Origin of the sequence: Xanthomarina spongicola, assembly GCF_003148645.1 — a bacterium.
Taxonomy (GTDB): domain Bacteria; phylum Bacteroidota; class Bacteroidia; order Flavobacteriales; family Flavobacteriaceae; genus Xanthomarina; species Xanthomarina spongicola.
Genome location: NZ_QGGP01000006.1, coordinates 115,344 through 199,770 on the forward strand (window position 1 = coordinate 115,344; position 84,427 = coordinate 199,770).

General features: G+C 30.8%; 70 protein-coding genes and 2 tRNA genes (1 of these 72 running past the window's edge). 49 read left to right on the forward strand and 23 right to left on the reverse strand.

Annotated features, from left to right (window positions below):
- The 4 genes from LX78_RS11730 to hpf form a co-directional block, all read left to right on the forward strand.
- Nucleotides 1-926 carry the 3' portion of an AMP-binding protein gene (locus tag LX78_RS11730; protein ID WP_109682854.1) on the forward strand. 718 nt of this gene lie to the left of the window's left edge, so only the last 926 of its 1,644 coding nucleotides appear in the window; the start codon falls outside the window, past its left edge; its stop codon occupies nucleotides 924-926.
- Between the two features lie 48 nt (nucleotides 927-974).
- Nucleotides 975-2,522 (forward strand): tetratricopeptide repeat protein, encoded by a 1,548-nt coding sequence (locus LX78_RS11735; RefSeq protein ID WP_109682855.1) that lies wholly within the window; start codon nucleotides 975-977, stop codon nucleotides 2,520-2,522.
- A gap of 127 nt (nucleotides 2,523-2,649) precedes the next feature.
- Nucleotides 2,650-2,811 (forward strand): hypothetical protein, encoded by a 162-nt coding sequence (locus LX78_RS14840; RefSeq protein ID WP_170109845.1) that lies wholly within the window; start codon nucleotides 2,650-2,652, stop codon nucleotides 2,809-2,811.
- A 159-nt stretch (nucleotides 2,812-2,970) separates the two neighbouring features.
- Nucleotides 2,971-3,270 carry a ribosome hibernation-promoting factor, HPF/YfiA family gene (hpf, locus tag LX78_RS11740; RefSeq protein WP_109682856.1) on the forward strand — a complete coding sequence of 100 codons (300 nt, stop codon included), beginning with the start codon at nucleotides 2,971-2,973 and terminating at the stop codon, nucleotides 3,268-3,270.
- A gap of 68 nt (nucleotides 3,271-3,338) precedes the next feature.
- Here the strand turns inward: hpf and rlmH are convergent, their stop codons facing one another.
- Nucleotides 3,339-3,812: a 23S rRNA (pseudouridine(1915)-N(3))-methyltransferase RlmH gene (gene rlmH / locus LX78_RS11745; protein WP_109682857.1), complete on the reverse strand. Its 474-nt coding sequence runs from the start codon at nucleotides 3,810-3,812 to the stop codon at nucleotides 3,339-3,341.
- Between the two features lie 91 nt (nucleotides 3,813-3,903).
- Between rlmH and nadC the strand changes: the two genes are divergently transcribed.
- From nadC to priA, 4 genes are read left to right on the forward strand one after another with little or no spacing between them, the layout of a single operon-like run.
- Entirely contained in the window at nucleotides 3,904-4,761 is an 858-nt protein-coding gene (gene nadC, locus LX78_RS11750; protein WP_109682858.1) for a carboxylating nicotinate-nucleotide diphosphorylase, read from the forward strand.
- A gap of 1 nt (nucleotide 4,762) precedes the next feature.
- Nucleotides 4,763-5,704, forward strand: a complete 942-nt coding sequence (locus LX78_RS11755; protein ID WP_109682859.1) for a YihY/virulence factor BrkB family protein — start codon at nucleotides 4,763-4,765, stop codon at nucleotides 5,702-5,704.
- Nucleotides 5,697-6,119, forward strand: coding sequence for a DUF2147 domain-containing protein (locus LX78_RS11760; protein WP_109682860.1), 423 nt, complete (start codon nucleotides 5,697-5,699; stop codon nucleotides 6,117-6,119). Before LX78_RS11755 ends, LX78_RS11760 begins: the two co-directional genes overlap by 8 nt.
- 37 nt (nucleotides 6,120-6,156) lie before the next feature.
- The gene (gene priA / locus LX78_RS11765; RefSeq protein WP_109682861.1) at nucleotides 6,157-8,607 is read left to right on the forward strand and encodes a replication restart helicase PriA; all 2,451 of its coding nucleotides are present in this window, start codon (nucleotides 6,157-6,159) and stop codon (nucleotides 8,605-8,607) included.
- A 2-nt stretch (nucleotides 8,608-8,609) separates the two neighbouring features.
- Here the strand turns inward: priA and LX78_RS11770 are convergent, their stop codons facing one another.
- Nucleotides 8,610-9,311: a LytR/AlgR family response regulator transcription factor gene (locus tag LX78_RS11770; protein ID WP_109308778.1), complete on the reverse strand. Its 702-nt coding sequence runs from the start codon at nucleotides 9,309-9,311 to the stop codon at nucleotides 8,610-8,612.
- 197 nt (nucleotides 9,312-9,508) lie between these two features.
- Between LX78_RS11770 and rpsF the strand changes: the two genes are divergently transcribed.
- The 5 genes from rpsF (at nucleotide 9,509) to hisS (ending at nucleotide 12,702) form a co-directional block, all read left to right on the forward strand.
- On the forward strand, nucleotides 9,509-9,847 hold the full coding sequence (gene rpsF, locus LX78_RS11775) for a 30S ribosomal protein S6 (RefSeq protein ID WP_109682862.1): 339 nt from the start codon (nucleotides 9,509-9,511) through the stop codon (nucleotides 9,845-9,847).
- Nucleotides 9,848-9,849: 2 nt separating this feature from the next.
- Complete coding sequence (rpsR, locus tag LX78_RS11780) at nucleotides 9,850-10,146, forward strand: 30S ribosomal protein S18 (RefSeq protein ID WP_007650017.1); 297 nt, start codon at nucleotides 9,850-9,852, stop codon at nucleotides 10,144-10,146.
- Between the two features lie 13 nt (nucleotides 10,147-10,159).
- Entirely contained in the window at nucleotides 10,160-10,621 is a 462-nt protein-coding gene (gene rplI / locus LX78_RS11785) for a 50S ribosomal protein L9 (RefSeq protein WP_109682863.1), read from the forward strand.
- Nucleotides 10,622-10,684: 63 nt separating this feature from the next.
- Nucleotides 10,685-11,152, forward strand: a complete 468-nt coding sequence (locus tag LX78_RS11790) for a DUF6495 family protein (RefSeq protein WP_109682864.1) — start codon at nucleotides 10,685-10,687, stop codon at nucleotides 11,150-11,152.
- Between the two features lie 179 nt (nucleotides 11,153-11,331).
- Nucleotides 11,332-12,702, forward strand: a complete 1,371-nt coding sequence (hisS, locus tag LX78_RS11795) for a histidine--tRNA ligase (protein WP_109682865.1) — start codon at nucleotides 11,332-11,334, stop codon at nucleotides 12,700-12,702.
- Nucleotides 12,703-12,778: 76 nt separating this feature from the next.
- Here the strand turns inward: hisS and LX78_RS11800 are convergent, their stop codons facing one another.
- The 3 genes from LX78_RS11800 to LX78_RS11810 all read right to left on the reverse strand — a co-directional run bounded on the left by LX78_RS11800 (nucleotide 12,779) and on the right by LX78_RS11810 (nucleotide 22,777).
- Nucleotides 12,779-18,796: a choice-of-anchor D domain-containing protein gene (locus tag LX78_RS11800; RefSeq protein WP_109682866.1), complete on the reverse strand. Its 6,018-nt coding sequence runs from the start codon at nucleotides 18,794-18,796 to the stop codon at nucleotides 12,779-12,781.
- A gap of 266 nt (nucleotides 18,797-19,062) precedes the next feature.
- The gene (locus LX78_RS11805; RefSeq protein ID WP_109682867.1) at nucleotides 19,063-21,915 is read right to left on the reverse strand and encodes a choice-of-anchor D domain-containing protein; all 2,853 of its coding nucleotides are present in this window, start codon (nucleotides 21,913-21,915) and stop codon (nucleotides 19,063-19,065) included.
- Nucleotides 21,905-22,777, reverse strand: a complete 873-nt coding sequence (locus LX78_RS11810) for a tetratricopeptide repeat protein (RefSeq protein WP_109682868.1) — start codon at nucleotides 22,775-22,777, stop codon at nucleotides 21,905-21,907. Before LX78_RS11810 ends, LX78_RS11805 begins: the two co-directional genes overlap by 11 nt.
- A 221-nt stretch (nucleotides 22,778-22,998) precedes the next feature.
- On the opposite strand from LX78_RS11810, the gene LX78_RS11815 reads away from it, so the two are divergent.
- From LX78_RS11815 to LX78_RS11825, 3 genes are all read left to right on the forward strand, one after another.
- A complete protein-coding gene (locus tag LX78_RS11815) occupies nucleotides 22,999-24,573 on the forward strand; it encodes a serine hydrolase (RefSeq protein WP_109682869.1) in 1,575 nt (524 codons plus the stop codon).
- 25 nt (nucleotides 24,574-24,598) lie between these two features.
- Nucleotides 24,599-26,056 (forward strand): cardiolipin synthase, encoded by a 1,458-nt coding sequence (cls, locus tag LX78_RS11820; protein WP_109682870.1) that lies wholly within the window; start codon nucleotides 24,599-24,601, stop codon nucleotides 26,054-26,056.
- Between the two features lie 70 nt (nucleotides 26,057-26,126).
- Nucleotides 26,127-27,764, forward strand: coding sequence for an ABC-F family ATP-binding cassette domain-containing protein (locus tag LX78_RS11825; protein WP_109682871.1), 1,638 nt, complete (start codon nucleotides 26,127-26,129; stop codon nucleotides 27,762-27,764).
- Between the two features lie 2 nt (nucleotides 27,765-27,766).
- Here the strand turns inward: LX78_RS11825 and LX78_RS11830 are convergent, their stop codons facing one another.
- Together LX78_RS11830 and LX78_RS11835 are read right to left on the reverse strand one after the other, a co-directional pair.
- Nucleotides 27,767-28,003: a hypothetical protein gene (locus LX78_RS11830; RefSeq protein WP_109682872.1), complete on the reverse strand. Its 237-nt coding sequence runs from the start codon at nucleotides 28,001-28,003 to the stop codon at nucleotides 27,767-27,769.
- A complete protein-coding gene (locus LX78_RS11835; RefSeq protein WP_109682873.1) occupies nucleotides 27,996-28,451 on the reverse strand; it encodes an SRPBCC family protein in 456 nt (151 codons plus the stop codon). Before LX78_RS11835 ends, LX78_RS11830 begins: the two co-directional genes overlap by 8 nt.
- Nucleotides 28,452-28,612: 161 nt before the next feature.
- Between LX78_RS11835 and LX78_RS11840 the strand changes: the two genes are divergently transcribed.
- The 5 genes from LX78_RS11840 (at nucleotide 28,613) to LX78_RS11860 (ending at nucleotide 36,320) form a co-directional block, all read left to right on the forward strand.
- Complete coding sequence (locus tag LX78_RS11840; RefSeq protein ID WP_109682874.1) at nucleotides 28,613-30,562, forward strand: peptidylprolyl isomerase; 1,950 nt, start codon at nucleotides 28,613-28,615, stop codon at nucleotides 30,560-30,562.
- Nucleotide 30,563: 1 nt separating this feature from the next.
- Nucleotides 30,564-31,424: a peptidylprolyl isomerase gene (locus LX78_RS11845; protein ID WP_109682875.1), complete on the forward strand. Its 861-nt coding sequence runs from the start codon at nucleotides 30,564-30,566 to the stop codon at nucleotides 31,422-31,424.
- A complete protein-coding gene (locus LX78_RS11850; protein ID WP_109682876.1) occupies nucleotides 31,387-32,835 on the forward strand; it encodes a peptidylprolyl isomerase in 1,449 nt (482 codons plus the stop codon). The genes LX78_RS11845 and LX78_RS11850 overlap by 38 nt, the downstream gene beginning before the upstream one ends.
- Before the next feature lie 2 nt (nucleotides 32,836-32,837).
- Nucleotides 32,838-33,791, forward strand: a complete 954-nt coding sequence (locus tag LX78_RS11855) for an AAA family ATPase (protein ID WP_109682877.1) — start codon at nucleotides 32,838-32,840, stop codon at nucleotides 33,789-33,791.
- 264 nt (nucleotides 33,792-34,055) lie between these two features.
- Nucleotides 34,056-36,320 carry an aconitate hydratase gene (locus LX78_RS11860; RefSeq protein ID WP_109682878.1) on the forward strand — a complete coding sequence of 755 codons (2,265 nt, stop codon included), beginning with the start codon at nucleotides 34,056-34,058 and terminating at the stop codon, nucleotides 36,318-36,320.
- An 83-nt stretch (nucleotides 36,321-36,403) separates the two neighbouring features.
- Here LX78_RS11860 and LX78_RS11865 read toward each other — a convergent pair whose 3' ends face one another.
- The 5 genes from LX78_RS11865 to LX78_RS11885 all read right to left on the reverse strand — a co-directional run bounded on the left by LX78_RS11865 (nucleotide 36,404) and on the right by LX78_RS11885 (nucleotide 43,120).
- Nucleotides 36,404-36,976: a porin family protein gene (locus tag LX78_RS11865; RefSeq protein ID WP_146192578.1), complete on the reverse strand. Its 573-nt coding sequence runs from the start codon at nucleotides 36,974-36,976 to the stop codon at nucleotides 36,404-36,406.
- A gap of 82 nt (nucleotides 36,977-37,058) precedes the next feature.
- Entirely contained in the window at nucleotides 37,059-38,123 is a 1,065-nt protein-coding gene (locus LX78_RS11870) for a nucleotidyltransferase family protein (RefSeq protein WP_109682880.1), read from the reverse strand.
- A gap of 15 nt (nucleotides 38,124-38,138) precedes the next feature.
- Nucleotides 38,139-39,269, reverse strand: a complete 1,131-nt coding sequence (locus LX78_RS11875) for a phosphoenolpyruvate carboxykinase (ATP) (protein WP_109682881.1) — start codon at nucleotides 39,267-39,269, stop codon at nucleotides 38,139-38,141.
- Nucleotides 39,270-39,271: 2 nt separating this feature from the next.
- A complete protein-coding gene (locus LX78_RS11880) occupies nucleotides 39,272-39,472 on the reverse strand; it encodes a hypothetical protein (RefSeq protein ID WP_109682882.1) in 201 nt (66 codons plus the stop codon).
- Between the two features lie 102 nt (nucleotides 39,473-39,574).
- Nucleotides 39,575-43,120, reverse strand: coding sequence for a T9SS type A sorting domain-containing protein (locus LX78_RS11885; protein WP_109682883.1), 3,546 nt, complete (start codon nucleotides 43,118-43,120; stop codon nucleotides 39,575-39,577).
- 319 nt (nucleotides 43,121-43,439) lie between these two features.
- Between LX78_RS11885 and LX78_RS11890 the strand changes: the two genes are divergently transcribed.
- The 19 genes from LX78_RS11890 to LX78_RS11980 all read left to right on the forward strand — a co-directional run bounded on the left by LX78_RS11890 (nucleotide 43,440) and on the right by LX78_RS11980 (nucleotide 66,568).
- Nucleotides 43,440-44,867, forward strand: a complete 1,428-nt coding sequence (locus LX78_RS11890) for a lipopolysaccharide biosynthesis protein (protein ID WP_170109846.1) — start codon at nucleotides 43,440-43,442, stop codon at nucleotides 44,865-44,867.
- Between the two features lie 19 nt (nucleotides 44,868-44,886).
- On the forward strand, nucleotides 44,887-45,828 hold the full coding sequence (locus LX78_RS11895) for a sulfotransferase family protein (protein ID WP_109682885.1): 942 nt from the start codon (nucleotides 44,887-44,889) through the stop codon (nucleotides 45,826-45,828).
- A 121-nt stretch (nucleotides 45,829-45,949) separates the two neighbouring features.
- The gene (locus tag LX78_RS11900; protein ID WP_109682886.1) at nucleotides 45,950-47,101 is read left to right on the forward strand and encodes a glycosyltransferase family 4 protein; all 1,152 of its coding nucleotides are present in this window, start codon (nucleotides 45,950-45,952) and stop codon (nucleotides 47,099-47,101) included.
- Nucleotides 47,085-48,245, forward strand: coding sequence for a glycosyltransferase family 4 protein (locus tag LX78_RS11905; protein WP_109682887.1), 1,161 nt, complete (start codon nucleotides 47,085-47,087; stop codon nucleotides 48,243-48,245). The genes LX78_RS11900 and LX78_RS11905 overlap by 17 nt, the downstream gene beginning before the upstream one ends.
- Nucleotides 48,235-49,299 (forward strand): glycosyltransferase family 4 protein, encoded by a 1,065-nt coding sequence (locus tag LX78_RS11910; RefSeq protein ID WP_109682888.1) that lies wholly within the window; start codon nucleotides 48,235-48,237, stop codon nucleotides 49,297-49,299. Before LX78_RS11905 ends, LX78_RS11910 begins: the two co-directional genes overlap by 11 nt.
- Before the next feature lie 59 nt (nucleotides 49,300-49,358).
- Entirely contained in the window at nucleotides 49,359-51,047 is a 1,689-nt protein-coding gene (locus tag LX78_RS11915) for an asparagine synthase-related protein (RefSeq protein ID WP_109682889.1), read from the forward strand.
- Nucleotides 51,044-52,147 carry a glycosyltransferase family 4 protein gene (locus tag LX78_RS11920; protein ID WP_109682890.1) on the forward strand — a complete coding sequence of 368 codons (1,104 nt, stop codon included), beginning with the start codon at nucleotides 51,044-51,046 and terminating at the stop codon, nucleotides 52,145-52,147. Before LX78_RS11915 ends, LX78_RS11920 begins: the two co-directional genes overlap by 4 nt.
- A complete protein-coding gene (locus LX78_RS11925; RefSeq protein ID WP_109682891.1) occupies nucleotides 52,148-53,308 on the forward strand; it encodes a glycosyltransferase family 4 protein in 1,161 nt (386 codons plus the stop codon). It abuts the gene before it with no gap.
- Entirely contained in the window at nucleotides 53,305-53,721 is a 417-nt protein-coding gene (locus LX78_RS11930) for an acyltransferase (protein ID WP_109682892.1), read from the forward strand. The genes LX78_RS11925 and LX78_RS11930 overlap by 4 nt, the downstream gene beginning before the upstream one ends.
- A 17-nt stretch (nucleotides 53,722-53,738) precedes the next feature.
- A complete protein-coding gene (locus LX78_RS11935) occupies nucleotides 53,739-55,127 on the forward strand; it encodes a phenylacetate--CoA ligase family protein (RefSeq protein WP_109682893.1) in 1,389 nt (462 codons plus the stop codon).
- Complete coding sequence (locus LX78_RS11940) at nucleotides 55,124-56,350, forward strand: O-antigen ligase family protein (RefSeq protein ID WP_109682894.1); 1,227 nt, start codon at nucleotides 55,124-55,126, stop codon at nucleotides 56,348-56,350. The genes LX78_RS11935 and LX78_RS11940 overlap by 4 nt, the downstream gene beginning before the upstream one ends.
- Complete coding sequence (locus LX78_RS11945) at nucleotides 56,351-58,489, forward strand: bi-domain-containing oxidoreductase (protein WP_109682895.1); 2,139 nt, start codon at nucleotides 56,351-56,353, stop codon at nucleotides 58,487-58,489.
- A 22-nt stretch (nucleotides 58,490-58,511) separates the two neighbouring features.
- Nucleotides 58,512-59,678: a delta-aminolevulinic acid dehydratase gene (locus LX78_RS11950; protein WP_245881523.1), complete on the forward strand. Its 1,167-nt coding sequence runs from the start codon at nucleotides 58,512-58,514 to the stop codon at nucleotides 59,676-59,678.
- A complete protein-coding gene (locus tag LX78_RS11955) occupies nucleotides 59,675-60,373 on the forward strand; it encodes a WecB/TagA/CpsF family glycosyltransferase (protein WP_109682897.1) in 699 nt (232 codons plus the stop codon). The genes LX78_RS11950 and LX78_RS11955 overlap by 4 nt, the downstream gene beginning before the upstream one ends.
- A 20-nt stretch (nucleotides 60,374-60,393) precedes the next feature.
- Entirely contained in the window at nucleotides 60,394-61,485 is a 1,092-nt protein-coding gene (gene wecB / locus LX78_RS11960) for a non-hydrolyzing UDP-N-acetylglucosamine 2-epimerase (protein WP_109682898.1), read from the forward strand.
- Between the two features lie 106 nt (nucleotides 61,486-61,591).
- Nucleotides 61,592-62,707 carry an MraY family glycosyltransferase gene (locus tag LX78_RS11965; RefSeq protein ID WP_109682899.1) on the forward strand — a complete coding sequence of 372 codons (1,116 nt, stop codon included), beginning with the start codon at nucleotides 61,592-61,594 and terminating at the stop codon, nucleotides 62,705-62,707.
- Nucleotides 62,708-62,808: 101 nt separating this feature from the next.
- Entirely contained in the window at nucleotides 62,809-63,570 is a 762-nt protein-coding gene (locus LX78_RS11970; protein WP_109682900.1) for a polysaccharide biosynthesis/export family protein, read from the forward strand.
- Between the two features lie 3 nt (nucleotides 63,571-63,573).
- Nucleotides 63,574-65,913, forward strand: coding sequence for a GumC family protein (locus LX78_RS11975; protein ID WP_109682901.1), 2,340 nt, complete (start codon nucleotides 63,574-63,576; stop codon nucleotides 65,911-65,913).
- A 91-nt stretch (nucleotides 65,914-66,004) separates the two neighbouring features.
- Nucleotides 66,005-66,568, forward strand: a complete 564-nt coding sequence (locus tag LX78_RS11980) for a TlpA family protein disulfide reductase (RefSeq protein ID WP_109682902.1) — start codon at nucleotides 66,005-66,007, stop codon at nucleotides 66,566-66,568.
- Nucleotides 66,569-66,572: 4 nt separating this feature from the next.
- On the opposite strand, the gene LX78_RS11985 is transcribed toward LX78_RS11980, so the two are convergent.
- Nucleotides 66,573-66,657: transfer RNA gene (locus LX78_RS11985), tRNA-Leu, on the reverse strand.
- Between the two features lie 56 nt (nucleotides 66,658-66,713).
- A tRNA-Lys gene (locus LX78_RS11990) sits at nucleotides 66,714-66,786 on the reverse strand.
- Between the two features lie 131 nt (nucleotides 66,787-66,917).
- Between LX78_RS11990 and LX78_RS11995 the strand changes: the two genes are divergently transcribed.
- Nucleotides 66,918-67,436, forward strand: a complete 519-nt coding sequence (locus LX78_RS11995; RefSeq protein WP_109682903.1) for a shikimate kinase — start codon at nucleotides 66,918-66,920, stop codon at nucleotides 67,434-67,436.
- On the opposite strand, the gene LX78_RS12000 is transcribed toward LX78_RS11995, so the two are convergent.
- Together LX78_RS12000 and LX78_RS12005 are read right to left on the reverse strand one after the other, a co-directional pair.
- On the reverse strand, nucleotides 67,428-67,931 hold the full coding sequence (locus tag LX78_RS12000) for a phosphoribosyltransferase family protein (protein WP_109682904.1): 504 nt from the start codon (nucleotides 67,929-67,931) through the stop codon (nucleotides 67,428-67,430). The two genes, LX78_RS11995 and LX78_RS12000, sit on opposite strands and share 9 nt — an antisense overlap.
- 54 nt (nucleotides 67,932-67,985) lie before the next feature.
- Nucleotides 67,986-68,357 carry an RNA-binding S4 domain-containing protein gene (locus LX78_RS12005; protein WP_109682905.1) on the reverse strand — a complete coding sequence of 124 codons (372 nt, stop codon included), beginning with the start codon at nucleotides 68,355-68,357 and terminating at the stop codon, nucleotides 67,986-67,988.
- Nucleotides 68,358-68,439: 82 nt separating this feature from the next.
- Between LX78_RS12005 and LX78_RS12010 the strand changes: the two genes are divergently transcribed.
- Nucleotides 68,440-69,522: an FKBP-type peptidyl-prolyl cis-trans isomerase gene (locus LX78_RS12010; RefSeq protein ID WP_109682906.1), complete on the forward strand. Its 1,083-nt coding sequence runs from the start codon at nucleotides 68,440-68,442 to the stop codon at nucleotides 69,520-69,522.
- A 54-nt stretch (nucleotides 69,523-69,576) separates the two neighbouring features.
- Here LX78_RS12010 and LX78_RS12015 read toward each other — a convergent pair whose 3' ends face one another.
- Genes LX78_RS12015 through LX78_RS12025 form a run of 3 tightly spaced genes read right to left on the reverse strand, consistent with a single transcriptional unit; the run spans nucleotide 69,577 to nucleotide 72,066 of the window.
- The gene (locus LX78_RS12015) at nucleotides 69,577-70,167 is read right to left on the reverse strand and encodes an outer membrane beta-barrel protein (protein WP_109682907.1); all 591 of its coding nucleotides are present in this window, start codon (nucleotides 70,165-70,167) and stop codon (nucleotides 69,577-69,579) included.
- Between the two features lie 47 nt (nucleotides 70,168-70,214).
- Entirely contained in the window at nucleotides 70,215-71,168 is a 954-nt protein-coding gene (locus LX78_RS12020) for a transketolase family protein (protein WP_109682908.1), read from the reverse strand.
- A gap of 19 nt (nucleotides 71,169-71,187) precedes the next feature.
- Nucleotides 71,188-72,066, reverse strand: a complete 879-nt coding sequence (locus LX78_RS12025; RefSeq protein ID WP_281267913.1) for a transketolase — start codon at nucleotides 72,064-72,066, stop codon at nucleotides 71,188-71,190.
- 138 nt (nucleotides 72,067-72,204) lie between these two features.
- Between LX78_RS12025 and tgt the strand changes: the two genes are divergently transcribed.
- The 7 genes from tgt (at nucleotide 72,205) to LX78_RS12060 (ending at nucleotide 80,475) form a co-directional block, all read left to right on the forward strand.
- Nucleotides 72,205-73,335 (forward strand): tRNA guanosine(34) transglycosylase Tgt, encoded by a 1,131-nt coding sequence (gene tgt / locus LX78_RS12030; protein ID WP_109682910.1) that lies wholly within the window; start codon nucleotides 72,205-72,207, stop codon nucleotides 73,333-73,335.
- Nucleotides 73,336-73,337: 2 nt separating this feature from the next.
- Complete coding sequence (locus LX78_RS12035; protein WP_109682911.1) at nucleotides 73,338-74,414, forward strand: LptF/LptG family permease; 1,077 nt, start codon at nucleotides 73,338-73,340, stop codon at nucleotides 74,412-74,414.
- Entirely contained in the window at nucleotides 74,401-75,303 is a 903-nt protein-coding gene (locus tag LX78_RS12040) for a DMT family transporter (RefSeq protein WP_109682912.1), read from the forward strand. Before LX78_RS12035 ends, LX78_RS12040 begins: the two co-directional genes overlap by 14 nt.
- 134 nt (nucleotides 75,304-75,437) lie before the next feature.
- Complete coding sequence (locus LX78_RS12045; RefSeq protein WP_109682913.1) at nucleotides 75,438-76,391, forward strand: acetyl-CoA carboxylase carboxyltransferase subunit alpha; 954 nt, start codon at nucleotides 75,438-75,440, stop codon at nucleotides 76,389-76,391.
- Nucleotides 76,392-76,560: 169 nt separating this feature from the next.
- Entirely contained in the window at nucleotides 76,561-78,096 is a 1,536-nt protein-coding gene (gene dnaB / locus LX78_RS12050) for a replicative DNA helicase (RefSeq protein WP_109682914.1), read from the forward strand.
- A gap of 36 nt (nucleotides 78,097-78,132) precedes the next feature.
- Nucleotides 78,133-79,149 carry an AI-2E family transporter gene (locus tag LX78_RS12055; protein ID WP_109682915.1) on the forward strand — a complete coding sequence of 339 codons (1,017 nt, stop codon included), beginning with the start codon at nucleotides 78,133-78,135 and terminating at the stop codon, nucleotides 79,147-79,149.
- Nucleotides 79,150-79,290: 141 nt separating this feature from the next.
- Nucleotides 79,291-80,475, forward strand: a complete 1,185-nt coding sequence (locus tag LX78_RS12060; protein WP_109682916.1) for an asparagine synthetase B — start codon at nucleotides 79,291-79,293, stop codon at nucleotides 80,473-80,475.
- A 200-nt stretch (nucleotides 80,476-80,675) separates the two neighbouring features.
- On the opposite strand, the gene rplT is transcribed toward LX78_RS12060, so the two are convergent.
- The 4 genes from rplT to thrS form a co-directional block, all read right to left on the reverse strand.
- Nucleotides 80,676-81,020: a 50S ribosomal protein L20 gene (gene rplT, locus LX78_RS12065; RefSeq protein WP_109682917.1), complete on the reverse strand. Its 345-nt coding sequence runs from the start codon at nucleotides 81,018-81,020 to the stop codon at nucleotides 80,676-80,678.
- Between the two features lie 89 nt (nucleotides 81,021-81,109).
- Nucleotides 81,110-81,307: a 50S ribosomal protein L35 gene (gene rpmI, locus LX78_RS12070; RefSeq protein ID WP_109308746.1), complete on the reverse strand. Its 198-nt coding sequence runs from the start codon at nucleotides 81,305-81,307 to the stop codon at nucleotides 81,110-81,112.
- Between the two features lie 55 nt (nucleotides 81,308-81,362).
- The gene (infC, locus tag LX78_RS12075; protein WP_170109849.1) at nucleotides 81,363-81,917 is read right to left on the reverse strand and encodes a translation initiation factor IF-3; all 555 of its coding nucleotides are present in this window, start codon (nucleotides 81,915-81,917) and stop codon (nucleotides 81,363-81,365) included.
- 28 nt (nucleotides 81,918-81,945) lie between these two features.
- Nucleotides 81,946-83,883 (reverse strand): threonine--tRNA ligase, encoded by a 1,938-nt coding sequence (gene thrS, locus LX78_RS12080; protein ID WP_109682919.1) that lies wholly within the window; start codon nucleotides 83,881-83,883, stop codon nucleotides 81,946-81,948.
- Nucleotides 83,884-84,427: the final 544 nt, after the last annotated feature.

Consider the following 84,427-nt stretch of genomic DNA (forward strand, 5'->3'; position numbering starts at 1 on the left):
ATTCATTTGCATCAGATTTAGAAAATTGCCAACCACATATCTTTTTTGCAGTTCCTAGAATCTGGACAAAATTTCAAGAGAAGATTCTTGAGAAAATGCCTAAAAAAAAGTTGAGTTTTTTATTAACTGTTCCAGTTTTAAATATTCTTATTAAGAAAAAATTAAAACAAAAGTTAGGTTTAAAAGAAGCTAAGTTTATAGTTTCTGGAGCAGCACCTTTATCAATAAATTTAATTTATTGGTATAAAAAAATCGGTATTGAAATTTTACAAGGCTATGGCATGACAGAAGATTGTATTATTTCGCATTTTAATTTACCTAATGATAATAAAATTGGAACTGTAGGTAAAAAGCTATCTACTGTAGAAACTAAGTTATCGGCTGATGGCGAAATATTAATAAAGAATAACTGTTTAATGACAGGCTATTATAAATCACCAGAAATTACAGCTAGTGTTTTTACAGAAGCTGGCTATTTAAAAACAGGAGATATTGGTGAGTACGATCATGATGGGTATTTAACTATAACTGGTCGTGTTAAAGACCAGTTTAAAACCGATAAAGGAAAATATATTTCTCCTTCTCCAATAGAGTTAAACCTTTCAAAAAATAATAATATAGAGCAAATTTGCATTGTAGGAACAGGAATTCCACAACCCATAGCATTAATTACTTTGTCTGAATTAGGTAAAGCAAAAGCTAAAGATCTCTTAATACAAAGTTTATCTGCTTCGGTAAAAGAAGTTAATTCTCAATTACAAAAACATGAGAAAATTGAAAAAGTTATTATAATGAAAGAAGAATGGAATGTAGATAATGGCTTGACAACACCTACACTTAAAGTAAAACGAAATAGCATTGAGAAAATCCATCAACCACTTTACAAAAGCTGGTTCAAGATGGAGGATAAAGTTATTTTTGAATGATGTAATTTTTATGTAACTTTAAATCAGTAGTTTAACAAATATTTTAAAATGAAAAACTTTATTTTTATTTCGTTTTTAGTTTTAATAGTTTCATGTAAGAAGGAGGTTAAAAATCTCGATACATTAGGAATTGTAGAATTTCAAGTTACAGGAAATAAAGAAGCGCAAGACCATTTTGAGAAAGGGCTTTTATTGCTTCATAGTTTTGAATATAAAGATGCAAGAGAAGCTTTTTTACATGCTCAAAATGCAGATCCAACTATGGCTATGGCATATTGGGGTGAAGCTATGACTTATAATCATGCTCTTTGGCGAGAGCAGGATTACGATGCTGGTTTTTCTACTATCGAAAAAATAGAAAATCTTCAAGAATTAGAAAAATATTCTGAAGTTGAGCAAGGATTTTTAGAGGCTATTAAAATACTTTATACACCAAAAACCGCAAAAATTGAAAGAGATAAAGCGTATAGAGATTATATGAAATCTCTTTATGATGCAAATCCTAATAATCAAGAAGTAGCAGCGTTTTATGCTATTTCTCTTTTAGGCTCTGTACCAGAAGGTCGAGACGATTCTATTTATGGTCAAGGAGCAGAAATTGCTAAAAAGGTTATTAGCAAAAACCCAAAACATCCTGGAGCGCTTCATTATTTAATTCACTCTTACGACGACCCTTATCATGCTGAATTAGCTATAGATGCCGCAAATAGTTATTCTAAAGTAGCACCAGACGCTAGTCATGCTCTACATATGCCATCTCATATTTATGTGGCTTTGGGAATGTGGGACGAGGTAATCAATTCTAATATAGATTCTTATCAAGCTAGTTTAAATAGAATGAAACGTAAGGAATTAGGAAATGATGCTCGTGGATATCATGCGTATCATTGGCTAGAATATGGTTATTTGCAAAAGGGAGATTTCGATAAAGCCAAACAAATGGTTTTAGATATGGAAACCTATACAATAGAAACACCTACAGAGAGGTCTAAAATTCATTTGGTATTTTTAAAAGGCACTTATTTGGTAGAAACTAATCAATGGGATTCTACTATTGCCGATATTGAAATTGATGTTTCTAATTTACATCTCACTGGACAAGCTCAATATTATTTTATTGAAGGATATAAAGCTTTTGCTGAAAAAAATTCTGAAAAATTAAATGAAGTAATTGATATTCTTTATAAAAAAGTAGACAAAGAATCTTTACTTGTTGATAATATAAGCGATGGTTTTACAGTCTGTTCTTCGCTAAGCAGAAGTGCACCAACAAAAACTAATATTGATCAGGCAACTATTATGTTAAAACAATTAGAGGCATTAAGTTCTTGGTTGTTAAACGATGTTGCTAATACAGAAAATTTATTAAAGGAAACAGTATCTCTAGAACAAAAGTTGAGCTATAGTTATGGGCCTCCAGTTATTCAAAAACCAACAACTGAGTTATATGCAGATTGGTTAATGAGTGAGCAGAGATATACTGAAGCAATTGAACAATATAAATTAACATTAGAAAGAGCTACAAAAAGAAGATTAGCAGTTGAAGGTATTGAGAAAGCAACAGAGCTCTCTGCTTCAAATAATTTAGAGGTTTAGATAAATGAATTGAAATAAATACAAGTGTTAAGCATTTGTTAAATATATTTTGTATATTGCTAATCATCAATCATATAAATATCATTTTTTTACTAGTTAATAGCCTAACTAATTAATAATATTTATTATGAAAACCAAAACGTTGTTTAGTGCAGAAAGTAACGCAGAGAATGTTCTAGTTGTAATCTTTTTTGGACTAGCTATTTATTTAAAAATTCAAATTATACTTTTTGTTGTGGATTTCTTTCATAACACAGATATGCAAACAGCTATTGCTAGTTTAGTATAGAATAGTAGCACAAATCACTTCTTTAATTTAACTAAATTCTTCAATTTCTATAAAATCTCATATTTACTTTTTTTAATGTGTTTTATGACATATATCATTTTGATTTGTCTGTATTTATTATAATATTGTTGTATATTAAATTCTTTAAATAAATAGACTATGAACATTATTATTCAATACGTAAATATGGATTCTAGCGAATCTTTATCAAAATATACTACAGAAAAATTAGAAAAACTTGCAAAAAGATATGATTGGGTAATTAGTTGCGATGTGTTTTTTAAACAAGATAACAATCATAAAGAACAAGGTAAAATATGTAATATGGAGTTGAGTTTACCAGGACCAAGAATATTTGCAACTTCTACAGAAAAGAATTTTGAATCTGCAGTTAAAGAAACTATCAACGATTTAGATATACAGTTAAAAAAGAGAAAGAAAACGTTTTCTACGCATTAGAATTAACGTTTCTTGAAAATAGAAAAGCCACAAAATCAATAAAATAATTGAGTTTGTGGCTTTTTTATTTAATGATGATGATAGGGTTCGTTCTTTAATATTGTAAAACCTCTATAAAGTTGTTCAATAATAAATAGTCTAATCATTTGATGCGAGAATGTCATTTTAGACAAGGAGAGCTTTCCTTGTGCTTTGTTATAAACATCTTTAGAAAAGCCATAAGGACCTCCAATAACAAAGACCAATTGCTTGATACCAGAATTCATGTGTTTTTGTAAATATTCCGAAAAACCAACAGAACTTAGTTGTTTCCCATTTTCATCTAATAATATTAAAACATCCTGAGTTTGAAGTTTGCTTAAAATTAAATCTCCTTCTTTTTGTTTTTGTTGCTCTTCGCTTAAATTTTTAGCCTTTTTTAAATCTGGAATAATTTCAAATTCAAATTTTATATAAAAGCCAAGACGTTTTTGGTAATCATCAATTAAAGATTGCAGTTGTTTGTTGTCTGTTTTGCCAATGGCAAGGAGTTTTATTTGCATAAAGCAAATTTATCATTTTTTATTATTTGGAATTCCATTTATTAAAATTATTCATAATCAATGCTTATTTTTACGGTAAATATTTTGATGTATGATAAGTAAAGAGCAATTCAACACAGAAATAGAATTAATAGTAGCCAATGCTATTAGGGAAGATGTTGGAGATGGAGACCATAGCTCATTAGCTTGTATTCCTGCTTCAGCAAAAGGAAAAGCAAAATTATTGGTTAAAGACAATGGCATTATTGCAGGAGTTGAATTTGCGAAAAAAGTATTTCAATATGTGGATAAAGATTTAAAAATTGAAACACTAATTAACGATGGATCTCAGGTAAAATATGGCGATATCGTTTTTTATGTAGAAGGATCTTCGCAATCTATTTTAAAATCTGAAAGATTAGTTTTAAATGCCATGCAGCGAATGAGTGCTATTGCAACTAAAACAAGAAAATTTGTTGATTTATTAGAAGGTACTGGAACAAAAATTCTGGATACTAGAAAAACAACTCCTGGAATTAGAGCCTTAGAAAAATGGGCTGTAAAAATTGGAGGAGGAGAAAACCATAGATTTGCTTTATATGATATGATTATGCTTAAAGACAATCATATCGATTTTGCAGGAGGAATCACAAATGCTATTAATAAAACATTAGCTTATTTAAAGGAAACAAACAGAGATTTAAAAATTATTGTTGAAGCCAGAAATCTAGAAGAAATTAAAGAAATACTGCAAGTAGGTGGAGTTTACAGAATACTTATTGATAATTTTAATTTTGAAGATACCAGAAAAGCAGTCGCATTAATTGGAGATACCTGTTTAACAGAATCTTCTGGAGGTATTAACGAAAAAACCATTAGAAACTATGCCGAATGTGGTGTAGATTATATTTCTTCTGGAGCTTTAACTCACTCAATTTATAATATGGATTTAAGCTTAAAAGCAGTTTAGAATGACTAAACCCATTGAAGATAAATTAAATAAAATCCCTGTTTTAAATTGGGTAGTTAAATTTTTTAAACAGATTAAACTTCCTGGTTTAGAAGGGCTTTCTTTTTACGATTTAATTGAATTATACATTACTGGCATTGTAAAAGGTGCTTTAACAACAAGAGCAAGTGCTATTGCATTTAGCTTTTTTATGGCCTTATTTCCTTTTTTATTATTTATATTAATAGTTATTCCAATAATCCCAATTGACGATTTTAAAATTGAATTTCTAAATTTTCTTAATTCTTTTTTACCACCAAATACTTCAGATTTTTTCTTTAAGAATATTTTCGAAAACATTGAAGAATCTCAACGTGGAGGACTCCTTTCTACTGTGTTTTTAGCTTCTATATTTTTAATGGCAAATGGTATTAGTGCTGTGTTTTCTGGGTTTGAAAACTCTTATCACGAACAACTTACACGTAATGTCATAAGGCAATATTTATATGCTCTTGGAGTCGCATTAATTTTAGCTTTTTTATCTATCCTTACAGTTGTTATTCTTGGATATTTTCAAATATATATTATTGGAAATCTTGAGAATTATGGTGTTTTAGAAAAGGAAAATCAACAATTATGGTTTATTATAGCTAAATACTTCTTTTTTGTAATAATGGTTTATTTAGCAACTGCTATTCTGTATTATTTTGGAACAACTGAAGGTAAAGCATCAAAATTTTTCTCTATTGGCGCATTATTTACAACCATACTAATTATTTTAAGTTCCTATTTGTTTGGTATCTATATCGAAAATTTCTCTCAATATAATGAGTTATATGGTTCAATTGGAGCCTTATTAATCTTAATGTTTTATCTATGGTTAAACTCTAATATTTTACTCCTAGGATACGAACTTAATGCGTCTTTAAATAGATTAAGAAAAATAAATAAAGATTATGTATAAAGTATTGCTTTTAGTATTGTTAATGCCATTAACAATTAATTCTCAAAACATCTTTGGTAAGTGGAAAACCATTGATGATGAAACAGGAGAAGCAAAATCTACAGTCGAAATTTATAAAAAAGACGGTAAAGTTTTTGGTAAGATTATTGAAATTTATAATAGTAAAGATCGTGATGCTCTTTGTGCTAATTGCGAAGGAACCGAATATAATAAACCTGTCTTAGGCTTAACCATTATTAAGAACTTAACCCAAGATGGAATCTATTTTAAAAACGGAACTATTTTCGATCCAGAAGATGGAAAAACATATAAATGTAGATTGTCTCTAGATGAAGATAATCCAGATATATTATTAGTTAGAGGTTATATTTCATTTCTATATGCTACTCAATATTGGGAACGTATAGAAAGCTAAAGAGTAATTTACCAAATACCAAAAAAAACAAAGCACCTTGCATTATATAGATGTTATACTTCCAATTCCGTTACCTAAACTATTTACATATAGCGTAACAGAAGCTGAGGCTAATTTTTTAAAGTCTGGAATACGTGTGTCTGTTCCTTTTGGGAAATCTAAAATATATACAGCATTAGTTTTTAGTATTCATACAAACAAACCTATGGTTTATGAAGCAAAAGACATTCATCAAATTTTAGACGATGAACCTGTTGTTACACAAATGCAAATAAAGCATTGGCAGTGGATTTCGGAATATTACATGTGTACTTTAGGAGATGTTATGCGTGCAGCATTACCTAATGCTTTTATTTTGGAAAGTGAAACTGTAATTAGTAGAAATACATCTAATATAATTAATGATGAAGATTTAAAAGACAACGAGTTTTTAATTTATGAAGCTCTAAATCATCAATCTTCACTTAAGATTCAGGACATTATTAGCATTTTAGATAAAAAAAATGTACTTCCAGTAATTAAAAGATTATTAGAAAAAGATATTGTTATAGTTGAAGAAGAGATTTACGAAAAATACAAACCAAAATTGGTTAGATATGTCAAGTTAAGTACAAACTATTCAACTGAAACTAAACTGCAAGAGTTATTAGATGATTTAAGTCGTGCGCCAAAACAAAGACAGGTTGTAATGACACTATTTTCAATTTCAGCACAATCTAAAAAACCTATAAAAGTTTCAGAATTAACTGAGAAAAGTAACACTTCAGCAGCTATAATTAAATCTTTAATAGATAAAGATGTTTTAGAAGAATATTATATACAAACAGATAGAATTCAGTATTCAGGAGAAGATAATAATCCTGTTAAGACTTTAAATAAACCTCAATTAAAAGCATATCAAGAAATACAAGAATCGTTTGAAAGACATCAAATTACTTTGTTACATGGTGTAACGTCTTCAGGGAAAACAGAAATCTATGTCAAACTCATTGAAGAGGCTTTGGCAGAAGGGAAACAAGTCTTGTATTTAGTGCCTGAGATTGCTTTAACAACACAATTGGTTAGTAGATTGCAAGAATATTTTGGAGAAAAAGTAGCTGTTTTTCATTCAAAATATTCCTCTCAAGAACGCGTTGAAGTTTGGAAGCATGTTCTGGATAATTCATCTAAAGCGAGAATTGTTTTAGGTGCACGATCATCAGTTCTATTACCATTTCATAATTTAGGATTAGTAATTGTTGATGAAGAGCATGAATCTTCTTATAAGCAATTCGATCCAGCTCCACGCTATCACGCCAGAGATGCTGCAATAGTTTTAGCACACTTATTTCAATGCAAAACACTTTTAGGTTCTGCAACTCCAAGTTTAGAGAGTTATTATAATACCAAACAAAATAAATATGGTTTGGTGGAATTAACTACTAGATTTAACGAAGTCTTAATGCCAGACATCGAGCTTGTAGATATAAAAGACAAGCAGAAACGTAAACGTATGACTGGACATTTTAGCGATAGGCTTATTGAAGAAATGACAGAAACGCTTAAAGATGGTCATCAAATTATATTATTTCAAAATAGACGAGGATTTTCGCCTATAGTAGAATGTCTTACTTGTGGTCATGCACCTCAATGTCCAAACTGCGATGTTAGTTTAACATATCATCAATACAAAGACCAACTGCGTTGTCATTATTGTGGCTATTATTCTGCAATGATAAAAGCTTGCGAGGCTTGTGGAAGCTTAGATTTGGATAATAAAGGTTTTGGAACAGAGCAGGTCGAAGAAGAAGTAAAAGAACTGTTTCCTGATGCTAAAGTGGCTAGAATGGATTTAGATACCACAAGAGGGAAATATGGTTACGAAAAAATAATTACTGCTTTAGAACAGCAAGAAGTAGATGTTTTAGTAGGAACCCAAATGCTAACAAAAGGATTAGATTTTAGACATGTAAAACTTGTTGGAATCATGAATGCTGATAATATGCTGAATTTTCCAGATTTTAGAGCGCATGAAAGAAGTTTTCAGCTTATGTTACAGGTGTCAGGAAGAGCAGGAAGAACAGAAGAGCGTGGAAAGGTGTTAATTCAAACGTACAATCCATATCATAATATTTTACAGCAAGTGTCTACAAATGCATATCAAGATATGTATGTAGAACAAATGGAAGAGCGCTTTAACTTTAAATATCCTCCAGTATATAGATTAATAAAAATTACTTTAAAGCATAGAGATTATAATAAAGTTAATCAAGGAGCAGATTGGTATGCTAAATCTTTAAGATTAGTATTTGGAACAGATGTTTTAGGACCAGAATTCCCACCTGTTTCAAGAATTAGAAATCAATATATTAAACACATTTTGGTTAAAATTCCACCAAAACAGTCAGTTTCTAAAACAAAAGAAGCTATTATTAGAATAAATAATAGCTTCTTCAATATAAAAGATTTTAGGGCTTTAAGAGTAATTTTAAATGTTGATAATTATTAACTTTAAGTTGTAATATTATTTAAAGCATCAACTAATTGGGTCTTTTTGTTTCTACTTAAAGGAATCTCATAAGCACCAACTTCAACATTCTTACTATTAAATCTGTCAATTTTATCTAAATTAACAATATACGATTTATGGATTCTTAAGAATTTACCTTCTGGTAATTCTGCCTCAAAAGCTTTCATGGTAGAAAGTACTACTAAACTAGTTTCTTCAGTCACTAATTTCACGTAATCTCCAAGGGCTTCAATCCACTTAATATCTTTAATATAGACTTTACGTTTTTTAAGGTTACTTTTTACAAAAATATGTTCGCCTTCAGTTTCGTTAAAGTCTAATTTTAATTTGTGTTGCTCAACAGCTTTATCAACAGCTGTGTTAAAGCGTTCTCTAGTTATAGGTTTGTGCAAATAATCGGTTGCATCATAATTAAATGCTTTAAAAGCATATTCTGTTTTTCCTGTAACAAAGATAATTTGGGGTTTGTTGTTTAGTACATCTAGGAGCTCAAATCCATTTAATACAGGCATTTCGATATCTAAAAATATCAAATCTACCTTATGCGTATTAAGTCCATTTTTAGTCTCTAAAGCACTGTTGTATTCAGCGATTAAGTTAAGAGAAGGATGATTTTCAATTAACTTAACTATTGAGAGACGCTGAATTGCTGAGTCGTCTACTACTACACAGTTTAAAGTCATAACATTTAATTTATTTCGGTTAAGATATCGACAATAGTACAAAAAATTCGGTTAAAAACCAAAAAACATCGGTAAAAGGTTTATTTTAACATAATTTAACATTTAAAAATAACACAAATATTGTTTTAGTTTTATGTTGTAATATATAAATAATATTCATATTTTTGCACCCATTTTAACAATAAAATACATTTAATATGAATCATTACGAAACTGTTTTCATCTTGAATCCCGTTTTATCTGAAACACAGATAAAGGAAACAGTACAGAAATACGAAGATTTTCTTGTTTCTAGAGGAGCTAAGATGGTATCAAAAGAAGATTGGGGACTAAAAAAATTAGCTTACCCAATTCAAAACAAAAAAAGTGGTTTTTACCACTTATTCGAGTATCAAGTAGATGGAGAAGTTATCAATCCATTAGAAGTAGAGTTTAGACGTGACGAGCGTTTTATGCGTTACTTAACGGTTACTTTAGATAAACATGCTATATCTTGGGCAGAGAGAAGAAGAGAAAAACTTAAACAAAAAGCGTAATTATGTCATCTATAGAACAACAAGCAAAAGGAAAAAAAGACGGAGAAATTAGATATTTAACGCCTTTAAATATTGAAACTAACAAGAATAAGAAGTATTGTCGTTTCAAAAAATCTGGAATTAAGTATGTAGATTATAAAGATGCAGATTGGTTATTAGGTTTTGTAAACGAACAAGGTAAAATTTTACCAAGACGTTTAACAGGAACATCTTTAAAATATCAAAGAAAAGTGTCAGTTGCTGTAAAAAGAGCTCGTCATTTAGCATTAATGCCATATGTGGCCGATTTATTAAAATAAAACACTCATAACAATGGAACTTATATTAAAACAAGACGTTGAAAATTTAGGATTTAAAGACGATGTTGTAACGGTTAAGAACGGTTATGGTAGAAATTTTTTAATTCCACAAAAGCAAGCTGTTTTAGCTACAGCTTCTGCAAAGAAAGTTTTAGCTGAAAATTTAAAGCAACGTGCTTATAAAGACAAGAAAATAATTGAAGATGCTACTAAAATGGCTGAAGCTATAAAAGCATTAGAAATTAAAATACCAGCAAAAGCTACCGAAGGTGCTTCTGCAGGAGATAAATTATTTGGTTCTATAACCAAAGCAGATTTAGTAGATGCTTTTGAAAAAGCTGGTCATACAATTGACAAAAAATTCATCAGCATTACAGGTGGAAACATCAAACGTTTAGGACAGTATAATGCTGTAATACGTTTACATAGAGAAGTTACTTTCGAATTACCTTTTGAAGTAATTGCTCAAGCCTAACAAGGTTGAATAACATATTTAAAGCCTCAACGTTGTTGGGGCTTTTTTTTTAATTTTTTTAGTATGAAATACGCTAGATTAACAAAAGAACAATTCGAAGAATTACATAAAGAGTTTATAAACTTTCTTGCAACTCAGTCTATAACTGGAGACGAATGGGAAGAAATTAAAACAAATAAACCAGAAGTTGCAGAACAAGAATTAGATGTATTTAGCGACTTGGTTTGGGAAGGTGTTTTATCTAAAGTTGAATATGTTGAACATATTTCGCCACAGCAAATGCATTTATTCCATTTTAATAAAAAGTACATGCATGTTATAGCTGTAAAGCTTAAAAATGATATAGATATAACTACAAATGAAGGTTTTGATTGGCTTAGAGGAAATTTAATGGATGATAATGTTGAATTTTTACAAGCTAAAAAAGACTATTCTGAAGATAAAAATGCTGATAAGTTTAAATTAATTCATCAAGGTGGAGCAATTACTAAAGGGGAATTATATAACTATTTGAATAAGTTGATTAATTAACGTCATTGCGAGAAGTGACGATAGGAGCGACGTGGCAATCTGTTTAAAGTTTTTTATCAAGACATTTAAAAGATTACCACGTTTTTTCTATTAAAAAAGCTCGTAATGACATGTATAATTCTTTATTTTTGTTTTTCAATTACTAATTAATAGAGATACCAGCTTTCGCAGGAAATATTATGGCACAAAAACCAGGAATTCCAAAAGGGACAAGAGATTTTAATCCAGAGCAAGTAGCAAAACGCAACTATATATTTAATACCATTCAACATCAATTTGAACTGTATGGTTTTCAATCTATAGAAACGCCAAGTTTTGAAAATTCGGAGACCTTAATGGGAAAATATGGCGATGAAGGAGACAGGCTTATTTTTAAAATTTTGAATTCTGGTGATTATTTAAGTAAAGTTGATAATAATCTTTACAGTAAAAAAGATTCTAATGCTATAACATCTAAAATCTCTGAAAAAGCTCTTCGCTACGATTTAACAGTGCCTTTTGCTCGTTATGTAGTACAACACCAAAACGAGATTGAGTTTCCTTTTAAACGTTACCAAATGCAACCTGTTTGGAGAGCAGACAGACCTCAAAAAGGACGTTTTAGAGAGTTTTACCAATGTGATGCTGATGTGGTTGGTTCTACCTCCTTATGGCAAGAAGTTGAGTTTGTGCAACTTTACGATGCTGTTTTTACAGCTTTAAAGCTGGAAGGTGTTACTATAAAAATTAATAATCGTAAAATTCTATCTGGAATTGCTGAAGTTATTGGCGCAAGCGATAAGCTAATAGATTTTACAGTTGCTTTAGATAAGCTTGATAAAATAGGCGAGGAGAAAGTAAAAGAAGAAATGCTTGAAAAAGGAATTTCTAAAGAAGGCATTGAAAAACTTCAACCGTTATTTACACTTTCAGGTTCTTTTAATTCACAAATTGAACAACTAAAAGCTATTTTAAGTACTTCGGAAGAAGGCAACAAAGGCATTGAAGAATTAGAGTTTATAGATAAAGCCATTACAGAACTTGGTTTACAAACTGCCACATTACAGTTAGATGTTACGCTTGCACGTGGCTTAAACTATTATACAGGAGCTATTTTTGAAGTATCTGCACCAGAAACTGTAAAAATGGGTTCTATTGGTGGTGGAGGAAGATACGATGATCTTACTGGTATATTCGGTTTAAAAGATGTTAGTGGTGTTGGAATTAGTTTTGGATTAGATAGAATCTACTTGGTTTTGGAAGAACTGAATTTATTTCCTGAAACAGTTTCTAAAAACATCGACTTACTATTTATTAATTTTGGAGAAACCGAAGCCTTATTTTGTTTAAAAGCTATTAAACAATTACGATTAAATAGTATTAATGCCGAATTGTATCCAGATGCTGCTAAAATGAAAAAGCAAATGAATCACGCTAATAAACGAAACATTCCTTTTGTTGTTTTAGTAGGTGATGAGGAATTGGAATCTGAAAGTTATACTTTAAAAAATATGACAACAGGTGAACAATTCAAGCTTTCATTAAAAGAGTTAATATTAAAATTTCAATAAAAAAGAAGCCCTGAAAAATTTCAGGACTCCTCCTCAAAAGCATAGTTGAATTTATGATAGATTTGGGGCAATCAATTTAATTAACTAACACTTTTTTATTTATAACGCCTATTTCAGTTTGAAGCTTAATAATATAAGTTCCAACACTTAATTTATTTGTTTTAATTTCTGTAATTAATTCTGTTTTTATATCATCAAATTGATATATAGATTGTCCAATAGTATTTAATAACTCAGCTGACTTAATATTAATCATCTTAGGATTCTGAATCATGATACTTTCACTACTGTTAATATAAGCAGCTTGAAGTTCGTTTAATAATTCATTTCCTTCAACACTTAATGATTGATTAGAGAATGTTAATTCAAAGCGATCAAGATATTCGCCAGCTTCTAGATATATTTCATATTTATTATTTCTTAGATTATGATAAATATCTAAAGCTTTATCATGTAAATAGATTTGTAAATCGTTTGGAATATTCTCTAAAATGTCTATAATTATGTTGTTTAAACCAGCATCTATGGTATGTACACCAATTGGAATAATTGTACTTTCAGAGAAAGAGTCTATACCTTGAATGGTATATTTTTCATCCTCAAGTAACCAATACATGTCATCCATTTGATTTTGATATTGTAAACCATCAAATCCCCAATCTATACCTAGTGTAGCTCTAGAGTCTTCAGTTAATAATAATTGTCTGTGAATGGTATTTACAGAATTAAAACCTAAGCGAATTTTCATTCTAGAATCCGTATTGTTTTCAGTTGTGGCTTGTCTGATATAAACTGATGAGCTACTACCTTCTTTTTGGAATACACGTTGATTATTATTAAATTTAATTGTTCCGGTACTTTCTCCAGTAACAAAGAACCCTTGTCCTACAGCTATATATCTTCCTGGCACTTTAGTTCCAGTTCCTGTCTGTGCAACATCTGGGTCAGGAGTTCCCCAAGCAGCTGCTGGTGTTCCACCAGATAAATTATAAGTTCCATAGCCTCCTTGATATTCTGCAAGTACGTGAGAGCCACCTCCCCAATGTTCCCAGAAGTATAGCGTACCACTGATTAAAGGGTCTGTTTCTGGTAATCCTCCTGGATCTGTATAATCTATAACTGGACCATTATCTAATATAAATTGGTCTGCATCTATTGCTGATGCATATGGGTTTCCAACTAAATAATCGTTATTAATAGATAAATCTAAAGAGATATCTCCATTGTTTGGTTTTCCTTGATACACATAATTTTGTTCAAGAGCTAAATTTCCAGCTGTGTTAGCTATCCCTTTCATAGTGAATCCTTCACCAGCTTTTATGGTTCCAGTATTTCTAACATGTTGCCATGCAGAGTAAGTATCACTTGGTAAATTTCCATATTTCCAAATCCAATAATTAGCAATGCTAATAGGTGGACCTACACTTCCATCGTAACCTCCTACAAAACTAATATTAGCAGGTGTAGCTGAATTTGTACCATCTCTAAATATATTATTATTTAAAGTGTAGCTATAGTTATTTGGGTTAAGTGGATGTAAAGGATTTATAGTTGAAGTAAATCCAACAGGTGAACTCCAATAGTTATAAGTAAATAAGTCCTTAGTACCTTGTTGATCTCTTTCTAAGACTCCAGAAACACCAACAGATAAATCACTATTTTTAGATTGAATAAGTTGGGATTCTCCTTCAAGATCGATTTTCCCATTCAATTCTAAATACCAGCTAACATTTAGCCCATTTCCTTTATATGTGGAAGTTGCTTTATTTGTTGTTCCATTAACAGTTAGTGTGTTGGCGTTTACAATAAGACCTAAAACGTGTCTTTCTCGCCCTAAACTTCCATAAGTATCTATTTCAACATTATGGTCTGTTTGAACAATATTCCAATTTACTTCAGTAGACCCATCTACACTAATACTATTTGGTAAATTCCATACAGAGTTACCATAAGTCCAAGGTGTTGATGCAGTGCTATTTTTCCATTCTCCATTCCTAATAGTTGTATAAGGTAGTGGAGCTGTTTGTAGTTCGGTTGTTGTTATGTTTTTTGGATTTCCATGAAAAATATTATTTGACCTATCCTCAGATGTGTCTGATGTCATTGGGTAATATCCCTTCAAATTAGCCCATAGTAAACCACCAGAAATATCTTTAGGGATAACTTTTCCTCTAACTGCAGTAGAATTTTGTTCAATTTCTTGATTCATCATTTCTCTTAACTGTTGAGTAGAAAGTGCTACAGTCCATAATCTTACTTCATCAATATATCCATTAAAATGATTTTTTGGCGTATTTGGTGTATCGCTATCATACATAGCTCCGATTAAAAATTTAGCTGATGTATTTGCTGGTCCTGAATCAGGTGTGTCTCTATTCACTTCAACTCCATCTATATAAATGATTGCAGTTGTGCCATCGAAAGTAGCTGCCACATGATACCATTTATTGTTTGTTATGTCATGAGGAGAAGTAATGTTGATTTTTTCTGCACCAGCATTATCATACCATGTCAAGTTTAAATAATTACTATTCATAGATAAATGATATCCTCTTTTATTTCCTGCTCCGGATTTAGTGTCTCTTTTAGAAAGAATTGTACCAGAAGTAGTCGTAGCTTGTTGTAAGATCCATGCTTCAATTGAAAAATCAGTAGGCATATCATGGTTGTCACCTATATCGATATAATCATTTATTCCATCAAAATCTATTGAAGAGGTTGTTGCTCTCCAGTCTCTATCATAACCACCATCTGCAAAAGCGTGAGAGTTTGGTTGTAACGTGTTATTTGTAGCCTCAGGACTAGAATCATCATTATCAAATCCATCGTCTAAACCATCTCTATCAGAATCTGTTCCAGTAAATAAACCAGTATCAGCATTTGGAGAATCACTTCCATTTACAACACCATCTCCATTTGTATCATGACCTTCAATAATATCGTTTTCTTCATGATCATCAGAATCTGTATCTAAATAATCTGGTATTCCATCATAGTCTGTATCAACTGGAAGTAATCCGTTTCCACCAAAACTACTAGAATTATCAAAAATATTTAAAATACCATCTGTATCTGTATCTGTGTATGTATAAGCAATGTAAAGAGTTGTTGATTGAGCTTCAGTATTGTCTGTAATACCATCATCATCTGAATCAATGTCCATAAAATTAGGATATCCTGTTCCATCTAAATTGGCATTTGGATATGTGTCAGGAAATCCATCTAATCCTGTATCTGCTCCAGTAATTAATCTACTTGAAGCGCCATCATAACTATCATGATATCCATCTAAATTTGCATCTGTAAACCCATCAATTTGACCATCTCCATTTACATCTGGCTCACCAATTTCAATAATATCTGTAATACCATCATTATCACTATCTAAATCTCTACTATTTATAATTCCATCTTTGTCAAAATCAATATACGTTTCTAGTTTTGTTCTTTCATAGGTGTTATAATTAGCTGAATCAACATCTAAAATATCTGCAATTCCATCTTCGTCTGTATCAGTCAAGTCATCAACAATTCCATTTCCATCTATATCTGTTCCTCCAGATTCAACTAAATCTGGAATTCCATCATTGTCACTATCTGAATCATGATAATCTTCAACGGTATCACCATCAGTATCTAAATTACAGTATTCAATACCTGCAATACGTATAGAAGAGCCTATAGGCTGGTCTACTATAAAATCTATTTTACTTACACGAATATTTGGAAAATAAAAATAGGCTGTGCCATATTGGTCACTACCAATAGCTTCTCCATCATTATTAGTTGAAGTACCATTTGTTACATCTGTAACCGTATTTCCTGATTGAGAAATATATGATCCTAAATAGTATATATTGACATTCGTTATTAAATCAATTAAATTATTTGAATCATCGTAAGCATTTACAGTATAAGTTTCATCTTCGTCAAAATCGACTAATCTAAAAGTTAGATTGTCAACAGGTGTTCCAAAATCTAAAGTTAAAGTTCCTGAAGTACTTGGTCCTTTTGTTCTTATTGACCATCCATGATCTCCAGCGTCATAACTTGTTATAGCTGTAAATGTTCCTGTATAACTATAATCAATAGTATTTCCATCGTCTAATGTTTGAGAGAATGGAAAATCACTTAATAATGATTCTTCATTTCCTGCACCATAAGGGTCGGAATTTAAGTCTTCTAGTTGTCCTGAATGGCAACCTTCTAATTGATCTGTTAAACCATCGTTATCATCATCCGAATCTTTATAATCTGCAATACCATCTAAATCATTATCTGGTTTAGTTGGAGGAATAAAAATATAGTCATTACTTGTATACATAAAGAAATCAAAACTAATATCTGAACTAGAATCACTCTCTTGGTGTACTTCTACTGCTATTTCATTACTTCCCAAAGTTACAATGTTTGCTACATTTAAAGATACCCAGCCATTTTCGTTAGCTGTTACACTAGATGCCCATGTATTGTACAATATTGTTCCAACAGGCATATTATCACGCCATACTTCGGTTCCATTTATATAAACAACCATACCATCATCTCGTACAGCATTTATATTAAGTGTTGTGTTTGAAACATCTGTAGCTGAAGCTGTAAAAGAGCGTCTAAAATATGTAGTTGCATTTTTTTGTGTACCTGATGTGCCAGCATCTGTATCTATAAAACCGACAACTGTTACTTCATCTCCATCTCCATAACCTAATTGTGCATTTCCGGTTGCCCAGTTTGCTCCTGTTGGCGATACATCGGCTGTTTGCCAAACAGTACCTTGGTCTGAACCATCGTCTAAATAACTCCATAAACCTCCTTGTTCAATTAAGTAGCTTGTACCACTTACATCAAACGTGTATGGGCTTTCTGAAGCATCTGGATCATCATTAGGTATATTTACTGTATCTGTAAAAACACCAGATGAGCTAGGTGCATATCTTACAATAAATGTTGAAGAAGCTCCTGGTGCTATAGGAGTTGTTGGTTGTGTTAATATTACGAAATCTGAACCCGTAAGTGTACTAACTGGACTTGTAATATTTAAAGCAAAGGATCCTGTATTTTGAATCGTATATGTTCTATCGAAAAAACTACCAGAATTAACATTTCCAAAATCGGTATGATCTGTGATTGAGGTTATGGTTTGACCTGAAACTATGTTTGTTGAGTTACCTTGCACATTAATGTCTGGTAATGGTGGTGTACCAACACCCTGAACAGTAAACGTATAATTGGGCTCATCAGCATCATTATTGGTTATTGTAACCGTAGATGATTTAGTACCTATGGTTATTGGATTAAATGTAATAGTAAATGAAGTAGATGCACCAGGTCCAATCGAATTCGCTGTTCCAGTTGTATTTAAAGTAAAATCTATATTATTACTTAAAGCTACAAGTGGTAAAGGCGAAAGTATTAAATTACAAGTACCATTGTTTTGTACTATAAAAGTTGTAGCAGTAGAGCTCCCTCCAACTCCAATATTCCCAAAGTCTGTACTGTTAGTAACAGATGGACTATCTGTACTAAAGTCGCTAATAGGAGCTAAGCTAATATCAACAATATCTGCTTCTGGATTAACAGTAGCAGATAGTCTAAAAATCCATACGCCATCTGCGTCATTTGTTGCATCACTTGCTATTCTAACATCTGTTTGATAGGTCGTACCACAGGTAAAACTATTTAAAGTAATAGTAAATGGTGCAGGAGCGTCTTGACCTCTAATACTTACATTCGTTAATGGCGAACTAATTGTGAAATCTGTTGTATTAGTTAACGTAAGACTAGATATATCTAACCTACCATTAGAAGTATTATCTACATAAAATGTTCTTGAAGAAGTATTGCCAAAATCTGTAAAATCTGCAGTGGCAGGAGTAAAGTCATTATCTCCAATAGCAACACCATTTCCTAGAACTTGAATTACAGGAGTTGGAGCTGCATTTCTTGATGCAACACTTTTAGTTGACATCGTTTTTTTATGATTTCCATTTTTGGGGTCATTATTGTCAAGGTTATTATGACTTGTAATTGCAAATCCATTTAAAAATATAAATAGAAAAGCATAAGTAAACTTTCTAAGAGTAATATGTCTCATAAGTAGTTAATTTAGTTTGGGACTAATTGTTTAATTGTTAATAGCTTGGGTCAAATGTAAATTTTTAATCCATGAAATGCAAATTTATTCGATGAAATGCATTTGTAAAACATAACCATGTCAAAATCAATATATTATAAAACGTAAATTTATCTCATTTTAGAGCTTGTTTTATTTTTTTTAATTTGTAATCTGCTATTTGTCAAAAATATAGGGAATCTTAAAAATCTAAAATTCCCTATATAGGTGTAATATCTGTACTACAGTTAATTGATTATAATATTTTTAAAATACTCTCTTTTATCTGTTGTGATTTGTAAAATATACATGCCAGATTTTAAGGCGCTCACATTAATTTTATTTGTATTCGTTTCTTTTGTTAATTGTCCAACAGCATTATAGATTTTGATGTTCTTCAAATTTTCTGTTGAAGATATATCAATATTTAAAACACTATTTGCAGGTACTGGGAATACTTTTACAGAATCATCATTTGAGTTATTGTTTTCAGCTGTTAGTGTAAAACCAGTTTTATTTATAGTAAAATAATCTGTAATACTTCCACTATCTGTAACAAACTTAACGGTTAAATTTTGTCCTGTTCCTCCATCACTATCTATTTCTAGCACACATGAGCCTAGTTGGTTTAAAGAAGCATACATTGCATTGTGGTCTAAGGAACCACCTGAGATTTTACCAGCCGATCCTGTAGTAATATAGACTGCACCTTCATTGTCTAAATGGTCTTTGCTATATGCGCCATCTCCAGTATCTGCTTTTCCAGAAAGGTTTCCGTTAGCTCCAACAGTATTATTATTAAGGTCAAAAGAATTTGATAAGCCATAATGTCCATTAATAAAATAAGATCTTTCATAAGAGTGAGAATGACCAGATAAAACTAAGTCAACACCATTATTTTCTAATAAAGGTAAAAAGTTATTTCTCATTAAACCCATAAAAGCTTCATCTCCACTTGTACTGTCAGAATTATGAGACCCTTTTGTATAAGGAGGATGATGAAATAAAACCACAATCCAATCTTGGTTTGTATTTTGAATATCATTTAATGCCCAATTATACATGCTTCCACCAACTGAACGGTCTGTATCATAAGAATCTAGTACAATAAAATGAATATTAGCATAATCAAAAGAGTAGTATGCTTCAGTACCAGAAGCTATTCCTCCAGCTTCAGCAGCAGTTGGAAATGTGAAAATATCGTAATATGGACCAGATTGAGCTGATGAGTTTGCTGAATATCCATCATGGTTTCCTAAAGTTGACCACGCCACAGATTTTTTTAGCATATCTCCATAGACATCAAAAAGCGCTACTTGATATTGTGTGTCAGTTCCACTTTGATAAGCATTGTCTCCTAAAAATAACATCATATCTGTTTGATTAGGATTTGTACTAGCATTTGCTACATAATTATAATATTGGTCTCTAACATTTCTTTGGTTTTGAGTTCCAGTTCCAGCATCACCTAAAATCCATGCTCTAACAAATTGTACAGTACCTGTTGAAGGAGCTGTAACAAAATACATGTTTGCATCTTCACTTAAATAGACACCTTCAGAATCTTCAATGTTATAATAGTATTTAGTATTTGGTTGTAAACCAGTTATTTCTAATTCATGATCTATGTTGCCTAATAAGTTTGTTTCCGATAAATTAAGATTTCCTAAGGATGTTCCATAATTTACAATAGATTCGGTAGTAGTATTCGTTCTCCATTTAACAGTAATGCTATTTGGTGTTTCTTTTTGTAAATAAGGTCCTCTAATAACATTAGCAGGAATAGCTTCATAACCATTCATTTTAAAATTAAAACTAATATCTGAACTACCAGCGTTCTCTTGATGTATCTCAACAGCAATCACATTATTTCCATCTACTAAATAATTATTTGCAATGGTTTTAGAAATCCATGTAGTTTCACCTGAGCCACTAACTACTGTATTTGCAAAAGTGTTGTAATTTACAACGCCTGGATCCATATTGTCTCTCCAGACTTCATTTCCATTAATATAGACAATCATACCATCATCTCTAATGGCTTCCATTACTATATCGTTATAAAACGAGGCGTCTATAATGTTAATAGTTTTTCTAAAGTAAGCAGTTTCAGTAGCATTATTAATAACTGTAGTTTCGCCTCCATCTCCATAACCTAATTCGGCATTTCCAGTAGCCCAACTTCCATCATTAAAGTCTAATTCATTCCAAACATCACCTTCACCATCATTTGATGGTTGGTTAGCAGCATCATAATATTTCCAGTTTCCATCTTCATTGATTAAAGCTGGTTCTGCACCTTCACCTGAAATAGCAAACGTGTATGGGCTTTCATCAACATCATCACTAGTTAATGTAACTGTGTCGGAATAATTTCCTGTTGAAACAGGTGAAAAAGTAATTTCAAATGTTGTTGAATTACCAGCTGATAAAGTTGAAACAGAAGGTTGACTTGTTACTTGAAATTCAGCATCATTGGTTAATGATACTGAAGATATATTTGTTAAATCTGATCCACCAGTATTCTCTATTGTAAATATTCTTGATAAAGCTGAACCATTATTTACAATTGAATAATCTGTATGGTTAGTAGTAGATGTGCCAGTGGCACCATCAACTATATTGTTGCCATTTCCAGTGATATTAATATCTGCTGGAGAAACTATTCCATTACCTTCAACATTAAAAGTATAAGGTGAATTTGTGCCATTGGTAAATGTGATAGTTATTGTTGCTGTCTTACTTCCTAAAGTAGAAGGCGTGAATGTAACATCTAGATCTAAAGGAGTATCATTTCCTTTTAAGTTGCCTAAATTGGTAGCACTTAAAGAAAAATCACTTGACCCTGAAATGCCAACGGTAATTCCGTTTAATCGATTTCCTGGACTTCCACCACTTGCTGTGTTATCTAAAACAAATGTGTTTATTGAAGAAGAGCTTACTCCTACATCTCCATAATTTGTCCCATCGGTTATAGATGGTGTGGTGTCTGTATTGGATATAACATTTCCATTTCCAGTTACTTCCAGTGTTCCTTGACTATATATAAGTGTACTAGAAAGTAAGCTTATAAAGACGATTAATGTAGTTTTAATATTCATGGCTTATAATTTTATCTAATTGGGTAATTTGGGTTGTAAGGTCTTTTATTGATACTGTGTTTTTAAATTTTGGCTGCAACATTTGTATTGCTACTCTTGATTGTTGTAAAGCTATTTTAGCTTGTTCAATTTGGTTGTTCTCTAATAAGTAAGTAGCCTTTTTAAAATACCAGAATTCTTTTCTATTATTATTTAGTATAAAATAATTGTATTGATTAATTGCTAGACTTGTTTGATTAGAGTTTTCTAAATATTCAAGCTTTTTTAATTGTAGTGAAAATGTATTTTCACCTATAATATTTAGTCCTAAGTTTATAACTTCTAATGCTTTAGTATAATCATCAGGAGTTTCAGCTAAAATAATTTTGGAGTATTCAACAACATCTTCAGGTCTAATATCTATAGCCTTGGTTATAAAATAGTTATATGAGTTTATAGCATCTTTGTATTCAAGTAGATTGAATAATATTTGTGCTCTTAACTTATAGATTCTAACATCTAAAGAATCTAATGCTAAATAGGAATCGGCATAAGATAAAGCTTCTTCAAAATGATATGCTTCATAGTTAGCCTCTGCCAATTTAAATGTTGCTTCTTTATCTGAATAACCAAGTTTAATTGATTTTAAATAATCTGTTATGGCATTTTCAAACTCTAAATGCTCTTGGTATAGAAAGCCACGTTCATAATATAATTTGGCATTATTTGGAGATTTTGCAATTTCATTTGTTTTCTCTTTAATCTGAATTGAGAGATTTCCATGTGCAAAAGCAGACAGTCCACAGATGCATAAAACTACTATAAATAGTCGTTTACTTTTATGTAGTAGGATTTTAGTATTAAGTTTTGATTTAAAAAACATAAAATCAATTTGGGTTTAATTATGGGACAAATATATAAATATATCTATGAAATGCAAAAAAATCCGATGAAATGATATTTTGTAAGAAAAAAGTACAAAGAATTATTTTCTAATAATTAAATAAAAAACTTTTATAAATGTTGATTAACTCTCAATGTGTATAGGATTTTAGTCATGAAACATTTATCTTTAAAAATTAAGTAAAAAATAAAAAACCAACCATGAAATTATTTAAAAAAAAATATGTCCTGCTGACAATAACTTTCTTTGTTATTGCTCATATTACGGTATTTGCACAACTTACCTCAACTGAAGTAGACGAATTAGTAAATACTGCTATTGAAAAATTTAATGTAGCTGGTACAGCTGTCGCTATTGTTAAAGATGGCAAAATTATCCATGAAAAAGGATATGGTGTTATTTCAAAGAAAACCAATGTAAAAGTAAATGAGCATACCAATTTTGCTATTGCATCTAATAGTAAAGCATTTACCACTACAGCTTTAGCTCTATTAGTAGAAGATGGAAAAATTAAATGGACAGACAAAGTTGTAGACCATATTCCAGAATTTAAAATGTATAATGCTTATGTAACCGAAAATTTTAATATTCAAGACTTACTTACTCATAGAAGTGGTTTAGGCCTTGGGGTTGGAGATTTAATGTTTTTTCCTGATGGATCAGATTTCAATATAGACGATTTACTTTCAGCTTTTCAATATTTTAAACCTGTTTCAGCTTTTAGAACACAATTTGATTACGACAACCTATTATATATAGTTGCTGGAGAATTGATAGCTAGAGTAAGTGGTATAACATGGGAAGAATTTATAACGACTAGAATTTTCGAACCTTTAAATATGGATAATTCTTATGCTGGTTTAGGTTTAATAAAAGACACAGGAAACTTAGCTTTACCTCACTCAACAACAAGTGGAGATTTTGTAGTGTTACCAAATTTTAAAGAAATGATTAATGGCTCAGCTGGGGGCATTTATGCTAATGTGAACGATATCTCTCAATGGATGCTTATGCACCTAAACCAAGGTAAGTATGGAGATAGTTTAAAAAACCAATTATTTTCAGTTGAAAGTCAGTATGAAATGTGGAAAATTCATACAACAACAGATGTAAGTAGAAATCCACGTTATAATTCTCATTTTTCTGGTTACGGTTTAGGTTGGGATTTAGAAGATAAAAAAGGGAACATGATTGTATCTCATACAGGAGGTCTTCCAGGTATGTTAAGCAGAACTGTATTAATTCCAGATTTAAATGTAGGTATTGTGGTGCTAACAAATACGGAGCCTGGTGGAGCTGGTGTTTTTATGGCTGTTTCTAGAACAATAGTAGATAGTTATTTAGGTTTAGACGATTTTCAATGGACAGACAAGTTTTACAATTATTTAACTGCTAGAGAAGCAAGTGGAGATGAAGTTACTAAACAAGTTTGGGAAACAGTTGAAGCAAATAAAAATGTAAAAATTAATGAAGCAGATTACATTGGTGTCTATAAAGATAATTGGTTTGGTAACATGGAGGTTTTTAAGAAAGGAAATCAGCTATGGATTAAATCTTATAGATCTCCTAAGTTAAATGGACCTTTACAGTTCTATAAAGCTAATACGTTTACCATTAAATGGGAATATCAAGATATGAATGCAGATGCTTTTGCAATGTTTTCTTTAGATGAAAATGGCAAAGCTCAAAGTATTAAAATGAAAGGTATATCACCAAACATCGATTTTAGTTTCGATTTTCACGATTTAGATTTACAAAGAGTAAAAGAAGAATAATTCTTTATTAAATTACTTTTTTTCAATGAGTTTACTGCTAGTTTCAGAAATTGTTTACATTATCATTTTACTGTTAGTGTGTTTTCGTGTTATTTTCGATACTCAGAACACAACTAAAACATTAGCATATTTGTTATTAGTAATTTTTGTGCCAATAGCTGGTATAATATTTTACTTTTCTTTTGGTGTAAATTATCGAATAAGAAAAATATACGATAAGAAATTGCTCACAAACACACAACTCCAAAATAATCTTGAAACAGAGCTTATAAAATATTCAAAAGGAGTTTTAAAAGAAGGAGATGAAACGATCCAAGAAAGCACAAAATTAGTCAACCTTATTTTAAAAGAGAATTTTAGTCCTTTAACTAATAATAACGATGTTAAACTACTTATTAATGGAGAATCCAAATTCCCAGTAGTAATTGAATGTCTTAAAAATGCTAATAAGCATATCCATATTGAATATTATATTTTTGAGGATGACAATATTGGAAATCAAATTATTGAGATATTAATAGATAAAGCAAAAGCTGGCTTAAAAGTGCGTTTTATTTACGATGATTTTGGAAGTCGTTCTATTAGAAATAAACAAGTAAAAAGATTAAAAGAAGCTGGTGTAGAAATATTTCCTTTTTATAAAATAAAGCTCATTGCTTTCGCTAATAGAATAAATTATCGTAATCACAGGAAAATTATTGTTATAGATGGTCATACGTCATTTGTTGGTGGTATTAATGTTAGTGATAAATATATAAATTCAGAGTCAAATAAGAATGAATTATATTGGAGAGATACACACTTAAAAATATATGGTCCAGCAACTTGGTATTTGCAATATCTTTTTTTATGTGATTGGAATTTCTGTGCAAAAGATAATGTGGAATTAAATAATCAATTATTTCCTCAAGTCAAGACCTTTCAGTCAAATCAAGATAAGCATGTTCAAATTACTGCAAGTGGACCAGATTCCGATGTGCCAACTATACTCTTTGCATTATTGCAAGCTATAAATTTAGCTGAAAAAGAGGTGTTAATTACTACACCATACTTTATACCTAGTAATAGTATTAAGGATGCCATACTTATTTCTGCGAAAAGTGGTGTAAAAGTTAAGCTTATTATTCCAGGTGTTTCAGATTCTAAATTGGTTAATGCAGCAGCAAGCTCTTATTACTCACCTTTGTTAGAGTCTGGTGTAGAGATATATAGATATAATAAAGGGTTTGTTCACGCTAAAACAATGGTAATTGATAATGAAATAGCTATTGTAGGAACAGCAAATATGGATGTTAGAAGTTTTGATCTTAATTTTGAAGTTAATGCTGTAGTTTATGATGAAGATACAGCTAACCAATTAAGAGCAGCTTTTTATAACGATATACTTGACTCAACTAAAATTGATTTAAAAGTATGGAATAGCAGATCTTTGTTTCAAAAATTTCTAGAAAAATTAGCTCGTTTGTTTTCTCCAATGCTATAACTTTATTCTGTCTTCAATTGTTAATAATCAAGATTCTTTTCCATAATTTTGCCTACTTAAAAAATATACAATGATTTCAATAGATGCATTAGCAGTTGAGTTTAGTGGTCAAACCTTGTTTAAAGACGTTTCTTTTGTTATAAATGAAAACGATAAGATTGCTCTTATGGGTAAAAATGGTGCTGGAAAATCAACTATGATGAAAATTATTGCTGGAAAACAAAAAGCATCTCGTGGACATGTTAGATGTCCAAAAGAAGCCGTTATTGCTTATCTGCCACAACATTTATTAACAGAAGATAATTGTACAGTTTTTGAAGAAGCCTCTAAAGCATTCGAACATGTTTTTATAATGCAAAATGAAATGGAAAGCCTTAATAAGGCTTTAGAAACCAGAACAGATTACGAGTCTGATGAGTATATGTCTATTATCGAAAAAGTATCAGATCTAGGAGAAAAATTTTATGCACTAGAAGATGTAAATTACGATGCTGAAGTAGAGAAAGCTCTAGGAGGTCTTGGTTTTAAACGTGAAGATTTTAATAGATTAACAAGTGAGTTTAGTGGAGGTTGGCGAATGCGAATCGAATTAGCTAAAATTCTACTTCAAAAGCCAGATTTAATCCTTCTAGATGAACCTACAAATCATATCGATATAGAATCTGTTATTTGGCTTGAAGATTTTTTAGTTAATAAAGCCAAAGCTGTTATGGTTATTTCTCATGATAAAGCATTTATAGATAATATAACAAATAGAACTATAGAAGTTACAATGGGTCGTATTTACGATTATAAAGCTAATTATTCTCATTACTTGCAGTTAAGAGAAGAAAGACGTGCTAGCCAAGTAAAAGCCTATCAAGAGCAACAAAAATTTATTGCAGACAATATGGCCTTTATTGAACGTTTTAAAGGCACCTATTCTAAAACAAATCAAGTAAGCTCTAGAGAGAGAATGCTTGAAAAATTAGAAGTTATTGAAATAGACGAAATAGATAATTCATCTTTAAAATTACGTTTTCCTCCAGCACAACGTTCAGGAGATTATCCAGTAACTGTTCAAGATTTAACAAAGACTTATGGAGATCACGTGGTGTTTAAAAACGCAAACATGTCTATCTCAAGAGGAGAAAAAGTGTCTTTTGTAGGAAGAAATGGAGAAGGGAAATCGACAATGATTAAAGCCATTATGGGAGAGATTGATTTTCAAGGAAAATGTAGTTTAGGTCATAATGTTAAAGTGGGATATTTTGCACAGAATCAAGCTTCCTTATTAGATGAAGGTTTAACGGTTTTCCAAACAGTAGACGAGGTTGCAGAAGGAGATGTGAGAACTCAAATTAAAAACATATTAGGACGCTTTATGTTTAGTGGAGACGATATAGATAAAAAAGTAAGTGTGCTTTCTGGTGGTGAAAAAACCAGATTAGCAATGGTTAAATTACTTCTTGAGCCAGTAAACTTGCTTATACTAGATGAACCCACGAATCATTTAGATTTAAAATCCAAAGATGTTTTAAAAGAAGCTTTAATGGCTTTCGATGGTACTTTAATTTTAGTGTCTCACGATAGAGATTTTTTACAAGGACTATCGGAAAAAGTATTCGAATTTAAAGACCAAAGAGTTATTGAACATTTCGAGACTATTGATGCTTTTTTAATTAGAAACAGAATTGAAAATCTAAAAGAAATCGATTTAAAGAAATAATACTATTCTTCATATACTTGTCCTCGATGAGGTTTCAATGCATCACGAACAGGTTTCATGTCTGCTTCTTTTACAACCATATAAGCAATAGTGTGCATGTTGTTTATTAACTCAAAACCTGTAATGTTAGTATCTAGGTTTTTGATGGTTATGTATTCCTTTAAGTGTATTTCGTGATGTTCTGCTGTTTTAGCAGAATTAGGGCCTCTAAAATCCCAGATTAATTTTAATTTACGCATTAGCTACAGAAGTTCCTTTTTCAGCAAAATTTTTAAAATCTTGCATGTATGTTTTAGATTGTTTTTTAAAAGCGCTAGGCATTATCAAGGTCATCATTCTAAGCATAAAACCAGTTGGAATGAATTCGCTTTTAGAAATCCATTTTGTTTGCCCATCCATTGTTTCTTCAAAATAGTTTTCTTGAATATTATGCATCCCTTTCGTATCATAGTTAACATGAAATTCATGAGGCATTTTTTTATGTGTTATAGTCTCAATTAATTCCATATCTCGTTTACCCATTTTATAGAGTAATTTCATTTTGGCTCCAATATCTCCAGGAGTTCCTGAAATATAATCATAACCAACTAAACCTCTTTGCCAGTGTTTCATGTTTTCAGGATTATCTAACTTTTTAATAAATGCTTCCAAAGGAATATTAACTATTATTTCTGTGGTGTATTTCATAATTATTTCAGTTTCAATAACTACAAGATACAATAAATAAAAGGCTATTAAAAGCCAAGCATAAACAGATACTAAAAAACTTTCTAAACCGTTTGTTAATGCAGCTTGTATTAATGGTTAATATTACTACTTTTGCAACAGTGTAAAATAAATTAAATAACATGCAAAAATATTTTTTAGTAGTCGTTTTTTCTTTGTGTTTTTTCTTAAATAATGCACAGAACTCAAAAGATGAAATTTTGTTTACTGTAGATAATGATCCGGTTTATGTTTCAGAATTTACAAGAGTTTTCAATAAAAATATTGATTTAGTTAAAGATGAATCGCAAAAAGATGTCGATGAGTATTTAAAACTTTTTGTTAATTATAAACTAAAATTAAAAGAAGCTCATGCCTTGGGTTTAGATGAAAAACCTTCGTACAAAAACGAATTGGCAAATTATAAATCACAATTAGCTAAAAACTATTTAACAGATTCTAAAGTAACAGATGAGCTAGTTGAAGAGGCTTATTACAGAACGGTTAATGAAGTAAAGGCAAGTCATATTTTAATTAGATTATCCGACAATCCAACTCCTGAAGATACTTTAACTGCTTATAACGATTTAATCAAGCTGAGAGAAAGAGTAATTAGTGAGGGATTTGAGCAAGTAAAAAGTCAAGTACATAATGGTAAAACCATTTACGCTGAAGATTTAGGATATTTTACTGGATTTAAAATGGTTTACGATTTTGAAACTGCAGCATACAATACAAATGTTGGTGAAGTGTCAATGCCTTTTAAAACTAGATTTGGTTACCATATAGTAATTGTACAAGATAAGCGAGCTTCTAGAGGAGAAAGAACGGTTGCTCATATTATGATAAATGAATCTAGAAAAGATTCATTACAAGAAAGTGCAAAACAAAGAATTAACGATATTTATTTAAAACTTCAGCAAGGTGAAGATTTTGAGTCTTTAGCAAAACAATTTTCCGAAGACCAAAGTTCTGCAAGTAAAGGTGGTATGTTATCACCATTTAGTGGTGGGCAATTAACTTCTATTGAGTTTGAAAACCAAGCTTTTAGTCTTGAGAAAGTTGGAGATATTTCTAAACCTTTTAAAACAGAATTCGGTTGGCATATAATAAAGTTATATAATAAAAAGTCCGTTGAAAGTTATGAGAGTATGAAAGGAGAATTAGAAGAAAAAGTAAAAAAAGATTCTCGTTCTCAGCTTATAAATTCAGCTTTAACAAATAAGCTTAAAAAGCAATATTTAGAAACCGATAAACAACCAGATTTAAGTTATTTTGTTTCTATTTTAAATGATGGTTATTTTTCTGGAAAATGGGCTTTACCACAAGATTTTAAAGCAAATAGTCCACTTATTAAAATAGGAACTAAGCAAATTACAAATGAAGCGTTTGGTGCATATTTAGAAAAAAATCAAAGGCGTAATATGCCAAAGGTTGATTTCAATAAACTAGTGTCTGATAGTTATGAGCAATTTTTAGAAAAACAATTGCTTCAGTATAAGGAAGAACAGTTAGCTTTTGAAAATCCAGATTTTGCATACATAGTTGAAGAGTATAGAGATGGTCTTTTGTTATTCGATTTAATGGAAACAGAAATCTGGAATGCAGCTAAGAAAGATTCAGTAGGATTAAATAATTTCTATAACGATAATAAAGAAAGTTACTTCTGGAATAAAAGAGTAGATGCAGTTGTTGCATCTTCTGCTAAAAAAGCAACTATTAAAAAAGTTGAAAAATTATTACGTGAAAACAAATCACCAGAACAAATTAAATTAGAATTGAACTCAGAGAATTCAATCGATGTTATTTTTTCTTCGGGTATAATGGATGCACAACACCAATCTTTACCTTCAGACTTTAAATTTAATACAGGTATTTCAGAAATATATAAATTTAACGATGCCTATATAGTTGCAGATGTTAAGGAAGTATTGCCAAAAGAATTAAAAACTTTCGATGAAGCCAGAGGAATGGTTATAAGCGATTTTCAAAATTATAAAGAAGCCAACTGGATTTTAGATTTAGAGAAAAAATACACAGTAACTATCAATCAAGATGTTCTTGCTAAAGTTAAGGCGCAATTAAATAATTAATTTGAAGTTAAAAACTAAAATATTATATCTATTACCAGTTTTATATCTGTTGGTTTCTTGCGATTTTTTTAAAGAAACAGACGATAGGATTCCTATTGCCAGAGTTCATGAAACGTATCTTTACGAAGAAGATGTTAAAGACTTATTAAAAGACGGTATGTCTGTCCAAGATAGTACAATGGTTGTCTCTAGTTATATAAATGACTGGGCAAAAGAGCAATTACTGGTTAGAGGAGCTAAACGAAATTTAACCGAAGCCAAACAAGAAGTTTTTAATAAATTAGCCTTAGAATACAAAAACGAACTTTATACAAAAGCCTATTTAGAAGCCTTAGTAGCAAAAAACCTAGATACTGTAATAACTTTAGAAGAAGCTGAAGCTTATTATAACAAGAATAAACAAGTATTTAGATTAAACGAAGATTTAATAAAGCTTAGGTACATTAATTTAGAAGAAAATAGATTAGACTTAAAAGAATTAGAACAAAAATTTAAGAGGTTTAATAATGAGGATAAAAAGGAGTTAGATTCTATCTCTATACAGTTTAAATCTTATTCATTAAAAGATTCTGTTTGGGTAAAAGTAGATCAAGTTGTAGATAAAATTCCAGCAATTACAACCGAAAATAAAAGTGAACTGTTAAAAATATCTAATTTTATACAACTCAAAGATTCATTAGGATTATATTTGGTGCATATTAACGATGTTTTGTTTAGAAACAATACAGCTCCATTAGAATATGTAAAGCCAACTATAGACAAAATCGTTATAAATAAAAGAAAATTAGAGCTCATAAGAGAGTTAGAAAAAGACATTACAAAAGATGCTATTAAAAATAAAAAATTTGAAATCTATAATTAAATTTAACCAGTACTTACTAATATGTTTAACATGCTTAGTAACTCAAGTAGTTTCCTCTCAAATAATTATTGAAGAAGATGAAGTAGTAGAAGTAGAAACAGACACTATTGACAGATCTCAATCTAGAAAAATAGATGGAGTAGCAGCAGTTGTAGGTGAATATATTATTCTTGATTCGGATATTGATAATACTATTTTACAATTAAAAGCTCAAGGTGCATCTATGGAAGGTGTAACACGTTGTCAGCTTTTCGGAAAACTATTAGAAGATAAACTATACGCACATCAAGCAGTACAAGATAGTGTTGTAGTTTCTGATGCAGAAATTCGTTCTGCTGTAGATTATCAATTGCAACAATTTCTGGATCAGTCAGGTAAAACCATGGAAGAGCTTATTGCTTTTTATAATAAAGCAGATGAAAAAAGTTTTAGAGACGAAATGTTCGAGATTAACAAGAGCAATAAGTTGGCAAGCGAAATGCAAAGAAAAATTATTGAAGAAGTTGAGGTAACTCCAGAGGAAGTTAGACAATTCTACAGTAAAATTCCTGTAGAAGAAAGACCAACTTTCGGTACAGAATTAAAAGTTTCTCAAATAGTAATTGAACCAGAGGTTTCTGAAGAAAACAAACAAAAAGCCATTGATCAATTAAAACAGTTTAAAGCAGATATTATAGAAAATGGAGCTAGTTTTCGTCAAAAAGTAGTCTTATATACAGACGATACAGAGTCCATTAAAACAGGTGGTCTTTATACATTATACAGAAAAAAACCTAGAATGGTAAAAGAGTTTAGAGATGTTGCTTTCTCATTACAGGAAGGTGAAATTTCAGAACCTTTCGAAACTGAGTTTGGTTACCATATTATTTATTTAGAAAAAATTAGAGGTCAGGAATTCGATGTACGTCATATTTTAATAATGCCTGAAGTATCTCAAGATGCTGTTCTGGCTGCAAAGTCAGAAATTGAAACTATTAGACAACGTATTGTTGATGGAGATATTTCTTTTGCAGAAGCTGCTTTAGAATTTAGTGATGAAAAAGAAACAAAAAGTGAAGGAGGTCTATTAATTAATCCTGCAACTCAAGATTATAATTTCGAGCTTACTAGAATGGATCCAGAATTATATGGTCAAATTCAAGATTTAAAAGATAACGAGGTTAGTTTAATAATTACAGATAGAGGTAGAACTGGAAATGTAAAATTTAAAATAATGATGGTAAGCGATAGAATAGACGAGCACGTAGCAGACTTTTCTAGAGATTATTTGAAAATTAAAGAATTGGCTCTAAACGAAAAACGTTTTAAGGTTATTGAAGAATGGCAAGAAGAAAAAATTATGGAAACCTATATTAAAATTAATGGAGAGTATAGAGACTGTGAATTTTCTAGTAACTGGTTAAAAAAATAAATATGTCAGACGTTGCGAAAATAGAAGAATTAGTAAAAAAGTATCAAGCATTAAAAACTGAAATTGCCAAAATAATTGTTGGTCAAGATCAGGTTGTAAGTCAAATTCTAATTTCTATTTTCTCAGGTGGTCATGCATTATTAATCGGTGTTCCTGGTTTAGCAAAAACATTAATGGTTAATACCATTGCCCAAACTTTAGGTTTAGATTTTAAACGCATTCAATTTACACCAGATTTAATGCCTAGCGATATTCTAGGAAGCGAGATTCTGGATGAAAACAGACATTTTAAATTTATTAAAGGCCCTATTTTTGCTAATATTATTTTAGCAGACGAGATTAATAGAACACCACCTAAAACTCAAGCAGCTTTACTTGAAGCCATGCAAGAACGTTCTGTTACAGTTGCTGGACATAATTACAACTTAAGCTTACCTTATTTTGTATTGGCAACACAAAACCCAATAGAGCAAGAAGGAACTTATCCATTACCTGAAGCACAATTAGATAGGTTCATGTTTGCTGTTAATTTAGATTATCCTTCTTTTGAAGAAGAAGTACAAGTTGTTAAAACAACTACAACAGATGTACAAGCTACAGTCAATTCGTTATTTTCTGCTCAGGAAATTATAGATATTCAACATTTAATCCGAAGAATTCCCGTTGCAGATAATGTTATCGAGTATGCTGTTAGAATGGTTGGAAAAACAAGACCAAATAGCAAAGAGGCAACAGATTTAGTAAAAAACTACATTGATTGGGGAGCTGGACCAAGAGCATCACAAAATTTAATTTTAGCAGCAAAAACTCATGCAGCTATTAATGGGAAATTTTCACCTGATATAGAAAATGTTCAAGCAGTTGCTGGAAGTATTCTAAGACACAGAATTATTAAAAATTATAAAGCAGAAGCCGAAGGTATTTCAGAAGAGCAGATTATTAAAAGTTTGTTCTAAATATTACCTTAATAAATTACTCTTTTTTTAATTTCTAATCAGTTTTTCTTCATTTAGAATCATTAATCATAATTTTACAATTATTAATTTATTATTTTATAGCATAATAAATTACGAAATCATTAATATAATACCTAATTATTCATATTTTATTGAATTATATTCAATGATTAATCGATTTTGTTACATATTTTTAAATCTCCTATAAAATTTGTAATTTTGCAAGACCTTAATTAATTATTAATAATCTTATAAATAAAACATATGGCATTCGATATTGAAATGATAAAGAAAGTTTATTCTACAATGGCAGAACGTGTAGACAAAGCAAGAGAAATTGTAGGAAAACCATTAACACTTTCTGAAAAGATTTTATATTCTCACTTATGGGATGGAACTCCTACCAAAGCATTTCAAAGAGGTAAAGATTATGTAGATTTTGCACCAGATCGTATTGCATTGCAAGATGCTACAGCGCAAATGGCATTATTGCAGTTTATGCAAGCAGGAAAAGCTAAAGTTGCAGTTCCTACTACAACGCATTGCGATCACTTAATCCAAGCGAAACAAGGTGCTGTACCAGATTTAAAACGTGCTAATGAAACCAGTAATGAGGTTTTCGACTTTTTAGCATCCGTTTCTAATAAATATGGTCTTGGTTTCTGGAAACCAGGAGCTGGAATTATTCATCAAGTAGTTTTAGAAAATTATGCATTTCCTGGTGGAATGATGATTGGTACAGATTCTCATACTGTTAACGCAGGAGGTTTAGGAATGGTAGCAATTGGTGTAGGTGGAGCAGATGCTGTAGATGTTATGGCAGGAATGGCTTGGGAATTAAAATTCCCGAAACTAATAGGTGTTAAATTAACAGGTAGCTTAAATGGTTGGACATCTGCAAAAGATGTAATCCTTAAAGTTGCTGGCATTCTTACTGTAAAAGGTGGAACAGGTGCCATTGTTGAATATTTTGGCCCTGGTGCTAAAAATTTATCTTGTACAGGAAAAGGAACTATTTGTAATATGGGAGCAGAAATAGGAGCTACTACTTCAACTTTTGGTTACGACGATTCTATGGAACGTTATTTACGTGCTACAGATAGAAATGATATTGCTGATGAAGCAAATAAAATCCGTGAATATTTAACAGGAGATGATGAAGTATACGCGTCTCCAGAACAATATTTTGATCAAGTTATCGAAATCGATTTAGATACCTTACGCCCACATTTAAATGGACCTTTTACCCCAGATTTAGCAACAGAAGTTGGTGATCTTGGTGAAAAAGCAAGAAAAAACGATTGGCCTTTAAAAGTTGATTGGGGACTTATAGGTTCTTGTACTAATAGTTCTTATGAAGATTTAACTCGCGCAGCTTCAATTGCTAAACAAGCAGTTGATAAAAATATTAAAGCCAAATCCGATTTTGGAATTAATCCAGGTTCTGAGCAAATTCGTTTTACAGCAGAACGAGATGGCGTTTTAAAAATATTTGAAGATTTAAATGCCACTATCTTTACAAATGCTTGTGGACCTTGTATTGGACAATGGGATAGAAGCGATAGGAAGGGAGATGAAAAAAATACCATTGTACACTCTTTTAACAGAAACTTCTCAAAGCGTGCCGATGGTAACCCTAACACACATGCTTTTGTAGGATCTCCAGAAATGGTTGCGGCAATCGCCATTTCAGGAAGATTGGATTTTGATCCAATGAATGATACGTTAATTAATGAAGATGGTCAAGAAATTAAATTAGATGAACCAAAAGGACTTGAATTACCACCATTAGGGTTTGATGTTAAAGAATCTGGTTATGTAGAGCCTGTTAAAGATGGAAGTAAAGTAGATGTATCTGTTAATCCAAATTCAGAGCGCTTACAATTATTAGAGCCTTTTACACCTATTGGAAATAAAATTACAGGTGCTAAATTATTAATTAAAGCTTTCGGGAAATGTACAACCGACCATATCTCTATGGCTGGACCTTGGTTACGTTTTAGAGGACATTTAGATAATATTTCTAATAACATGTTAATTGGGGCTGTTAATGCATTTGGTAAGAAAACCAATTTTGTAAAAAACCAATTAACTGGTGAATTTGGTGGTGTTCCAGATGTAGCAAGAGATTATAAAGCAAAAGGAATATATTCAATAGTAGTTGGAGACCATAACTACGGTGAAGGTTCTTCTCGTGAACATGCTGCTATGGAACCAAGACATTTAGGTGTTGCAGCAGTTTTAGTAAAATCGTTTGCTCGTATTCATGAAACAAACCTTAAAAAACAAGGGATGTTAGGTTTAACCTTTGCTAATGAATCTGATTACGATTTAATTCAGGAAGACGATACAATTAATTTCCTAGATTTAAACGAATTTGCTCCTGGTAAACCTTTAAAATTAGAGTTTGTTCATGCAGATGGAAGTAAAAATGTAATTGTTGCTAACCATACTTACAATCAATCTCAAATAGATTGGTATAATGAAGGTTCTGCTTTAAATTTAATTAAGAAAGAAAATGCTTCATAAGGTTTTAAGAAGTTGAAATTTATAAAAAAAACTCCTGAAGCAATTCAGGAGTTTTTTGTATTATATATAAATGAAAAGAATATTTAGAATCTATAAATAACTTCTGCACTATGTTGAATATAGTTTTTTAAATAAGCCCATTCTGAGAATCCCCATTTCCCCATTGTTTGAAGTCTTAAACCAATGTTGTTTTCGAGCCAAAATTGAAATCCAAGTCCAAGATTAAATGTAGCAGTATTATAACTTCCTACATTAGTAAAACCAACGCCTGTAATTGCATAACCTTGAAACCAATTCAATTGGTATGTAGGCATAAACAATTGATCATAATAAAATTTTGCAGCTCCATCAATTGCAAATAATGTTTTATTTTCTAATAAATAGCCATTGTTTTGTAAATTAGAGTTTTCTAATGTGTTTAAAGATAAAGAGAAATTTGCAGCCCAAAAATTAGTGAAACGTCTTTCAGCTCCAACTATAAGAGGATTTTTAAAATTCCAATTTTTCGTATCAAAAGGCTCACTAAATCTGAAACCATCATTGTCTACAATATTTATACCTAAACTAATTGTCCAAGGGTAATCAGTAACTGGTTCTGATTGGCTGAACCCATACGTGCTAATTAAAAGGCAAATTGATAAGAATAATTTGTTCATAATGTATTTTAAAGTAAAAATAAGATTATTTGTGTCATCATCAAAAATAATAATCAAATATATAACAAAAAGTCATAATCGATTAAATTCTTGGTTTTTTTAATAATTTAAAAATACGCTTTTGGTCAGAAATAACGTCTTTCCTATAATTCTTATTCATAATAAATTGATAAAAACGGTTTAATAGGATGTTTAAAAAGAGTAATTTGTTTAATATCCTATCCATAAAAGTGGAAAGGATTTGATTTTTAAGCCTATATTTTAAAAATTTTAATTTAAGACCTCTTGTCTTAATACTGTCTAACTCAATATCTTCAAAAAAGATGGATAGGATTAAATAATAGCTTCTAATATATGAATTTTTCAATTCGTCCTTAATTGAAAGTTTTTGATGTGTGTTTAAAATAATTAAACTATCATAAGCACTTCTAAATCCAATTCTTGAATAATAATAACCCTTATCATTAATTTGCCAATTTAGAATGTTATGCTGTAATAGATCTTTGTTAGAAGGAATATAAACACCATTTGTTAGTTGTTTATTCAATAAGAGGTCTTCTGGGAGCAGATGATTTGTTTTTCTACTATTAAATAATCTTCTATGTATTTCCACAGCTGCTAAACCTTCTTTTGGGATTAATCGAGGTAAATGTTTATGTTCTATGTATTTATGTAAAGGCGATTCATCGGCTGAATCAAATTCGTTATTAAGCAGTAATTGATAAGCTTTATCAATATCTTTAGTATCAACCAGTATATCAATATCTGCTATCATTCTTTCACCAGCGTCTTTAAAATAGTTAGCTGATAATAAAGCCATTCCTTTTAAAAAGATATGATTTATTTTATGGGTTTGAAATAGCCTGCTTATTTCATTGGCATCATTAAGAAGCGATAAATTTCTATTCCTATTAATATTTGTTAGTTCTTCTAGATATTCTTTAAGCTCGAATGGCAATACATCTAAAAGAGACTTTTGTTTTAAACGAATATAAAGTGTTGGTAAAATAAGATGTCTGCTACCAAGCTCTACAAGGGTATCCCAATCAAATGAGGGTTCAGACAAGGTTTTTTTTAACAAAACTAAATCACTCTTATAACTCAAGATAGAAGCAATGACTTTATGAGCATTATAGGGAGTAATCATTTTTATTAAAGTGTTTTATTTTTTTAATATATTCTTAAATTCTAGTACTACTTCCTCAGAATCATGATAAGTTAATTTATAGAAATTACAAGTTTCTAACCAATTAAGAAAATATTCTGCATTTTCAGGTACAGGAGATATCCAAGAATCTGGTATTAAGATATTTAATATTTTTTCAGCACTAATCTCTTTTAATGATGATTTAGCATGAGGATTATATTCAACTAAAATAATTTTTTTGCAAGTAATGGGTTTTTCAACATTATTAATTGGAACAACATATTTTAGGTTTCCTTTTTTTATATTAGATGAAGTACTATAACTAAAAGTAATTTTATCTAAAAGGGTGTCTAACACATGAAACGAACCAGTTTTCATTGAAATTGCTGATGGATAGTGATGAATTTTTTGTGTTTTCGCCATTATTGGTGTAAAATCATCAGCAATTAAATTGTAACCATTAGCCATTAAAATTGTAGCCAAAGTGCTTTTGCCTTTTCCAGATTCACCAACTAACATGACTGCTTCCTTATTATTCGATATAGTTGAAGCATGAAAAGTACCTAACCAATCTGTTTCTTCACTACCTGTTAATGCACAAAGTAACTCCATGGCAAATCTACCTTGAAGTAGATGATATTCACTATGCTTGTAAGTGCCTTTATGTGTATTGTTTTTAAAGAAGTGAAACTCCTTTTCACTGCTATTAATGGAAAAAGTACAATCAACTTTTAGGTTAGGACTAGTATCTTCTAGATATGAAAATTGAGGGTGAATAATGCTTTTCTCGAATAGAGATTGGTAACTAACTTTTATAATCAAATTATTAAAATTATAAAAAACAGTTATAAAATAGGAGTCTGAATTATCTTTTAAATCAGAAGAAGTTGAGAGAGATGGTGTAGAATGAAGAGAAATTAATAATTGTTCAAATTCAGAATATAACTTTTTAGAGATTTCATTTGAAAACGTATCTAATAAGTTTATAGATGTATAAAATTCGCTATAATCTTTGCTTGTAATAAAACTAGACAATAGCGAATTATTCAAATCATTTAAGAGAATGTACTCGTTAGAATTTTTAAACCATAAAATATTAACTCCATGGATTTTACGACTTAAATAAGGAGATAATGAAAGCTTCAAAACTAATTAGTTCCAAAAACATCTTCTGGATCTTCTTCTTCCATTCTAAAGCCTCCTCCACCTGGATCTGGTGGTGATGAGGCATGAGCTTTTTTGGGGCTTAAAATAAGGAAAGTTCCAATTGCAGTTAAAGCTGCATATTTCCCCATTCTTTTTAGCGCTTCGTTACGCGTTATTTGATTTTTTGATAAGTCTTTATTCATGATGCAAATATAAAAATCATTTTATATAATTACTTTTAAAATACTAATAGATTGTAATTAAAACAATAATAAGTAATTTACTAGATAATTGTATTATTTATTTTATTTAATAATTACTTTTTGAGTTTTTGTTAAAGATTTATTAGACACAGAAACAGCATAAATACCAGTTGCTAATGTTGATACATCAATTTGGTTACGTGTGCTACCAGATTCTAAAGTAGAAGTTAATACCAATCTACCTTGCATATCGAATACCTTAACTAAGGTTGTGTCTGTCAAATTTCCTTTAATAAAAATGGCTTTTGGCGTTACAGTTGCAAAAACATGTAAACTATTAAAAGCTAATTCTTCAGTTGATAATGAAGATTCAGAGAATCTTAAAAAGAAACGACCAATACCATTCAAATTAGTTGAAGTAGTAAAAGTATATTCACTTTCATTTAATAGAGTTACTGTATTAGCTACGGAATCTTCTAGATAAACATTAGTTGATTCAGGTAAACTAGTATCAAAAATACTAATAGTTAATTCTTCACCTTGTGTAGCATTAATACCTAAAGGAATAGTAACATCTGCAAAGTCTGTATACCCTAATGACTGAACAGCAATATCATGTCCATTATTTTCTTCGACTAAATGAGAGTATATAGAAAAAGAAGGAGCAGATTCACCTAAAATTCTTGAGTCATAACCTGGATCAAGCCCTAAAGTGGCATTATCAGTAAAATAAAAATCTGTTTTATATACTTGGTCAGAACTACTTAATTCTAGTTGTAAATGTTCTATACTAGATATTCTTCCAGGAATAAAGTCGTCTGTAGTACCTATTGTTCTCATAACAGTAGTGAAAGATACAGTTGCTCCACCACTTGCTGATGCAATTAAAAATCCTTGACCAGGAGTTATTGCTGCATTAGGATGCATATCAGAATATGCCTGATTCCAAATGTTATAACCATCTGAAGCATCACCATCATAACCATATATTCCAGAACTTGCTGGATCGAAAACAGTACTATTTGTAGCTAAAAATGTAGATAGTTTTAAATATGAAGGATATGGATTTCCAATTAGATTCCATTCTGGGTTAGTTGGACCAGAATCAACAATATTTATATCTACATTTTGAGTGTTTACAATACCAACAAAGTTAAACGTGTCTCCATCTGTCGATGCTGCACGATAACCAACTGCAGGTTCTAAAACAACACTCGCTTCTGCAGGAATTGCAGTGTCATAAGTTATATAAGTATCAGTAGTTTTGTCAAACGGACCAAAAAGTTTATCAGTTGTATTAGATGGGTTTGAGTATATGTTTGGATTATTTGATGCAAAATCCCCAAAAGTTTGTCCAGTTACTGGAGCACTAATTAAATCATTTCCACCAACAGCAGCATTTGTGTTTACATGTCTGTTATAAGTCACATTACCAGTAGACTTTCCTTCAATAATTAAACTAGAATAACTAGTTGATACTGAATTTAATTCTAAATCTCCACCATTAATTAAGTCGCTATTTACAGTCATTGACTGACCAGAAGCAACAGAAACAGTGGCACCATTTTCAACAAATAAATTATTTATTTCAACATTAGAGCCTACTATATAATTGCCATCTTTTACAAAAGCATTTTCAAGTCCGGTAGAACCAGAAGGAGGATAAGGAGACCAGGCATTATTAGTATAAACTAATCCGTCAAAAACACTAACTACTTTAAAATTATCAAAAGCAGAGTAACCATTATTACCATTACTTCTAATACGTATCTCTAAAGCTACTTCGTCTACTGAGTCTGGAATTGAAAGTACCATAGATCCTTCATCATCTTGTATTGGGTTTGCATTATCACCATCAAATAAGAAAACACGCCCTTGGCCAACACCATCATAAAAAAGTTGATATTGAGCATTATCATTGTTATTTGCATAACCTATAACTTGCCAATCGAAACGAACTTGAACATTGGTAAAACTACTAATATCAACGTCATCAAACAAAATTGTAGCCCAACCAGTTGTTCCGTTATCACCTTCATCATTTAAATCATTTTCTCCTAAAACGTTATTTGAAAAATATGTGTAATCTATAGGTGAAGCAGCAAGAATATCTATAACACCATAATAACCATCAGTTCCCCAACCATTATCAAAGAATGGGATATCATTTGTATAATTCCATTCAGGTGAAGGACTATCGAAATCTTGTATAGCAATTTGAACTAAAGGTCCTAGTATATCAAAAGTCGTACTTACAGCAGCAGTTAATGGTGATGAAATCGCGAATAATGCAACATTTGTTCCTTCTTGCAAAAACATTATAGTATCTAATGTGGCTACACCATTGGTGATATTATAAAGTATGGATGGTGGATTCATAAATCCAGAAGAAATAACGTTTACTACTCCAGTATAATCCAAATCTAAATTAGTATTATTATCTACAGCATTTACAGTAGGATAGGGCGTCATTACTTCTAGTTGATTAACATCTGTTGGTTGTTGATCAAAAACGAGTTGTGTTGCTGTAACCTCAATTCTATTATCATCACCAACTACTAATGTAGCAGCTCCTCCAGCATCAGATGCTGCAAAAGTAGATCCATTAACACCATCAGGTATCGCAGAACTTATGGTAAGTTGTATTTGCTCATTATCTGTTACTGTAGAACTGAAAGTTGCATAAACATCAAAAGTTTTAATTCCATTGTCTGGAGCTATTAACCCAGTACCTCCATTGATTCCAGAAAACAGAGTTGTTTCTCCAACAGATGCTACTTCAGCAACATTAGTAACTCCATCAAATAATGCTAGTGCAGCAAAATTTGCTTCACCAACAACATCAAATTCTAAATCTGTTAAAATAGTACTCAAAGCATCAGCATCAGTTAAATCATTGCCACCATCTTGAATTGTAAATTCACCAATTTTTAATGAATTAGCAGTTGTAAGCCCAGAAGCAGCAGAATATAATTGATAATCAATATTGTCTGAAGGATCAAAAGCAACAGATGAAATAATATTTGACTCATCGTCATTTGATGAAGTGGCAGTAATATTTCCGGTAAGTCTTATTCCTGGAAGTGCTATTCCAAAACCAGACCAAGAGGCAAGCCTTCTAACACGAAGCCAACCACCATTTGTAGTGGCATTCCATGCATATAATCTAAAAGTAATAGTACCTGAAGCACCAGAATTAATACTTAAGGAATTATAATTATATACAACGTTTGTATCTGCTGCTAAAGTTTCAACACTATTAACAGCAATTCCAGCTGTTGCAAAGTTGTCTGTACTATAAAACAATTGCCAGTTAGCAGGTCCATTTGGATTTCTTCGTAATCGAATATCTATTTCTGTAACTTCTGCATTAAAGTTTGTGTTTCCAGTAACAGACCATTCCATATAGTCATTATTTGTAACTGCAGTAGCTTGAGTGGTAGCATTCCAATCTCTAGAACTAAAGTCAGTGCCAGCTCTTTCATTTACACCAATACCTCTGGTTAGACCAATTGAGGAAATTGATACAGCATTACCAGTAGCAGTTGGTCCAGGACCATTTGCTCTGTCTATAGTAACTATTGGACTTTGACTAAAACTTATAAAAGATAAGCTTATTGCGAACAATAATAAGTAGATTTTTTTCATAATAATAGATTCATTTTATCTGATAATTAAAGCTTTAAATTAAAATTTAATCAAATAATAGGTGAATCAAAGGTAATAAAAAGAACTTTAGTAAAAAAAAAACTGTAGTGTTTAAGTTGAAGATTCTTGTTATAGAGCTTAAAACTCCTTTAAGATGTAAATGACTCAATAATTGAAAGACTTCTTTATATTTTTAGAATTTATTAAATAGGTAATGTAAAAAAAATATTAGCTATCATTTGTTAATAGCTTTAATTTTAAGATATCTTTGTTTGCTGTTAATCATCATTTTTTTAGAGCTAAAACTAGCCCATATATTTTGCAAAAGACATTAAAAAAACAAGTTATTGGAGGTGTTGCTTGGCGTGGGAGTGCTGATATCATTCAGCAAGTCTTACAAATTGTTTTTACCATAGTTTTAGCACGTCTTTTAACCAAAGCTGATTTTGGGTTATTGGCAACTGCAATGGTTATTAATCGATTTTTTGTTGCTTTGATAAGTGTTGGTTTTGGTGGCGCAATTATTAGAAGTACAGATGTCACTAAGGAACAGATCTCAGCAATATTTTATATCCAATTAATCTTAAATTTTACGCTAAGCGTAGTTGTATATTTTCTAGCTCAGCCTATAGCAGGTTTTTTTGAAGAGATTGAACTGGTTAGATTAGTTGAAATTACAGCTTGGATTATCCTTTTACAAACGTTTCAATTTCCTACAATACTTCTGAGGAAAAACATGCAGTTTAAGAGTTTTTCATTAATTGAAATTAGCTCTATGTTAATTGCAAATACTGCTGCAATAATAATGGCTTTTGATGGCTTTGGTATCTGGTCTTTAGTGGCTAGATTATTTATTCAGAAACTTTGTTTTATTATCGGAACATGGTTTGCTGCTAAATGGAAACCTACAAAGCCCGATTTTAATGGCTTAAAGCCTATTATGAATTTTGGCTTTAATATGTTAGGATCGAACTTGTTATCATATTTTTCTGAAAACCTTATTGCGATAATTATTAGTAAGTTTTTAGGTAAGGAAATTATGGGACTTTTTAATATAGCTTACAATTTGGCAATTGTACCAGCTTCAAAAATTAAATCAGTTTTGTTATCCGTTTTAACTCCAGGTTTTGCTAAGATTCAATTAGATATTGTCTCCTTTACTAAAAATAATCGTAAGGTGTTACTATATTTGTCACTAACATTTATTCCTTTTATGTTTCTGATGAGTGGTATGAGTGAGAACATTGTGTTATTTATGTATGGTGATAAATGGATAGATGCAAGTCCAATGTTATTGATCTTAGCTATAGTTGGTATGATGAAAGGAGTAGTTCATTTATTAAGAAGTTCAATCCTAGTAAAAGGTGAAGCACGAGTTATATTATATGCCACAATAATAGAGTTAGTGTCATCTCTACCACTAATGTATTTTTACGTTTCAATTTACGGAGTTAATGGTTTATTAATAGGGTATTCAGTTGGAACATTAACTTCTTTTTTCTACATAGTTTATAAATATGACAAACTTTTTGAAGAAAAGATTTTCTACAAAACGGTATTATTGCCATTTATTTTTGGGGTGTCTCTATTTACTTTAGTATTTTTTATTGGACAATTTTCAATAAATTTATATATAGAGTTAATACTACAACTTTTTATGGCTTTAATTTTGTTTGGTATTTTGATGAGGTTATTTTATTGGAAAATTATGAAAATGGCTTTGCAGAGATTTAGATTATTAAAATGAGAGCTTAAATTATTAGTTTATGGCAACACCTATTTTTGTAGTAGGAACAAATAGATCGGGAACAACTTGGTTGGCAAATATAATTGCATCACACCCTGATGTTGCGGCAATTCAAAGTGCTGAACATCATCAGTTTTATAGAGGAGTTATTGAAAGTTTTTATTTCTCACATGTATTTGGACGCTATGGAGACTTATCAATACGACAAAATTATATAGAATTTGTTGAGGCCATAGGCTTAAGCGATTATTTTAAATTAGCAGGTGTAGATAAACAATTTTTATATGATTTATACCCTACAAATTATGAGTGTGTTTTTAAATCTGTAATGGAATATTATACAGAAAGTGAGAAAGCAACATTTTGGTTGGAAAAATCGCCACCACATGCTAAATTGCTAAATTTGATAGCCTCCCTTTATTCAGATGTTAAATTTATTTCTATACAAAGAAACGTTTATGACGTTGTGGCTTCAAGTTTAGGATTGAGAATACGATATGACGAGAATAGAATAAATGATTCTAAGTTAAGAAGACAAACCATAAAATCAGCAGTAAAGAACTATTATCAAGTAAATGGTACCATAAAAAGATTTGCAAAAAAAAATAAATCTAAGATTATCTCAATAAACTATGAAGATCTAATAAAAAATTATGACTCTAATTTAAAATCGATAAGTCAATTTTTAGGGCTTGAAATAAATGAAGAATTATCGTCTAAGTATTCTAAAAACACAAGTTTCACAAAAAATAATAATAAAGAAGATATTTTCACACGTAAGGAGAAAAAGTTATTTAAGTTGACGAATTTATACTATTCTACTCTTCCTTATTTTATATTATCTTTTAAAGATGAGTTAAGATCGAAACTAAGAAATAGATTTTCTGCATTCCACAATAGTAAATTACCAAATTGGTTTTATAATTTTCACGATCAACCTATTCCAAATAATAAAAAATGATAATAGTAGAACTTTTCATGTTATGCTGAAATAATCTATAATAATACTAAAGATTTTTTAGATAAACATAGTAGTGTAAAATTAATCATTTGTTTAATATTAATTATAAATTATTAAGTCCTTGAAACTAGCCATCCTCGCACAATCCTATTTATTCGATAAAACCTCAACAATCAATGGTACTCTTGTGCAATTACACAATTTAGCATTTGGTTTTGTTAAGAATAATGTTGAGGTACATTATATTACGGTAACAAAAGATATCATCAAATCAAATTATGAATTTAAAGATGGTATTCACTTTCACTGGATTCAGTCAAATAAGGGTTTTTTTGAGTGGAAAAGAGTTATGCCAATTTACATGAAAATTCTCAAAACAATAAGTCCTGATGCAGTATATGTAAGAGGTCGAAATGTAATGCAATATGTTGCAGGTATGTATTCAAAAGAGAATCATATACCTTATGTTTGGGGCACTAATGGGGAAGATAGTGCAGAGTTTTGGAAAAATGTAAGACGACTTAAAACTGTCAAGAAATCTATCCTAAGAAAAATAGCGTTGTTTCCTCTCAAAGCCAGTGAAGATTTTTATATAAATAAAGGCATGAAAATGGCAAACTTAATTGTTAATCAATCTATAGAACAAAAAATAGAAACTAAGAAAAATTTAGGAAAAGAAGGTGTTGTATTACCAAGCTATTTTTATCTGCCAAGCCAAGAGGAGACTTCAAAAGATAATTTAATACTTTGGCTTGCTAATTTATCTAAAGGAAAGCAACCCGAACTTTTTATAGATATTATTGATAAAATAGATTTAATACACTGGAAAGTAATTTTAGCTGGAGGATCTAATATCGCTACTTATGAAAAAAGTATTCGCGAACTTGCAAAAAATAAATCTATAGAAACGGTTGGTAGAATTGATTTTAAAGATTCGTTTAAATATTATAACCAAGCAAAGATTTATATTAATACTAGCAAGCCACATGCAGATGGGTTACCAAATGCATACATTCAAAGTTGGCTGAGTGGTACAATAGTATTATCATTACACCATGACCCAAACAAATGGATGGAAAAATATAATATAGGATTCTGTTCTTATGGAGATGAAGAAAAATTAATTTCAAAATTGCAAGAATTTATGGCTTCACCAGAAACAATAACTCAAATGAGTAATAATGCTAGGAAGTTTGCAGAATCAGAGTTTTCTAATGATAAAATAATTCAAACGTATAAGAATTTATTTAAAGGGAATGCAAAAAGGAATTAAGTTAGCATTTGTAATGCCATGGCATATTTCTGAGCGAGGAGGAGGCGCAGAAGTTCAAGCCAATTACTTGGCTCAAGAGCTTGGAAGACGAGGTTGCGACGTGTTTTATGTCTGTCAGACAACACATAAATCTAAGATTAATACTATCAATAAAGTTGGTGATATAAAAATATACTTCCTGAAACCTTCTGGTAGATTTCAATGGTTAGATCAAAACAAATACTTGGAGCCTTTAAATTCAATTAAGCCAGATTATATCTTACAACGCTTATCGTCTAATGTAACTTATGTATTAGGAAAATATTCTGCTAAAAACGATTGTAAATTTATTTGGTTTTGTACAGATAATCATAGTCCGTTTTCGAATTTTCATTTTTTAAAATTTAAAGAACGTACAGCTATTAAATCCTTAGGTCTTTTTAAGCACATAATTTTCGCAACGAGTAGCAAAATAATGGATTATTATCGAAACAAAGGAATGAAGCAAGTCGACATAGCTTTCAACCAAAATGACTTTCAAGAGAAACAAATTAAACATCATTTTAATTTGGAGTCACATCGTATGATTTCAGGTCATCCAATTCCCGAAAAAAACAATTCTACAGAGCAGCGATTTAATATTAAAACTATTTTATGGTGTGCTAATTTTGGAACGCACAAACGACCAGAATTATTTATTGAATTAGCGAGACAAATGCAACATACAGCGCTTAAATTTGTAATGGTAGGAGGACATAGTGATACAGCCTATGTTAACGATCTTTTAAAAAACAAACCCAATAACTTAGTTACAACAGGGCATTTATCTTTCAGTGAAGCGTTAAACTATTTCGATGAAACATCAATTTTTGTTAACACATCTGTTAATGAAGGCTTTTCGAATACTTATATTCAAGCTTGGTTGAGAAGTGTTCCAGTTTTTGTGTTTGGTGCTGATTCTGATAACATAATTGAAACAAACCTATTAGGTTATGATGTCTCGTCAATTAATGAAGCTAAAGAAAAGTTAAAAGCTATATTGTCGAATTATGAGACTTACAAATTATTATCCAATAATGCTTATACGTATGGATTCCAAAACCATAGTATCAAAGTAATGACAGATAATTTTTTAAAAAACTTAAATTTGCCAGATGAGAGATAAGATAAGAGTACTACACGTTTTAACCCTAAATTCATTTGGTGGGATTCAAACTTTAGTTCTGCAATTGGCAAATGAATATAATAATGGTGATACTGTACAATGTTCACTTTTTTCAATTCAAGAAGTTAATCTGCCTAAATCATCACTTCCAGAAAATATAGAAATAATGGAAGCGGTTGAAGGCTCCATGTATAAGAAAGCATTAAATTTTATTAAAGTTGCTAAAAATTATGATATAATTCATTTTCATGGACCACTAACTGTTTTTCAGGTCGCTGCACTTTTTATTAGAAAAAAGATTGTTTATACAGAACATGGAACATTGCAAAAAGCGAATATTAACAATAGTTTTAGACACCTTATCCAAAAAAAAATAATAGGTTTATATTTTATTAAAAAAAGAGCTAATGCTGTTATTCTCATTTCTAAATGGTTAGAAAAAGATTTAAATTTAAAGCGTAAAAATATTTTTTTAATTAGTAATGGTTTACAATATAAAATTCCAGAAATAACAAAGAATGATGATGTTGTAGTTACAATTGCGGCTCGAATGGTGCCTAAGAAAAGAGTTGATATCGCTATTGATGTAATGGAGGTGTTAGGTGATAAAAATAATATTAAATTACATATTTTAGGTAATGGTCCAGATATGGAAAAGCTAAAGAAAAAAACAAGTTCTTTGCTAGATAAGTCTGTCTTTTTTCTTGATTATAGACCTGATGCATATGATTTAATCGCCTCATCAGATTTTTATCTTATGACAACCAAAAAAGAACCTTTTGGTTTGGTAGTTTTAGAGGCAATGATGAATGAAACAATGGTTCTAGCTTTAAATGATTCTGGTGGACCAGTTGAAATTCTTGGAGATAAATTCCCTGAGTTAATTTGCAATACTGAAGCTGAAATAGCAGATAAAATCTTAAAATTTTCGTCAGATTCTACCCTGTATAATTCAATTTGCAAAGGTCTAAAAGATGAGTATAAAGAAAAATATACCATGCAGGTCATGGCTAAAAATTATAGGAATGTTTATTTAAAAGTGTTAGAAAGTTGATTGAAATTATTTGGTTAAGACTTTTTTGATTATAATATTACAAATACAAGAGATAAATTATGAATAGCCATAATGTACATGCCTTTTCTGGAGTTATTGGAGAAACCAATAATGTGAGTCAAAGTTTTTTAGATAAATATCAAGTTCTTATTAACCAACCAAATATCAAGCTATTTATAACTCAAAATGTGCCATCACACTATTATAATGTTGATGACACTTCTTTTCTATGGACAGGTGGTTCTAAAGCCATTAAAGATAATTTAACATTCGATTATACTCAAGAAGACTCAAAATTTGTTTATATCAAATTTGTAAATAATGTATACTCAATTGTTAGCGATCATTATTCCAAAATCCCATTACTATATGTCAAACAAGGAAATACTATATATTTTTCAACCTCGTTAAAGTTTTTGCTCGAAATATGTAATAGCACGACTTTGGATATTAATTATAATGGCTTATCAGTTTTTTATCATTATGGAGTTAATAGTTTTGAACAAGGCTTAATTAGAAACTTAAAATTGTTGTCAGGAGGAAGCCTCTTAACGTATTCAAATGAGTCAATATCTATATCTAAGTATTTCGACATTACTAAGCTTAAAACAAATTGGAGGAATACCAAAAGAGCTCATGAAAACACGTTATTAATTGATGATATTTTATTAAGATCAACGACTAAAACAGTTCAAAATTACGACAGTATTGGAATTGCATTAAGTGGTGGAGTTGATTCAGGTTATTTGGCACAAAAAATAAGTGAGTCTAAGCGTGAATTTAGTGCTTATACAATTGGTTATGAAGATGGCTATAATGAATTTGAACGTATCGATTATCTAGCAAATATCTTGAAGTTTAAAACTGAGAAGATAATTTTAAGTCCAAAAGAAATTATTGATAATTACCTAAAAGTAAGTGCTTACTCCAGTTTTCCTTTAGGATTTAATAATTCTATTCTTAATTTCATATATAAAAAAGCGGCTAGCGATGGTGTCGATGTATTATTTGATGGTGATGGTGCAGATCGTTTGTTTCTTGGGATGAATAAATTTCTCCAATTACGAAAATTTTTAAAATTTTACAATAGGACTAAAGTGTTGAAATTAAATAGCCTAACACTTAGTTTGTTAAAGATGGTTAATCATCCAAGTGGAAAGAAATTACAATTTTATTTCAAGAAACTTAATCATGGTATACCATTTTATGGTGAACGTATTTTGTCAGATAAGATAACATTCGATTCAAATTTTGAAGTGGCTCTTAACGATTTGATACTGCCAAACGAATTAAAGAATTTAGATAAAAATATAGATAAATGGCTTTTCTTCTCTTTATTCAGTATTTATTACACACCGACTTTCTTTTTTCATACACCTTACGAATTACAATTAAAACATGGTTTGGTTTCTAATCCAGAATTTTGGTCTGATGAAATGGTGCAATTAGCATTAAGTATTCCAACCGAACAAAAACTCTACAACAAAACGACTAAAAAAGTTTTAAGAGATGCAGCTAAAATAAAAATAGATAATGGGTATTGGGGTTTAACAAAAATTGGGCTTCAAAACTCTTATAAATATATCAAAACCAAAGATTTCGGTAAAGATTTTATCAATAGTTATGTTGAATTAGTAAAACGAACAGACGAGTATCACTATTTAGTTGAAAACACTCCTGATGGTGATATTGATCCTGAACGATTAATCCGTTATTATATTTGGAAGGAGAATATGTTTCAATCATGATAAAAACAAACTCAAAACCTGTACACAAAATTCTTTGGCTGGCACCAGTATTTAACCACTATAAAGCTCGTTTTTTAAATCATTTATCTAATGATCAAAATGTTGAACTTACAGTATTATCTGGTTCAGGAAGGGAAGGCTCTGGTGATGAAGAATTAGAAGGCGATTGGGGTTTTCAGACAGTTAGAGTCGAAGTTCCTAAAAGTAAATTTGGTTGGTCTCGAGAAGTAAGACAATCCCTTAAGTCTAATTTTAAAAATTTTGATTGGGTGTTAGTTCCGGCTGAAAAAAAGAATTTATTATTATTTATTTATGCAATTTATTTAAGACAGAAACATAAAGGAACAAAACTATTTTCTTATAACCATCAATTTACTAAACCGAAAAAAGGAAACGTAAAACGGATTGATTTATTAATTACCAAGTTTATTTTCAGAAACTTAGATCGTGTCATATTTTACACAGAAGATATTTGTAAAAAGGCGATACAAAGTAAACTAGTAGCACCTGAAAAAGCATATTGGGCAAACAATACTATTGATACACTAGAAGTAGAAAAGTTTTATGATTTTATATTACCTCCAAAAGAACCAATTACAATTGTCTTTATAGGAAGGTTGATTGCCATAAAACGTATTGAAGACTTGATTTTGTTTTTTGCAGACTTATGTAGAAAACATGAAGACAAATTTGTATTAGAAATAATCGGAGATGGTCCTCAAAATCAAATAGTAAAAAGTACGCAAAAAACAAATTCAAATATAATATGGCATGGCACTTTAGTGGATGAAGAAAAGATTGCACCAATTATGTCTAGAGCTAGTCTTGTTTTTGTTCCAGGTTTAGCAGGATTGTCTATTAATCACGCTTTTGCCTATGGTAGACCTTATGCAACCTTTAGCGCAGATAGACATGGACCAGAAATAAGTTATTTAAAGGATGGCGAAAACGGTTTTATAATTGAAAATAATATAAAAATAATTGAAGAGTTTCTTAACAATCCAAAAAAAATTGAAGATTTTTGTAAGTCTGCTTACGAAGCTTCTAAGGCTTTAAGTGTTAATAGATGGATCGAACAAATAGTGGTTGCATTAGATTAAATGAAAGATAGTAAAACAAAAGTGTTATTTATAGGTCCATTACCACCTCCTTACTCTGGACCTGAGTTAAGTACTAAACAGTTACTAGAATCTGACCTTAAAAATCAGTTTGATATCATTTTTTTAAATACAAATGTTAGAAAAGATAATTCAAAAAAAGGAAAAATTGATTTAAGTGCATTGCTTTCGGTACTAACATTTAATTTTAAGTTATTTAAAAGACTTCATTTTAATAGACCAGACATAGCGTACCATCTAGTCACTCCAACCGAAATTGGTTGGTTGGGTCGGGATATTTGGTTTGTGTTTCAATGCCGGCTTTTTGGTGTTAGAAAAGTGATTCATTTTAGAGGTAGCCATTTAGATATTAATTATAAAACGTTTAGGGCAGTCAGTAAGAAACTTATTAAATATGCTTGTAAATCTGTGGATGCTGCGATTGTGCAATCCGATTGTTTGCGAAGCCAGTTTAAAGGTTTGGTGAGTGAAGATAAAGTGTACGTTATTCCTAATACAGTTGATAATTTATTCAAAGACTTAGATCGTAGTAATTTATCTAAGACACCTCAGGTCTTATTTTTTGGTCATCTTACTAAGGCAAAAGGCTATACAGATATTGTTAAGGTTATTCCTCAAGTGGCTTCTAAATTTCCAGAAGTTAAGTTTTTGTTTTGTGGAAATATTAGAAGAGGCGAACCTGGTGTAAAATATAATCAATTAACAAAGGAGAGAATTGTATATGAAGATCCGTTTGAAGTGGAAGCAGAGATCTTAAATTCACAATATAAAAATAACTATCAAAATTTAGGTATTGTATCTGGAGAAGATAAACTTGATCTTATTAGAAAAAGTTGGTTGTTTGTCCTTCCTTCTTATTCTGAAGGTTTTTCTCGTTCTGTTTTAGAATCTATGGCTGCAGGATTAACGGTTCTTACTACTCCTGTAGGAGCTAATAAAGATGTTATTCAAAATGGCTATAATGGTATATTAGTTAATCCAGGAGATTTAGAATCAATTAAAGACAGCCTAATTAACTTGTTAGGAGACCAAGAATTGCGACATATGTTGACTGATAATGGAAAAATTACTTTTAATAATGAATTTGAAGAAAGCAAAGTTGTTGGTAGATATGTTAATTTATTTAATTCGTTAATGCAATGAAAACAATTATTAGAAAGCTTACATTTTACGTAGGGCAGGTTATTAGATTTATATACTACAGCTATTTAAGAATGAATGGCATAAAAATAGGTGACAACACATTTATTAGTTTAGGTGCTAAAATTGATACACAGTTTGGAGAAATCATTATTGGAGATAATGTCCATATTACAAGTGGATGCGTTTTATTAGCACATGATGGAGCAATTAAGCAAATGAAACCAGACGCAAATCCTCGTGGTAAAATAGTGATTGGAGACAATGTATTTATTGGTGTTAATGCTGTAGTATTAATGAATGTCTCTATAGGTGAAAATAGTGTTATTGGAGCTGGTAGTATTGTTAATAAAGACATACCTGCTAATGTGTTAGCTATCGGAAATCCAGTAAAAATTCTTAGAGATTTATCTTAATGATTTAACTTTAAACAATGGCATTAGAAGATCTTTTATATCCACTCTTGAACACGTATCATAAATTACCCTTTTGGGTGAAAAACATGGTTGGATATGTGTATAGATGTATTCCAAACCAAATTCGATATGGTAAATTCTATAAACAGTATATAGAGAGAATAAATTTTTTTCAAAATTCAGGAAATGAAAAAACAATTATTGCACAACAGAAATTGTTATTGGATAGTGTAAACCATGCGATTCGAAATATTGAGTTTTATAATAACTATAAAGAGATATCTAATTTAGAAGATTTCAGAAGGTTACCTGTTATTACCAAAGATCTTATTAATCAAAATAAAACCATCTTTATCGATGACAAAAAAAATAACTTAGCGTTAAAAGCAAATACTGGAGGCTCATCTGGAAATCCTTTTGTGTTTTATATTCATAAAGGTAAGACTAGATCTAAAGAAAAGGCCCATTTTGATTGGTATTGGTCTCAGTTTGGCTACAAGAGTGGTATGCCAATAGTAATGATAAGAGGTAAATCACTAAAAAATAATGAGGTTTTCGAATATAATTCTTTAGACAATAAGCTAATTATAAATAGCAACAGTATAAATAAAGATACTATTGCAGAGATTTATGATCAAATTATAAAGTTCAAACCTAAATTTATTCATGCTTACCCGTCTTCATTATTGATTTTCACAAAAGTATGTAAAGCCTTTACAAAACTTCAAAGTTTTGATTTAGATATAAAATCAGTTTTCTTAGGTTCAGAAGGTTTAACAACAGATGATTTCAGTTTGCTTGAAAATTTTTATAAGGCAAATATTGTAAATTGGTATGGACATTCAGAATGTCTTATTCATGCAGGACGACAAGACAAAGAAGGGAATTTTAAATTTTATCCATTCTACGGTTTTGTAGAATTATTAGACGATAATGATAACGTAATTAGTCAACCTAATCAATTAGGGAGAATAATTGCAACGGGATTTGATAATGAAGTCATGCCATTAATTCGATATGACACAGGAGATTTAGGCGAGTTATCAGAGAACAACAAAGTGCTAGACCCAAGTTATACGTGTTTAAAAAATATCCAAGGAAGGGATAAAAATTTCATATACTTGTCTGATGACACAGCAATATCGCTTACCTCAATTATTTTTGGTCAACATTACAAAGAGTTTGATTATATTAAAGAATTGCAAATAGAACAGTACAAAAAAGGTGTAATCATTATGAGCATTGTACCTTTAAAAACTTTTGGAAATGAAGACATGATTCTATTTAAAAAATCACTTCTAAAAACAGTTAAAGAAAACACTTTGACTATTGATATGAAAATTGTAAAACGAACAAAGAAAACACCAAGAGGGAAACACATACTTTTGATACAACATTTAAAATGATATTAATTCCTTTACTTATTTTATTCGTAATAATCTTAGTGAGATTCCAAAAAGGCATGTTTGCTGCGTTTCTGGTTTTGGTAGCTACAAAATCAGTAATTGATGCTTTTTGGGAGTACCAAATTGGACCCTTTTCGATTCTTGCTATACAAGGTTTCTTAGTGCCAGTTTTGTTTTTTGATGTTTTTAAAAGAAGGAAAATAGTTCCTAAGTTTTGGAATATAACTGCGAAAATTTATTTGTTAGCAATGTCATTAGGTATTATTTGGGGCTTTGTTGAGAAACCAATAGGAGTATTTCAAAACGCTTTTCTAAGTTTCAATTCTTATCTAGGATTTTTTTTAATCCCATTATTGATAACCAAACAATCAGAATTTAGAAAGTTATTAATTGTGATTATGATTTGTGGTATATTTCCAATAATGATTAGCTTATTTCAATTTCAAACGGGTATCATTTTTCAAGAAAGAGAAACAATTGGTATGACTCGTTATGTGGGATTTTATCATGATGCCTTTCCTGTACGGTTCTATGGTTTGATGACCTTGTTAGTAATATTAATTTATAATTCAATTTTTAAAACCAAATCATTTCTTTTAAAAGGCTTTATGGCTTTAATGAGTATAGGTGCTTTTTTTTCTATTTATTTGGTATTTAGTAAAGCGGCAGTAGGTATCATAGGATTGTGGATTGTAATATTGTTACTATTTTCTAAATCAAAAATAAAACAAGTCTTTTCGATTATCATTGGATTATCGGTTATTTTAATAGTTTTTGGAGATACATTTTTTGATAGTATAGAACAATTATTTAGCAAAGAAATAGGATATGAGTCTGGTGAAGTGAAAGATGCACGTTACACGTTGGCAGGACGAGGATACATCTGGCAGGAAGCTTGGGATTTTTGGACGACTAAACAATCAGTGTTTTTTCAATGGGTTGGTGATGGTTTGCAAAGACCAGTACATAATGAGTTTTTACGAGTTTTACTTGCAAATGGTATAATAGGCTTGATATTATTGGTTATTTTTGTATTCACAATGTTGAAAAATGTGTTTAAAATCCATAAAAATATTAGAATTTTTGGTCTGATGTTGTTTGGCATGTATCTTATAGATTGCATAGGGTTAGTGCCAGGAGTTTATTACTATTATAACATTTTGGTTTGGGGGATTATAGGGTTATTATTATTAAGAAAAGATTTATTTGTAAAACAATACTAAATGCAACAACTCACACAAAAGCTTGGTTCAGGCGATATGGTTATTCAGGAAGTTCCTTATCCACAATTGGGTAAAGGCATGGTTATAGTCAAGAATCACTACTCTATAATTAGTGCAGGAACCGAAGGTTCAACTGTTCAGGCTGCTCGTAAAAGCTTAATTGGTAAAGCTAAAGAGCGACCGCAACAAGTAAAACAGGTTTTTGATACACTTAAAAAACAAGGACCAATCCAAACGTATCGTGCTGTCATGAAAAAGCTAGATGCCTATTCGCCTTTAGGATATAGTTGTGCTGGAGAAATCATTGAAGTTGGTGAAGGAGTTACAGAATTTGAAGTAGGAGACAAGGTAGCTTGTGCTGGTGCAGGTTATGCGAATCATGCAGAAATAGTATCTGTGCCAATTAATCTTTGTGTCAAGTTAGATTCTAATGCTAACCTTAAAGATGCTGCCTATAATACATTAGGAGCTATTTCCATGCAAGGGGTTCGTCAAGCCGATTTAAGGCTAGGAGAATCTTGTGTTGTAATCGGTCTTGGTTTGTTAGGGCAATTAGCTGCATTAATACTAAAAGCTTCAGGAGTGACTGTTATTGGTGTTGATGTTTCAGAATCTGCAGTAAATCAAGCATTAGAAAATAAGGTAGTAGATTTAGGCCTAACCAGAGATACTGCTGGTATTGAGGAGCAGATTTTAAATGCAACTAATGGAATAGGTGCTGATGCAGTGATTATTGCTGCAGCAACATCAAGTTTAGACCCTATTAATTTTGCAGGTGCCATTACTCGTAAAAAAGGGAAAGTAGTTGTGTTGGGTGCTGTGCCTACTGGTTTTGATCGTGACCCCTTTTGGTATCGTAAAGAGTTGGAATTAAAAATGGCCTGCTCTTATGGTCCTGGTCGTTACGATTTGAATTATGAAGAAAAAGGCATCGATTATCCAGTGGCTTATGTGCGTTGGACTGAAAAACGAAATATGGAAGCGTTTCAATCGCTCATTTCTACTAACCGTATTGATATAGGTTATTTAACTACTCATGAATTTGACTTTGATAATGCCAAGCAGGCTTTTGATTTGGTTGTGGAGAAAACAGAACCATTTACAGGAATTGCTTTAAAGTATGATATAGCTAAGACGCCTTCAAAGGATGCAATTGTGACTTCAGATGCGCAAGCTTTAGGAAAAATCAATATTTCATTCATAGGTGCTGGTAGTTATGCCCAAGGAAATTTGTTGCCTAATATTCCTGAACATGCAGATATCTCACGAGTTGGTGTTCTTACGAATACTGGTACAACGTCCAAACGTGTTGCAGAAAAATTTAAATTTCAATTTTGCACAAGTGAAGAGGCTGAAGTTTTAAACGATAAAACGAATACCGTTTTTATAGCGACACGTCATGATTCGCATGGGCCTTATGTGTTAAAGGCTTTACAAGCTAACAAACATGTGTTTGTTGAAAAGCCATTATGTTTACTTGAAGATGAATTAGAACAGATTATAGAAGCGAAACAGGCATCTAATAAATCAGTTATGATTGGTTTTAACAGGCGTTTTTCTCCTTTAACTCAAAAATTGAAAAAGGTACTTGGAAATAATCCCATGACCATGATTTATCGTGTTAATGCTGGAGCCATTCCTAAAGACAATTGGATTCAGGATATGGAAATTGGTGGAGGTCGTATTCATGGTGAAGTTTGTCACTTTATTGATTATCTGACTTATATAAATGGAAGTCTACCGATTAAGGTTTCGGCTACTGCTATTCCAGATGCCAATCAATTAAACGACACCATTAATGTGTTATTACAATTTGAAAATGGTTCTTCAGGTGTAATTGCTTATTATTCAAATGGTTCAAAATCATTAACTAAAGAATATATTGAAGTATTTAGCGCTGGATTTTCTGCTGTTATTGATGATTTTAAAGTGTTGAAATTATACGGGAAAGGCAAGCCAAATAAGACTAAATTAATCAATCAGAATAAAGGTCAGAAAGAAATGGTTGAAGCTTTTGTAAACGGTCTTTTAAAAGATGGTGAAGCTCCAATTTCTTTTAATGAAGTGGTAGCAGTAACAAAAACCTGCTTTAGCATTATTGAATCAATTAAACGTGGAGGAGAACAGATTGACATCTAAATTTCAAACTAGTTTTTTAAAATTGAAAGCTTATTGTGAAGCTGAAAACTTTAAAGGTTGGGATCCTTATGATGGTCTCAATTCTAAAGTATTTCAAGCACTGCCATTTAAACATTGGGATTTAGCCAGATTGGCTTGGATTCAAGGTTTTAAAAGAAGCCCTATAAATTTTAGAGCGTTATTGTTAGTTCCAAAACAGCATAATTCGAAAGGAATTGCTTTGTTTTTATTAGGCTATTGCAAATTGTATCAAGCATCTTTAAAAGGTGAAGACGTATATGGAAGTAGCGTCGAATTATTAAATAAGATTAAAGAACTTACCAATTTGCTTTTAAGTTTGAAATCTCAAGGATATTCTGGTGCTTGTTGGGGCTATAATTTCGATTGGCAAGCAAGACGATTATTCTTATTCAAAAAAAATACGCCAACAGTAGTTGCTACAGCCTTTTGTGTGGAAGCTTTGTTAGAAAGTTATGAAATAACAAAAGACGAATCTGTTTTAAAAGAAACACTAACAGCTGCTGATTTTGTAATTAATGATTTATCTAGAACACCACATGGCAATGGGTTTTTGTTTTCATATAGTGTTAAAGATGGTAATAACACAGTAATTAATGCATCACTTTTGGGAGCTAAAATATTGAGTTATTCATATAAATACACGAAGAAAGATGAGCATTTAAAACTTGCAAAAGAAGCTATTACAGCAGCTTGCGAGTTACAAGAGGAAGATGGGTCTTGGATTTATGGTTTATTAGCTATCCAATCATGGAAAGACAGCTTCCATACTGGATTTAATTTAGATGCTATAGAAACCTATCAGCAAAATACAGGTGATGTATCATTTCAAAAGCATATAAAAAAAGGCTTAGAATACTATATCAAAAATTTCTTTGAAGAAGATGGGATGCCTAAATATTATCATAATCAAACATATCCCATAGATATTCATTGTCCAGCTCAAGTTATTGTGACAGCTTCTAAATTAAACGTCTTCAAAGAAAACGAAAGGTTATTTTCAAAAGTTTTGGATTGGACCATGAATAATATGCAACATAAAAAAGGCTATTTTTATTATCAGTTAAAAAAAGGAATGAGTTCAAAAATATCGTATATGCGTTGGAGCAATGCCTTTATGTTTAATGCTATGGCTCACTTTAATTTAGAAATGAAATCGCAAAAACTATGATTACAGAATTTCTAAATGGTGTTAAGACCTATGCGCCGAATTCTCGTAAAGAATTAATGGACTATGCTATAGAGCATAAAAAAATTATGATTGCCGTTAATGCAGAGAAAATATTACATGCTACAGATGAAAGTCGAGATCTTATTAATAGAAATTTGGGGTATCCAGATGGCATTGGTGCCGTTTGGGCATTACATAAAAAAGGACATACAGATGTTGTTAAAATTCCTGGTTGTGAATTGTGGCTAGATTTAGTTCAAGCATTTCAAAAAGAAAAATCATTTTACCTAGTTGGAGGGAAGCAAGAAGTTATTGAGGAAACGGTTAAAAAGTTAAAAATAGATTTTCCTGAAATTACTATTTCAAATTATAGAAATGGCTATATAAAAACAGATCAAGAAGAATTAGGATTGATAGAAGACATTGTTAAGCATCAACCAGATATTGTTTTAGTTGCAATGGGTTCACCAAAACAAGAGTTGTTAATGGAACGCATTCAAAAAGAACATCAGGCAACGTATCAAGGTTTAGGTGGGAGTTTTGATGTCTACACAGGACATGTGAAAAGAGCTCCAGAATGGTGGGTAAAAAACAATTTGGAATGGACGTATCGATTAATCAATCAACCATCAAGAATAAAAAGACAAATTCACTTGGTAAAATTCTTTGTTAATTTGCATTTGAACAAGTATTAATAAAACAATTATTATAAAGTATGTATCATATTACAATCATTGCAGGAGCAAGGCCTAATTTTATGAAAATTGCACCAATTATTCATGAAATAGAGAATGCAATGAAGGAAGGCAATGCAATAGATTATAGGTTAGTTCATACTGGACAACATTATGATAAAAACATGTCTGGTGATTTTTTTGAACAACTTCAAATACCAGAACCACATGCTAATTTAGAATGTAGTGGAGGTAGCCAAGCTGAACAAACAGCCAATATTATGATTTCTTTTGAGAAAGAGTTGTTGGCAAATCCTGCAAATTTGGTTTTGGTAGTTGGTGATGTTACATCAACAATGGCTTGTGCCTTGGTTGCTCAAAAATTACACACTAAAGTGGCGCATGTTGAAGGAGGTATTCGATCTAACGATTGGACAATGCCAGAAGAAATTAATAGATTGGTAACAGATAGTATTACTAATTATTTCTTTACAACTTCAGAAACAGCCAATAATTATCTTAAGGAAAGTGGTGTGAAGGAAAATCAGATTTTCTTTGTTGGCAATACCATGATTGATACGCTATTAAAACAGATGCCAAATTTTAAAGCACCACAGGTTTGGGAAGAATTAGCTTTAAAAGAAAAGGAATATATCGTCATGACTTTACATCGACCAGCAAATGTCGATGAAGAAAACCAACTTAAAGATATGATTAATGAGATTATGGAACATTCTGGCAACATGCCAATTGTGTTTCCAGTTCACCCAAGAACGGCTAAAATCTTGGAGAATCTAGATATTAAGCATTCAAGACTACATACTGTAAGTCCATTGAGTTATTTAGAGTTTAATTATTTGGTAAAGCATGCTAATGCAGTTATTACAGATTCTGGTGGTATTACAGAAGAAGCATCCATTATGAATGTTCCTTGTTTGACTTTAAGAGATAATACTGAAAGGCCAGAAACCATTATTTTGGGTACAAATGAGTTGGTTGGCACCAATCCAAAAAATATAAAGCCTTTTTTAGATAAATTATTTGCAGGTAATTGGAAGCAATCTCAAGAGATCCCATTGTGGGATGGGAAAACAGCTAAACGTATTATTGAAGCAATTATAAAATTTTCATAATTAATTTATATTTAATAATAACTTTGAATTAAATGAAGCTTATTTGTTTGCATTTAGTTCCAAAAAATGATAGATATTTGCATTAGCAGATTTAAAAACTACCCAAATGTTAGAATCGTTACTTAATGTATTTAATCCTGAAGAGCATATTTTTACATGGTTGTTAGCAGCTTTTGTAATGGCTTTCTTTATAGCTTATAATACATTCCCTACCATTCTTTATGTAGCAAAAGAAAAGCATTTAGTTGATGAACCTGATTCAAGAAGTATCCACTCAAATAACGTTCCAACATTAGGAGGAATAGGTATCTTTATTAGTTTGGTGGTGGTAATGACTATTACTGGAGCATTTTTAAATACTAAAGTGCTATTATTGGTTATGGGAGCTCTTACCATTCTCTTCTTTTTAGGATTAAAAGATGACTTAACAGTTCTTTCTGCACGTAAAAAATTTAGTGGACAATTGTTTGCTGCGCTTTTACTAATTGTTTTCACTGATACACGGATTATTGGGTTTTCAAAAATTTTAGATGTTGAAACCTTGCCTTATTGGGTGTCTATTGGTTTTACGTTGTTTGTATACATACTCATAATCAATGCATATAATTTAATGGATGGTGTAGACGGACTTGCTGGTTCATTTGCTTTTTGTGCCTCTGGCGTCTTTGGTTTGTTATTTATTATAACTGAAGAGTTTAGTTTAGCAACTATTTCTGTAGCATTGATGGGGTCCTTAATAGCATTTTTAAGGTTAAACTTTTCAACGAAGAATAAAATATTTATGGGAGATACAGGCTCAATGATTGTTGGCTTTTTGCTTGCTTTTTTTGCAATCAGCTTTATATCAGAGGCTCAAACAAATTCATTGTCTCAATTTCATAAAGCATCACCAGCTTTAGTATTAGCTATTTTGTATTACCCTTTGATGGACACATTTCGGGTTGTTGTAATTAGGTTGTTTTTCTTGAAAGTAAGTCCTTTTAAGCCAGATAAAAATCATATTCACCATATGTTTTTGAGAATTGGTTTTTCGCATGTTTATACAACATTAATCATTGCCATAATTAATTTATCTATTGTTGGAATAGCTTTTAACTTATTGCATCTAAATTTAAATACTCAAATAGCAGCTTTACTTGTTTATGGGAGTATATTATATGTCCTGCCTTTTGCATTCCGTTATATCCAAGTAAAAAAATTAAATTTTAAAGAAGAGCATTAAATTAGTCTATATATTGTAAGGCTTTTAAAATATTATAAATGCTTTTGCAATTGAAACAATAGCAACTATATTTGTACCTATTAATGAACAAACTTAATTAAATGAAGATAAAATTAGTAGGAATTATTCTTTTAGTAGTTTTGAGTTCTTGTGTCTCTAAAAAAGAAATTTTTTATCTTCAAGATGTTGATGATTTTAATAACACAAGCTTAGTTTACGATCAAATTACTATTCAACCTAATGATATATTAAATATTTCAGTTGGAGCTTTAGTTCCTGAAACAGCATTACCATTTAATAGAAATTTCACATCAGAATCTCAGCAAAACTCAATAGAGATAATGAAATTAAATGGGTATTTAGTCTCAAAAGATAAGACTATTATATTCCCTTCTTTAGGAGCTATTTCTGTTGAGAATATGTCAACTACACAGTTAGAAAGACATATAGAAAACGAATTAACTGAAGGAGGATATTTGAATGATCCAACAGTTAACATTAGAATATTGAATGCAAAAGTTACAGTTTTGGGTGAGGTTACAAAACCAGGAACATACTCTTTTACCGAAGAACGTATTACTTTACTTCAAGCAATTGGTTATGCAGGGGATTTAACAATTAGAGGAAAACGTGATGATGTTTTAATAATGAGAGAAGTTGATGGAATTCGAAAAGTAACACATTTAGATTTAACAAAATCAGATTGGTTAGATAATTCTTTTGCTTATGTGAAACCGAATGATGTTATAGTTGTAAATCAAAACCCACCAAAAGTAACTTCAGCTGGATATATTGGAGATATAGCAACTGTATTGGGCTTGACTTCAGTGATATTAAGTGTCATTATTTTAGTAACACGATAACTTATGGATAATAATTCGGATAATACATTTTTCCAACAAGATGAAAGTCACGTTGATATTAAGCATGAGGTAAAAAAATATCTAAGATTTTGGCCTTGGTTTTTACTTTCAGTATTTATTACACTATCTGTTGCTTATATTTATTTACGCTATTCGCCAAGAATTTTTCAAACAAGTACAAAAATTAAAATTTTAGATGAATCTGATGGTCTAGAATTGCCCACATCAGCATTTGTTTTTAAGCGATCTAATATTAACCTTGAAAATGAAATTGAGATTTTAACTTCTTATAGAATCATTGAGCAAGTTGTTAGAGAATTAAAATTGAATACGACTTTTCAAGAAGAAGGACAAATACAGACATCTCAATTAGCAGAATTACCCTTTAGATTTGATCAGCATATACAGCCAGATAGTATTACTGGGAATTATCAATATGAAATATTAGTTAATGATTCTAATTTTGAAGTAAAAGATGTTAAAACAGATGAGGAATTAATTTTTCAGGGGCATGATTCCTATAGTAAATCTCACAATTTACCCTTTGATATAAAATTAAATAATCATAAAATACTTTCAAGCATAAAGGGTAAGAAGTATGTAGTGAATTTGTTTCCTATTAAGCCTGCAATTTTAAGATTGAAATCAAAAATAAAAACAGAACCTATAGGTGAGGTTAGTGATTTGTTAATGTTATCAATGACTTCTGAAAGCACTGCTTATTCTGAAAGAGTCTTAGATACTCTTGTGAGTGTATTTAATAAAGATGGAATTTATGACAGACAGAAAGTGTCAAAAAACACATTAGATTTTATTGAAAACCGGTTTATATTTTTAGCTGAAGAATTGGATTCAATAGAAGTAAACAAAAAAGAGTTTAAGCAAGCCAATAATTTAGTTTTTTTGGAAACAGATGCTGAATTAAGTTTGCAAAAAAGAACACAATCAGAAGAAGAATTATTTGATATAGAAAACCAGATTTCTTTGGTAGAACTTATTAAGGATGTTCTAGTAAAACCAAATACTATTGGAGATTTGTTGCCCTCAAATATAGGCTTAGAGAATGGAAATGTCAATGAATTAATTTCACAATATAATTTAGCAGTTTTAGAGTATAATAAATATGTAAGTAGTGGAGGCATTAACAATCCAATGGTAAAACAACTTTCAACTACTATTGATGGTTTAAAATCAAATATTAATGGGTCATTGTTATCTTATTTAAATCAGTTGAAAGTAGCAAGGAAGCAATTTGAGGGAAGAAACTCCAAAATAAGAGGAGAGGTAGGGAGTATTCCTGAAAAGGAAAAATTAATGAGAGCTATTAACAGACAACAAAAAATAAAAGAAAGCTTATATCTTTTACTTTTACAAAAAAGAGAGGAAGCTGCAATTAATTTAGCAATTACGGAACCATCCATAAAAATTGTAGAATATGCACTTTCCGGTTCTAGACCTATATCTCCAAAATCAAATATTATATACGCTGCTGCTATTCTTGCAGGCTTTTTATTGCCTTTTGGGACTTTATATTTATTCTTTATGTTGGATACCAAAGTTCATGATAAAAAGGATGTTGAACGAGTTGTAAAGAATGTGCCAATTATTGGCCAGATTCCTGAGGTAAAAGATAAATCGAAACTAATTTTTGAAGACCCTAACGATAGATCAATATTGTCTGAGTCCTTTAGAATTTTAAGCTCTAATGTTAGATACGTTTTACCAAGAAAAGATAGTGACGATGGTCAAGTAATTTTTTGTACATCAACTATAAAAGGTGAAGGTAAGACCTATGTAAGTATTAATCTATCTCTTGCTTTATCAAGTTTAAATAAAAAAGTATTGTTAATAGGAGCCGATTTAAGGAATCCACAAATCCACACATACTCAACAAAAGATAAGAATGCGCTAGGGTTATCAAATTATTTATATGATACAAAAATAGACTGGAAACAAATATTAATAAAAGGATTTAAAAATCATCAAACACATGATGTACTCTTGTCAGGTTCAATACCACCAAACCCTGCTCATTTATTAACTAATGGACGTTTTGATTTGCTTATTGAGGAAGCAAAAAAATTATATGATTATATAATTGTTGATACTGCACCAACTATTTTGGTTACTGATACAATGTTAATTTCACATTTATCTGATATACATGTCTATATTGTAAAGGCAAATTACACAGAAAAGAATTTATTAGAATTTTCAAAAGAATTAAATGAGTCAGGTAAATTAAAGAACATGGCTTATGTAGTAAACAGTGTGGGAGCTAGTAAATCGCATGGTTATGGCTATAATTATGGCTATGGTTACGGTTATAGCGAGCAAAACTAGGTCATCGATATATTCAAAAAAAAACTCCTGTATTACTTCAGGAGTTTTTTGTAAATGTAAGTTTATAACTTGAAATACGACTTTATATCAAATGAAAAAACCAAAATTCAATACTAGTAACATCATATTTTTAATAGTTATAGCCCTTTTAATAATCCCTCAGACTAGGCAACCTATTCAAATATTTCTTCATAAGGGAATTGCCTTATTTGGACCTTCAATAATTGATAAAAATAAAAGAGAAAAGCTAACAGATTATAATTGGCAATTAATTAGTGATTCCGGTGAAACTTATAATTTTAACGAAGCAAAAGGGAAAGTTATTGTTATTAATTTTTGGGCAACTTGGTGTCCACCATGTATAGCAGAAATGCCAAGTTTAGAAGCGCTTTATAATCAATATAAGGATGATGTTGTGTTTTTATTTGTATCCAACGAAGAGTCAAAAGTTATTCAAAGTTTTATTAATAAAAATGAATATAGCTTTCAGTTTCATACACCAAAAACAACTAACCCAGAAACATTTCAAGTAAGCGCAATTCCTAGAACTTTTATTATAGACAAATTAGGTAATATTATTATTGATAAAACAGGCGCAGCAAATTGGCATAGCGATGGAGTAAAGGAGCAAATAGAACTACTTCTTAAAGAATAATTTGTGCGCACGAGAAGATTCGAACTTCCACATCCTAAGCGAATACTAGCCCCTCAAGCTAGCGCGTCTACCAATTCCGCCACGTGCGCAAAATAAAGGTGTAAAAATAAAAAAAGTTAAGCGAAAAGCTTAACTTTTTTTTTTGTGACCGGGCTGGGGCTCGAACCCAGGACCCTCTCCTTAAAAGGGAGATGCTCTACCAACTGAGCTACCAGGTCAATTTGTGTTTCTCTAACGAGGGTGCAAATATAAAACGTTTAATTAATAATCCAAACCTTTTTTAAGGATTATTTTTGTTTTTTTGTTTTGTTAATTTGTATTGATATATAGTTATAATAGTAGACCACTTATGAAAATTATTTTATTAGGATATATGGCTTCAGGGAAGTCTTTAATAGGCAGCGAATTAGCTGAAATTTTAAATGTAAAATATATAGATCTTGATCAATATATTGAAGAAATTGAAGGCAAAACAATTCAAAAAATATTTTCAGAAAAGGGTGAAATATTTTTTAGAAAAGTTGAGAATAGTTATTTAAAAGAGATTATTTCATCAAATACAAGCATGGTTTTATCTCTTGGAGGAGGAACACCTTGCTTTTCAAATAACTTAAAATTGTTAACTGATAATAAAGATTTGAAATCTATCTATTTAGATGTTCCAGTAGTCGAATTAGCGAAAAGGTTGATGAATGATAAAGACAAAAGACCATTAGTTAAATATGTGTCTAATGAAAGTGATATGTTAGAGTTTGTTGGTAAACATTTGTTTGAGCGTTTACCATTTTATAATCAAGCAACTTATAAAGTTGATGCCAACAAATCTAAAGAAGAAGTAATTGAAGAAATAATAATGAAACTATTTTAAATAGGCTTTAAATTCCTTTCCTTCTAAAATAACATCAATGTGTTCGTTTAAGGAAGTAGATAAAGATATTCCTTTAAAATCGGCTTTAACAGGATATTTTTTATGGTTTCTGTTAACAAGTACAGCTGTTTTAAATTGTTTTAAAGGCACTTCTAAAAAGTGTTTTACTCCATAAATTAAAGTGGTTCCAGAATTTAAAACATCATCAATTAAAACAACCGATTTGTTTTCATAATCATTAGCGTTAATTGAGGTCTTAATCTCATTTCTAGGATTTTTTTTATCTATTATAACCTTACAAAGAATAGGATTTATTGGAGATATTTTACTTAACACTGTTTTTAACTTTTTTGCTAGAATATATCCATTACAATCAATTCCAGCTAGAATAACTTCGGTTTCGTTAACATTATTCTCATAAATCTGATAAGCAATGCGCTTAATTTTATGATTAATTTCTGTGTGATTTAAAATAACGTTCTTAGTTAAAGCCATGTTCCTATATTATTTATTCAAAGATAAAATACAATTTTAATAATGTATTGTATTTTATTCATTTTCTATTTGGTAATCGTCTATATCTCTTCGGTCTTTTTTTGTTGGTCTACCAGTTCCTTTTTTTCTATAATAATCTTTAGAGTATTTTAATAGATCTTGAGCTTCAAATGCTTCTTTTGGTGTGGTATCTAATCTATAAATATCGACTAATTTTGCACCAACCCTATTTGGAGGTAAGTCGTTTATTGTAAAACTGTAGTTAATTTGGTCCTTTCTAACTTCTATGTTATCTGTAGGAAATACATCTCTACTTGGTTTTGCAACATCTCCATTTACTTTTACATGTCCTTTTTTACATGCAGTTGTTGCAATACTTCTTGTTTTAAAGTATCTAACACACCACAAATACTTGTCAATTCGCATAACTTTTATCTAAAATCTACGTTAATGTTCTTGTGCAAAATTATTAATAAATTGTATCTTGCACCTCAAAAAAGAAGCAATAATGAAATTAAGAAATTTTATAACTACTATTTTATGTTTTTCTTTGGTTGTCTTATCTTGTAAAAAAGATGATGAAGACCCGGAACCGGAACCGGTTCCTATAAGAGACAGACAAGAAGTATATGATGAGAACATAGTCGAAATTGAAGAATATTTAGAAACTCATTTTTATAATTACGAAGAATTTGAGCAAAACCCTACATATTCAGACTTAAGTATTATGCCTTATAACGTAACACCTAATGATACGTTTGAAATAGTTTTCGATACGATTTCTGGAGTTAATAGCGATAAAACACCATTGATGAATCAAGTAACAAGCAAGGAAGTTACAGATTCCGAAGGAATTGTTTACACGCTTTATTATTTAGTAGTTAGAGAAGGTCTTGGAGGTACTATTCATCCAATAGATCGAGTATTTGCTGATTATAAAGGGCTTTTAATAGATGGGACTTTATTTGATAGTGCAGTCTCTGCTGTTCCGTTTGATTTAACAGCAGTAGGAAACGCTAGAGGAGTAGTAGATGGATTTAGAGAAAGTATTATAGAATTTAAAGCTAGAGAAGGTTTCTCTGAAAATGGTGATGGAACCATAACAAATCATAATCATGGTATTGGAGCTGTATTTGTTCCTTCTGGACTAGGTTATTTTTCTCAAACACAAGCAACTGTTCCTGCTTATTCAAATTTAATTTTCACTTATAGTTCTCAAAAAAGAACCCTTTTAGATCATGATAATGACACTGTTTTTTCTTATTTAGAAGATTTAAATGGGAACGAGGATTATTTTGATGATGATACAGATGGAGATAGCTTAGCAAATTTTGTTGATGTTGATGATGATGGTGATGGTACTTTGACTAAAGATGAAGTTGAACAAAAAGAATATACTGAAGATGAAAGTATGATGCCATTTATGTCTCGTGATGACGCTCAAACGTATTATGATACTAATGCTGCAGCTAACGAAATATTATTTAGTATCGTTGAAAATAACGATGGCACTTATACATTAAATACAGTTGTTTTAACAGATTCTAACGATGATGGTACTCCTGATTATTTAGATAGTAGTGTAAACTAAATACTTAAACAACTTTATAAAGAAAAAGCCTCTTAAAAATTAAGAGGCTTTTTTTTATAGAATAAAGGACAAACTTAATATCAATTGATCTGGTCTTGTATCAATTCTGCTTACACTTGCAGAACTTATATTAGTATCTATAAACGTGGCTTCGTTTTCACTAAACCCTCTTTCATATCTTAAATCAATTCCAATTCTGTTAAAGCTAACACCTACACCAAAATTTAAACCTACGGTAAAATCGTTTTCAATATTACTTACATCTATGCCTTCAAACTCTGTATCTATAATATATTGAAACGAAGGACCAACAAATACATTTAATAATTTTAGAAATTTCAAGCCAACCAAAACAGGTGCATCCAGTTTTTGCATTTTAAAACTGTCCCCATTATATTCACTTTTTGTGCTAGTATAAACTAGTTCTGGTTTAACAAAGATTTTATTCCCTAATTTACCAAAGATCCCAAAATGGTAACCAATGCTTTTTTCAGGATGTTCTGCATTACTACTTATAGATTCAAAATAATCTCCATTGGAATTATAATTCACACCACCTTTAAACCCAAAACCAGATTTGTTTTGTGCTTGAGAAAAAGTAGTAAAAACTAAAAAAGCTAAACTTATATAAAATACTTGTTTCATTGAATATCGTTTTTAAAGGTTTTACTTAAAACGAAACAATAAAGCAATTATTTCCTTTTTATAACAGTTTCTACTGCTTTAATAATAGCCTGACTGTTTAAACCGTATTTTTCCATAAGTTGTTCTGGAGTACCAGATTCTCCAAAAGTATCTTTAGTTGCAACAAACTCTTGAGGTGTTGGTTTACTGGTTGCTAAAACTCTTGCAACACTTTCACCTAATCCACCAAGAAAATTGTGTTCTTCAGCAGTAACTATACATCCTGTTTTGGAAACCGACTTGATAATAGCTTCATCATCAAGAGGTTTTATTGTGTGAATATTTATTACTTCAGCAGAAATGCCTTTTTCATTTAAAGCTTTAGCAGCTTCTAAAGCTTCCCAAACTAAATGTCCAGTGGCAACAATTGTAACATCTGTACCATCTACTAAATGCAATGCTTTTCCAATTTCAAAAGTTTGATTTTCTGGAGTGAAATTCGCTACTTTTGGTCTTCCAAAACGTAAGTAAACAGGTCCATGATGTTTTGCAATAGCTATTGTTGCAGCTTTTGTTTGGTTATAATCGCAAGGATTTATAACTGTCATACCTGGCAACATTTTCATTAAGCCAATATCTTCTAAAATCTGGTGAGTTGCACCATCTTCACCTAAAGTTAATCCAGCATGAGAGGCACATATTTTTACATTCTTATCTGAATAAGCAACACTTTGACGAATTTGGTCGTAAACACGACCTGTAGAAAAATTTGCAAAAGTACCAGTAAATGGAATTTTTCCACCAATAGTCATTCCAGCAGCTAAACCAATCATATTAGCTTCGGCAATTCCTACTTGAAAAAAACGTTCTGGATGATTGGCCTTAAAATCGTCCATTTTTAACGATCCAATTAAATCGGCACAAAGTGCAACAACATTTTCGTTAGTTTTGCCTAGTTCTGTTAATCCAGCTCCAAAACCAGATCTAGTATCTTTGCTTCCTGTATTTGTGTATGTTTTCATTTTTGTTGTTGATTGATAATTAATAGTCTCCTAATGTTTCTGGGTTTTGTGCTAATCCAATTGCTAATTGCTCATCGTTTGGTGCTTTACCATGCCAAGCATGCGTATGCATCATAAAATCGACTCCATTACCCATAACCGTTTTTAATAAGACACAAACAGGTTTTCCTTGTCCAGTTTTACTTTTTGCTTCAGCCATACCTTTTAATATGGCATCTATATCATTGCCTTCGTTTATTTCAACTACAGTCCATCCAAAAGCCTCAAATTTATCTTTTACACTTCCCATTGGTAAAACATCGTCTGTGGAACCATCAATTTGTTGACCATTTAAATCTATGGTAGCAATTATATTATCTACATTGTTACCAGCTGCATACATAATAGCTTCCCAATTCTGACCTTCTTGTAATTCACCATCTCCATGTAGGCTGTATATTAAATGAGAATCATTATTTAGTTTTTTAGTTTGTGCTGCTCCTAATGCTACAGACATACCTTGACCTAAAGAACCTGAAGCAATTCTAATTCCAGGTAAATTTTCATGAGTTGTTGGATGTCCTTGTAAACGCGTGTTAATTAGACGAAATGTGTTTAATTCTTCTACTGGAAAATAACCAGATCTTGCTAGAACACTGTAATATACTGGTGAAATATGACCATTTGATAAGAAGAAAAGGTCTTCGCCAATTCCATCCATATCAAAACCATCTTTTCTGTCCATGATACTTTGGTAAAGTGTTACAAAGAATTCTGCACATCCTAACGATCCTCCAGGATGTCCTGAGTTTACTTTGTGAACCATTCGTAGAATATCTCGACGAACTTGAGTAGTTAAATCTTTTAAATGTTGTGTATTTGGCATGTTTAATTTGTTAGTTTTTTCAGCAACAAAAATAGAGTATTAATATACTTATTCAAAAGGAGATTTATGGCACTTATTAACGATTGTTGGTGTTTTGCTAACAATTTTGTTTTTATTAAGAAATTCCTCGCTTTATGTTATTTATATTTGCCAACTGATGATATTTAGAATATGATTTTTGAATTAAAAGGAAAAGACACACAATCGAATGCTAGAGCTGGAGAAATAACTACAGATCATGGCAAAATAGAAACACCAATATTCATGCCTGTTGGCACAGTAGCATCTATTAAAGGTGTACACCAACGAGAACTTAAAAATGATATTAATCCAGATATTATTCTTGGAAATACCTATCATTTATATTTACGACCTCAAACTACTATATTAGAACAGGCAGGAGGATTACATAAATTTATGAATTGGGATAGAAATATTTTAACCGATTCTGGTGGATATCAAGTGTATTCACTTTCTGCAAATAGAAAAATTAAGGAGGAAGGTGTAAAGTTTAAAAGCCACATAGACGGAAGCTATCATACGTTTACTCCTGAAAACGTAATGGAAATTCAACGAACAATAGGAGCTGATATTATTATGGCATTCGATGAATGTACACCATATCCTTGCGATTATCATTATGCCAAACGATCTATGCATATGACGCATAGATGGTTGGATAGATGCATCAATCATTTAGAAAAAACACCTTTTAAATACAATTATAGTCAAACGTTTTTTCCTATAGTTCAAGGAAGTACTTATAAAGATTTAAGAAAACAATCTGCAGAATATATTGCTAATGCAGGAGCAGAAGGAAATGCCATTGGAGGTCTATCTGTTGGAGAACCTGCCGAGGAAATGTACGCTATGACAGAAATTGTAACAGATATTTTGCCTGAAGACAAACCTAGATATTTAATGGGAGTTGGAACTCCTATTAACATTTTAGAAAATATTGCTTTAGGAGTAGATATGTTCGATTGTGTTATGCCTACTAGAAATGCTAGAAATGGTATGTTATTTACAGCTCATGGAACCATAAATATTAAAAATCTTAAATGGGCAGATGATTTTTCTCCTGTAGACGATATGGGAATTACTTTTGTGGATACAGATTATACAAAGGCATATTTACGTCATTTGTTTACTGTTAATGAAAGATTAGGAGCCCAAATTGCAACCATCCATAATCTAGGGTTTTATATGTGGTTGGTTCGTGAAGCTAGAAAACATATATTAGCTGGAGATTTTAGAACTTGGAAGGATATGATGGTGAAACAAATGGATAAACGATTATAATTTTGAAAATACTTGATTGGTACATATTAAAGCGTTATTTATTCACATTTTTTATCATGTTGCTCTTGTTTATTCCTATAGGAATAACAGTTCATTTAGCTGAAAAAATAGGTAAAATTCTTGAAAACGAAGTGCCATTCCTTGAAGTGCTAATTTATTTCTTAGACTTCACAATTTATTTTGCACATCTACTATTTCCTTTATTTTTATTTCTTTCAGTTATATGGTTTACTTCTAAATTGGCAAATAATACTGAGGTTATTGCTTTTTTAAGTTCAGGAGTTTCTTTTTCTAGATTTTTAAGACCTTACATGATTGGAGCAACTATAGTATCAATCTTGGCATTGGTATTAGGAATGTATTTAGCTCCAAATGCTAGTAATGGCTTTAACGATTTTAATTACAAATACCTTAAAAACAGCAAAGATGCCTTAGATAACCAAAATGTATATAGGCAGATTAATGATAACGATTATATATATGTAAGTAATTTTGATGTTAAGCAGAAACTCGGACGAGATTTTACACTTGAGCATTTTGAAAATGGAAAAATGACTTATAAAATTAGTGCCAATACTATTAAGTATAATGAAAAAGACAGTATGTATCGATTGGTTACTTATACAAAAAGGCATATTGGCGAAAGAGATGATATTATTGAGGTTACTAGAAGAAAAGACACACTATTTTCTTTCGATCTAGAAGATCTTACTCCAGTAGTTTATATAGCAGAAACATTACCTTATGGAGAATTAAATAAGTTTATTGAAAAAGAAGAAAAAAGAGGATCTTCATACATTAACAGGTATAAACTTGTAAAATATAGAAAGTGGAGTTTACCTGTTTCTGTATTTATTTTAACCATAATTGCTGTTGCTGTTTCCTCTATAAAGAGACGTGGAGGCATGGGAGTGAATCTTGCTTTTGGAATCTGTATTGCCATGGTATTTGTGTTTTTCGATAAAATATTTGGAGTTTTAGCTTCACAGTCAGATTTTTCTCCATTAGTTGCTGTTTGGTTTCCAAATGTAATTTTTGGGTTTTTAGCTGCTTACCTTCTTTACAATGCAAAACGATAAACTAAAAAATTATCTGCATTTACATCTTCTGGTTTTTATAGCAGGTTTTACAGCTATATTAGGAGAGTTAATTTCTATTAGTTCAGTATCGTTGGTTTGGTATAGAATGTTTATGGCTACTATAATTATGGTAGGTTTTATATTTATTACCAAAGTAAAAATTAGAATTCCTTTAAAATCAATAGGAAAACTTGCTCTGGCAGGAATTATAATTGCTTTGCATTGGATTACCTTTTTTGAATCCATAAATGTGGCTAATATTTCTATTACACTAGCTATGTTTTCTTCAGGAGCATTTTTTGCTTCTTTATTGGAACCTTTAATTTATAAAAGAAAAATTATTTGGTATGAAATGCTATTTGGTATCCTTATAATTATAGGCGTTGTTATTATTACAAATAGCGAATTCAAATATTTGTATGGTATTGTATTAGGAATAATTTCAGCTTTCCTGTCTTCAACATTTGCAGTTTTAAATGGAAAATTCTTAGAGCAGCATACTGCAACAGTCATCTCTTTTTACGAGTTTGTAAGTGGTGTGTTGTTTATTAGTCTTTTTATGTATTTTTTTGGAGATGGATTTTCAGAATCATTTTTCACTTTAAGTCTTTCAGATTTTATTTACTTATTTATTTTAGCTTCTGTATGTACTGCTTACGCTTTTATAGCTTCAGTTTACGTTATGAGGTATATTAGCCCTTATACAGTGGTTTTAACCTATAATCTTGAGCCTGTTTATGGAATAGTTTTAGCGCTAATATTGTTCCCTGAAAAAGAAATAATGAGCTCCTCGTTTTATATTGGAGCTGCAATAATTATTAGTGTGGTGATGATAAATGGCGTTATAAAAAACTTAAAAAAACAAAAGAATAAGCTTCATCAAGAATAGAAGAAAAAGGGTTTATTCTTTTTTTGTATTTTTATTAATGAAATCAACTTTCAATATTAATTATTATTTCGAAAATTAAAACGAAATAAAATATGTAATTTTGTAAGCTAACAACAAACAAACTATTATTTCAAATGGAATATTTAGAATTTGAACTTCCCATAAAAGAACTCGAAGATCAACTACAGAAATGCCAAATTATTGGCCTAGAAAGTGAAGTTGACGTTACAGAAACCTGTAAGCAAATAGAGAAAAAACTTATAGCTACTAAAAAAGATATATACAAAAACTTGACACCTTGGCAACGTGTACAAATGTCTCGTCATCCTAGTAGACCTTATACATTAGATTATATTAAGGCTTTATGTGGTGACTCTTTTTTAGAACTTCATGGAGATAGAGGTTTTAAGGATGATAAAGCCATGATTGGTGGATTAGGTAAAATTGGAGATCAAAGCTTCATGTTTATTGGTCAACAAAAAGGATACAATACCAAAACAAGACAGTACAGAAATTTTGGTATGGCAAATCCTGAAGGTTACAGAAAAGCGCTTCGTTTAATGAAATCTGCTGAAAAATTTGGAATTCCTGTAGTTACTTTATTAGATACACCAGGAGCTTATCCAGGATTAGAAGCTGAAGAAAGAGGTCAAGGTGAAGCTATTGCAAGAAATATTCTAGAAATGACACGTTTAAAAGTACCAATTATAACAATTGTTATTGGAGAAGGTGCTTCAGGTGGAGCTTTAGGAATTGGAGTAGGAGATAAAGTGCTCATGTTAGAGAATACTTGGTATTCTGTTATTTCACCAGAATCATGCTCATCTATTCTTTGGAGAAGTTGGGAATATAAAGAACAAGCTGCTGAAGCTTTAAAATTAACAGCTACAGATATGAAAAAAATGGGTATTGTAGATGAAATAGTTAAAGAACCAATTGGTGGTGCGCATAGTGATAGAGAAAAAACATTTTTGACTGTAAAAAATGCTATTCTTAAAACATACGAGGAATTGAAAAACTTATCACCAAAAGATTTAGTAAATAATCGTATGGAAAAATATATGGGAATGGGTGTTTTTAAAGGCTAATTCTTTAATAACCCATAAAACATAAATCTGAAATGTCTTATTTCAGATTTTTTTTATGCTTATCAACAATATTATTAAGTTATTAACAGTTAATTTGTTAACTTATGGTGGACAATCAAGATTCAAATTGTCATCATTTATCTTGTCAAATTAGCTACTTTCGTAACGTATGAAACAACCAAACCAAATAAAGGGATATCAAGTAGATAAAAGTACTCTAATCAACTTAGAGAGAGGTAAAATTCCTCCTCAAGCAATTGATTTAGAAGAAGTTGTGCTTGGAGCAATGATGATTGATAAAAAAGGTGTCGATGAAGTAATTGACATTTTAAGTCCTGATGCATTCTATAAAGAAGCACACCAACATATCTTTGAAGCTATTTTTCAGTTATTTGAAAATAGTGAACCAGTAGACTTATTAACTGTTTCTAGTCAGTTAAAGAAAAATTCTAAACTAGATTTGGTTGGAGGTGATTTTTATTTAATTTCTTTAACTCAAAAAGTATCTTCCTCGGCACATATCGAGTTTCACGCACGTATAATTCTTCAAAAGTTTATTCAAAGAAGTTTAATTAAAATTTCAAGCGAAATTATTGAAGATTCATACGACGAAACTCAAGATGTTTTCGATTTATTAGATAGAGCAGAATCAAAATTATACGAAGTTACTCAAGGAAACATAAAGAAATCTAGTGAAACAGCTCAAGAATTAGTAATTCAAGCTAAAAAGAAAATAGAAGAAATTTCTAATAAAGAAGGATTAAGTGGTATTCCATCTGGTTTTACAAAATTAGATAAACTAACTTCTGGATGGCAGGAAAGCGATTTAATTATTGTTGCAGCTCGTCCTGGTATGGGTAAAACAGCTTTAACCTTGTCTATGGCAAGAAATATTGCTGTTAATCAAAATATTCCTGTAGCTTTTTTCTCTTTAGAGATGGCTTCAGTACAATTGATAATGCGTTTAATATCAAGCGAAACTGGTTTGTCTTCAGAAAAGTTGAGAACTGGAAAATTAGAAAAACATGAATGGGAACAGTTAAATGTAAAAGTTAAAAGTTTAGAAAAAGCCCCATTGTTTATTGACGATACACCTTCTCTTTCAATTTTCGATCTTCGTGCAAAAGCAAGGCGTTTATCATCACAACATGGTATTAAACTTATTGTTGTAGATTATTTGCAGCTAATGACTGCAGGTGGTAGTCAAAAAGGAGGAAATAGAGAGCAGGAAATTTCAACCATTTCGCGAAATCTTAAAGCACTTGCTAAAGAATTAAGCGTTCCAGTTATTGCTTTATCTCAATTATCTCGTGCAGTTGAAACTCGTGGAGGAAGTAAAAGGCCTTTACTTTCAGATCTTCGTGAATCTGGAGCTATTGAACAGGATGCAGATATTGTATCTTTTATTTACAGACCGGAATATTATAAAATTGATGAATGGGATGATGAAGAAAGAACACCAACCGAAGGTCAAGCAGAATTTATTATTGCGAAGCATAGAAATGGAGGACTTGATAATATTCGATTAAAGTTTGTAGGACATTTAGGTAAATTCGATAATCTGGACGATTTTGATACGCCTTTTGGTCAAGAATTTCACTCTAAAATGAATGCAGCTGCAAACGATAATACATTCTCACCAGACAAATTCCCATCTGCAAACGATGCTTTTGGCTCACCTGAAGAGAACGATGTACCTTTTTAATTAGCTCCCAAATTTATTTTATTAGTAAAGCTTATTATGGATAAACTAAAAACCACAAATACATTACTGTTAATAATCGTTATTCCCTTAGTTTTTTACTTACTAAAAATATTATCGTTTATTTTTATACCTCTAGTGTTTTCAATGATTATTGCTCTATTGTTTTTACCAATAATGCGTTGGCTTGGCAAAAAAAATGTACCAAAATTAATTAGTATAATAATTGTTATCCTGCTTATTTTAGGAGGTTTAAAAATTGGTGTAGAGCTTATTCAATTATCAAGTAGACAAATTCTTAATTCGGATACTGGTTTTTTTATTAAAGCTGAAGAGAAGTTTGTAGCATTGCTCGCTACTGCACAGGAAACATTTGGGTTTGAACTACAAAGTGAAAAGACTTTATTTTCTCAATTTTTTCAGCAAGACGATATTCTTCCTACTTTCGATTACTTAAGGAAGTTTGTAACCACAGTTTTAATGACTATATTTTTTGTTGTTTTATGGTTAGCTGAATCTATTAATGTTCAGAAAGTATTGAATAGTACCATTCTTAAACAAAAACATGCTTCAGTTAAAACATTCAGAAAAATTGAAAAAGACCTAATTAAGTTTATTGAAGTTAAGTTTTTTATAAGTCTTGCAACAGGAATTGGAACAGGTTTAGCATGCGTTTTCTTCGACGTAAGTTTCCCTATTTTTTGGGGTCTATTTGCCTTTGTTATTAATTTCGTTCAGATGGTTGGTTCTGTTATTTCGGTTGTGTTATTATCTGCTTTTGCATTTATAGAATTAGATCCAACAAGTACCTTATTCTTCTTTATTGTATCAATAACTGGAGTTCAAGTATTATTTGGAGCTATTTTAGAACCAATATTTATGGGCAAATCTTTTTCACTAAATGTCATTACTGTTCTTGTCATGCTTATGCTCTGGGGATTTATTTGGGGAGTTCCAGGTTTAATCATGGCCATTCCAATTACTGTTTTTATTAAAATTATCTTAGAGCAGTTTCCAAATACAAAAGTTATTTCGAATATGCTGTCTGCAAAATAGCTGTGTTTAATTGGTTAAATTTTATTTAAATACAATTAAGAGGAATAATATTTTGAGTATATTTCAACTGTGAAAAAGCTAGTATTCATCTTCGTTTTATTATTCTCTGTAAACTCTTTTGCATCCTATATTCTTATTCCCATGGATGCTGAGACTCAAAAGAATCATTTAAAAGCATACGGAATTACTTATTGGACGCTTGAAAAGCAGCTAAAAGTAAAATGGTTGTTAAATTACAGAGGTGGTTCGTTCTTGTTGCCTGATACAGAAGAAATTCAACGTGAATGCCAAATTCGAGGTGTTTCATTTGAAATATTGTCTGATGCTAAAACTGAATCAATCTTAGAAGATATTAGTAGTCCAAGTAAAAATATGGAAGCTGTGGTTTTAGAAAAAGCACCAAAGATAGCTGTGTACACACCTAAAGGAAAATTACCTTGGGACGATGCAGTAACGATGGTTTTAACTTATGCTGAAATTCCATATGAAACTGTATATGATGAAGAAGTTTTAGATGATGCCTTATTATTATATGATTGGTTGCACCTTCATCATGAAGATTTTACTGGACAATTTGGTAAATTTTATGCCAATTACAGAACTGCTGCTTGGTATATAAATGAAAAAAAAGATGCAGAAGCTTTAGCGACTAAATTAGGATATTCAAAAGTATCAGACGCTAAGTTAGCAGTCTCTTTAAAAATTAGAGAATATGTAATTGGTGGAGGCTTTATGTTTGCCATGTGTAGCGCAACAGACAGTTTTGATATTGCTTTAGCTGCTGAAGGAGTAGATATTTGCGAACCTATGTTCGATGGAGATGCAAGTGATGCCAATTATCAATCTAAAATTAATTACACTAGAACTTTTGCTTTTAAAGATTTTACTTTGGAAAGAAATCCTATGGTTTACGAGTTCTCTTCAATAGATATGACTCAAAAAAGACAGATTCCAAAAATAACAGATTATTTTACACTCATGGATTTTTCTGCTAAATGGGATCCTATTCCAACTATGTTATGTCAAAATCATACAGCCTTAGTTAAGGGGTTTATGGGACAAACAACGGCTTTTACAAGAAATGAAATAAAGTCTAATGTATTGGTTTTAGGAGAAAATAAAACAAATGGTGAAGCCAAATATATCCATGGCATTAAAGGAAAAGGGTTTTTCACGTTTTATGGAGGTCATGATCCCGAAGACTATACACATCGAGTAGGAGATCCAAAAACAGAATTGGATTTATACCCAACATCACCAGGTTATAGACTTATCTTAAATAATGTTTTGTTTCCTGCAGCAAGAAAGAAAAAGCAGAAAACATAATAGTAATAAATTATTATTCTTGTTTATTATTATGGCGTTCAAACATTTTTTATTCTAAAAATATTTGCAGGCTTTACGCTATATCTTTTTATAATAAAATAAAAAGGATGTCGCTTCAATCCTTAACGTAAAAAAAAAATCCGACTCAAACGAGTCGGATTTTTTATAAGTGAAATATGTTATACAATAGGCGAAACGCCTTATTTTACTTTCTCTATTACAGCTTTAAAAGCTTCAGGGTTATTCATAGCTAAATCTGCTAAAACCTTACGGTTTAATTCAATATCGTTAGCTTTTAATTTCCCCATAAATTGAGAATAAGATAATCCATGTTCTCTGGCTCCAGCGTTAATACGCGTAATCCATAAAGCACGGAATGTTCTCTTTTTGTTTCTACGGTCTCTATACGAATATAACATCGCTTTATCAACCGCATTTTTTGCTACTGTCCAAACGTTTTTACGACGTCCAAAGTAACCTTTTGCTTGTTTAAGAACCTTTTTTCTTCTGGCTCTTTTTGCTACAGAATTTACTGATCTTGGCATAATTTTAATTGTTTTTTGTAGTAGGCGATCGAAAATCGATACTTTAATTGCCCAACTCCAGGGTTTATAAATAATTTAACCGAACGTAATTACTTTAATCGTAATTGTTCCTTAATACTGTTTTCATCACTCGCATGTACTAATGTACTGTGAGTTAATGCTAACTTACGCTTTTTAGACTTCTTTGTTAAGATGTGACTTTTAAAAGCATGCTTTCTTTTAATCTTACCAGTACCTGTTAACTTAAAACGTTTTTTGGCACTAGATTTGGTTTTCATTTTAGGCATCTTGTTCTCCTAGTTTTGTTTATTTCACTTATTATTTTCAACCTGTATATCAGGATTATTTTGTCTTCTTTGGAGCAATAAACATAGTCATACGTTTACCTTCCAGTCTTGGCATTTGTTCTACTTTACCTAGTTCTTCTAAATCTTGTGCTAATCTTAATAGCAAAATCTGTCCTTGTTCTTTAAAAACTATCGAGCGTCCTTTAAAGAATACAAATGCTTTTAATTTAGCACCTTCTTTTAAAAACTTCTCAGCATGTTTCTTTTTAAAATCATAATCATGATCATCGGTTTGAGGTCCAAAACGAATTTCTTTAACTACAACTTTACTAGCTTTAGATTTTAAAACTTTTTCTCGTTTCTTTTGTTCGTAAAGAAACTTTTTATAATCCATAACCTTACAAACAGGAGGATCTGCTTTAGGAGATATTTCTACAAGATCTAAACCTTGTTCATCTGCTATTGTAAGTGCGTCTTTAGTTGGATAAACACCAACTTCGACATTATCACCTACTAAACGGACTTTTTCAGACCTAATTTTAGAATTAATTCTGTGCTGATCTTCTTGACTAACGCGTCTTGAGACTTGTTTTCTTCTACGTATTGCTATGGCTTTATATTTTTAGTTAAACTTATTTTTAAAATGTTTTTAAAGACTTATTTACATCTTCATTAATAATATTAGTTAAATCTTGTACAGTAATCATGCCAAGATCTTCTCCACCATGCTGGCGTACAGAAATCTTATTTTCCTGCTCCTCATTCTCTCCAACAATAATCATATAAGGGATTTTCTTCATTTCGGCTTCCCGAATTTTCTTCCCCATAGTTTCATTTCTATTATCAATTAGGGCGCGAATTTCGTTATTTTCTAACACATTTAAAACTTTTTTCGCGTATTTTTCATATTTCTCACTAATTGATAGTACAATAACTTGATCTGGCATAAGCCAAAGAGGGAAATTTCCTGCAGTATGTTCCAATAAAATTGCTATAAATCGTTCCATACTTCCAAATGGCGCACGATGAATCATAACTGGTCTATGAAGTTCATTATCACTTCCTTTATAAGTTAAATCAAAACGTTCAGGAAGCGTATAATCTACTTGAATTGTACCTAATTGCCATTGTCTTCCTAAAGCATCTTTAACCATAAAATCTAATTTTGGTCCATAAAATGCTGCTTCACCTGTTTCAATTACAAAATCCAACCCTTTGTCTTCAGCAGCATTTATAATTGCTTGTTCTGCTTTTTCCCATAAATGATTTTCTCCAATATATTTATCTGGGTTTTCGGTATCTCTTAAAGATACTTGTGCTGTGAAATTTTCAAATCCTAAAGAACCAAAAACATATAGAACTAAATCTATAACATCTTTAAATTCTTTGTCAAGTTGGTCAGGAGTACAAAATATGTGTGCATCATCCTGAGTAAAACCTCGTACTCTAGTTAATCCATGTAGCTCTCCACTTTGCTCATATCTATATACTGTACCAAATTCAGCAAAACGTTTAGGTAAATCCTTATAAGACCATTGCGAACTATTGTAAATCTCACAATGATGTGGACAATTCATAGGTTTTAGTAAGAATTCCTCTCCTTCTTTTGGTGTATTTATAGGCTGAAAGCTGTCTGCTCCATACTTCGCATAATGTCCCGAAGTAACATATAATTCTTTTTGGCCAATATGTGGAGTAACAACCATTTCATAACCTGCTTTCTTTTGAGCCTTTTTAAGAAAACTCTCTAAACGTTCGCGTAAAGCTGCTCCTTTTGGTAACCATAAAGGAAGACCTTGACCAACTTTTTGTGAAAAAGTAAATAACTCTAATTCTTTACCAAGTTTTCTATGATCTCTTTTTTTAGCTTCTTCAAGTAATTCTAAATATTCGGTTAATTCTTTTTGTTTTGGAAATGAAATCCCATAAACACGAGTTAATTGTTTGTTGTTTTCATCTCCTTTCCAATAGGCACCTGCAACACTTAAAATTTTCACAGCTTTAACTATTCCTGTATTTGGAATATGACCTCCACGGCACAAATCTGTAAATGTTGAATGATCGCAAAACGTGATCGTACCATCTTCTAGATTCCCTATCAAATCAAGTTTGTAATTGTTTTTATCTCTATAATATGATAACGCCTCAAGTTTTGAAACTTTTCGCATTTTAAAATCATGTTTACCTCTAGCAATTTCGAGCATTTTGTTTTCAATGCTTTTAAAATCTTTATCTGAAATAGTGTCTTCCCCTAAATCTATATCATAATAAAATCCATTTTCTATTGCAGGACCAACCCAAAGTTTTGCATTTGGATAAAGCTCTTCTATAGCTTGCGCCAAGATATGTGCAGATGAATGCCAAAAAGCTTTTTTACCGTCTTCGTCATTCCATGTATATAAGATTAGTGAACCATCAGTGGTTATTGGAGTATTGGTTTCTATAACTGTATCATTAAATTTTGCAGAAATAACATTTCTGGCAAAGCCTTCACTTATACTTTTAGCAACCTCCATTGCTGTCGTGTTGTTTTCAAACGACTTAATGCTACCATCAGGTAATGTAATCTGAATCATTATATATTTATGTATTAAAATAAAGAGGCAAAGATAATAGGTTAATAATTTAGATACAATGTTCCAGCCATAATTATATATTGTTATATCATTTATAAAAGGATATTTTAATAATTAGTTACGGAAAGGAGAATAAATCTATATTCTCCTACAGTAATCATTTGTTATAAATGATTGATAATAAGGCTTGCGTATATAGATATAAAATAAAACAAAAAATAGTTTAAAAAAAGTTTGTTTGTAAAACATAAAGGGTTGTATATTTGCACCCCGAAAACGACGCAAAGCGATTAAGTTTTTAGGAATAGTTCATAAAGGATGTGTTTTTTAAGAGTGAGAAAAGAAAGGGTTAAAAAACTTTTCAAAATTTTTTTCAAAAAACATTGTGTGAATAAAAAAAGGGTTTTATATTTGCACCCGCTTAGGAGATAAACGCCTTAAGAAAGAAAAGAAAAAGTTCATAAACATATTGAATTGACAGCGTAAGATTAGGATTGGAAACGGTCTTAATTAAACAAAGAGAATAAACCATTTTGAGTACCTA

Excerpts from the sequence above, each read along its gene's own strand:
- LX78_RS11980 (WP_109682902.1), top strand. The coding sequence starts at position 66,005 with ATGAAAAAACCAAAATTCAATACTAGTAACATCATATTTTTAATAGTT.
- LX78_RS11880 (WP_109682882.1), bottom strand. The coding sequence starts at position 39,472 with ATGAATAAAGACTTATCAAAAAATCAAATAACGCGTAACGAAGCGCTA.
- LX78_RS12060 (WP_109682916.1), top strand. The coding sequence starts at position 79,291 with ATGGATGCTGAGACTCAAAAGAATCATTTAAAAGCATACGGAATTACT.
- LX78_RS11975 (WP_109682901.1), top strand. The coding sequence starts at position 63,574 with ATGGATAATAATTCGGATAATACATTTTTCCAACAAGATGAAAGTCAC.
- rpsF (WP_109682862.1), top strand. The coding sequence starts at position 9,509 with ATGAATCATTACGAAACTGTTTTCATCTTGAATCCCGTTTTATCTGAA.
- LX78_RS11810 (WP_109682868.1), bottom strand. The coding sequence starts at position 22,777 with ATGTTTTTTAAATCAAAACTTAATACTAAAATCCTACTACATAAAAGT.
- LX78_RS12010 (WP_109682906.1), top strand. The coding sequence starts at position 68,440 with ATGAAATTAAGAAATTTTATAACTACTATTTTATGTTTTTCTTTGGTT.
- LX78_RS12015 (WP_109682907.1), bottom strand. The coding sequence starts at position 70,167 with ATGAAACAAGTATTTTATATAAGTTTAGCTTTTTTAGTTTTTACTACT.
- LX78_RS11850 (WP_109682876.1), top strand. The coding sequence starts at position 31,387 with ATGCTATTAAAAATAAAAAATTTGAAATCTATAATTAAATTTAACCAG.
- LX78_RS11965 (WP_109682899.1), top strand. The coding sequence starts at position 61,592 with ATGTTAGAATCGTTACTTAATGTATTTAATCCTGAAGAGCATATTTTT.
- LX78_RS11940 (WP_109682894.1), top strand. The coding sequence starts at position 55,124 with ATGATATTAATTCCTTTACTTATTTTATTCGTAATAATCTTAGTGAGA.
- LX78_RS11800 (WP_109682866.1), bottom strand. The coding sequence starts at position 18,796 with ATGAGACATATTACTCTTAGAAAGTTTACTTATGCTTTTCTATTTATA.
- LX78_RS11930 (WP_109682892.1), top strand. The coding sequence starts at position 53,305 with ATGAAAACAATTATTAGAAAGCTTACATTTTACGTAGGGCAGGTTATT.
- LX78_RS11895 (WP_109682885.1), top strand. The coding sequence starts at position 44,887 with ATGGCAACACCTATTTTTGTAGTAGGAACAAATAGATCGGGAACAACT.
- wecB (WP_109682898.1), top strand. The coding sequence starts at position 60,394 with ATGTATCATATTACAATCATTGCAGGAGCAAGGCCTAATTTTATGAAA.
- LX78_RS11885 (WP_109682883.1), bottom strand. The coding sequence starts at position 43,120 with ATGAAAAAAATCTACTTATTATTGTTCGCAATAAGCTTATCTTTTATA.
- rlmH (WP_109682857.1), bottom strand. The coding sequence starts at position 3,812 with ATGCAAATAAAACTCCTTGCCATTGGCAAAACAGACAACAAACAACTG.
- nadC (WP_109682858.1), top strand. The coding sequence starts at position 3,904 with ATGATAAGTAAAGAGCAATTCAACACAGAAATAGAATTAATAGTAGCC.
- LX78_RS11835 (WP_109682873.1), bottom strand. The coding sequence starts at position 28,451 with ATGAAATACACCACAGAAATAATAGTTAATATTCCTTTGGAAGCATTT.
- LX78_RS12020 (WP_109682908.1), bottom strand. The coding sequence starts at position 71,168 with ATGAAAACATACACAAATACAGGAAGCAAAGATACTAGATCTGGTTTT.
- LX78_RS11870 (WP_109682880.1), bottom strand. The coding sequence starts at position 38,123 with ATGATTACTCCCTATAATGCTCATAAAGTCATTGCTTCTATCTTGAGT.
- LX78_RS11945 (WP_109682895.1), top strand. The coding sequence starts at position 56,351 with ATGCAACAACTCACACAAAAGCTTGGTTCAGGCGATATGGTTATTCAG.
- dnaB (WP_109682914.1), top strand. The coding sequence starts at position 76,561 with ATGAAACAACCAAACCAAATAAAGGGATATCAAGTAGATAAAAGTACT.
- LX78_RS12000 (WP_109682904.1), bottom strand. The coding sequence starts at position 67,931 with ATGGCTTTAACTAAGAACGTTATTTTAAATCACACAGAAATTAATCAT.
- LX78_RS14840 (WP_170109845.1), top strand. The coding sequence starts at position 2,650 with ATGAAAACCAAAACGTTGTTTAGTGCAGAAAGTAACGCAGAGAATGTT.
- LX78_RS11860 (WP_109682878.1), top strand. The coding sequence starts at position 34,056 with ATGGCATTCGATATTGAAATGATAAAGAAAGTTTATTCTACAATGGCA.
- LX78_RS11920 (WP_109682890.1), top strand. The coding sequence starts at position 51,044 with ATGATAAAAACAAACTCAAAACCTGTACACAAAATTCTTTGGCTGGCA.
- LX78_RS11735 (WP_109682855.1), top strand. The coding sequence starts at position 975 with ATGAAAAACTTTATTTTTATTTCGTTTTTAGTTTTAATAGTTTCATGT.
- tgt (WP_109682910.1), top strand. The coding sequence starts at position 72,205 with ATGATTTTTGAATTAAAAGGAAAAGACACACAATCGAATGCTAGAGCT.
- LX78_RS11855 (WP_109682877.1), top strand. The coding sequence starts at position 32,838 with ATGTCAGACGTTGCGAAAATAGAAGAATTAGTAAAAAAGTATCAAGCA.
- LX78_RS11755 (WP_109682859.1), top strand. The coding sequence starts at position 4,763 with ATGACTAAACCCATTGAAGATAAATTAAATAAAATCCCTGTTTTAAAT.
- LX78_RS11790 (WP_109682864.1), top strand. The coding sequence starts at position 10,685 with ATGAAATACGCTAGATTAACAAAAGAACAATTCGAAGAATTACATAAA.
- LX78_RS12040 (WP_109682912.1), top strand. The coding sequence starts at position 74,401 with ATGCAAAACGATAAACTAAAAAATTATCTGCATTTACATCTTCTGGTT.
- thrS (WP_109682919.1), bottom strand. The coding sequence starts at position 83,883 with ATGATTCAGATTACATTACCTGATGGTAGCATTAAGTCGTTTGAAAAC.
- LX78_RS11905 (WP_109682887.1), top strand. The coding sequence starts at position 47,085 with ATGCAAAAAGGAATTAAGTTAGCATTTGTAATGCCATGGCATATTTCT.
- LX78_RS11815 (WP_109682869.1), top strand. The coding sequence starts at position 22,999 with ATGAAATTATTTAAAAAAAAATATGTCCTGCTGACAATAACTTTCTTT.
- cls (WP_109682870.1), top strand. The coding sequence starts at position 24,599 with ATGAGTTTACTGCTAGTTTCAGAAATTGTTTACATTATCATTTTACTG.
- LX78_RS11840 (WP_109682874.1), top strand. The coding sequence starts at position 28,613 with ATGCAAAAATATTTTTTAGTAGTCGTTTTTTCTTTGTGTTTTTTCTTA.
- LX78_RS11825 (WP_109682871.1), top strand. The coding sequence starts at position 26,127 with ATGATTTCAATAGATGCATTAGCAGTTGAGTTTAGTGGTCAAACCTTG.
- LX78_RS12005 (WP_109682905.1), bottom strand. The coding sequence starts at position 68,357 with ATGCGAATTGACAAGTATTTGTGGTGTGTTAGATACTTTAAAACAAGA.
- hisS (WP_109682865.1), top strand. The coding sequence starts at position 11,332 with ATGGCACAAAAACCAGGAATTCCAAAAGGGACAAGAGATTTTAATCCA.
- LX78_RS11805 (WP_109682867.1), bottom strand. The coding sequence starts at position 21,915 with ATGAATATTAAAACTACATTAATCGTCTTTATAAGCTTACTTTCTAGT.
- LX78_RS11970 (WP_109682900.1), top strand. The coding sequence starts at position 62,809 with ATGAAGATAAAATTAGTAGGAATTATTCTTTTAGTAGTTTTGAGTTCT.
- LX78_RS11955 (WP_109682897.1), top strand. The coding sequence starts at position 59,675 with ATGATTACAGAATTTCTAAATGGTGTTAAGACCTATGCGCCGAATTCT.
- LX78_RS11865 (WP_146192578.1), bottom strand. The coding sequence starts at position 36,976 with ATGAACAAATTATTCTTATCAATTTGCCTTTTAATTAGCACGTATGGG.
- LX78_RS11770 (WP_109308778.1), bottom strand. The coding sequence starts at position 9,311 with ATGACTTTAAACTGTGTAGTAGTAGACGACTCAGCAATTCAGCGTCTC.
- rplI (WP_109682863.1), top strand. The coding sequence starts at position 10,160 with ATGGAACTTATATTAAAACAAGACGTTGAAAATTTAGGATTTAAAGAC.
- LX78_RS12055 (WP_109682915.1), top strand. The coding sequence starts at position 78,133 with ATGGATAAACTAAAAACCACAAATACATTACTGTTAATAATCGTTATT.
- LX78_RS12045 (WP_109682913.1), top strand. The coding sequence starts at position 75,438 with ATGGAATATTTAGAATTTGAACTTCCCATAAAAGAACTCGAAGATCAA.
- rpsR (WP_007650017.1), top strand. The coding sequence starts at position 9,850 with ATGTCATCTATAGAACAACAAGCAAAAGGAAAAAAAGACGGAGAAATT.
- LX78_RS11760 (WP_109682860.1), top strand. The coding sequence starts at position 5,697 with ATGTATAAAGTATTGCTTTTAGTATTGTTAATGCCATTAACAATTAAT.
- hpf (WP_109682856.1), top strand. The coding sequence starts at position 2,971 with ATGAACATTATTATTCAATACGTAAATATGGATTCTAGCGAATCTTTA.
- LX78_RS11915 (WP_109682889.1), top strand. The coding sequence starts at position 49,359 with ATGAATAGCCATAATGTACATGCCTTTTCTGGAGTTATTGGAGAAACC.
- LX78_RS11910 (WP_109682888.1), top strand. The coding sequence starts at position 48,235 with ATGAGAGATAAGATAAGAGTACTACACGTTTTAACCCTAAATTCATTT.
- LX78_RS11925 (WP_109682891.1), top strand. The coding sequence starts at position 52,148 with ATGAAAGATAGTAAAACAAAAGTGTTATTTATAGGTCCATTACCACCT.
- LX78_RS11995 (WP_109682903.1), top strand. The coding sequence starts at position 66,918 with ATGAAAATTATTTTATTAGGATATATGGCTTCAGGGAAGTCTTTAATA.
- rpmI (WP_109308746.1), bottom strand. The coding sequence starts at position 81,307 with ATGCCTAAAATGAAAACCAAATCTAGTGCCAAAAAACGTTTTAAGTTA.
- LX78_RS11935 (WP_109682893.1), top strand. The coding sequence starts at position 53,739 with ATGGCATTAGAAGATCTTTTATATCCACTCTTGAACACGTATCATAAA.
- LX78_RS11830 (WP_109682872.1), bottom strand. The coding sequence starts at position 28,003 with ATGCGTAAATTAAAATTAATCTGGGATTTTAGAGGCCCTAATTCTGCT.
- rplT (WP_109682917.1), bottom strand. The coding sequence starts at position 81,020 with ATGCCAAGATCAGTAAATTCTGTAGCAAAAAGAGCCAGAAGAAAAAAG.